Origin of the sequence: Sutcliffiella sp. FSL R7-0096 (genome assembly GCF_038595065.1) — a bacterium.
GTDB lineage: Bacteria > Bacillota > Bacilli > Bacillales > Bacillaceae_I > Sutcliffiella_A.
The window spans coordinates 1,900,740-2,016,082 of the sequence record NZ_CP152003.1; the positions used below are offsets into that span (position 1 = coordinate 1,900,740).

General features: G+C 40.4%; 122 protein-coding genes (1 of these 122 only partly in view). 91 read left to right on the top strand and 31 right to left on the bottom strand.

Annotation, left to right across the window (positions count from 1 at the left end; translation table 11 throughout):
• From MKY77_RS09635 to MKY77_RS09700, 14 genes are all read left to right on the top strand, one after another.
• Positions 1-286: the 3' end of an acyl-CoA dehydrogenase family protein gene (locus tag MKY77_RS09635; protein ID WP_339145619.1), read on the top strand. Its footprint begins 884 nt before the window's first position; the window shows 286 of its 1,170 coding nt (coding positions 885-1,170); its start codon lies off the left edge, out of view; the stop codon is at positions 284-286.
• The gene (locus tag MKY77_RS09640) at positions 283-606 is read left to right on the top strand and encodes a YhdT family protein (RefSeq protein ID WP_342515712.1); all 324 of its coding nucleotides are present in this window, start codon (positions 283-285) and stop codon (positions 604-606) included. The genes MKY77_RS09635 and MKY77_RS09640 overlap by 4 nt, the downstream gene beginning before the upstream one ends.
• Entirely contained in the window at positions 603-2,066 is a 1,464-nt protein-coding gene (gene panF / locus MKY77_RS09645; protein WP_339145621.1) for a sodium/pantothenate symporter, read from the top strand. Before MKY77_RS09640 ends, panF begins: the two co-directional genes overlap by 4 nt.
• 44 nt (positions 2,067-2,110) lie before the next feature.
• Complete coding sequence (locus MKY77_RS09650; protein ID WP_339145622.1) at positions 2,111-4,321, top strand: hypothetical protein; 2,211 nt, start codon at positions 2,111-2,113, stop codon at positions 4,319-4,321.
• Positions 4,322-4,386: 65 nt separating this feature from the next.
• The gene (locus tag MKY77_RS09655) at positions 4,387-5,652 is read left to right on the top strand and encodes an MBL fold metallo-hydrolase (RefSeq protein WP_339145623.1); all 1,266 of its coding nucleotides are present in this window, start codon (positions 4,387-4,389) and stop codon (positions 5,650-5,652) included.
• 87 nt (positions 5,653-5,739) lie between these two features.
• The gene (locus MKY77_RS09660) at positions 5,740-6,222 is read left to right on the top strand and encodes a hypothetical protein (RefSeq protein WP_339145624.1); all 483 of its coding nucleotides are present in this window, start codon (positions 5,740-5,742) and stop codon (positions 6,220-6,222) included.
• Between the two features lie 388 nt (positions 6,223-6,610).
• Positions 6,611-7,126 (top strand): CBO0543 family protein, encoded by a 516-nt coding sequence (locus MKY77_RS09665; protein WP_339145625.1) that lies wholly within the window; start codon positions 6,611-6,613, stop codon positions 7,124-7,126.
• Positions 7,127-7,286: 160 nt separating this feature from the next.
• Positions 7,287-7,796 (top strand): PTS glucose transporter subunit IIA, encoded by a 510-nt coding sequence (locus MKY77_RS09670; RefSeq protein ID WP_339145626.1) that lies wholly within the window; start codon positions 7,287-7,289, stop codon positions 7,794-7,796.
• Positions 7,797-7,918: 122 nt separating this feature from the next.
• Positions 7,919-9,334: a PTS system trehalose-specific EIIBC component gene (gene treP, locus MKY77_RS09675; protein ID WP_339145627.1), complete on the top strand. Its 1,416-nt coding sequence runs from the start codon at positions 7,919-7,921 to the stop codon at positions 9,332-9,334.
• A gap of 83 nt (positions 9,335-9,417) precedes the next feature.
• Positions 9,418-11,100, top strand: coding sequence for an alpha-glucosidase (locus tag MKY77_RS09680; protein WP_339145628.1), 1,683 nt, complete (start codon positions 9,418-9,420; stop codon positions 11,098-11,100).
• A gap of 42 nt (positions 11,101-11,142) precedes the next feature.
• Positions 11,143-12,834: an alpha,alpha-phosphotrehalase gene (treC, locus tag MKY77_RS09685; RefSeq protein WP_339149780.1), complete on the top strand. Its 1,692-nt coding sequence runs from the start codon at positions 11,143-11,145 to the stop codon at positions 12,832-12,834.
• 27 nt (positions 12,835-12,861) lie between these two features.
• Positions 12,862-13,569, top strand: a complete 708-nt coding sequence (gene treR / locus MKY77_RS09690) for a trehalose operon repressor (RefSeq protein ID WP_339145629.1) — start codon at positions 12,862-12,864, stop codon at positions 13,567-13,569.
• Positions 13,570-13,906: 337 nt separating this feature from the next.
• Positions 13,907-15,718, top strand: coding sequence for an oligoendopeptidase F (gene pepF / locus MKY77_RS09695; RefSeq protein ID WP_339145630.1), 1,812 nt, complete (start codon positions 13,907-13,909; stop codon positions 15,716-15,718).
• A gap of 120 nt (positions 15,719-15,838) precedes the next feature.
• Entirely contained in the window at positions 15,839-16,741 is a 903-nt protein-coding gene (locus MKY77_RS09700) for a chemotaxis protein (RefSeq protein WP_339145631.1), read from the top strand.
• 42 nt (positions 16,742-16,783) lie between these two features.
• On the opposite strand, the gene MKY77_RS09705 is transcribed toward MKY77_RS09700, so the two are convergent.
• From MKY77_RS09705 to MKY77_RS09720, 4 genes are all read right to left on the bottom strand, one after another.
• A complete protein-coding gene (locus tag MKY77_RS09705; protein WP_339145632.1) occupies positions 16,784-17,266 on the bottom strand; it encodes a YkyB family protein in 483 nt (160 codons plus the stop codon).
• A gap of 101 nt (positions 17,267-17,367) precedes the next feature.
• Positions 17,368-17,868, bottom strand: coding sequence for a L,D-transpeptidase family protein (locus MKY77_RS09710; RefSeq protein ID WP_339145633.1), 501 nt, complete (start codon positions 17,866-17,868; stop codon positions 17,368-17,370).
• A gap of 85 nt (positions 17,869-17,953) precedes the next feature.
• Positions 17,954-18,154 carry a hypothetical protein gene (locus tag MKY77_RS09715; protein WP_339145634.1) on the bottom strand — a complete coding sequence of 67 codons (201 nt, stop codon included), beginning with the start codon at positions 18,152-18,154 and terminating at the stop codon, positions 17,954-17,956.
• Positions 18,155-18,260: 106 nt separating this feature from the next.
• The gene (locus MKY77_RS09720) at positions 18,261-19,121 is read right to left on the bottom strand and encodes a metallophosphoesterase (protein WP_339145635.1); all 861 of its coding nucleotides are present in this window, start codon (positions 19,119-19,121) and stop codon (positions 18,261-18,263) included.
• Between the two features lie 204 nt (positions 19,122-19,325).
• Between MKY77_RS09720 and fadH the strand changes: the two genes are divergently transcribed.
• The 5 genes from fadH to MKY77_RS09745 all read left to right on the top strand — a co-directional run bounded on the left by fadH (position 19,326) and on the right by MKY77_RS09745 (position 23,769).
• Positions 19,326-20,090 (top strand): 2,4-dienoyl-CoA reductase, encoded by a 765-nt coding sequence (gene fadH, locus MKY77_RS09725; RefSeq protein ID WP_339145636.1) that lies wholly within the window; start codon positions 19,326-19,328, stop codon positions 20,088-20,090.
• Between the two features lie 424 nt (positions 20,091-20,514).
• Complete coding sequence (locus MKY77_RS09730; RefSeq protein WP_339145637.1) at positions 20,515-21,087, top strand: LysM peptidoglycan-binding domain-containing protein; 573 nt, start codon at positions 20,515-20,517, stop codon at positions 21,085-21,087.
• A gap of 104 nt (positions 21,088-21,191) precedes the next feature.
• Positions 21,192-22,409, top strand: a complete 1,218-nt coding sequence (locus MKY77_RS09735) for an EAL-associated domain-containing protein (protein WP_339145638.1) — start codon at positions 21,192-21,194, stop codon at positions 22,407-22,409.
• 65 nt (positions 22,410-22,474) lie between these two features.
• The gene (locus MKY77_RS09740; RefSeq protein WP_339145639.1) at positions 22,475-22,714 is read left to right on the top strand and encodes a hypothetical protein; all 240 of its coding nucleotides are present in this window, start codon (positions 22,475-22,477) and stop codon (positions 22,712-22,714) included.
• A gap of 371 nt (positions 22,715-23,085) precedes the next feature.
• Positions 23,086-23,769: a DUF3993 domain-containing protein gene (locus MKY77_RS09745; RefSeq protein ID WP_339145640.1), complete on the top strand. Its 684-nt coding sequence runs from the start codon at positions 23,086-23,088 to the stop codon at positions 23,767-23,769.
• Between the two features lie 350 nt (positions 23,770-24,119).
• Here the strand turns inward: MKY77_RS09745 and MKY77_RS09750 are convergent, their stop codons facing one another.
• Positions 24,120-24,356, bottom strand: a complete 237-nt coding sequence (locus MKY77_RS09750; protein ID WP_339145641.1) for a glutaredoxin domain-containing protein — start codon at positions 24,354-24,356, stop codon at positions 24,120-24,122.
• A gap of 214 nt (positions 24,357-24,570) precedes the next feature.
• On the opposite strand from MKY77_RS09750, the gene MKY77_RS09755 reads away from it, so the two are divergent.
• The 7 genes from MKY77_RS09755 (at position 24,571) to MKY77_RS09785 (ending at position 28,580) form a co-directional block, all read left to right on the top strand.
• Positions 24,571-24,810 (top strand): YkuJ family protein, encoded by a 240-nt coding sequence (locus tag MKY77_RS09755; RefSeq protein WP_339145642.1) that lies wholly within the window; start codon positions 24,571-24,573, stop codon positions 24,808-24,810.
• Positions 24,811-24,855: 45 nt separating this feature from the next.
• Positions 24,856-25,242, top strand: coding sequence for a YueI family protein (locus tag MKY77_RS09760; protein ID WP_339145643.1), 387 nt, complete (start codon positions 24,856-24,858; stop codon positions 25,240-25,242).
• 15 nt (positions 25,243-25,257) lie between these two features.
• On the top strand, positions 25,258-25,401 hold the full coding sequence (locus MKY77_RS09765) for a hypothetical protein (RefSeq protein WP_187442508.1): 144 nt from the start codon (positions 25,258-25,260) through the stop codon (positions 25,399-25,401).
• Between the two features lie 188 nt (positions 25,402-25,589).
• A complete protein-coding gene (locus MKY77_RS09770; RefSeq protein ID WP_339145644.1) occupies positions 25,590-26,108 on the top strand; it encodes a ribonuclease H-like YkuK family protein in 519 nt (172 codons plus the stop codon).
• Between the two features lie 32 nt (positions 26,109-26,140).
• The gene (gene abbA / locus MKY77_RS09775) at positions 26,141-26,311 is read left to right on the top strand and encodes an antirepressor AbbA (protein WP_237661875.1); all 171 of its coding nucleotides are present in this window, start codon (positions 26,141-26,143) and stop codon (positions 26,309-26,311) included.
• A 186-nt stretch (positions 26,312-26,497) separates the two neighbouring features.
• On the top strand, positions 26,498-26,959 hold the full coding sequence (cbpB, locus tag MKY77_RS09780) for a cyclic-di-AMP-binding protein CbpB (protein WP_339145645.1): 462 nt from the start codon (positions 26,498-26,500) through the stop codon (positions 26,957-26,959).
• A gap of 112 nt (positions 26,960-27,071) precedes the next feature.
• Positions 27,072-28,580 carry an MDR family MFS transporter gene (locus MKY77_RS09785; RefSeq protein WP_339145646.1) on the top strand — a complete coding sequence of 503 codons (1,509 nt, stop codon included), beginning with the start codon at positions 27,072-27,074 and terminating at the stop codon, positions 28,578-28,580.
• Between the two features lie 480 nt (positions 28,581-29,060).
• Here MKY77_RS09785 and MKY77_RS09790 read toward each other — a convergent pair whose 3' ends face one another.
• A complete protein-coding gene (locus tag MKY77_RS09790) occupies positions 29,061-29,804 on the bottom strand; it encodes a sulfite exporter TauE/SafE family protein (RefSeq protein WP_339145647.1) in 744 nt (247 codons plus the stop codon).
• Between the two features lie 108 nt (positions 29,805-29,912).
• Between MKY77_RS09790 and MKY77_RS09795 the strand changes: the two genes are divergently transcribed.
• From MKY77_RS09795 to MKY77_RS09815, 5 genes are all read left to right on the top strand, one after another.
• A complete protein-coding gene (locus MKY77_RS09795; protein WP_339145648.1) occupies positions 29,913-30,797 on the top strand; it encodes a LysR family transcriptional regulator in 885 nt (294 codons plus the stop codon).
• Between the two features lie 82 nt (positions 30,798-30,879).
• Positions 30,880-31,713: a DUF368 domain-containing protein gene (locus tag MKY77_RS09800; protein WP_339145649.1), complete on the top strand. Its 834-nt coding sequence runs from the start codon at positions 30,880-30,882 to the stop codon at positions 31,711-31,713.
• Positions 31,714-32,219: 506 nt separating this feature from the next.
• The gene (gene dapD, locus MKY77_RS09805) at positions 32,220-32,930 is read left to right on the top strand and encodes a 2,3,4,5-tetrahydropyridine-2,6-dicarboxylate N-acetyltransferase (RefSeq protein WP_339145650.1); all 711 of its coding nucleotides are present in this window, start codon (positions 32,220-32,222) and stop codon (positions 32,928-32,930) included.
• A 65-nt stretch (positions 32,931-32,995) separates the two neighbouring features.
• Positions 32,996-34,126 (top strand): N-acetyldiaminopimelate deacetylase, encoded by a 1,131-nt coding sequence (locus MKY77_RS09810; RefSeq protein WP_339145651.1) that lies wholly within the window; start codon positions 32,996-32,998, stop codon positions 34,124-34,126.
• A gap of 71 nt (positions 34,127-34,197) precedes the next feature.
• Entirely contained in the window at positions 34,198-34,443 is a 246-nt protein-coding gene (locus tag MKY77_RS09815; protein ID WP_063561288.1) for a YkuS family protein, read from the top strand.
• Between the two features lie 196 nt (positions 34,444-34,639).
• Here MKY77_RS09815 and MKY77_RS09820 read toward each other — a convergent pair whose 3' ends face one another.
• Complete coding sequence (locus MKY77_RS09820) at positions 34,640-35,479, bottom strand: mechanosensitive ion channel family protein (protein WP_339145652.1); 840 nt, start codon at positions 35,477-35,479, stop codon at positions 34,640-34,642.
• Positions 35,480-35,868: 389 nt separating this feature from the next.
• Between MKY77_RS09820 and MKY77_RS09825 the strand changes: the two genes are divergently transcribed.
• The 4 genes from MKY77_RS09825 (at position 35,869) to MKY77_RS09840 (ending at position 40,869) form a co-directional block, all read left to right on the top strand.
• Positions 35,869-36,411, top strand: a complete 543-nt coding sequence (locus MKY77_RS09825; RefSeq protein WP_010192747.1) for a peroxiredoxin — start codon at positions 35,869-35,871, stop codon at positions 36,409-36,411.
• An 84-nt stretch (positions 36,412-36,495) separates the two neighbouring features.
• Positions 36,496-36,945 (top strand): redoxin domain-containing protein, encoded by a 450-nt coding sequence (locus tag MKY77_RS09830; protein ID WP_339145653.1) that lies wholly within the window; start codon positions 36,496-36,498, stop codon positions 36,943-36,945.
• A gap of 304 nt (positions 36,946-37,249) precedes the next feature.
• Positions 37,250-39,004: an ABC transporter ATP-binding protein gene (locus MKY77_RS09835; RefSeq protein ID WP_339145654.1), complete on the top strand. Its 1,755-nt coding sequence runs from the start codon at positions 37,250-37,252 to the stop codon at positions 39,002-39,004.
• A 17-nt stretch (positions 39,005-39,021) separates the two neighbouring features.
• Positions 39,022-40,869 carry an ABC transporter ATP-binding protein gene (locus MKY77_RS09840; protein WP_339145655.1) on the top strand — a complete coding sequence of 616 codons (1,848 nt, stop codon included), beginning with the start codon at positions 39,022-39,024 and terminating at the stop codon, positions 40,867-40,869.
• A gap of 295 nt (positions 40,870-41,164) precedes the next feature.
• Here the strand turns inward: MKY77_RS09840 and MKY77_RS09845 are convergent, their stop codons facing one another.
• Together MKY77_RS09845 and MKY77_RS09850 are read right to left on the bottom strand one after the other, a co-directional pair.
• On the bottom strand, positions 41,165-41,530 hold the full coding sequence (locus MKY77_RS09845; RefSeq protein ID WP_339145656.1) for a hypothetical protein: 366 nt from the start codon (positions 41,528-41,530) through the stop codon (positions 41,165-41,167).
• 118 nt (positions 41,531-41,648) lie between these two features.
• Entirely contained in the window at positions 41,649-42,113 is a 465-nt protein-coding gene (locus MKY77_RS09850; protein WP_339149781.1) for a helix-turn-helix domain-containing protein, read from the bottom strand.
• 158 nt (positions 42,114-42,271) lie between these two features.
• Between MKY77_RS09850 and MKY77_RS09855 the strand changes: the two genes are divergently transcribed.
• The gene (locus MKY77_RS09855; RefSeq protein ID WP_339145657.1) at positions 42,272-42,952 is read left to right on the top strand and encodes a TrkA family potassium uptake protein; all 681 of its coding nucleotides are present in this window, start codon (positions 42,272-42,274) and stop codon (positions 42,950-42,952) included.
• Positions 42,953-43,326: 374 nt separating this feature from the next.
• On the opposite strand, the gene rnjA is transcribed toward MKY77_RS09855, so the two are convergent.
• Both rnjA and MKY77_RS09865 read right to left on the bottom strand, forming a co-directional pair.
• The gene (gene rnjA, locus MKY77_RS09860; RefSeq protein ID WP_339145658.1) at positions 43,327-44,994 is read right to left on the bottom strand and encodes a ribonuclease J1; all 1,668 of its coding nucleotides are present in this window, start codon (positions 44,992-44,994) and stop codon (positions 43,327-43,329) included.
• A gap of 6 nt (positions 44,995-45,000) precedes the next feature.
• A complete protein-coding gene (locus tag MKY77_RS09865) occupies positions 45,001-45,210 on the bottom strand; it encodes a DNA-directed RNA polymerase subunit epsilon (protein ID WP_237661889.1) in 210 nt (69 codons plus the stop codon).
• Positions 45,211-46,227: 1,017 nt separating this feature from the next.
• On the opposite strand from MKY77_RS09865, the gene MKY77_RS09870 reads away from it, so the two are divergent.
• A complete protein-coding gene (locus MKY77_RS09870; protein ID WP_339145659.1) occupies positions 46,228-47,133 on the top strand; it encodes a DMT family transporter in 906 nt (301 codons plus the stop codon).
• Positions 47,134-47,152: 19 nt separating this feature from the next.
• Positions 47,153-47,950, top strand: coding sequence for a Cof-type HAD-IIB family hydrolase (locus MKY77_RS09875; protein WP_339145660.1), 798 nt, complete (start codon positions 47,153-47,155; stop codon positions 47,948-47,950).
• Positions 47,951-48,092: 142 nt separating this feature from the next.
• Here MKY77_RS09875 and def read toward each other — a convergent pair whose 3' ends face one another.
• Positions 48,093-48,647: a peptide deformylase gene (gene def / locus MKY77_RS09880; protein ID WP_339145661.1), complete on the bottom strand. Its 555-nt coding sequence runs from the start codon at positions 48,645-48,647 to the stop codon at positions 48,093-48,095.
• Between the two features lie 210 nt (positions 48,648-48,857).
• On the opposite strand from def, the gene MKY77_RS09885 reads away from it, so the two are divergent.
• The 5 genes from MKY77_RS09885 to lpdA all read left to right on the top strand — a co-directional run bounded on the left by MKY77_RS09885 (position 48,858) and on the right by lpdA (position 55,125).
• The gene (locus MKY77_RS09885; RefSeq protein WP_237661893.1) at positions 48,858-49,523 is read left to right on the top strand and encodes a YkyA family protein; all 666 of its coding nucleotides are present in this window, start codon (positions 48,858-48,860) and stop codon (positions 49,521-49,523) included.
• A 581-nt stretch (positions 49,524-50,104) separates the two neighbouring features.
• Positions 50,105-51,220, top strand: coding sequence for a pyruvate dehydrogenase (acetyl-transferring) E1 component subunit alpha (pdhA, locus tag MKY77_RS09890; protein ID WP_237661894.1), 1,116 nt, complete (start codon positions 50,105-50,107; stop codon positions 51,218-51,220).
• A 3-nt stretch (positions 51,221-51,223) separates the two neighbouring features.
• Complete coding sequence (locus MKY77_RS09895) at positions 51,224-52,201, top strand: alpha-ketoacid dehydrogenase subunit beta (RefSeq protein WP_237661895.1); 978 nt, start codon at positions 51,224-51,226, stop codon at positions 52,199-52,201.
• A gap of 131 nt (positions 52,202-52,332) precedes the next feature.
• Positions 52,333-53,709 carry a dihydrolipoamide acetyltransferase family protein gene (locus tag MKY77_RS09900; RefSeq protein WP_339145662.1) on the top strand — a complete coding sequence of 459 codons (1,377 nt, stop codon included), beginning with the start codon at positions 52,333-52,335 and terminating at the stop codon, positions 53,707-53,709.
• Between the two features lie 3 nt (positions 53,710-53,712).
• Positions 53,713-55,125 (top strand): dihydrolipoyl dehydrogenase, encoded by a 1,413-nt coding sequence (gene lpdA, locus MKY77_RS09905; protein WP_339145663.1) that lies wholly within the window; start codon positions 53,713-53,715, stop codon positions 55,123-55,125.
• 348 nt (positions 55,126-55,473) lie between these two features.
• Here the strand turns inward: lpdA and MKY77_RS09910 are convergent, their stop codons facing one another.
• The gene (locus tag MKY77_RS09910) at positions 55,474-55,866 is read right to left on the bottom strand and encodes a hypothetical protein (RefSeq protein WP_339145664.1); all 393 of its coding nucleotides are present in this window, start codon (positions 55,864-55,866) and stop codon (positions 55,474-55,476) included.
• 604 nt (positions 55,867-56,470) lie between these two features.
• On the opposite strand from MKY77_RS09910, the gene MKY77_RS09915 reads away from it, so the two are divergent.
• Complete coding sequence (locus MKY77_RS09915) at positions 56,471-57,403, top strand: polysaccharide deacetylase family protein (RefSeq protein WP_339145665.1); 933 nt, start codon at positions 56,471-56,473, stop codon at positions 57,401-57,403.
• 43 nt (positions 57,404-57,446) lie between these two features.
• On the opposite strand, the gene MKY77_RS09920 is transcribed toward MKY77_RS09915, so the two are convergent.
• Entirely contained in the window at positions 57,447-57,872 is a 426-nt protein-coding gene (locus MKY77_RS09920) for a DUF1885 family protein (RefSeq protein WP_339145666.1), read from the bottom strand.
• Positions 57,873-58,026: 154 nt separating this feature from the next.
• Here MKY77_RS09920 and MKY77_RS09925 point away from each other — a divergent pair, with 154 nt between their 5' ends.
• Together MKY77_RS09925 and MKY77_RS09930 are read left to right on the top strand one after the other, a co-directional pair.
• Positions 58,027-58,326 (top strand): DUF3055 domain-containing protein, encoded by a 300-nt coding sequence (locus MKY77_RS09925; RefSeq protein ID WP_237661901.1) that lies wholly within the window; start codon positions 58,027-58,029, stop codon positions 58,324-58,326.
• 252 nt (positions 58,327-58,578) lie between these two features.
• The gene (locus MKY77_RS09930; RefSeq protein WP_082380950.1) at positions 58,579-58,704 is read left to right on the top strand and encodes a GapA-binding peptide SR1P; all 126 of its coding nucleotides are present in this window, start codon (positions 58,579-58,581) and stop codon (positions 58,702-58,704) included.
• Between the two features lie 68 nt (positions 58,705-58,772).
• Here the strand turns inward: MKY77_RS09930 and MKY77_RS09935 are convergent, their stop codons facing one another.
• Positions 58,773-60,254 carry an aminotransferase class I/II-fold pyridoxal phosphate-dependent enzyme gene (locus MKY77_RS09935; protein ID WP_339145667.1) on the bottom strand — a complete coding sequence of 494 codons (1,482 nt, stop codon included), beginning with the start codon at positions 60,252-60,254 and terminating at the stop codon, positions 58,773-58,775.
• A 399-nt stretch (positions 60,255-60,653) separates the two neighbouring features.
• Here MKY77_RS09935 and MKY77_RS09940 point away from each other — a divergent pair, with 399 nt between their 5' ends.
• Positions 60,654-61,613 (top strand): nitronate monooxygenase family protein, encoded by a 960-nt coding sequence (locus MKY77_RS09940; RefSeq protein ID WP_339145668.1) that lies wholly within the window; start codon positions 60,654-60,656, stop codon positions 61,611-61,613.
• A 204-nt stretch (positions 61,614-61,817) separates the two neighbouring features.
• Entirely contained in the window at positions 61,818-62,093 is a 276-nt protein-coding gene (locus MKY77_RS09945) for a UPF0223 family protein (RefSeq protein WP_339145669.1), read from the top strand.
• 66 nt (positions 62,094-62,159) lie between these two features.
• Here the strand turns inward: MKY77_RS09945 and MKY77_RS09950 are convergent, their stop codons facing one another.
• On the bottom strand, positions 62,160-62,801 hold the full coding sequence (locus MKY77_RS09950) for a DUF1054 domain-containing protein (RefSeq protein ID WP_339145670.1): 642 nt from the start codon (positions 62,799-62,801) through the stop codon (positions 62,160-62,162).
• Between the two features lie 217 nt (positions 62,802-63,018).
• On the opposite strand from MKY77_RS09950, the gene MKY77_RS09955 reads away from it, so the two are divergent.
• Positions 63,019-63,207 (top strand): hypothetical protein, encoded by a 189-nt coding sequence (locus tag MKY77_RS09955; RefSeq protein WP_237661905.1) that lies wholly within the window; start codon positions 63,019-63,021, stop codon positions 63,205-63,207.
• Positions 63,208-63,361: 154 nt separating this feature from the next.
• Entirely contained in the window at positions 63,362-64,159 is a 798-nt protein-coding gene (locus MKY77_RS09960) for an inositol monophosphatase family protein (protein WP_339145671.1), read from the top strand.
• Between the two features lie 150 nt (positions 64,160-64,309).
• Here MKY77_RS09960 and MKY77_RS09965 read toward each other — a convergent pair whose 3' ends face one another.
• The gene (locus MKY77_RS09965; RefSeq protein ID WP_237661907.1) at positions 64,310-64,495 is read right to left on the bottom strand and encodes a YlaF family protein; all 186 of its coding nucleotides are present in this window, start codon (positions 64,493-64,495) and stop codon (positions 64,310-64,312) included.
• Positions 64,496-64,623: 128 nt separating this feature from the next.
• Here MKY77_RS09965 and typA point away from each other — a divergent pair, with 128 nt between their 5' ends.
• The 3 genes from typA (at position 64,624) to MKY77_RS09980 (ending at position 67,337) form a co-directional block, all read left to right on the top strand.
• Positions 64,624-66,459, top strand: a complete 1,836-nt coding sequence (typA, locus tag MKY77_RS09970) for a translational GTPase TypA (protein ID WP_339145672.1) — start codon at positions 64,624-64,626, stop codon at positions 66,457-66,459.
• Between the two features lie 265 nt (positions 66,460-66,724).
• On the top strand, positions 66,725-67,039 hold the full coding sequence (locus tag MKY77_RS09975) for a YlaH-like family protein (protein WP_339145673.1): 315 nt from the start codon (positions 66,725-66,727) through the stop codon (positions 67,037-67,039).
• Positions 67,040-67,052: 13 nt separating this feature from the next.
• Complete coding sequence (locus MKY77_RS09980) at positions 67,053-67,337, top strand: hypothetical protein (protein ID WP_339145674.1); 285 nt, start codon at positions 67,053-67,055, stop codon at positions 67,335-67,337.
• 44 nt (positions 67,338-67,381) lie between these two features.
• Here the strand turns inward: MKY77_RS09980 and MKY77_RS09985 are convergent, their stop codons facing one another.
• Entirely contained in the window at positions 67,382-67,816 is a 435-nt protein-coding gene (locus tag MKY77_RS09985) for a hypothetical protein (protein WP_339145675.1), read from the bottom strand.
• A gap of 3 nt (positions 67,817-67,819) precedes the next feature.
• Complete coding sequence (locus tag MKY77_RS09990; protein ID WP_339145676.1) at positions 67,820-68,020, bottom strand: YlaI family protein; 201 nt, start codon at positions 68,018-68,020, stop codon at positions 67,820-67,822.
• 166 nt (positions 68,021-68,186) lie between these two features.
• On the opposite strand from MKY77_RS09990, the gene MKY77_RS09995 reads away from it, so the two are divergent.
• Entirely contained in the window at positions 68,187-68,645 is a 459-nt protein-coding gene (locus MKY77_RS09995; RefSeq protein ID WP_339145677.1) for a pyridoxamine 5'-phosphate oxidase family protein, read from the top strand.
• A 1,090-nt stretch (positions 68,646-69,735) separates the two neighbouring features.
• On the opposite strand, the gene MKY77_RS10000 is transcribed toward MKY77_RS09995, so the two are convergent.
• Positions 69,736-70,365, bottom strand: coding sequence for a YhcN/YlaJ family sporulation lipoprotein (locus MKY77_RS10000; RefSeq protein ID WP_339145678.1), 630 nt, complete (start codon positions 70,363-70,365; stop codon positions 69,736-69,738).
• Positions 70,366-70,592: 227 nt separating this feature from the next.
• Between MKY77_RS10000 and MKY77_RS10005 the strand changes: the two genes are divergently transcribed.
• Positions 70,593-71,921, top strand: a complete 1,329-nt coding sequence (locus MKY77_RS10005; RefSeq protein WP_339145679.1) for a PhoH family protein — start codon at positions 70,593-70,595, stop codon at positions 71,919-71,921.
• Positions 71,922-71,986: 65 nt separating this feature from the next.
• Here MKY77_RS10005 and MKY77_RS10010 read toward each other — a convergent pair whose 3' ends face one another.
• Positions 71,987-72,487: a peptidyl-prolyl cis-trans isomerase gene (locus MKY77_RS10010; protein ID WP_339145680.1), complete on the bottom strand. Its 501-nt coding sequence runs from the start codon at positions 72,485-72,487 to the stop codon at positions 71,987-71,989.
• Between the two features lie 133 nt (positions 72,488-72,620).
• Between MKY77_RS10010 and glsA the strand changes: the two genes are divergently transcribed.
• From glsA to MKY77_RS10030, 4 genes are all read left to right on the top strand, one after another.
• A complete protein-coding gene (gene glsA / locus MKY77_RS10015) occupies positions 72,621-73,550 on the top strand; it encodes a glutaminase A (RefSeq protein ID WP_339145681.1) in 930 nt (309 codons plus the stop codon).
• 92 nt (positions 73,551-73,642) lie between these two features.
• Positions 73,643-73,924 (top strand): YlaN family protein, encoded by a 282-nt coding sequence (locus tag MKY77_RS10020; RefSeq protein ID WP_237661918.1) that lies wholly within the window; start codon positions 73,643-73,645, stop codon positions 73,922-73,924.
• A gap of 416 nt (positions 73,925-74,340) precedes the next feature.
• Positions 74,341-77,784, top strand: a complete 3,444-nt coding sequence (gene pyc / locus MKY77_RS10025; RefSeq protein WP_339145682.1) for a pyruvate carboxylase — start codon at positions 74,341-74,343, stop codon at positions 77,782-77,784.
• Positions 77,785-78,066: 282 nt separating this feature from the next.
• A complete protein-coding gene (locus MKY77_RS10030) occupies positions 78,067-79,479 on the top strand; it encodes a deoxyribodipyrimidine photo-lyase (protein WP_342515728.1) in 1,413 nt (470 codons plus the stop codon).
• A gap of 215 nt (positions 79,480-79,694) precedes the next feature.
• On the opposite strand, the gene MKY77_RS10035 is transcribed toward MKY77_RS10030, so the two are convergent.
• Entirely contained in the window at positions 79,695-80,633 is a 939-nt protein-coding gene (locus MKY77_RS10035) for a heme A synthase (protein ID WP_339145684.1), read from the bottom strand.
• 554 nt (positions 80,634-81,187) lie between these two features.
• On the opposite strand from MKY77_RS10035, the gene cyoE reads away from it, so the two are divergent.
• The 7 genes from cyoE to MKY77_RS10070 all read left to right on the top strand — a co-directional run bounded on the left by cyoE (position 81,188) and on the right by MKY77_RS10070 (position 88,023).
• Positions 81,188-82,066, top strand: a complete 879-nt coding sequence (gene cyoE / locus MKY77_RS10040) for a heme o synthase (RefSeq protein WP_339149782.1) — start codon at positions 81,188-81,190, stop codon at positions 82,064-82,066.
• A 282-nt stretch (positions 82,067-82,348) separates the two neighbouring features.
• Positions 82,349-83,413 carry a cytochrome c oxidase subunit II gene (coxB, locus tag MKY77_RS10045; protein ID WP_339145685.1) on the top strand — a complete coding sequence of 355 codons (1,065 nt, stop codon included), beginning with the start codon at positions 82,349-82,351 and terminating at the stop codon, positions 83,411-83,413.
• Between the two features lie 25 nt (positions 83,414-83,438).
• Positions 83,439-85,310, top strand: coding sequence for a cytochrome c oxidase subunit I (gene ctaD, locus MKY77_RS10050; RefSeq protein WP_339145686.1), 1,872 nt, complete (start codon positions 83,439-83,441; stop codon positions 85,308-85,310).
• A complete protein-coding gene (locus MKY77_RS10055; RefSeq protein ID WP_339145687.1) occupies positions 85,310-85,933 on the top strand; it encodes a cytochrome (ubi)quinol oxidase subunit III in 624 nt (207 codons plus the stop codon). The genes ctaD and MKY77_RS10055 overlap by 1 nt, the downstream gene beginning before the upstream one ends.
• Positions 85,934-85,939: 6 nt before the next feature.
• On the top strand, positions 85,940-86,272 hold the full coding sequence (gene ctaF / locus MKY77_RS10060) for a cytochrome c oxidase subunit IVB (protein ID WP_339145688.1): 333 nt from the start codon (positions 85,940-85,942) through the stop codon (positions 86,270-86,272).
• A gap of 334 nt (positions 86,273-86,606) precedes the next feature.
• Positions 86,607-87,515: a cytochrome c oxidase assembly factor CtaG gene (ctaG, locus tag MKY77_RS10065; protein ID WP_339145689.1), complete on the top strand. Its 909-nt coding sequence runs from the start codon at positions 86,607-86,609 to the stop codon at positions 87,513-87,515.
• Between the two features lie 40 nt (positions 87,516-87,555).
• Positions 87,556-88,023 (top strand): DUF420 domain-containing protein, encoded by a 468-nt coding sequence (locus MKY77_RS10070; protein WP_339145690.1) that lies wholly within the window; start codon positions 87,556-87,558, stop codon positions 88,021-88,023.
• A 40-nt stretch (positions 88,024-88,063) separates the two neighbouring features.
• Here the strand turns inward: MKY77_RS10070 and ytvI are convergent, their stop codons facing one another.
• Entirely contained in the window at positions 88,064-89,122 is a 1,059-nt protein-coding gene (gene ytvI / locus MKY77_RS10075) for a sporulation integral membrane protein YtvI (protein WP_339145691.1), read from the bottom strand.
• A gap of 399 nt (positions 89,123-89,521) precedes the next feature.
• Here ytvI and MKY77_RS10080 point away from each other — a divergent pair, with 399 nt between their 5' ends.
• On the top strand, positions 89,522-89,863 hold the full coding sequence (locus MKY77_RS10080) for an Asp23/Gls24 family envelope stress response protein (RefSeq protein ID WP_339145692.1): 342 nt from the start codon (positions 89,522-89,524) through the stop codon (positions 89,861-89,863).
• A gap of 56 nt (positions 89,864-89,919) precedes the next feature.
• On the opposite strand, the gene MKY77_RS10085 is transcribed toward MKY77_RS10080, so the two are convergent.
• Positions 89,920-90,276, bottom strand: a complete 357-nt coding sequence (locus MKY77_RS10085; RefSeq protein ID WP_339145693.1) for a YugN family protein — start codon at positions 90,274-90,276, stop codon at positions 89,920-89,922.
• A 237-nt stretch (positions 90,277-90,513) separates the two neighbouring features.
• Here MKY77_RS10085 and MKY77_RS10090 point away from each other — a divergent pair, with 237 nt between their 5' ends.
• Both MKY77_RS10090 and MKY77_RS10095 read left to right on the top strand, forming a co-directional pair.
• Complete coding sequence (locus MKY77_RS10090) at positions 90,514-90,927, top strand: CBS domain-containing protein (protein ID WP_339145694.1); 414 nt, start codon at positions 90,514-90,516, stop codon at positions 90,925-90,927.
• Positions 90,928-91,298: 371 nt separating this feature from the next.
• Positions 91,299-92,360 (top strand): CAP domain-containing protein, encoded by a 1,062-nt coding sequence (locus MKY77_RS10095; RefSeq protein ID WP_339145695.1) that lies wholly within the window; start codon positions 91,299-91,301, stop codon positions 92,358-92,360.
• 23 nt (positions 92,361-92,383) lie between these two features.
• Here MKY77_RS10095 and MKY77_RS10100 read toward each other — a convergent pair whose 3' ends face one another.
• A complete protein-coding gene (locus MKY77_RS10100) occupies positions 92,384-92,761 on the bottom strand; it encodes a hypothetical protein (protein ID WP_339145696.1) in 378 nt (125 codons plus the stop codon).
• 15 nt (positions 92,762-92,776) lie between these two features.
• Complete coding sequence (locus tag MKY77_RS10105; RefSeq protein WP_339145697.1) at positions 92,777-93,262, bottom strand: PaaI family thioesterase; 486 nt, start codon at positions 93,260-93,262, stop codon at positions 92,777-92,779.
• Between the two features lie 138 nt (positions 93,263-93,400).
• Here MKY77_RS10105 and MKY77_RS10110 point away from each other — a divergent pair, with 138 nt between their 5' ends.
• The 4 genes from MKY77_RS10110 (at position 93,401) to MKY77_RS10125 (ending at position 95,122) form a co-directional block, all read left to right on the top strand.
• Entirely contained in the window at positions 93,401-93,802 is a 402-nt protein-coding gene (locus tag MKY77_RS10110; protein ID WP_339145698.1) for a YlbD family protein, read from the top strand.
• Between the two features lie 15 nt (positions 93,803-93,817).
• Positions 93,818-94,057 (top strand): YlbE-like family protein, encoded by a 240-nt coding sequence (locus tag MKY77_RS10115; protein ID WP_339145699.1) that lies wholly within the window; start codon positions 93,818-93,820, stop codon positions 94,055-94,057.
• Between the two features lie 118 nt (positions 94,058-94,175).
• On the top strand, positions 94,176-94,601 hold the full coding sequence (locus tag MKY77_RS10120; RefSeq protein ID WP_339145700.1) for a hypothetical protein: 426 nt from the start codon (positions 94,176-94,178) through the stop codon (positions 94,599-94,601).
• A gap of 71 nt (positions 94,602-94,672) precedes the next feature.
• Positions 94,673-95,122 carry a YlbF family regulator gene (locus MKY77_RS10125; RefSeq protein WP_339149783.1) on the top strand — a complete coding sequence of 150 codons (450 nt, stop codon included), beginning with the start codon at positions 94,673-94,675 and terminating at the stop codon, positions 95,120-95,122.
• Positions 95,123-95,161: 39 nt separating this feature from the next.
• Here MKY77_RS10125 and MKY77_RS10130 read toward each other — a convergent pair whose 3' ends face one another.
• Complete coding sequence (locus tag MKY77_RS10130; RefSeq protein ID WP_339145701.1) at positions 95,162-95,497, bottom strand: hypothetical protein; 336 nt, start codon at positions 95,495-95,497, stop codon at positions 95,162-95,164.
• Between the two features lie 146 nt (positions 95,498-95,643).
• Here MKY77_RS10130 and MKY77_RS10135 point away from each other — a divergent pair, with 146 nt between their 5' ends.
• Positions 95,644-95,919, top strand: a complete 276-nt coding sequence (locus MKY77_RS10135; RefSeq protein WP_339145702.1) for a DUF2129 domain-containing protein — start codon at positions 95,644-95,646, stop codon at positions 95,917-95,919.
• A 220-nt stretch (positions 95,920-96,139) separates the two neighbouring features.
• Here MKY77_RS10135 and MKY77_RS10140 read toward each other — a convergent pair whose 3' ends face one another.
• Positions 96,140-96,529 carry a methylthioribose kinase gene (locus MKY77_RS10140; RefSeq protein WP_339145703.1) on the bottom strand — a complete coding sequence of 130 codons (390 nt, stop codon included), beginning with the start codon at positions 96,527-96,529 and terminating at the stop codon, positions 96,140-96,142.
• Between the two features lie 108 nt (positions 96,530-96,637).
• Here MKY77_RS10140 and MKY77_RS10145 point away from each other — a divergent pair, with 108 nt between their 5' ends.
• From MKY77_RS10145 to coaD, 3 genes are all read left to right on the top strand, one after another.
• A complete protein-coding gene (locus tag MKY77_RS10145; RefSeq protein WP_339145704.1) occupies positions 96,638-96,958 on the top strand; it encodes a hypothetical protein in 321 nt (106 codons plus the stop codon).
• Between the two features lie 875 nt (positions 96,959-97,833).
• Positions 97,834-98,406: a 16S rRNA (guanine(966)-N(2))-methyltransferase RsmD gene (rsmD, locus tag MKY77_RS10150; protein ID WP_339149784.1), complete on the top strand. Its 573-nt coding sequence runs from the start codon at positions 97,834-97,836 to the stop codon at positions 98,404-98,406.
• Between the two features lies 1 nt (position 98,407).
• Positions 98,408-98,893: a pantetheine-phosphate adenylyltransferase gene (gene coaD / locus MKY77_RS10155; RefSeq protein ID WP_339145705.1), complete on the top strand. Its 486-nt coding sequence runs from the start codon at positions 98,408-98,410 to the stop codon at positions 98,891-98,893.
• A 30-nt stretch (positions 98,894-98,923) separates the two neighbouring features.
• On the opposite strand, the gene ylbJ is transcribed toward coaD, so the two are convergent.
• Positions 98,924-100,195 carry a sporulation integral membrane protein YlbJ gene (gene ylbJ / locus MKY77_RS10160; RefSeq protein ID WP_339145706.1) on the bottom strand — a complete coding sequence of 424 codons (1,272 nt, stop codon included), beginning with the start codon at positions 100,193-100,195 and terminating at the stop codon, positions 98,924-98,926.
• A gap of 309 nt (positions 100,196-100,504) precedes the next feature.
• On the opposite strand from ylbJ, the gene MKY77_RS10165 reads away from it, so the two are divergent.
• Entirely contained in the window at positions 100,505-101,302 is a 798-nt protein-coding gene (locus MKY77_RS10165) for a patatin-like phospholipase family protein (protein ID WP_339145707.1), read from the top strand.
• Positions 101,292-102,317, top strand: a complete 1,026-nt coding sequence (locus MKY77_RS10170; RefSeq protein WP_339145708.1) for a SepM family pheromone-processing serine protease — start codon at positions 101,292-101,294, stop codon at positions 102,315-102,317. The genes MKY77_RS10165 and MKY77_RS10170 overlap by 11 nt, the downstream gene beginning before the upstream one ends.
• Before the next feature lie 515 nt (positions 102,318-102,832).
• On the opposite strand, the gene MKY77_RS10175 is transcribed toward MKY77_RS10170, so the two are convergent.
• A complete protein-coding gene (locus MKY77_RS10175; protein WP_339145709.1) occupies positions 102,833-104,077 on the bottom strand; it encodes a nucleotidyltransferase in 1,245 nt (414 codons plus the stop codon).
• A gap of 160 nt (positions 104,078-104,237) precedes the next feature.
• On the opposite strand from MKY77_RS10175, the gene MKY77_RS10180 reads away from it, so the two are divergent.
• The 6 genes from MKY77_RS10180 (at position 104,238) to MKY77_RS10205 (ending at position 107,988) form a co-directional block, all read left to right on the top strand.
• On the top strand, positions 104,238-104,753 hold the full coding sequence (locus MKY77_RS10180) for a YceD family protein (protein ID WP_339145710.1): 516 nt from the start codon (positions 104,238-104,240) through the stop codon (positions 104,751-104,753).
• Between the two features lie 47 nt (positions 104,754-104,800).
• Positions 104,801-104,974 (top strand): 50S ribosomal protein L32, encoded by a 174-nt coding sequence (gene rpmF, locus MKY77_RS10185; RefSeq protein ID WP_047970756.1) that lies wholly within the window; start codon positions 104,801-104,803, stop codon positions 104,972-104,974.
• Between the two features lie 294 nt (positions 104,975-105,268).
• Positions 105,269-106,027: an enoyl-CoA hydratase/isomerase family protein gene (locus tag MKY77_RS10190; protein WP_342515713.1), complete on the top strand. Its 759-nt coding sequence runs from the start codon at positions 105,269-105,271 to the stop codon at positions 106,025-106,027.
• Between the two features lie 95 nt (positions 106,028-106,122).
• Complete coding sequence (locus MKY77_RS10195; RefSeq protein WP_339145712.1) at positions 106,123-106,740, top strand: RsfA family transcriptional regulator; 618 nt, start codon at positions 106,123-106,125, stop codon at positions 106,738-106,740.
• Positions 106,741-106,919: 179 nt separating this feature from the next.
• Positions 106,920-107,330, top strand: coding sequence for a thiol-disulfide oxidoreductase DCC family protein (locus MKY77_RS10200; protein ID WP_339145713.1), 411 nt, complete (start codon positions 106,920-106,922; stop codon positions 107,328-107,330).
• 16 nt (positions 107,331-107,346) lie between these two features.
• Positions 107,347-107,988: a methanogen output domain 1-containing protein gene (locus tag MKY77_RS10205; protein ID WP_339145714.1), complete on the top strand. Its 642-nt coding sequence runs from the start codon at positions 107,347-107,349 to the stop codon at positions 107,986-107,988.
• Between the two features lie 63 nt (positions 107,989-108,051).
• Here the strand turns inward: MKY77_RS10205 and MKY77_RS10210 are convergent, their stop codons facing one another.
• Positions 108,052-108,552: an N-acetyltransferase gene (locus MKY77_RS10210; protein WP_339145715.1), complete on the bottom strand. Its 501-nt coding sequence runs from the start codon at positions 108,550-108,552 to the stop codon at positions 108,052-108,054.
• Positions 108,553-108,769: 217 nt separating this feature from the next.
• On the opposite strand from MKY77_RS10210, the gene MKY77_RS10215 reads away from it, so the two are divergent.
• The 6 genes from MKY77_RS10215 to bshC all read left to right on the top strand — a co-directional run bounded on the left by MKY77_RS10215 (position 108,770) and on the right by bshC (position 115,314).
• On the top strand, positions 108,770-110,113 hold the full coding sequence (locus MKY77_RS10215) for an acetyl-CoA carboxylase biotin carboxylase subunit (protein ID WP_339145716.1): 1,344 nt from the start codon (positions 108,770-108,772) through the stop codon (positions 110,111-110,113).
• 34 nt (positions 110,114-110,147) lie between these two features.
• A complete protein-coding gene (locus MKY77_RS10220) occupies positions 110,148-110,360 on the top strand; it encodes an acetyl-CoA carboxylase biotin carboxyl carrier protein subunit (RefSeq protein WP_339145717.1) in 213 nt (70 codons plus the stop codon).
• A gap of 36 nt (positions 110,361-110,396) precedes the next feature.
• The gene (locus tag MKY77_RS10225; protein WP_339145718.1) at positions 110,397-111,941 is read left to right on the top strand and encodes an acyl-CoA carboxylase subunit beta; all 1,545 of its coding nucleotides are present in this window, start codon (positions 110,397-110,399) and stop codon (positions 111,939-111,941) included.
• Positions 111,942-112,281: 340 nt separating this feature from the next.
• Positions 112,282-113,184 (top strand): 2-dehydropantoate 2-reductase, encoded by a 903-nt coding sequence (locus MKY77_RS10230; protein WP_339145719.1) that lies wholly within the window; start codon positions 112,282-112,284, stop codon positions 113,182-113,184.
• A 27-nt stretch (positions 113,185-113,211) separates the two neighbouring features.
• Positions 113,212-113,601, top strand: coding sequence for a DUF3397 domain-containing protein (locus tag MKY77_RS10235; RefSeq protein ID WP_339145720.1), 390 nt, complete (start codon positions 113,212-113,214; stop codon positions 113,599-113,601).
• Positions 113,602-113,658: 57 nt separating this feature from the next.
• Entirely contained in the window at positions 113,659-115,314 is a 1,656-nt protein-coding gene (gene bshC, locus MKY77_RS10240; protein ID WP_342515714.1) for a bacillithiol biosynthesis cysteine-adding enzyme BshC, read from the top strand.
• Positions 115,315-115,343 lie beyond the last annotated feature (29 nt).

Here is a 115,343-nt window from a genome sequence, read left to right on the forward strand (position 1 = left end):
ATCTGCCAGACATCTTCTCTATAGCGTGGCTAGGCTTTGGGATGAACAGCCCCATAAGAGGGAGATGCTTGTTGGAGAATTAGCTGTGGCCAAACTGATTGGAACCAATAGCGCCATTAAAGTGGTAGATGAGGCAATGAGAATTGTTGGTGCACAAAGCCTACATGCTGAGCATCCCCTACAAAGGCATTACCGGGATGTTCGTGCAGGCCTTCATAATCCTCCTGCTGACGAACTTACCATTGAAATGCTCGCAAAGCAGGCATTTCATAAAGTTTCAGAATGATGGAAAAAGAGAGTGGTATTATGGATGGAAAATGGAATAAAAATACGAAAAGAGATTGGCGATACCCGATTGCACATAAGGAGGCATGGATTGGAATTGCACTTGTTATTTTCCATTTTGCTTGGTGGTATGGATTTGCCTATGGGCTCGGTTCAGAGCCTATAGAATCCTATACATATGCGTTTGGTTTTCCTGCATGGTTCTTTTATAGTTGTATCGTCGGTTTTATCGTCATCATCTTTCTTGTAATTTTGATAGTGAAATTCATATTTGTGGATATTCCCTTGGATTCAGACGAAAAGGGGGATCCTTATTCATGAATATACAAGTAATCATACCGTTGTTATTTTTTCTTTTGATCATGTTTTTTATCGGAGTGACAGCCTCTCGTAAGCTTTCCAATTCTTCCTCTTTCATGCAGGATTATTTCCTTGGAGGCAGAGAGCTTGGAGGGCTTTTGCTTGCAATGACAATGGTGGCCACCTATGGGAGTGCATCCAGTTTTATAGGGGGTCCAGGCATTGCCTATCATACCGGGCTTGGATGGGTTCTGTTGGCCATGATTCAGGTGGTAACCGGTTATTTCGTCCTAACCATACTTGGGAAGAAATTTGCGATTATGGCAAGGAAAATGAAAGCAATCACCTTGATTGACTTTTTAAAGGAGCGTTACGGTAGCAAGTGGGTCGTATTGTTGTCAGCCTGTAGCATAATCATCTTTCTTTTTTCTGCCATGGCAGCACAATGGGTCGGTGGAGCAAGGCTGATTGAATCCATTACAGGGCTCTCTTACACTTCGGCCCTGTTTGTTTTTGCAGCATCTGTATTGGTGTATGTCATCATAGGTGGATTTCGTGCTGTAGCCATCACAGATGGAATGCAGGGGATCATAATGGTTCTCGGTACCATTGTCATTTTGGCTGGGACGATCATTGCAGGTGGTGGGATTCCGGCTATTATGGATGAGCTTATTGCAGAAAATCCAAAACTAGTCACTCCTTTTGGCGCAGATGGATCATTGACTCCACTTTATGTGTCCTCTTTCTGGATATTGGTCGGTGTAGGAGTGGTGGGTCTACCACAGGTGGCGGTCAGGGCCATGTCTTATAAAAATGCAAAAGCAATGCATGCGGCCTTAATCATCGGCACCATTGTAGTGGGGTTCATTATGCTTGGTATGCACTTGGCAGGTGTCTTTGGGCGAGTGGTGCTGCCGGGATTGGAAACTCCGGATACTGTGATGCCACTTCTGGCCTTGCATGTATTACCACCCTGGCTTGCTGGTATTGTTTTGGCTGCCCCCATGGCTGCCATCATGTCAACGGTGGATTCCTTATTGTTGATTGTCAGTTCTTCCATCGTAAAAGATGTATACTTGAACTATATACGTCCGGATGCTTCTCAACAGAAGATAAAGAGGATAAGTATCGGGATCACGGCGGCAGTTGGAATATCTGTTTTCTTTTTGGCTATCAACCCTCCGGAATTTCTAATCACACTAAACCTATTTGCGTTCGGTGGATTGGAGGCAGCATTCATTTGGCCGGTTGTATTAGGGCTTTATTGGAAGCATGGGAATGCTGATGGTGCATTAGCTTCCATTCTTGTAGGGGTGTTTTCCTATATTGGGATTACGCTATTTTTTCCAGACGCATTTGGCATGCACAGTGTGGTTCTTCCGGTAGTGCTGTCCCTTTCTGCCTATATTCTATTCAGTCTTATTGGGCCAAGTCGAAGGAACTCAAAACAAGAAGATATCATCAATAATTATCTAATTTAGACACGAAAGAAATGATAGAAAATACAGATGACTAGGGGATTACAATGAATAAGCTCAAAAACCTGTATTTCAAAAGCATAGAATTAGTTGTTGGCTTTGTATCATCAAGCTGGAGATTTATTGTATTGGGCCTATTATTCTACATAACCGTCTTCATATTGTTTATGAGTCACTTCTTTTATTCAGGAGCGGGGAAATGGTTTGATATGGTTTTTGTTATAGCGACAGGGGCACTTGCTTTGGTGCTTGGGGTGTTACTGACCATTCTTCTGCTGAAAATGTTGGAGAGGTTACCGAGGTTTCTGGTAGCGGTCATCATTGGGGGGATTTGCGTTGTCTATAGCATAGGTACTTATATGGGCCCTTTCTTCCGGTTGATGGGGTTTACCGTTATCGTGCTAGGTGTCCTTATTGGTATAGCAGTATTTTTATATAAAAGAGGCGGGAGAGCCATTTTTCTTACTTTTTCTATTTTCACGTTAGTGGTGCACGGCATTCTTATGTATTATACACTCACAGATGGAAATGAAGGCCCATGGTCGCTTGGTCTGTCGCAAGAAGAATCATCGCTAGAGAACCCTGCTAACAAAGGCAACTACAACATTCAATATTTTACATATGGAAGTGGTGAAGATAAGCAAAGGGAAGAGTATACAGATGTTATGTTCAAAACCCATACAGTCAATATGTCCCCTTTTATTGTTCATCCTAAAGGATTGAATAAATGGTACAGGGAATGGTTCTGGGGGTTTAATCTCAAAAACGCTCCGTTGAATGGAAGAGTATGGATGCCAAAAAGCGAGGAAGAAGGAAAATTCCCTTTAGTACTTATTGTCCATGGAAACCATAACATGGCTGATTTTTCAGATGGGGGTTATTCCTATCTTGGAGAACTGCTTTCAAGCAAGGGTTATATAGTTGTTTCTGTAGATCAGAACTTCATTAATTCAGGAAAAACAGGTCATATCGGATGGGATAATGCTGGTAGGGCTTGGTTATTGTTGAAGCATTTGGAGCTGTGGCAAAACTGGAATACCGACAAGGCACATGCTCTTTTTAACAAAGTGGATATGGAAAATATTGCCCTGATTGGCCATTCACGGGGAGGGGAAGCCATTAGCATTGCCTCAATGTTCAATGAATTGGACCGCTTTCCTAACAATGCAAAGGTCAGTATGAATTTTGATTTCTCTATTAAATCCTTGATCGGTTTATCCCCAGGGGATGGACGCTTTAAGCCAGGTGACCAGCCGGTTGTTTTGGAAGATGTCAATTATCTCACCATTCATGGAGGAAATGATACGGACCACACCAGTTATTGGGGGATGAGGCAATTCCAGAGAGTGGAATTCTCAAATCAATTCGATGGTTTTAAAAGTAGCATTTACATAAATGGTGGAAACCATGGCCAATTCAATACAGATTGGGAAGTAGATCAGCCAAGCCCCTATTGGTGGTTTATGAATAGAAAAGAATTGATGGAACCAGAAATGCAAAGGGACATTACCAAGCTATATGTGTCGTCATTTCTTGATGCCACATTAAAAGAAAAAAGGGAATATCGAGCATTCTTTTCTGACAAACAGGCTATGGCGCCGTATCTCCCAGTGGATCCCCTAAGGATAAGATATGATGACAGTGACTTTCAGCCTATTGCTACATTTGAGGAAGATGTGGATGTGACAAGTACAACCCATGAGGATGGCAGGCTACAAGGATACAATCTTCATGTATGGAAAGAAGTAAACTTGCTTCAAAGAAATAAAGAACACCAAGATAATCAAGTTGTCAAACTAGGGTGGAAAAATGGTAACAGTCGATATAGTGTGATTTTGCCGGAGGATTTATCAGCAGGGCTGAAAAAAGGAACAGTGTTAAGATTTGATGCGGTACAAGCGCATTCAACAAGATATGAGTTTTATCACTTACCGATTCCCAAAGGGTATGCGGATGCTGCCATCCCTATTACATTATCTGTCAAGCCAAAAGGAACGAATAGGTTAGATAGTAGAATTAGGAAGACAGTATTTATTGAACCAACCTATACAACCAAGCTCTATCGTTTTGATTGGTGGAATGAGCGCATTGGCAATCAGTATGAACATATGCTGCAAACATACGAGGTGCCGCTGAATTTTCTTGAGGAAGCTTTTCCTGGATTGGATTATACGACCATTAATGAATTGACATTTGAATTTAACCAAACGGAAAGTGGTTTACTATTTTTAGATAACATCGGCTTTCAAAATGAATAAATTCCCCCACTCTCCCCCATAGTAATGGTAGTAACTAAAGACTATAGGGGGAGAGTGGGTAGAATATGAGAAAAATACAGCTCCTATTAATGATTGCAATTCTTTTATATCCTCTAAGTGCAGCAGAATCAAGTGTGCTGCCGACTCCTACTACAGTTCAGGTAAACAAACCATCCCGACATATTCTTTATGATATAGAAAAACCTAAAGCGAAGGAGGTAAAAGCACCTCTTCTTGTACACTTCATTGATGTTGGGCAAGGGGATGCCATCCTTTTACAAACGCCGAACGGGTCAAACATTTTGGTGGATACAGGTCCAAAAAAATCCGCTGCACAATTATTAGCCTATTTAAAAGAAATTAAGGTCAACTCTATCGATCTTTTGGTGATAACACACCCGGACTTCGATCATATTGGAGGAATACCATCCTTATTGGAGAAAATCCCAGTAAAAAAAATCTTGGATAGTGGAAAGGCTCATACGACGTTAACATTTATCCAATACAAACAATACGTCTGGAACAATATCGTTCCTGTACAATATGCTAAAGAAAAAATGAAGCTCCAGGTTGATCCGGACCTTAAGATAAAAGTCCTAAACAGTGGCTCGGAGGAAAAAGGGACCAACAATGCCTCTATTGTCCTCCATCTCACCTATGGAGATATTCAATATCTGTTGATGGGCGATACGGAGGAAGAGGAAGAGAAAAGACTTAGCAGGAAATACAACCTTGAATCCACTATCCTTAAAGTGGCACACCATGGATCAAACAGCTCTTCGACAGCTTCATTTTTAATGGATGTGCAACCGAAAATAGCCGTCATCTCTGCTGGGAAGAATAATGATTTTCACCATCCACATCTTCCTGTCATTAGCAGATTGATTGAGAGTGGGGCGGATATCTATAATACAGCGGAATCCGGATCTATTGTTTTTTCAACAGATGGAAAGCTGTTGTATGTGAACAACCGCCCTTGGCTTTATGCTAACCAAAACAAAAAGGACTCTTCGAAATCCGTTGTCATCACGGATTTGGATGTAAAAGGGGAAATGGTGACCATTGAAAATAAAAGCGATAAAACGGTTGATATGTCGTACTGGAAACTTGTAAGCAAAAAAGGCTACCAAACATATGATTTCCCGGTTGGTTACAAGCTTCAGTCAGGAGAAACAATTTATATTGCTTCTGGTGCACAGAAGCAACACTTTAAACGATATATACATTGGTTGAGTGATTACTTATGGAACAACGATGGCGACAAGGCACAACTTTACGATGATAAAGGCGAACTGGTAGATGAATTTGAAGTGGTGGTGGAAGAAGAATAGGTTTCATTTCTCTCGATTTGTGTTAAATAAGATGGTAAGATACTTTTTATGTTTATCACTGAGAGAAAAAAATGAGGAGCCATGACATTGAAAAAGCTAAAAAAACCTGTTCGTTTAGTGCTAGCCTTATTGATAAGTTTCGTTCTGTTTATTTCCTATATTCATTCAACCAAGGAAGAAGTAATTGCCTCTGCAGTTAAGGAGTCCAATCAAAATGGCGTTTCATTAAGTTTGCAAAATCCATACATAATGCCTATAAAAATTTATAAGGCCTCCATGGTTGATGCCAACAAGAACGAACTGCCTATCACCGTTTACAATATCCAGTTGAGTGGAGTTTATAGTGGCGGGAATTCTAGTGTTGACGAATCATTCATGTCAACCCAGACGGATGAATTCAAGGAATTGGATGAAGTGACAATCCCTAGTGACGCCTCAAAATCTGATAAAATCTATAGTATCTATCTAAAGGATGCAAAGGGTGATGGAACGGTAAAAAATGCAGAAAAAGTAACAGTATCATTCAAAGTGTTTTCATTCCTCCCCTTTACCACCACCATTTCCATCTGATGCGCTGCTATATGCAGCGCTCAGACTGTTGACAAACTATAAACTAATTAGGTTATCTGTTGGAAGAGTTGATCTTCGTTCCAGGAGCTTCGCTTTCCGCGGGCAGTCCGGAAGCCTCCTCGGGCTACGCCCTGCGGGGTCTTCCATGTCCTTTCCTCCCGCAGGAGTCTTCGCTCCTTCCACTGCGATCAACTAGAGTATTTCATTATTTTAAGCTTTGTCTACACACTGTGCGCTGCTATATGCAGCGCTTTTTTAGTTGGTAAAGATCTTAAAATCTTAGATTAAAATACCAAAGTCCGGGGAAATTAAGATAAGTTATGGCTAGGTATCGTAATCTTTATGAATTCATTAGTGTTTAAGGCGATAAAGAGAGGGAATGTACATAATGGAGATTGTCAATTACGACTACATTAACAGTTGGATGGTTTTAGGCTCCATGGCGGACCCGCGTTGGTGGCTGTTATTTGTGTCAATCTTTTTTCCTTGGGTAATTTGGTGGAAAGCAGTGGATAGATCAAGGCTGTTTGAGATACTATCATTTGGACTTTTTTGGGCTGCAATGGCAACTTGGTTGGATTTGCTGGGCACGACCTATAATATGTGGAGCTATCCATTCAAGTTAAATGATCATACTACAACGCTTCTTCCGGCAGACGTTTCGGTCATCCCGGTGATGTACATGCTACTTTATCAGTTCTCATCTACTTGGAAGGCTTATGTTTTAGGAAGTATCTTAATTGCCGTGATATTATCCTTTATCTTCGAACCCTTGTTTATACTATTTCAGATGTTCGAACTAAAAACCTGGTCACATACGAAGTCTCTTGTTTCATTTTCTCTACTAGCAATCATCACTAGGGCAATCTTTTATTTGTTAAGTTCCATCAAGAAACAGAATTGATTTTGGGAGAAACTTTTTAGTTGACGAACATGTATATACAAGTTAGACTTGTAATCGTTAGCATGTATATACAAGTTGGATGTGAAATGTAAGCGTTTATTAAATGGAGTGAAAAATATAAAAAAATTTGGTCAATACAACATTACTGGAGGGATTTTATATGTTCAAAAAGTTATTTGGCATGAAAGATACAACGGAAACTCCCACTGAAGAAGTAATTCTAGCCCCACTAAGCGGAAGGGTTACAGAATTGAGCGAGGTTCCTGATCCTACATTTTCTCAAAAGATGATGGGGGACGGATTAGCGATTGTTCCAACCGAAGGAGAGGTGGTTTCCCCTGTTGATGGGGAGATTATACAGTTCTTCCACACGAAACATGCTATCGGTATCCGTTCTCAAAGCGGTGCGGAAATTTTAATACATGTGGGACTTGAAACAGTATCAATGAATGGTGAGGGTTTTGAGGGGCATGTCAGGGAGGGGGATAAAGTGAAAGCCGGTGATAAGCTTATCACTTTTGACCTCCATTTAATCAATGAAAAAGCTGCAAGTACCATTACTCCAATCGTCATTACTAACGGAGAAAAGGTGGAAAACTTAGACAAAAAACTTTCAGATCAAGCAGTTAAAGGTCAAACAGAGATATTCCATCTAAAAACAAAAGCATAAGGAATGTCAGAGAAGGTTCCGCAGGTGCCCAGTGGAAAGCGAAGCCTTATGGGGAGATTACCAGCGGTGTTATGAGGAATTTATAAAGATATAGTAGAGTAGGCAAACAGGAGGATACAGATATGGACATAAGAAAACAGGCGGAAGAAATTGTCCAAGCTTTAGGGGGAAAAGAAAACGTAAGTGCAGCCACGCATTGTGTGACTCGTCTCCGTTTGGCTTTGCATGATGAAGGCAAAGTAGATCAAGATGCCTTGGATAATATAGATGTGGTGAAAGGCTCATTCTCAACAAATGGCCAGTTTCAGGTCGTAATTGGACAAGGAACAGTCAATAAAGTGTATAAGGAATTTGTGGATATAACTGGGGTTGGAGAGGCTTCCAAGGATGAAGTGAAAAAAGCTGCGGAATCCAACTTGAATCCGATTCAACGTGCGATCAAGACACTTGCGGATATTTTCATTCCAATATTACCAGCCATTGTTACTGCCGGTTTGCTCATGGGTATTAACAATCTTCTGACGGGAGAAGGCATTTTCTATAATGGGCAATCTGTCATTGATGTACATCCACAATGGGCTGATATTGCAAGTATCATCAATCTTATTGCAAATACTGCTTTCGTCTTTCTACCAGGATTGATTGGTTGGTCAGCAGCCAAACGGTTTGGTGGGAGCGAATTGCTGGGAATTGTGTTAGGACTCATGCTCGTCCATCCGGATTTGCTTAATGCCTGGGGATATGCTGAGGCGCAGGAGGATGGGGCCGTTGAAACTTGGAAGTTCTTCGGTTTGGAAATCGAGAAAGTAGGATATCAGGGACAAGTACTACCAGTTCTAGTAGCTGCTTATGTGTTAGCTAAAGTGGAGCAGTTCTTATCAAAGCGGGTAAGCGATGCATTTCACATGCTTATTGTCCCTCCGATTACATTATTGCTGACAGGCTTTGTAACCTTTGTTGCTATTGGACCAGTTACATTTGCGATTGGTAATTTCCTAACAAACGGATTTGTTAATATCTTTGATGCTGTCCCTGCACTTGGTGGTTTGATCTATGGAGGACTATATGCACCACTTGTCATCACGGGGATGCATCATACATTTCTTGCGGTAGATTTCCAACTGATTGCTACAATCGGTGGGACATTCTTATGGCCAATGGTTGCCTTGTCTAACATTGCTCAAGGTTCAGCTGCTTTTGCCATGATGTTGGCTACGAAGGATGAAAAGCTGAAAGGTTTAGCGTTAACATCGTCCATCTCCGCATGGTTGGGGATTACAGAACCGGCTATGTTCGGGGTAAACTTACGTTTCCGCTACCCATTCTTTGCTGCAATGATTGGTTCAGCCATTGCAGGTATTATCATTACATTGGCAGGAGTAAAAGCCCCATCCATTGGGGTTGGTGGGATTCCGGCATTCTTCTCAATTATGGCAGAATACTGGCCAATCTTCTTCCTTGGAATGGGGATCGTACTTGTCGTTCCATTCGCGATCACCTTCTTAATAGCAAAAGTGAAAATGAGAAAAGAAGCTTAAGAATTGTAAAAAGGGGGTTGCCCCCTTTTTGCAATTTTTTCAATTTTAATACCTTGCAAAAACTTGAAGGGAGAGGTTGATTGATGAATCATTCCTGGTGGAAGGAAAGTGTTGTATATCAAATTTATCCTCGCAGCTTTATGGATTCTAACGGAGATGGCATCGGTGATATTCAAGGCATCATTTTAAAATTGGACTATCTAAAGGAACTTGGTGTCGATACCATATGGCTTTCACCTGTTTACGAATCTCCTAACGATGATAATGGCTACGATATCAGCAATTACCATAAGATTATGGTTGAATTCGGCACTATGGAAGATTGGGAAGAACTGTTACAACAGGTACATATGCGAGAAATGAAATTGATCATGGACTTGGTGGTAAACCATACCTCTGATGAACATGAATGGTTTGTTCAGGCCAAATCCTCGAAAGATAATCCATACCGCGATTATTACATCTGGAGAGACCCTAAAGAAGATGGAAGCGAACCGAACAATTGGGCATCCAATTTTGGAGGATCGGCTTGGGAATATAATGAAAAGACCGAGGACTACTATTTGCATCTCTTTTCCAAAAAGCAGCCTGACTTAAATTGGGGAAATGAAAAACTCCGGGATGAAATATATAGCATGATGAAATGGTGGCTTGATAAGGGAATCGATGGCTTCCGGATGGATGTGATCAATTTTATATCAAAAGCCGAAGGCCTTCCAGATGGGGAAATAAAGCCTGGTCGTCCTTATGCTTCGGGGAGTAAATACTATAGAAATGGTCCAAATATACACGAATATTTACGTGAAATGAATCAGCAGGTATTATCTCATTACGATGTCATGACGGTAGGAGAAATGCCCGGTGTGACACCTGAACAGGCAAAAGATTATACGGGGGAAGATCGGAACGAATTGAACATGGTCTTTCAATTCGAGCATGTTGGCCTTGACAATGGCCCCAAGGGTAAATGGGATTTGAAGCCTCTTGATTTGATGGAACTTAAACAAAGCCTTTCGCGGTGGCAATATGCCCTAGGGGAAAATGGTTGGAATAGCCTTTATTTCAATAATCATGATCAACCGCGTTCCCTTTCAAGGTTTGGGGACGATGGAAAGTATCGTATGGAATCAGCAAAAATGCTGGCCACTCTTCTTCACATGATGAAAGGTACCCCATATGTGTATCAAGGGGAAGAATTGGGAATGACCAATGTTGCATTTGAAACGATTGACTCCTACAAGGATATTGAAACGCTTCAAGCATATACCGAATTGAAGGAACAGGGCTTTAGTGAAGAGGAAGTGATGCAGAGTATCCATGAAAAAAGCAGGGACAATGCCAGGACTCCCATGCAGTGGACTTCTGAGGAATATGCTGGTTTCTCCACCTCAGAGCCATGGTTAGCTGTTAATCCTAATTATACATCCATAAATGCCGAAGCAGAGGTGGCTAATGAAGCTTCTATCTTCCATTATTACAAGCAGCTTATCCAACTTCGTAGACAAAATGACTTGATCGTTTACGGTGACTATCAATTGATCCTTGAGGAAGATCCTGAAATTTTTGCTTATGTAAGAACGTATCAGGATAAGAAACTTCTTGTGATTTGCAACTTTTATGAGGAGGAGCCGATATTCAAGCTTCCGAGAGAAATAAACTTCATGACAAAGCAACTCCTTTTAAGTAACTACAAAGTCGATGAGCAGACAAGTATTTCAGAGTTTAGCATGCAACCTTATGAAGCTAGAGTCTACTTATTAAATTAATTTATTTTATCAAAATGAACAGAGGTGTTTTGAATGACGAAAATGGAAAAAGAACCTTGGTGGAAGAGATCGGTCGTCTATCAGATCTATCCCAAGAGCTTTAATGATACAACAGGAAATGGTGTAGGGGATATTCAAGGAATCATTGAGAAATTGGATTACTTGAAAGAGCTAGGTGTAGACGTCATCTGGTTGACTCCTATTTATAAGTCACCTCAAAAAGACAATGGCTACGATATCAGTGATTATTTCTCCATCCACGAAGAATACGGAACGATGGAGGACTTCGATCAGCTTTTAACAGAAGCGCATAGTAAGGGCATAAAAGTGATCATGGATATTGTGGTAAACCACACCTCAACAGAGCATGAATGGTTCCAAAAATCCAAAGTGGCGAAAGAAAATAACCCATATCGCGATTTTTACATCTGGAAGGATTCGAAGGAAGATGGAAGTGAACCGACGAACTGGGAGTCCAAATTTGGCGGGAATGCATGGCGGTATGATGAGAAAACAGGACAATGGTATCTTCATCTGTTTGATGTCACCCAAGCGGATCTGAACTGGGAAAATGAAAAGGTCCGCAATGAGGTTTATGACATGATGACCTTTTGGTTTGAAAAGGGAGTGGATGGTTTCAGGCTGGATGTCATTAATCTTATCTCCAAAAATCAGGATTTTCCTGATGATGATGGCTCCGTGCCTCCTGGAGATGGACGGAAATTTTACACAGACGGACCTCGCGTCCATGAGTACATGAATGAAATGTATGAAAAAGTGTTCTCGAAATATGACAGCATGACAGTAGGAGAGATGTCCTCCACTACGATCGACCATTGTATTAAATATACCCGTCCCGACCGTAATGAACTTAGCATGACTTTCAATTTCCATCACCTGAAAGTAGATTACCCAAATGGCGAAAAGTGGTCTGTTGCAGACTTTGACTTTCAACAATTGAAAGATATCCTATCGACTTGGCAGATCGAAATGGAAAAGGGCGGTGGCTGGAATGCCCTTTTCTGGTGCAACCATGATCAGCCCCGTATTGTTTCCCGTTATGGTGACGATAAAAATTATCACAACAAATCTGCCAAAATGCTGGGAACAAGCATGCACATGATGCGTGGAACTCCATATATCTATCAAGGGGAAGAATTCGGAATGACCAACCCTGGATTTGTGAAAATAAGTGACTATCGTGACGTGGAATCGTTAAACACCTTTGAGCTGAAAAAAGAAGCGGGTATGAGTGAGGAGGAGATCCTAGAAATCCTTCGTCATAAATCACGTGATAATTCTAGAACACCCGTACAATGGAATTCGGAAGAAAATGCTGGATTTACTAAAGGTACACCATGGATTGGTGTAGCAAGCAACTATCCTAAAATCAATGCGGAAGTTGCATTGAAAGACGAAGATTCGGTTTTCTACCACTATAAAAAATTGATTGATCTTCGCAAACAATATGATGTCGTTACACATGGTGATTTCCAACTGATTGAAGGTGACCATACGGAAATTTTTGCTTACATTCGAAACTGTGAAAATGAAAAGCTGCTTGTAGTCAGCAACTACTACGGTATAAACACGTCATTTGAATTACCGGAAGATATTGATGTTGAAGGCTACAGTGCGGAAATATTATTGAGCAATTATGGGGATTCTCCACAGGAATATAAAAAACTTTCCTTACGTCCATACGAATCCATCGTTTATCACCTGAAAAAGTAATGCTACAATAGTTGTAGGTGGTAGAAAATGAAAAATAATAAATATCAGGTAATTTATCAAAAGCTAGTCTCTAGAATAGAGCGGCACGAGCTTGTTGCCGGAGATAAACTTCCTTCTGAGCATGAACTGTTAGAGCTTTTTGATACATCCAGAGAGACAGTTAGAAAAGCATTAAATCAGCTTGCTCAAAACGGTTATATTCAAAAAATCCGAGGTAAGGGATCTGTAGTCCTCGATCGAGGTAAGTTTGACTTTCCCATTTCCGGTTTGGTCAGCTTTAAGGAACTGGCGGAGAAAATGGGTAGACCTTGGGAAACCATTGTACATGAACTGGAAACTGTGGTGGGATCATCTGATTTACAAAGTAAATTGGGGGAGATAGACCTTTGGAAAGTGATACGTTCACGGAAAGTGGATGGGGAAAGCATCATTTTGGACAAGGATTACTTTATAAAAAGCCAGGTTCCTTATCTTAATCAAGAAATTTGCAGTCACTCCATCTATGAATATTTGGAAAAGGAAGTAGGATTGCAAATAGCTTTTGCTGACAAAGAAGTAACGGTGGAAGAAGCGACAGAGGAAGATAGGGAAATCCTTGATTTGCAAGATTTGACACATGTCGTGGTCGTAAAGAGCATTGTACACCTGGATGATGCAAGCCCATTCCAATATACCGAGTCGCGCCATCGATTAGACAAGTTCCGATTTGTTGATTTTGCAAGAAGGATGAAGTGAATAAAGTATTAAGCAGACACTATCTTTTTTGGGAGTGTCTGCTTTTTTCGTTTCAAATGCTTAGCTTTACTAAGTTGCCTTTTAGAAGGGTTCGCAATGCCCGAAGCACCTTCAGGAAAGGACAAAAGGTCCATAGAAGGGGTCTCAGTGCCCGAATCACCATTGCGAAAGGTTAAAAAGTAACAGAATATCCATCACTCTCGTTTAGAACAATCGCGGTTACTTAAATGACGCAAACAACTTATTATAATTTTCTAAAAAATATACAAATAGAAACTCGGTTCGTTTATAATAGAAAGTAATAATTCGATTTTCGAAATAAATGGAGGTAATAGAAATGGTGCAAATGATGAAAGGTGCAGTGAAAAGAGAGGAAGTTCCATTGGATCAGACTTGGAACTTAAGTGATTTATATGACTCCACAGAAGCATGGGAGAGGGAGATGGAAGCTGTACAAACGGACCTGTCAAATGTAACGCGTTATCGAGGCAGAGTGGTAGCTGATGCGACAACACTTCTTGCATGTCTTAAAGATAAGGATGCTTTAACAGAAAGAGTGGCAAGAGTAATGACTTATGCTTCCTTGAAACAATCCGAGGATGGGACCAACCCTGAAAACCAGGCAAACTCAACGAGAGTTGGTGGAATGTTAGCTAAATTCAGTGCAAGCACATCATTCCTACAATCTGAAATTCTCCTAATGGATGAGGATAAGATAAAAACCTTCATTGGTGAAGAGCCAGAGCTGATTGATTTCCAAAAGACCTTGTTAGACATATTGGAAACAAAGCCACATAAACTTTCACCTGAAGCAGAGGAAGTACTTTCCGCCTTTAGTGAAGTCCATAATGCCCCATATATGATTTATCAAAGAAGCTTAATCTCTGATATGACATTTTCCTCCTTTACAACTGATGATGGGAAAACATATCCTTTATCATTCAACTCCTTTCCGAATTACGAGGGATCGGCGAATACGGAACTGCGAAGAAAAGCCTATGATTCTTATATTGAAACATTAAAAAAGTACAAGCATACATATGCTGCCACTTATGCGACAGAAGTGAAGAAGCAGGTGGTGGAAGCAAAATTACGAAACTATGATTCTGTAACAGATATGCTTCTTCATGATCAGCAAGTAACAAAAGAAATGTACAATAACCAATTAGATACCATTCAACGGGATTTGGCTCCGCATATGCGCAGATATGCAAAACTGAAACAGCGAGTATTAGGACTTGAAAAAATGCATTTTTGTGACTTGAAGGCTCCACTTGACCCAGACTTCAATCCGGAGATTACTTATGAGGAGGCTTCCAAACTCATTTTGGAATCACTTGAAGTAATGGGTCCTGAATATATGGAAATCATGGAGGAAGGCCTCAATAATCGATGGGTCGACCTGGCGGATAATGTCGGGAAAGGATCCGGGGCATTCTGTTCAAGCCCATATGGTGTGCATCCATATATCCTGATGACGTGGAGTGACTCCATGAGAAATGCCTATACCCTTGCACATGAATTAGGACATGCTGGTCATTTTCGTTTGGCAGGGCGTTATCAACGAATTTCTAACACCCGTCCATCCAGGTATTTTGTAGAAGCACCATCTACCATGAATGAAATGTTATTGAGCCAGCATATCCTTTCTAAGCCAAATGATGAGAGGATGCGCCGCTGGGTAATTCTGCAATCCCTTGGAACATACTATCATAATTTTGTGACACATATTTTGGAAGGGGAACTACAACGACGTATATATGAACTTGCAGACAAGGGAACTCCAATTACCGCTAATGTCCTTTGTGAGCAGAAGACAGATCTTTTAACTGATTTCTGGGGAGATTCGGTGGAATTGGACGAAGGTGCCGGGTTAACGTGGATGCGTCAGCCTCATTATTATATGGGTCTCTATCCATACACCTATTCAGCAGGGCTGACAGCTTCAACAGCGGCAGCCAAAAAGATAGAGAAGGAAGGAAAACCTGCAGTCGACGCTTGGCTGTCTGCATTGAAAGCCGGTGGTACATTAAAACCACAGGAGTTAATGCAGTTAGCAGGGGTAGACATGACAACCTCTGAACCAATCAAGGAAGCGGTAGCTTATGTCGGTTCGTTGGTGGATGAGTTGGAGAAAAGCTTCACTTAAAACCCAGAAACACCTTTGCCTCATTGGCGAGGTGTTTCTTTTTGACTATCAACACTTATTATTTTCTTCCGATAATACTAGTAGAATAAGAATAGATATGAATGGAAGGGCGTAATGTTTTTGGAAAATAAAAGTGAGATACTTCTAGATTCAGGTACTAATGAAGTTGAATTTTTAGAATTTTTGATAGGAGAGACTAGCTTCGGGATAAATGTCCTTAAGGTGAGGGAGATTATCAAGCCTCTAAATATAACAAAAATCCCACATTCCCACTCTAATGTCGAAGGAATTGTAGAGTTACGGGGTGAGGTTCTGGCTGTCATAAACTTAAGAAAGGCGTTAAATATAGATGGTCCCAGCCAATATTCTGAACAGAAATTCATCGTTTCAGAATTTAATGGAATGAAGGTGATCTTAAGGGTGGATCATGTCACTCAAATCCATCGGCTATCCTGGTCGGATATGGAAAAGCCAACCTCTTTCCAGAAAGGATTTGAAGATCATATAACGGGTGTAATCAAGCAGGAATCAAAAATGATTCTTCTTGTGGATGTGGAAAAAATACTGTTCGATATATATACGAACCTTGATAAGGAGACTATCCGAATCAGTAATAATATAAATCCTGCAAGACGGGAAAAAAGGATAATGATAGCAGAAGATTCTTCGATGCTAAGAAGGCTTCTCGAAGAGACGTTACATGCTGCAGGCTTTGAAAAGATTTTTTTCTTTGAAAATGGGAAAGAGGCATGGGAATATTTGGTGGAAGTAGTGAGGAACGGGCAGGAACGGATAGATCTTTTAATCACTGACATTGAAATGCCTCAGATGGATGGGCATCATCTTACTAAAAGGATAAAAGATGATAGCTCCTTATCCGGAATTCCAGTCATCATCTTCTCCTCACTTATTACAGAGCACTTAAAGCATAAAGGGGAACAAGTTGGGGCGGATGCACAAATCAGCAAACCGCAATTGACGAAGTTGATAGATTTAATTGATTCGCATTTATTTATAACCTAGAAAAGGAGCCCAATTGATTTATTGGGCTCCTTGTTATTCCTATCAGAGATAGCTTTCTCCGAGTTTCTTGAATACCGGCTTTTGATACTGTCTCTTTGGAGGTTGCTTCTTACCATCTGTGGGATGGAAGTTTGTATACCGTTGAAGTAAATTCTTAGCGACAGACAGAGACATATTCGCTTTGGGATTACGATAATGGTCGTTTAATTCACCAAGGTGTGGAAGGTCCGCAAAGTCTTCCTTAGTAGGTGGAAGGTGAAAGAAATAATCTCCTGCCGATACAAGTACGTCGGATTGCTGTCTGCTGTTTTTGGGGTTTCTTGAAAAGTGTAAACCTTTTTTGGTCGCCTTTCCTTCTGTTAAAAGCTTCTCCAGTGCTTTTCTTTTAAGAGAGTAGAGAAACTTTGGGTCCGGCGCGGTTTTGGCATGCCGATTTACTGTAAAGATGGCGCGTGAGAGGTTTTCAATAGAAGATTCGATGGAGGAATCGTTTTTTCTTTGATTTGTATAACTTTGTTTATGCATAATAGTCTCCTTTCCTTTTCCTTATTATACTGTTCCTTTAATGAAAATGGAAGAGGAGCTCCAATTCAGCATATAGATTCTACTTCAGCTTCAGATGCCTGCTATTGTGGGCGTATAAACACACGAGTCCCATTAGGTACGATGCTTGCCACCTCTAATACATCTTGATTATACATCCGTACACACCCCTTAGATACAGCATTGCCTATGGAACTTGGATCATTAGTTCCATGGATCCCATAGGATAACTTGGAAAGCGAAAGCCACATTGCGCCAAATGGACCGCCTGGATTAGCTTGGCGGTTTACGATGATGAAATCACCTACTGGTGTATCATATAACATTCTGCCAACAGCAATAGGGTATGTTTTTATGACAATCCCTTTATCTTTTAATACAAGCCTTCTATTAGCTATGGAAATTTCAATTGTGTATGGGATAGTATTTGCATCAGGTAAGCCTGGAATTATAATCTGCTGGCCGGGGACAATGATATTGGGATTAGGTAGACGATTGACGGCCAATACTTCCGCTAAAGTTCTTCTGTAATCCTTAGAAATTGAGCTCAATGTTTCTCCTGGCTTTACAATATGGATGGCCAACCATTTCACCACTTTCTTATGAGAAAATATAGCCTTTAGTTAAAAAGCCGATGCAGGCGATGCTGCGGCTTTATGTCCATTACCATTATCTATAATAATAAGGATATGGACGATAGGGTGGATAATATGGGTAAGGATATGGTGGTGGATAATAATATGGTCTCGGGGCCAACAAGGAGCCCACAGCTAATCCTCCCAAAAACGGAACGAAAGGAAAGCCGAAACCAAATCCTCCAATAAATCTGTTGTCTGGTACGTTTCTGTTAAGTGGAAAGTTTCGATTCATAAGACACTCGCCTCCTTTATAGGGTCACTATAATGTATGGAAAATAAGGAGGCTGTGCGCTTGTACCGAATAGCCCAAATGTAAGAGCTATCCATAGTGTCTGGGTCTATATTTTTGCTAGCGTGAAAAAGCTGATTTCAGGAGGAGCCAAAAAACGATAAGGCTGTCTGGTTGTCCCGAGGCCTTTGTTCACATAAAGCGTCAAATCATCCAACTGATAAAATCCTTCATAAAACTTTGAACCGAGGGGTGGAGTGATCAGCGGGCCCAAAAATGGAACCTGTACTTGTCCGCCGTGCGAATGACCCGATAGCTGAAGGTTCACATGGAATTGCTCTGCAATGGAATCAGCTGCATCCCCCTCATGTGCCAACAGGATGGTGTATGCATCATCAGGGATATTACGCAGTGTTTCACGAAAGTCGGGTCGGCCAAGCATCAAATCATCAACACCTGCGATATAAATTTTGCTTCCATCTATTAACTCGACATACGTATTTTCATTTTTCAAAACGGTAAATTCAGATTTTTCCATGATTTCTTCATAAGTTTCTGTGCCGTATCCCCCATGGTCATGATTGCCGAAAATGGCAAACTTCCCTAAAGGCGCCTTAACCTTCCGTAGAATTTCTATAAGATTATAAGAACGGTCATATTCCAACGGATTGTCCATCAAATCTCCTGTAAAAACGACTATGTCAGGTTCCTCTTCGTTTATTTTACGTATCACTTTTTCCAGATCGGCTTTATCAAAATGATGCCCGATATGGGTATCGGAGAATTGAGCGATTTTTATACCAGAAAAACTTTCAGGAATACTTGAGTGTGTAATAGTATGTTTTAATTTCTTCATCTGTTTGGGTTCAATGTACCTTGCGTAGTAATACCCAGCTCCACTCGTTAGAAGAGCGGTAAAGGCAAGTGTGAATATGCGTTTGAAAAAACCTCTTCTGGTTACTTTAGCCATATATATCAACCTATCTTTAATTTAATGATTGTTTGGTGTATCTCTTATAAATGCATACTCATTATAGCATCATTTACATATAAATTTCTCATTCTATCATTCTACATTTGTTGGAAACATTTTATTGTCACTATAAAACATTTTAATTATTTTGAAAATTAGGTTAAAATAGTATTGAGACATAGGAATGGGGGAGAATCCAATATGGAAAAAAAGGTTGTAATCATTACCGGTGGATCCAGCGGCATGGGGAAATATATGGCCATGAAGTTTGCTAAAGAGGACTATCATGTGGTCATAACGGGTCGGGACTTAGATCGGCTAGCACAAGCGAAGGAAGAAATTCAGTGTTTTGAGGATCAGGTAGTGACTATACAGATGGATGTCAGGGAACCGGAACATGTGGAACGAATGGTCAAACTAACGGACCAAGCTTTTGGAAGGATTGACGTCCTCGTAAATAATGCTGCCGGGAACTTTATATGTCCAGCCGAGAAATTATCGGTAAATGGATGGAAGTCAGTTATTGACATAGTCTTGAACGGGACATTCTATTGCAGCTCTGCAGTGGGTAACTACTGGATGGAGCGGAAAGTGAAAGGCAGTATGATCAATATGGTTGCGACCTATGCTTGGAATGCAGGGGCCGGGGTGGTTCATTCCGCTGCAGCAAAAGCGGGGGTACTTTCCCTTACAAGGACGCTTGCTGTTGAGTGGGGAACAAAATACGGAATTCGAGTGAATGCAATAGCTCCCGGTCCTATTGAAAGGACAGGTGGGGCAGATAAGTTGATGCAGTCCGAGGAGGAGGCCAAAAAGGTTGCCGAGAGTGTACCGTTGAAGCGATTTGGTACACCTGAGGAAATCGCGGAACTCGCATTTTTTCTAAGTTCGGATAAAGCTGCCTACATAAATGGGGAATGTGTCACCATGGATGGTGGCCAATGGCTTCAACCCTTTCCGTTTTAATTAAAGGCTGTTTTCGTATACTTTGCTGCTTTTTTGTATACTCAAATCACCCGTTATATTACTCACTATCGTGCTCTTTTCCCTGTTGGGATAAGAATACTACTTGAAAATTTAAGCGCTGTCAAAAGTGTAAAGCTCATGTATTGCATCGTTATTAGGATGCCTTACATGAGCTTTTTCTCATACTTACATATAAGTTTTGTTCATACTAAGCAAAAGGCTGTTTTCGCAAACTTTGTTGCTTTTTCGTATAAATACACAGGCCGTTATTTTCCTCACTATCGTGCTCTTTTCCTTGCTGTATTTATAAAGCTACTTGCAATTTTCAGAGTAAGTGAGCAGTAAAAAGTCCAATTACCGACTTTTTACGAGTTAATAGGAACAATCTTTGAGAAAAGAGCCAAGCAAAAAAGGAGGAAAACATGTGAGCATTTTCTATAAGTATGAATGGGATGAAGAAAACAAGGAACTAACCGTTTTTATCAATCCGGCGGAAGCTTTCTATGAATTTGCGGCTGAATATGCCGCCAATGACCACCAAGTACCAAAAAGAAAAAACCTCTTGGATTCAGCAAGGAAATTTGCACAAAGTGTACTTCCTAAAGGGACGGTTGTAGGGAGTTATCGAGTGAAATTCCAACAATTTCTTGTCGCGGTTTTAGAAGAGAAAAATGGGGCCACAAGAGAATTAATGGAAGGGCCTGCCCAGGCAAACTATTTAGTCAAAAGCGGTGAAACCCTCAAAGACATAGCTCAATTGCTTACTATCGATGAAGCCTCCCTGAAAAAGGCCAATCAAATGACAGGGGATACTTTATTTGTAGGGATGAACTTAAAAGTACCCTGCTATCTTCATACTGTCGTTACGTCTGATAGCATCTTGAAAATTGCGCAAAGGTATGACATATCAAGGGATTCCATAAGAAAGCTGAACAGCCTACGTACAGATTGCCTAAAAATTGGACAGGAGCTGAAAATTCCGAAAAGGTTATATTGATTCACGACTTACCTTTCAAATTTTTGATCTATTATACGTGTGGCGTCATATTTTCTCATTTGTCATGGTATAATCATTTCAAACAAAAGCAAAGGGGAGAGAAGATGGATCCACTAGATATCATGACCAACTTAGAGAGGGTCACCCCCTATTATCAAGCTATATTCAGTGCAGAAGCCCAGGAAGTGGTCGGGTATGAAGTACTGGGGAGATACCTGACTGAGACTGGTGAAGTTATAAGTCTTGGACAGTTCTTCCGGGACACGACGGTTCCTGGCGAATACCATTTGGAAGTGGATAAGGTGCTGATCAACAAGGCACTGACTTACTATTTAGCCAATGATTGCGACCTGAAATTGTTTATTAACCAAAGTTCTGAACTTCTTCTGAAAGATCAAGGGGAATCCTTATTGGAACTTTTTCTCTCCTATGTTCCGAAAGGTTTAAAACTAGAGAATATTGTAATTGAAATGGATGAACGGACTCCAAAAGAAGACAATGAATACCTGCAACATCTTTTTAACTACTATAAAACGTATGGCATTCAGATTTCTGTTACCAATATTGGAGATGCAGGTCTAAATATGGACAGAATCGGTCGCCTAAGTCCTAACATCCTGAAGGTGAACCTAGAAATTCTAAGACAGACTTATGAAGTGGCTGCCCATCAAGATATCCTGCACTCATTAGCAGTCCTTTCTAGAAAAATCGGTGCTGCACTTTTGTATGAAAATATGGAAACGTCCTTCCAGCTTCAGTATGCCTGGAGAAATGGAGGCAGATATTATCAGGGTTTCTATCTGCATAAACCTGGACCTACTTTTATTGAAATTGACCATGCAAAGGAAATACTTGTAGAAAAGTTCCAACAGTTTATTCGTTATGAGAAAAGGAAGTTGCATGCCATTCACCAATTTACATGGATGCTTCAAAATAGGCTTCAACCTCTCCTTTTGAAAGGGCATAACCTCAAAGAGTATGATGAATGGTTACACTCTATCGCCGACGAACTTACAAACATTAGCTTTCGTATGTATGTGTGTGATGAAAATGGATTCCAGCTTTCCTCAAATCTTTTGAGAGATAATGAGAAGTGGAGAGCGGATAGTAGTTATAATGGGAAAAACTGGAGTTGGAGACCTTACTTTCTTGAGCATGTCATGAAAATGAGCATGGAGAAAAAAGGAATCTTATCGGACTTATATAATGATATTGAATCAGGTGAGAATGTCCGGACTTTTTCCTGTCTAATTACACAAAACCGGTTCCTATATGTTGATATTTCTTATGAGTATTTATATGAAAACCAAGATCTTTTATAAGAAGTGAATAGAATTTATCCGTTTGTTTACCTTAATAGTATAGTTTGCTCGGTGAGGTGATTGAAATGGGTTCTTTTGATTTTATTTTGGCAATCTTAGCATTAATTATTGTTGCTGGTGCGATGGTTTATACGTATAAAATTGGGCGGCAAACAGATACACAGGCAACAACCCAAGACTCTTCCATTAGTGAAAAAGTTCAAGATCATCATGTGCTTAGGAATCCGGTTTTTTTAGCCTATTTAGTAGCAGCTGCATTAATATTGATGTATATCGTTTATGCTGCTCTTAATTCGAATTGGTAATACAACGTACGAGATTCAATCAACACTGTGATTTCTACACGGATAGATCCTCTGACAAATTATCAGGGGGTCTTTTTGTTTGGCTATAAACTTTATTCCATGCTGTCGTGCTGTATTCCCTGCGATACTAAATATGCTATGTGCTTACTTAGAGTAGGAACGTAGTAAAAAGTCCAATTGCCGACTTATTACTAGTAAGTAGCAACAATCTTTGAGAAAAGATTTTTTTTGTTTTGTGTTCCGGGAGAAGGGTAGTAGTAACTATAGTGAATAATTTGTCAGTTTTCCAATTAATTTTGCGAACGGTTTCAATCCCTGCCACCTGCGGTTCTTGATACAATTAGAACACATCATCTGAGGAGGAGAATTCCATGCTGAAAAATTGGACGGGTATCATAGCCATCATAACTATTTTATTTATAGGTTCGAGTCCAGCATCTGCCCAAGAGCCGGCGGAGGAAGAAGTTTTTCCATTTTTACAAGAGGCGTTCGAGTCTCAGCTTTCTTTAGGGGAGAGTCATCACACGATGGGAGAAATCCAAGAAATATTAGACCCTTATTTTACAAAGGAATATCAGGACAATTTTCTAGAGGAACATCTCTTTGAAGAAAAGGAAGGATATATTACATATGGGACAGACTTTCCGGCATATTATATTCCTTTCTTTTCCTACACAGATGAAACAAAGATTGTCGAAGGTAAAGATGGTGTCCTGATAGTTTATGAATTTTTTCCGTCAGACGAGGATATGCCAAGTCTTTATGATGATCACTATGAGTTTGTAAAGTTATTGCCAAATGAATCGGGATGGAAGGTTATGGAGTGGGGTTTTGACTATAATGAACCTGATTTTATTGAAGGGATGGTAAGCGTTAGTGAGGAGAAGGAAATGAACTTGGGAGTCATGAACCAGGAAGTGTTGATTTCTCGCATGCTTGCTTTCGGTGTAATTGTTGCGCCGTTCAATAATCATTCCTATAAATTTTATGCCCCTTTGAAGGCAGCTCGAATGCTTCAAGAAAAACATTACCAGTCTTTTTTGGTTGCTAGATAAAATCAAAAAAAAAGAGCGCATGTCGCTCTTTCAGCTTGTAGAAAAAGTAATATATTTTCAGTATATGCAATTCCCTTGTTGATTGTAGTGAAAGGCGCTCAGACTCCTGCGGGAGGAAGGGACAGGGGAGACCCCGCAGGGCGTAGCCCGAGGAGGCTCCCGGACCGCCCGCTGAAAGCGAAGCGCCTGTAACGGAGATCAACAAGTAAATGCAATCCTAAAGAATATTAGGGTTTGTCAGCAGACTGAGAGCGAATGTCGCTCTTTTTTTGTTGGAACGATAAAAAAGCTTTCATCCCCGGTTAAATTAATGGTATGATGTATTCTCTTGCGAAAAGAGAGTTGGACCGTTATTCCTCTATGCCAAGAAGCTGTTGGAGCTGTTGAAGGTCAAATCCTTTTACAACCTGCTCATTCACTGTTACAGTAGGAGTGGAAAAAGACTGTAATTCATGCACTAAATAATCCCTTGCCTGAAGATCTTCGGTAATATCAATTACTTTATAGGTGATATTATGGTGTGTTAAAAATTGTTTTACCACCTGGCATGGCGGACAGTCCGGCTGGGTATAGACGGTTATATTCATGGATACTGCTCCTCGTAAGAAAAATTTCACAACTTCTTATGTTTTATGAGTCATTTTAGACTACAATAAAAGAGAAGTTATGTTCGAACACCATTATAAATGTATTCCTATCTCTATTTTACCGGAAATTAAAAGGTTTTGTACAAAAATACGAATGGCCTTACATCTCAAGGTGAATGATATAGTTAGGAAGGAATAGAAGGAGAGTTGTTACATGTCACTATTAGTAGGGATTGTAAAAAGACTAAATGATTTAAAAGAAACATCTGAGGCTGGAAATGAGCCGGCACAACGCTTTTTCGAAGTAAATGGCGAAAAAGTATGCAGTGTGAAATTCTTTGATAAGACCCATACATATGAATTGGAAGTTTTCCTAAAAGGGGAGCAGCCTAAAACATATCAATTCGATAATATTGATATGATTGCTATTGAAATTTTTGACCTGATCCATTAAGAAAAGCAGGAGAACCTGTCATTTCCATTGGGGAGGAAGAGTTATATGGGCAATAATATTGATGATTATATAGATAGGGGTTTGAAGGGAACACCGGAAACCAAACCTAGTGAGAGAAGGGAATACCTTTCTCAGTTGCGTGAGCGGATTATCCTGGCATTAACCAATGGCCAAGTTATACAACAAAAGCCGTATAAACCAATCGGGGACCTGATGAAAAGATATCCGTCTTCACGATTGTACCTGGATGGGGATCTGGATTACATGCATCTATCTAAATATATCCGAATAGCAAATGATCATAAGATTCCTTTTACCATCGTGGATGACAAAGCATCCTCTACTAATATTGGGCTGGTGCTTGCAAATCCTACAGCGATAGATAAGGAAGATATATTTGTCAGCAAGGAAGAATTTCAAAGACATTTATAATTAGGAGTGGTTTATATGATGCCAACAGTTCATTGTCCGAAGTGTAATAAGGATGAAGTGATGGATAAAGTGCTTACTGCACATTCCAATCAAAATGTTATGTATCGTTGCCCACATTGCGCCTATTCCAAATCTCAAATCCAAACAAGTAAAGGATAACCAGGCTGAGCTTTAGCTTGGTTTTTTTGTGGGCAAAAATCCGTTTTGGAAGGTATAAATCATTAAGAATCGAGACCATAATGTAGATATATTTGTCATTCAACCTAACAACAATGGAAGAAAATATTAATTTTTTTGGAGGAAGGGACATATAAGTATATAGGAAGTACGGAAAAGGAAGTGGATAAATGGATAACCCCAGTAAGTTTATAAATATTACCCACGGCTACCTTACTTTTGAACAAGCTTATGAAAAGATCCTTTTATTTATCCAAAAAGATGTAAGAGCACCTTACTTACTGTCCATCGGTACCGATTCCCATGTTCATCAACGGGAGACAAAGTTTATGACGGCTGTTCACCTCCACAGAGTGGGCAAAGGCGCTTGGGGGTGCGTAAGACCCTATATCGTCAATAGGGCCATTAGAAGCCTTCATGAAAAGATATCGCTTGAGACTGCGTTAAGTCAGGAAATTGCGATGCAGTTCACAGTGGAGAAGCTCGAAAAGATACAGAACCTGTTACTGCCCCACTTGGAACACGGAGCTGATTTCCATTTTGAGATTCATTTAGACATAGGGCAAAAAGGTGCGACCAAAGATTTTATCCAAGAAATGACAGGCAGGATCACGGCCATGGGGCTCGATGCCAAAATAAAGCCGGATGCATACGCAGCCTTCTGTTATGCAAACCGTTATACAAAGTAAAGCTTATCATGGAAAGGAGTTGTACAGTAGGAATGGTGACTTTAACACAGGAGGAAAAAGAACTGCTAGTGACCTTATTGATATCAACAGATGTCGCCAAAGAATTGGTGATTAGTGAAATAAATGATATTGAGATAGGAGATAAGAAACTGGAAACAAAGACCTATCAGCAGCTTATCGAATTGTACGATAAAATATCATAATTATATAATTGAAACGAGCTGCCTCATAAGGCAGTTTTTTTATGCGTAGAAACATGTCGAAGAAAGACGACAACTTCTTCTTTGTTAAAATTCGAGTCCAAGTCAAATGTATGCTACAATGATATTGGTCAATTGCATGATTTAGCATATAGTATTAGAGAGTAAATAAAGAGAGGAAGAACATTTATGATCAGCCTCCAAAGTAGCAAGGTTTTAGGAGCAACGATAAAAGATTTAATCATTCCCGCAGAACGTGTGGCACATGTACAGGTAAAAAATAATCTGGAACATGCATTATTGGTTCTTACAAAAACGGGCTATACTGCTGTACCGGTCTTAGATCCCAAGTATAGATTGCATGGATTGGTCAGTACAACTCATATCATGGATTCCATATTGGGCTTGGAACGAATAGAGTTTGACAAATTGGAGCACATGCTAGTAGAGGATGTAATGAATAAAGAGCTTCCGTGTTTAAATGTGAACGATACGGTCGAAAAAGGTTTGGAATTACTTGTAGACCACCCCTTTGTCTGTGTACAGGACGAGGACAATTTGTTTGAAGGGATTTTGACTAGACGAACTATATTAGATCGTTTGCATACACACTTTCAGAAGAATAATAATGAAAAAGACCTTGAATTGTAAGGTCTTTTTTTTATGCCCACTAGCTGATGGTTGCAATATATTTGTTAATAGGTACAATTTACATAGAGGCACGAAATAGTTCGTTTGACTAATAAAGAGAGAAGGGGAAGACATGGGAACAGCAACATTAGAGAGACAAGTATTGGAACAAGCCTCTCCTAACAAAACAAAGAGGCCTTTTGTATTGGCAGCAATCATGCTCGCTATGTTCATGGCTGCCATTGAGGCTACCATCGTTTCTACAGCAATGCCTGCCATTGCAGCTGATTTAGGAGGTTTCTCATTATACAGCTGGGTATTCTCGTCCTATCTATTGATGAATGCTGTAACAGTTTTGATATATGGCAAGCTCTCCGATTTATTTGGAAGGAAGCCGATCCTTACTTTCGGTATCATCGTATTTTTAATTGGTTCACTATTATGCGGAATGGCGTCATCCATCGAGATGCTGATCGTCTTTCGGTTTATTCAAGGATTTGGTGCAGGGGCTGTCATGCCGATTGCCTCCACCATTGTCGGGGACATGTACACAAAGGAAGAAAGAGCAAAAATACAAGGGTATCTATCCAGCGTATGGGGGATCTCGGCGATACTTGGCCCTGCAATAGGGGGATTGCTGGTTCAATTTGTCAGCTGGAGATTTGTATTCTGGGTCAACATCCCACTTGGAATACTGGCAATCGTAGGATTATACTTATTTCTTCATGAGGGAGTGGAAAAGAAAAAGCACTCCATTGATTATGCAGGTGCGGGATTGTTGTTTCTGTCTGTGAGCTCATTTATGCTCGTGATGGTGGAAGGTGGGGTAAGATGGGCATGGACATCAGGCCCTGTCCTATCTCTTATCGCCCTATCTGCCGTGACCATCACCTTGTTTGTATTTCAGGAAAGAAGAGCGAAGGATCCGATGATGCCGTTTGATATTTGGCAGGAACGGTCCATCCTAATTGCCAATACAACCTCTATGACGACAGGAGTCATGCTGATAGGGATTTCAAGCTTTCTTCCAGCTTTTGTACAAGGTGTAATGGAAAGGCCGCCGATTGTTGCAGGCTTTACACTTACAACCATGTCCATCGGTTGGCCGATTGCCGCGATGATAGCGGGCAGGCTTTTATTGAAAATAGGCTTCAGGACCACGTCCATAATTGGAGGAATAGCTTTGATTATGGGAAGCATCATATTTATGACACTCAGCCCTGATGATGGGCCTGTGTGGGCGGCATTCGGTTCCTTTATGATTGGAATAGGAATGGGCTTTTCCACAACGGCATTTATCGTTTCCATCCAAAGTAATGTTCCATGGCAGAAGCGTGGGGTGGCAACCGCTTCGAATATGTTTATGAGAACACTAGGAAGTACGATTGGTGCTGCATTACTTGGGGGAATATTAAATTCGCGCATTCAGGAGCATTTGCGAGAGAATGGGGCGGTAGAACAATTTTCTCTTGATTCTACGACTCTGTTGTTAAACGAAGAACAACGAAATCAATTATCTGACTCCATGAAGGTCCTGCTGCAGGACGGGCTGACTTCAGCGCTGCATACGGTATATTTGGTTGTTGCAGGGTTTGCTGTCATAAGCTTTTTGTTGATTTTACTCCTGCCTAAAAAAGAATAATGGAGGTACCGGTATTCACTAGGAATATCGGTATTTTTTTGGTAGATGCAAAACTTGATGGGATGAAGCCCTCAGTGGAGCGGAAATGGAGGGAGAGAGGTCCTCATGGGGGGATTGAAGACCTCAGAGGAGCGGAAATAGAGGGAGTGGGGTCCTCATAGGATGGATGAAGACCTCAGTGTAGCGGAAGTAGAAGGAGAGAGGTTTTCATAGTGGTGATGAAGACCTCAGTGTAGCGGAAGTAGAGGGAGAGAGGTCCTTATAGGATGGATGAAGACTTCAGTGTAGTGAAAGTAGAAGGGGAGAGGTCTTCATAGTGGTGATGAAGACCTCAGTGTAGCGGAAATAAAAGAAGAGAGGTTCACACCCGAGACCAAAAACCTCCGCGACCTGGAAACTCAGCGAAAGAGGCCTTCATACAACTTATCAGACCTCTTTGAAGTGGAGCCATTTTTGGAGAGTAAAGCTGCGATAAACAAGTTAGATGATTAGTATTCTCACAATCAAGTATCCTAAAAGAAAAACGGAGAAACCACTAAGTATCTTTTTCCATGGAAGAAATGAGACCCTGTCCGCTAGTCGAACAGCTGTCTGAGCCCCCAGTAAAGACCCGGTGCCAAGAGCCAAACCAACCCTCCAATCAAAATGTCCCATTGAAAAGTAAACGATAAAGGAAACAAAACAGCTTGAAAAGGTTTGTAGTCTGGTAAGCCCAATGCTAGTAAGGAAAGAGTATCCAGCATTTAAGAAGGAATGCATGAGCAGTGTGGCTTGCCCAGGACCGAATAATCCGTCAAAAGCACCTATTCCAATATAGGTGGGGTAAAAGAGTTTTGGCGGGGAATCGTCATTTTTCTGAGGAGTAAGGCGTGACTTTAAGATATTCAGGGATGTGGCTAGAAACATTAGTACCAAAGCAACCCTTAGAAGGATTTCCTCCGTCAAAAAGGATGCAAGCAAAGCACCCATTATTCCACCAATAATAGTATAAGGTACAATTGATAAACCGAGCTTGACATTAACTTCTTTTCTTTTCCAAATTGTATAGAAGCTGGAGAATGAACTGAATGTGTTGGAAAATTTGTTTGCAGCAATAGCGGTATGGATTGGAACTCCAAGCAGCAACATGGATGGCAGGTTGATTAGGCCGCCACCTCCTCCGAATGTACCGATGAATGTTGCAATAAAACCAATTACAATAAAAATATAAAAAGGCGTTTCCATTATTTTCTCCTCCTTCCCTCCTGCTTTATTGTATGGTTATTAAAGTCATAATGAAATTACATAAATATTAAGATATACTATAAGAAAAACTTATATCGAGGTTATAGCATGAATACATCAGAATTTCAGATCTTGGCCGTTCTAGCCAAAGAAAAGAACATGAGAAAAGCAGCGGAGCGCCTATTTGTCTCTCAACCTGCACTCTCTCAGAGATTACAATCTATTGAGAAGACCTGGAATACCAAAATCTTTATCAGGACACAAAAAGGGTTGCTGATTACACCTGCAGGGGAGAAGATTGTAGAGTTTGCTGAAGAGGTGTTGGCAAAGAATGCAAAAGTAAGGGAAGAAATAACATCCCTTGATAAAGAAGTGTATGGAACACTGAAGATTGCAGTTGCGACCATCATTGGCCAGTACTGGCTGCCAAAGGTTCTGAAAAGATTTATACAAAAATATCCAAATGCGAAAGTTTCCCTTGTAACAGGATGGAGTAGTGATATTGTAAAAAGTCTGTATGAAGATGAGGTGCATGTGGGGATTATTCGGGGAAATCCGGAATGGAAGGGTGTAAAAAAACATCTTCTTAAAGACAATTTATACCTGGTGGATACAGAGATTGAAGAGCTTTCAGAACTTGAGCATACAGAAAGGCCATTTATTCAGTTCAAAAGTGATTCCACCTACTATCAAGAGATCCAGGTTTGGTGGCACAAAAAGTTTCAAGCGCCGCCTAAACGGACAATAGTGGTGGATCAAATTGAAACATGTAAGCAAATGGCTCTTAACGGGATTGGTTATGCGATATTACCTTCCATAACGTTGAAGGATGATTATGAGAACATCAAAAAAATTCCCCTTGAAGAAGATGATGTCTCCAACCTTCACCGAGATACCTGGCTGATCGGATATGAGTCTGCATTTAACCTGAAGCAGGTGCAAGCATTCATGGATATCGTAACGGAATACCAAATAGCAAACAATCAAGAATAGATTTTATTGGATAATCCCTCCCACTAGTAGTAATATATAAACTTGAGAAACTAGACTGAAGATTAAGGTGGAACGATTTTATATGGAATGGAAGAATATTTATCGTGGTATTTTAATGGGAATCTGTGATGTAGTCCCTGGAGTGAGTGGTGGTACCATTGCTTTTATCCTTGGAATTTATGATCGGTTGATTGAGGCGATCAGTGGTTTTTTCAGTAAGGATTGGGCCAAACACCTTAAGTTCCTTATACCTTTAGGAATTGGGATTGTATCAGCACTGTTGCTTTTCAGTCATATCCTTGACTATTTATTGAAAACATACCCAGAACCTACTCATTTTTTATTTTTGGGATTGATCATTGGTGTATTGCCATTATTGGCAAAAGAGTCCGACATGAGGAATACCTTTACCGCAAGGCACTATATTGCATTAATAATTCCCCTTGTTTTGGTGGCATCCATGGCGTTTTTACAGGAATCCACCAGGCCTGTCATTGAAACATTGTCCCTCAGTTCTGCCATTAGTTTGTTTTTTGCTGGGTGGCTGGCAAGTATGAGTATGTTGCTTCCAGGGATAAGCGGATCACTTGTTCTATTGATTTTAGGATATTATGCGACAGCAATAGCTGCTTTGAAGGGGTTGAACTTGCCGATTATTCTTGTAATCGGTGCAGGGGTTGCCATCGGGTTTATCGTATCAAGTAAAGTTATTAAGTATGTACTTCACCATTATCCTAAGATGACCTTTGCTGCGATTATCGGGCTTGTGATGGGTTCCACTGCAGTGGTGTACCAAGGCTTTTCATCAAGTATGCTTGTGAATGTTGTTTGCGTACTGACCTTCATTGCAGGTGTTATCATTGTCCAATTCATTGCCAGAACGAATGAAAGAATGGTACAAAAAAGAGAAGTTTAAAAACTTCTCTCAGTGTGTAGACAAAGTTATTTAATCTTCAAGATATGCAAATATCATGTTGATCGTAGTGGAAGAAGCGCAGACTCCTGCGGGAGGAAGGGACATGGGAGACCCCGCAGGGCGTAGCCCGAGGAGGCTCCCGGACCGCCCGCGGAAAGCGAAGCGTCTGAAACGTAGATCAACAATTATATGCAATTCCAAAAATAAATTGGGTTTGTCAACAGTCTGAGAGAAGTTTAAAAACTTCTCTTTTTTTTGAGAGAGAAAGTATAAAATCCTGTCCCGTTCCAGGAGCTTCGCTTGCCTGCGGGCTTGCCGAGGAGACTCAAGGTCGCCCTCTAGATAAGTGTTGCCATTTGCGGAAAGGAACAGGGGCGATTAACCAACCAGTTTATTACTCGGTTTTTTTACATGGAAATAAGTGAGTAATTTTTTTACTTGTCACACTTTTCTTTGTTTGATAGAGTAAAGGGATAAAGACTTTATTGTTTTAGGAGGATTACATAATGAAAATGATGGACGCAAACGAGATTATTTCTTTTATTCAAAACAGTACTAAATCTACACCTGTAAAGGTTTATGTGAAAGGGGAGGTAGAAGGTATCGACTTTGGTGCTTCTTCCAAAACTTTCTTAAATGGCAATAGTGGAGTGATATTCGGTGAGTGGGCTGATATTGAAGCGGCACTGAAAGCAAACGAAACGAAGATTGAAGACTTTGTCGTGGAAAACGACCGTCGCAACTCTGCTATTCCTCTTTTGGACATGAAAGGGGTAAAAGCTCGTATCGAGCCTGGCGCAATCATTCGTGACCAAGTAGAAATCGGCGACAATGCTGTCATCATGATGGGAGCTTCTATCAATATCGGTTCCGTGGTTGGAGAAGGAACCATGATTGATATGAACGTAGTACTAGGAGGACGAGCTACAGTCGGCAAAAACTGCCACATTGGTGCAGGGTCTGTACTTGCTGGAGTAATCGAGCCGCCTTCCGCAAAACCGGTTGTCATTGAAGACGACGTGGTAATCGGAGCAAACGCAGTAGTACTTGAGGGTGTAACGGTTGGAAAAGGCGCAGTTGTAGCAGCAGGTGCCATTGTTATTGACGATGTGGCACCATACACGGTGGTTGCCGGAACACCTGCAAAGAAAATCAAAGAAATTGATGAAAAGACGAAATCCAAAACAGAAATTAAACAAGAACTTCGTCAACTTTAAAATATCGATGAGGAAAGGCGTGGGTGATTACTCCACGTCTTTTTCTTAGAAAGAGAGGTAGAATCGTGTCAAATTTGATCAATCCCTTCATTCAGATAAGAAGAGACTTACATCAAATTCCGGAAAAGGGATTTCAGGAAACAAAAACGCAAGGATACTTGCTTCAATACATTCAGAATCTTCCCCAGGACCATATGGAAATAAAAATATGGGAGACTGGGATTTTTGTAAGAGTGAAGGGAACCAATTCTTCTAAAACCATCGGTTACAGAGCGGATATTGATGGCTTGCCAATCAACGAAGAGACAGAGTTATCTTTTCATTCGCTTCACGAGGGGATGATGCATGCATGCGGTCATGATATGCATATGAGTATAGCTCTAGGGATCCTGACGCATTATTCTCAACATCCCCCTAAAGATAACCTGCTTTTCATGTTTCAGCCAGCTGAAGAGGGCCCGGGTGGGGCTCTGCCCATGATTCAATCTGATATCTTCAAAGCATGGAAGCCTGATATGATTGTTGCTCTCCATATCGCTCCTGAATATCCGGTTGGGACGATCGCGACTAAACCAGGTTTACTATTTGCAAACACATCCGAATTATTCATTGATCTCAAAGGCCGGGGAGGTCATGCGGCTTACCCGCATCAAACAAATGATATGGTGGTTGCCGCGTGTTCATTAGTAACGCAATTACAGACTGTCATTGCACGAAATGTAGATCCGCTTGACAGCGCCGTAATAACTGTAGGGAAGATCACAGGCGGTACTGTACAAAATATCATAGCCGAACGTGCAAGACTGGAAGGTACCATACGTACACTTTCTGTTGAAAGCATGAAAAAGGTCAAGGAACGTATAGAAGCACTTGTCCATGGTGTAGAAGTCGGCTTTAACTGCGAAACATCCATCGACTATGGTAGCATGTACCATCAAGTGGATAATGATCATGCCCTGACAGAAGAGTTCATGCAGTATGTTGTGAAAAACACCAATACAAATGTGGTGGAATGTAAGGAGGCCATGACAGGCGAAGATTACGGGTACATGATTGAAAATATTCCCGGATTTATGTTCTGGCTTGGGGCAGAATCTCCATATGGATTGCATCATTCAAAACTTAATCCGAATGAAGATGCAATCGGTGTTGCCATCAGTACTATTATTTCCTACATTAATTTTAAAGCGAACTGACAAAATCCATCTTCTCTTTAGTATAAAAAGGCGAATTCAAGCCACATTAACAAAGAGGAGGTGGATTACATATGCCAAAAATCGGTGTAGAACAATCCTTGACAGATGTTCAAGAAGCTTTGCAGCAAAAAGGCTACGATGTTGTTCAATTGACGAACGAAAACGATGCTAAGGGCTGTGACTGCTGTGTGGTAACAGGTATAGACAATAATGTAATGGGTATCTCCAATAGTGTCACGGCTGGTTCTGTAATTGAAGCCAGTGGAATGACAGCTGACCAGATTTGCCAACAGGTGGAAAGCAGAATCAACCATTAAAAAAGAGCCGAGCTGGCTCTTTTTTTGTTGCTTCGACTTTGGTTTGGGACCTCTATTCATAGGGGGTCTATGATCAATGGAAGGATGAAGATATTTTTAATGAATAAAGTGGTTTCGGCATTTCTACTAATCAACGAGCTGCTGTAAGCAAAAAAAGTCCAGAGTGTGTGTGCGCTCTGGACTTCCAATAAAAAATTTAATCCTTTTTCTCAATATAGACCTGATGAGGAAACGGAATGTCGATTCCATTTGCGTCAAGCGCTTCTTTAAGGGTTTTGCGCAACTTGCGCTCTACTGCCCATTGTTGCATGTTGTCCGTTTTGGCGATAATGCGGATGACTACATCAGAGTCACCGAGGCCTTGAACGCCTACAACGTTTGGTCCCTCAATGATTGTTTCATCTTCTGCAGCAACCTGGTCACACACGCTTTGCATAACTTGGATGGCAGTATCGATATTGTCATCATAAGAAATGCCTATATCGACAAGAGCCCGCATATTTCCTCTGGAATGATTGGTTAAATTGGATATTTCACGATTGGGTACATAATGTAGGGAACCATCAAAATCCCTGATTTTAGTCGTACGCAAACCAACCTCTTCCACAATTCCTGAAAAGCCTGCGGTTGTAACATAGTCATCCACATCGACCTGCTTTTCTAATAGTAGAAAGAACCCAGTCACGACATCACTGACGATGCCTTGAGCGCCGAATCCAATGGCAAGGCCTACAACCCCAGCCCCAGCCAAAATAGCAGTGGTTTCTACTGCAAATACGTTTTCGAGTACCATTATCACAAGGAAAAATATTAAAGCATATGTAAAAATGTTTATCGTAAGTTTCTCAAGTGTCTTGGCTCTTCCTAGGGAAATTCCTTGTCTTTCTGTAGCTCTATTGAAGGTGCGGGAAATTATTTTAGTCCCAATAGACTTCACAATTGCATACACGATAAGGATTACTAGTAATTTGAGTAAGATAACCCCTGCGGCAATCAAGATAGCATAAATGTCAATGTTAGATAGATCAAATACCATTAAACTTAAACTCCCTTCTCTGTTGTGGAAAAAATGATAATTAGTTCTAATAAGGCATTATAAAGTATTCAGGACTGAAAACCAAATTATTTATAGGATGTGAACGGATAAGCTTTTTACTTTTTCCTAAAAGTAAAGAATGTTATTATAAGTATGGAGAAAAAATTCCCATTAAACTCTAAGGTTACATTTTTAATCTTAAGGGAATACCAACAAGGTGAAAATGGAGAAGGTTATATGATTTGCTTTTGGTCTAAATTAAATTAATTATCATTTAACATTGACTAAAAATAAAGAGTGGTTTATAATAGTTGATGTTGATTAAATAACTAAATGAGAATTATTGATTAATATTCTCATTTGAAATTACAACTTGGAGGGATTTACAAATGGCAGAACGCATGGTAGGTAAACAAGCTCCACGTTTTGAAATGGACGCTGTATTACCAAACAAAGAATTTGGAAAAGTAAGCTTAGAAGAAAACATGAAAAACGATAAGTGGACAGTACTTTTCTTCTACCCAATGGATTTCACGTTCGTTTGCCCGACTGAAATCACTGCAATGTCTGATCGCTACGAAGAGTTCGAAGACTTAGATGCAGAAATCATTGGAGTATCTACTGATACTATCCACACGCACTTAGCTTGGATCAATACAGATCGCAAAGACAACGGTCTTGGCGAATTAAGATATCCATTAGCTGCTGACACTAATCACGTTGTATCTCGCGACTACGGAGTTCTTATTGAAGATGAAGGTATCGCGCTTCGTGGATTATACATCATCAGCCCAGAAGGCGAATTACAATACCAAACAGTATTCCACAACAACATCGGCCGTGATGTAGAAGAAACACTACGTGTACTTCAAGCATTGCAAACTGGTGGACTTTGCCCAGCGAACTGGAAGCCTGGACAAGCTACATTATAATTTGATGCAACCAAGAATAAGGTCTAACGTTTTTCGTTAGGCCTTTTCTTTGCACTACATAGATATAATAGGAGGTTTTAAAGAATGAAATTACGCTCCCCGATGCCTGAATTGACTGGCGCGACAGAATGGTTGAACGGACAGGTAACCAAAGTGGACCTGATTGGCGAGAAGCCGACACTTATTCATTTCTGGTCCGTAAGCTGCCATCTATGTAAAGAAGCGATGCCACAAGTAAATGAGTTTCGAGATAACTACAAGGACAAGTTAAACGTGATTGCAGTTCACATGCCACGCTCTGAGGACGACTTGAATCTCGATTCCATCAAGAAGACTGCAAGTGAGCATGATATCACTCAGCCGATCTTCGTTGACAGTGAACATAAATTAACAGATGCATTTGAAAATCAATATGTACCTGCTTATTATGTATTTGATGCTGAAGGTAATCTCCGCCACTTCCAGGCTGGCGGAAGTGGGATGAAAATGCTTGAAAAACGTGTAAATCGTGTATTGGGTGAAATGGAGAAATAAGCTTTTATGAATGAAAAAAGGATTGCCTTAAAAAAGGTGATCCTTTTTTCTATTCAGCGCAACCAACAACTGATTCTATTTAACAGACCAATTCTCATATACTCTAAAGTTGTTCTTTTCTCCGTCTAAAGATGTAGGGTAATTCCGTCTTTGTGTCACTTACAATGTCCCATGCAAAGAAATAAAATAATAGTATAAATAATTTAAATTTTTCAAAAAAAGACTGGATAAATATTTCGAAACTCGATATATTAGATACTATCTTATATTTTCCAGCATGAGTTAACAAAGGGAGGGAATACATGTGGAGACTTTTAAGAAACTTAAAGAGTTTTATTGGCCTTATCGCAAAAATTTCTATATTTCCTTGATATTTTTGCTTTTAGTAACGGTCATCACCGTCATTTATCCTGTTATTTTACAGGTGACGATTGATGAAATTATTGAAAAACAACAATTCCAATACGTACCATATATTGCAATTGGATTCATTGGAATCATGGCATTAAAGGGATTATTTACCTATTACAATCAATTCTTAGGTGACCTTTTCGGGATCCGTTCGGTGTATCGCTTACGAAACGAATTGTATGAAAAGCTGCAATTCCTACCGTTTCGTTATTATGACAATGCGAAGACAGGGGATTTGATGTCAAGACTGACAGCAGATGTAGAAGGTTTCAGGTTTTTCCTATCATTTGGATTTGCCGAACTGATACGGTTTGTCTTGTTAGTAACCATTAGTTTAAGTTTAATGTTCTATTATTCAGTGGCTTTAACCTTTGTCACATTGTTGGCTATGCCTTTTCTAGCCTTTGTCACCTATCGTTTTGATAAAAGGGTTCACCCTGCATTCCGTGGTATACGTAAATCATTCGGGAAATTGAATACGAATGTACAGGAGAATATTAGTGGCATTAACACGGTTAAATCTTTATCTCGTGAAGATTATCAAATTAACAAATTCAATAATTCCAATGTAGATTACAAGGAAAAATATATTACTACATCTAATGTCTGGGCAAAATTCTTCCCGCTAATGGAATTCATCGGTAATGCATGTGTGGTGGGTTTGCTTGCATTTGGAGGTTATTTGGTAATCAATGGCCAATTGTCTGAAGGGGCACTAGTAGCATTCTTCAGTTTAGTCTGGTATATTGTTTGGCCGATTGCGAACTTAGGATTTGTCATCAATCAGTTCTCCCAAGCAAAAGCATCCGGGGAACGATTACTGGAGATATTAGAGGCAGAAGAGGATATTCAAGACACACCAGATGCGAAGGATGTCCCAAATTTAAAAGGGCATGTAACGTTTGAGGATGTTACATTCCGTTATCCAAATGAGGATAAAACGGCCCTTGAAAATGTATCTTTTGAGGCACCTCCTGGAAAGCAGATTGGATTGATAGGTGCGACAGGTTCTGGTAAAACAAGTATCACCCAACTTATTACAAGATTTTATGAGCCACAGTCCGGCCGTATTTTAATTGATGGGGAAGAAGTCAATAAATACTCGCTGTATTCCCTCCGAAACCAAATCGGTTTTGTACTACAGGAATCTTTCTTATTTTCTTCCACTATTAAATCAAACATTGCATATGGGCGACCAAATGCTTCAATGGAAGAAATTGTTCGTGCTGCGAAAATGGCACAGGCGCATGAATTTATAATGGAACTTCCTGACGGCTACGATACGATGCTTGGTGAACGCGGAATGGGCCTTTCCGGAGGTCAGAAACAACGTATCGCCATCGCTCGTGCGTTAATCCTTGATCCAAGTATCTTAGTTTTGGATGATGCAACAAGTGCAGTAGATATGCAGACGGAGTTTAATATACAAAGAGAATTAAAGGCTGCATTGGCTGGAAGAACAACCTTTATCATCGCTCACCGTATTTCCTCTCTTAAACATGCGGATGAAATCCTCGTATTAGAAGAAGGAAAAGTCGTAGAGCGCGGAACACATGACGAGCTTGTCCAAAAGAATGGGGCATATCGTAGAATCTATGATATCCAGTACAAGGACCAAAAAACGGTTTTGGAAGCTCAGACTAACTAAAAGGCAGGTGAAACAAAGTGCGCAAAAAACAGAAAATTGAATTGAATGACAATGTAAAAAAGAGATTCTACTATTCTACTGACCAGGCGATCGAAAAACCGTTCAACTGGCAACAGATGTGGAGACTGTTCTCTTATATGAAACCATACTCCAAGACCTTGCTGCCGCTAGCAATCATAACGATGCTAATTGCAACTGCTGTAAGGTTGGCAATACCAATCATAATCGGTAAATACCTATACGATGTTGCTATAAAACAAAAAGATATGGATATGCTTGTACAACTGGCGGTGATTGTTTCCGTTTTATATGTCATATCTTATGTGGCGAATGCATTGAGGATCCGATGGATGAACATGCTTGGACAAAATGTCATCTATGATTTAAGGAAGCACCTTTTCACACATGTACAAGGTCTGTCCCACCGCTTTTTCGATCAACGTTCGGCTGGTTCTATCCTTGTTCGTATCATGAATGATATCAACTCTTTGCAGGAATTGTTTACAAACGGTGTTATCAATCTGCTTATGGATTTTATTTTATTGATTGGTATCGTGGTCATTCTATTTACTTTAAGTCCGGAATTGGCAACAGCCATCTTGGTTATCCTTCCGATCATGTTTTTCATTTCTACAAGCTTGCGTAGAAAGATCAGAAGAGCATGGCAGGATGTTCGTATTAAGCAATCGATGCTGAACTCCCATTTAAATGAAAGTATCCAAGGTGTCCGGGTTACACAATCCTTTACGCAAGAAAGAGAGAACATGGGATTCTTTGACCGCATCAATACGGAAAACTTTGAATCCTGGAAAAATGCGACTAGACAGAATGCCATTTTCCGTCCATTTGTTGAAATGACCAATGCGGTTGGAACAGCCATTCTTATCTGGTTTGGAGCCTACCTTATCCAACTAAGTATGACGGGTGGTTCCAGTACTCTAACGGTCGGGATCTTCATTTCCTTTGCATTCTATTTAGGAATGTTCTGGGAGCCGATTTCACGATTGGGTCAACTTTACAATATGCTTCTTGTCGGGATGGCTTCTTCCGAACGTATTTTTGAATTTTTGGATGAAAAACCGATAGTTGATGAGAAGGATAATGCAGTCAATCTGGAAACAATCCGCGGAGAGATTGAATTTAAAAATGTGGAGTTTTCTTATGACAGTAAGCGCACGGCGTTGAACCAGATTTCATTGAAAATGGAAGCAGGGCAAACTGTCGCATTGGTGGGGCATACGGGTTCTGGTAAAACTACCATCGCTAACTTGATTTCACGATTCTATGATGCAACAGGCGGAGAAGTGAAAATTGATGGTTACAATATTCGCGACATTTCCCTTCAAAGCTTACGTTCACAAATCAGTGTGGTCTTACAGGATACCTTTATTTTCTCAGGGACTATCAATGATAATATCCGCTTCGGTCGCCCTACTGCCACCGACGAAGAGGTAAGGGCTGCTGCTGAAGCGGTCGGCGCAAACGAGTTTATCGAGCGCTTGAAAAATGGGTATGATACAGAAGTTGAGGAAAGGGGAAATGTCCTTTCTGTCGGAGAAAGACAATTGATTTCCTTTGCACGTGCGTTACTAGCCGATCCTAGCATCATTATTTTAGATGAAGCAACAGCTAGTATTGATACGGAAACGGAAGTGAAGATACAGACTGCACTTAAACAGCTTTTGAAAGGTCGGACGGCTATCATTATCGCTCACCGTCTATCTACTATTCGCGAGGCAGATAACATCATTGTCCTTGATCATGGGAATATCATGGAGCAGGGCAATCATGGTGAGTTGATGGAGCATGGCGGTATCTATTATCACTTAGTAAAAGCACAATTTACGATGCAGGATGTAAGCTGAGAATAAAAGGAGACATCGGTTTTTGGGCCGATGTCTCAGTGTTTAAACAAAGTAAATTTCATAAAGTTTTCAAGTTGATTGTAGTGGAATGCGCGCAGACTCCTGAGGGAGGAAGGGACAAGGGAGACCCCGCAGGGCGCAGCCTGAGGAGGCTCCCGGACCGCCCGCGGAAAGCGAAGCGGCTGTAACGGAGATCAACGAGTAAATGAAAATCTAAAGATTATTAGGGTTTGTCAACAGTCTGAGACATCGTTTTTTTGGCCGATGTCTTTTTTGTATGTAATAAAAGGCAATATCATCTTTTCTTGATATCCGGAGGAGCATCTTCAAGGTGATGGTACAATTCATCAGGAGTGCTTCCAGAAAGACCTTCTTGAGTAACTTCACCATTAGAATAACGATAATAATAAATTGCCTCAGGTTCATCTTCATAGATAACAGAAATAACCCATGGCTCATAGGAAAGAACCAAACATGAAAAGCAATAATTCACATCTATGTTTATGGTGTCATTTTGGTGATATCCCTGCTCTAACATCAAATGCTCCGATATTGCCGTATATCTTGTTTGTTCCCCAGCTATCACATATGCCTTAAAACTTCCAATAGACAGCAGAAAAATCAAAAGAAGGATTAGAAAGATTAGGATTTTTTTACTCACCGCTTTAACCTCCCACCTTTTGAATTAGTAATAATCAAGCTTTTCCGTTATATAGCAGGCAACCAGAAAAATGGGACATAGTATAGTGATCAGAAAGACAATATTGACATCCATTTACTCATTCTCCCCTCTTTTGTCTTGATAGCTCTTCCAACTTTTGTAACGCATCCGCTTTTTCAAAAGAGCTGTACCACCGGAAATCCATTTCATCCAAAATTCGATAGTGCTGACTGATGACATTTTGCTGAAGACGGAAAGAGCCCAGCATTTTTATCTCTTTCCACCAGACTTTTCCGCCCAATGTCTTATCCTTAGGTGCATCAATTTTCTCGTGCGCGATTGTTTCTATGACTTCTAATGGGTCAGCACCGAGTACAGAGGCTAGTACTTGACTCTCCCTAAACAGGGCACAGGTGGCTGCACAAACGGTCCAGCCGGCTTGGTTCCTTCCTTTTTCGATCTGTACCAATGTTTTCTTGGAAATCCCCAAGATTTCCGCCATTTTATCTTGAGTGTAATCAAATTCCGTACGAATGAGCTTAATTTTACTTGATATCAAGGAAATAGCTTCTGATTGATTCATCATATAGTTAAAGTGCTCCTTTTTATAATATATGTGTAATTTTACACTTTTAATTACAGTTGTACAATGGTTTTCATAAAATATGATTAGAAGAATAAATTTTCGATATAGGGAAAATAGGTTTATGATACAATAGTATTTATACATAACCTTGATAAATGGGGGAAGAATCGTTGAAGAAAAAAGAATTTGCCGTAATAGGCCTAGGGCGTTTTGGGGGAAGTATGGTAAAGGCATTAAGTGACGAGGGAGTAGAAGTCCTCGCGATTGATAATGATGAAGAAAAAGTGAACCAGTTCGCTAATATAGCCTCACATGCGGTGGTTGGCGATACTACGGATGAGGCTGTGCTCAAAAGTATCGGTATCCGTAATTTTGATCATGTAATCGTTGCCATTGGAGACAACATCCAAGCGAGTATTTTGACGACCCTGATTTTGAAGGAACTTGGCGTTAAACATATAACGGTCAAGGCGACCAATGACTATCATGAAAAAGTATTGAGTCGTATTGGCGCCGACCAAGTTGTCCATCCTGAAAGGGATATGGGAAGGCGTATAGCCCATAATATAGTGTCCAATAACGTTCTAGATTATCTGGAGCTATCTGATGAGCATAGTATTGTGGAGATTGTCGCTAGTCGACGTCTGGATGGTAATACGTTAATTGATCTAGACATACGCGCTAAATATGGAATCAACATTGTTGCCATTAAACGAGGGAAGGATATCATCGTTTCTCCTCAGGCGACAGATGCGATCAGGCAAGGGGATATCTTGATTGTCATCGGGGCAGATACGGATATTACCCGATTTGAGAAGAATGTTGTGGAAGAATGATGAGTGATTTTTAATTTTTTGTATGGACCAGCAAGGTGAGGCCTTTGCTGGTTTTTTCGTCTGTTTGTGAAATGGAATGAAGGTGCATGTTGATGGCGGTCTGGTGTACGCTAATCTAGCGGAATCCGAAATATCACAATAATGAGTGAAAAAGTCACAATAACTTTAAAAATAGTCACAATCAAGCTGGAAAAAGTCACAATAATCCTGCTGAATGTCACAATCAAAGTATATACAGTGATAAAGAATCCTTTAGAGTCCAACATATTCTACTTTTTGGGTACTGTTACCACCAGATTCACCGATAGATCATTCAATATCCACCGAAAAAACGCCCCCGACCAAAAAGTCGGGGGCGTTTCAGTTTGTCACCATCAAACTTCCATGATAATAGGAAGAATCATCGGACGGCGTTTTGTTTTTTCATATAAGAATGGAGCAAGAGTATCTGTAATTTCATTCTTGATTTCGGACCATTGTGTGGTGCGGCGCTCCATGATCTTATTAAGGTGTTTGGAGATCAGGGATTGTGCGTCATTGATCAGGTCACCGGATTCTCTCATATAAACGAAGCCACGTGAGATGATGTCCGGACCAGAAGCAATGCGGAAGTCCTTCATGTTAATACTTACAACCACAACTACAAGACCTTCTTCAGAAAGGATGCGGCGGTCACGTAACACAATGTTTCCGATGTCTCCGATACCATTTCCATCAATGTAAACATTGCCGGATGGGATTTTTCCTGCTACTGATGCTTCGTCTTCACCAAGTGCAAGTACTTCACCGTTGTCCATGATAAAACAGTTTTCTTCAGGTACGCCACAATCAATCGCAAGTTGCTTGTGTGTAATCTGCATGCGGTATTCACCGTGAATCGGCATGAAGTATTTAGGCTTTATTAAGCGAAGCATGAGCTTTTGCTCTTGTTGACCACCATGACCAGAAGTATGGATGTCGCTTAATGAACCGTGGATTACATCAGCGCCTGCGCGGAACAACATGTTGATCGTACGGTTTACGCTTAATGTGTTTCCTGGGATAGGGGAAGAAGAAAATACAACCGTGTCTCCAGGAATGATTTGAATTTGGCGGTGAGTACCGTTTGCGATTCTGGATAGTGCGGCCATAGGTTCCCCTTGGCTACCAGTACAAAGGATAGTGACTTTGTTAGCCGGCATACGATTAATCTGGTTTGTTTCAATAAATGTATCTTTAGGCGCTTGGATATAGCCGAGATCTTGACCGATATTGATGGCAGCTTCCATGCTTCGACCAAATACTGCAACCTTTCTGCCATGTGCTACAGCTGCTTCTACCACTTGTTGTAGACGGTGGATGTTGGATGCGAATGTAGCGAAGATCACACGGCCATCAACTTTGCGGAAGATGTCTTGGATGCTCTCACCAACACGGCGTTCTGACATTGTAAAGTCAGGAATTTCACTGTTTGTGCTGTCAGATAATAGGCAAAGGACACCTTCTTTTCCGATTTCAGCCATTTTTGTTAAGTTAGCTGGCTCACCCACTGGAGTGAAGTCAAACTTGAAGTCACCAGTGTGAACAATATTCCCTTGAGGTGTTTTGACAACAACTCCGTAAGAATCCGGGATACTGTGGGTGGTGCGGAAGAATGTTACCGATGTTTTACGGAACTTGATAATATCATCTTCCTGAATTTCAATTAATTTTGCTTTTCGTAACAAACCATGCTCTTCCAACTTGTTTTTGATCAGGCCTAATGCGAGCTTGCCGCCGTAAACGGGAATGTCCACTTCGCGAAGAAGGTATGGAATACCCCCAATATGGTCTTCATGTCCGTGAGTGACGAAAAGACCTTTGATTTTTTCTTGGTTTTTCACAAGATACGTATAGTCAGGTATAACATAGTCGATTCCAAGTAGTTCGTCTTCAGGAAACTTGATTCCAGCATCAATCAGGATAATCTCATCCTGGAACTGGACGGCATAGGTGTTTTTCCCGATCTCACCCAGCCCGCCTAAAGCGAATACCGCTGCTTGATTGTTTTTTACAAATTTCATTGTCTATCAGATCTCCAATACTTTAAAGTTTTCAGATTGCTTTTCATACTCATAGAAGTCTCCGGATACTGCCTGGATGAATTCTATGTTATACGGCTTGTCCTTCAGTTTTCTACGGACCTCAAAGACTGCAGAAGCTTCTACATAAAGAGACTCCGTTTTTTCTCTAACTGGTGCTTCTGCAACGTCTTCTTGGTAATACACTTTAAATAACATTCCTATCTCTCCTTATTAAAGTTTCTGCCCATCAATCCGCTACTCTTGTATAGCAGTGAATAATGGTATATATAGTTATTTAATGCAAGGGAAGGGCGCGGAAGTGTCCGTCGACCCACAATCTTGTGTCAAGCTACAATGCTCTTCTCCTTACAAAAAGACAACGCGTTACTAAATAATGCTTTCCTAGAAATATCTATATAGCCGGTCATTGGCTAAAAAGCCATTATTAACCTATATTATATACGATATTAAAGAAGATTTCATGTTTTTCTAAGGCTCTTTTCACAAAGATTGTTGCTATTTACTAGTAAAAAGTCGGCAATTGGACTTTTTACTGCGTACTAACTCTTGCTATGCACGTAGCAAATTTAGTATTACAGGGAAAAGAGTACGACAGTAAAGAATATAACGGTCGGAATAAAAATACGTAAAAGCAACAAAGTTTACGAGAATAGACTTTTCTAAAAAGAGGCTTTTTCTATCTTCTCCAATTGAAAATGAATTTAAAAGCAGTAGTATTTATGTAGAGAATTCACGAAAGCTTATTCCTATTATAGTTACCAATGTTTTCTTTGTAAAATTTAATCGTCGATAAAATATGTAAGAGCCCTTCAAAGTAGAAGGACTCATCAACGGAATGGACTAAGCAATCGTTTTTCGTTTGAGAATATTGTTCATTCTACGCAGTATTTTCTTTCTCAGTCTTCTTAACATAAGCATTCACTCCTTGTACTCAAGGTACGATCTGTTTGTTACTAGTTAATATGTGTCAAACAGATAAAATTGTTGCTGGTAAATATACGAAATTTCAGTACATAAGGAATGGCTTTTCACTTCTGAACAATGTACGCAGAATCAAGTATGGTTACTATCAGATTAACATATAAATGCTTTGTTGGGAATAAGTCGTTTGGTGCAATTGAAATTGAAATCGAAGCGTGAAATTTTCATTGACAGAAAACGCTTTCTTCATGTATTATTTCGATACCCTAAGAATGCAAGGTGGTAAACGAGATGAAGCGTCTGTATTTGGCATTATTGACACTAAGTTTGATATGGGGAATGTCTTTTTTATTTATTAAATTGCTTGTGGTGGACCTTGGGGTTTGGGGTGTCGTTTTCTGGAGATGTGCCTTTGGAGCGGGTACACTACTTGTAATACTCCTAGTTCAGCGAAAACTTAATACGTTAAGAAAGCTCCCGCTAATCCCTATACTTTTCATTGCGCTACTAAATAATGCACTTCCATGGGCGCTGATTGCTGTTAGCGAAACGACGATCAGTAGCAGCATGGCATCTGTTGTCAACGCAACTACACCGATATGGACCATTTTAATCGGATTTACAATCTTTGCAAGCCAAATGAAAAAAATGCAGTGGATAGGTGTAGGTGTTGGCTTTTTTGGAATAATGGTCCTCTTGGAATTAAATTTGTTCCAGCTATTTCACGATAACCTCTTAGGTGTAGGAACGATGCTAGGGGCGACCATATGTTATGGATTTGGAGCGCATCTCAGTAAAAGATACCTACAGAACATACCTATAGCAGTGATATCCTTTAGCACTCTAGCTATGGCAGGTGTGATTTCAGGGCTGATGATGGCAATTATCCAACCCTCTGGTTTTATGGCAGTGGGCAGCATGGATATCCTCCTTTCTTTAATAGGATTGGGTGTATTTGGATCAGGTTTTGCCTACCTTCTATATTATTACATGGTAAAAGAAGGGAGTGCGGAATTTGCTTCTTTGGTGACATATTTAGTCCCTATCACTGCCATGATATGGGGAAGTCTCTTATTGGGAGAGAGAATAACGCTTCATATGCTTTTCGGTTTGATTCTCATCTTCAGTGGTGTATATTTGTCTTCGTACAAAACAAAAGCAAGTAAACATAAAATGGCTAAAAAGATTGCAGTCTAAAAAGAGTAAGGTGGTTAAGATGGAAAGAAACGATAAGATAGTATTTTTTGATATAGACGGTACACTACTCGACCATCAAAAGGAATTGCCTGAATCAACAAAGAGGGCTGTTAAAGAGTTAAAGGAAAGTGGCGTATATGTGGCGATTGCAACAGGAAGGGCCCCTTTTATGTTCGAGGATTTACGCAAAGAGTTGGATATCAATACATTTGTAAGTTTTAACGGGCAATATGTTGTCTTTGAAGGGGAAGTCATTTACAAAAACCCACTTAATAACGAAAAAATGCATGAGCTCCGTATTAATGCGGACAAATTGGCTCATCCCCTTGTTTATTTAAATCATGAGAAGATGAAGGCGAATGTAGAGGATCATCCTTTCATTCAAAAAAGCATGGAAAGCTTGAAGTTTACACATCCGGAATTTGGACCTTCATTCCTTGATGAAACGGAAATTTATCAGGCATTATTATTTATTGAAGATACGGAGCAACAAAGCTACGTGGATTCCTATAATGATTTTCACTTTATCAGGTGGCACCAATATTCCACTGATATCTTGCCTAGGGGTGGCTCAAAGGCAATCGGTATCCAAAGGATGCTAGAGAGGCTTCCTTTTAAAAAGGAAAATGTGTTCGCCTTTGGGGATGGCTTGAATGATGTGGAAATGATTGACTACGTCGGAACGGGTGTTGCGATGGGGAATGCCCATCCAGAGTTACTGAAAGTGGCCAACCATGTTACGAAGGATGTAGCAGAAGATGGGATTATACATGGTCTTGAGCTTGTGGGACTTCTGAACAAGTCAGTTATATCATAGTAATGTCGTTACAGCCTATATGAGTGAGTGTTATTAGGACTTAAAGAAGAACGCCTTGATCTTGATCGGAAATCCGCTGCGATTTGCAATATGCAAAATAAAAGCCTGATCGGTAAAATCGATCAGGCTTTTATTTTTGCTTTTACCGTTCAATAGGCAAAGCGCCCTCAGGTGGCTGGAATGGATTCTCCTTGTTTATATGATCATAGAACATGACCCCCTGCAAATGATCAATTTCGTGCTGAAAAACGATGGCTACCAAGCCTTTAAGTCGGAGCTTCAATTCTTCGCCTTGCAAATTGGTTGCTTTCACCGTGACTCTTGCATATCTAGGTACAAGCCCTGGAACGTCCCTTTCCACTGAAAGGCACCCTTCTCCAGAAGTCAGGTAGCTTTTTTCTACTGAATGGCTGATGATCCTCGGGTTGAAGAGTGCATAGCTATGTAATTTCCCTGTTTCATCTGTAATATGAACAGCAATCATTTTTTTTGCAATATTGATTTGCGGGGCTGCCAATCCTACTCCTGGACGTAAGTTGTGCTGCAAGGAAACTTCCGGGTTTTGGCTATTTTGGAGATATTCCATCATTTTTGCAAGTATAGCGACATCTTCCTGTGATGGGGGAAGTGCGACATCACTCGCTACAGTCCGTAATGTAGGGTGTCCTTCTTTTATAATATCATTGGTTGTAAGCATGACTTCACTCCTATCCTTAATACATATAATATACTCTATACATCAGTATATATGGTAACTAATATGAATCATGATATATTTTATCAAAAGCATAGATGGAGATAAAACATTTCAGATGATCAAGGTTATTTTATTCTATATCAATTTAATATTGTAAAAATTAGCAATAAAATTTATAGTTAAAGAGAAGAAATGTAAGGGGGATTTAAATTGCGTTTGTGGAAAAGTAGTATATGTTCTGGTGCTCTTGCTTTTTCACTACTATTATCAGGATGTTCGAATGGGGAATCTCCAGAGCAGGAGATCTTTGAGACATTGGAAAAGGTAGTGGAGCTAGAGGCAAGCTTTGAAGAACAACAAGAACCTTTATTGGAATTGGAAAAAAAGGAATCTGCCATTTATGAAGAGATCTTAAGCCTTGGCATGAAAGAATTTGATCAGATTGTCAAACTTTCACAAGAAGGACTTGGATTGGTAGAGGAAAAAGAAGCCGCAATGGAAGAAGAGAAAAAGAGCATTGAGGCAGCACGTGAACAATTTGAAGAAGTGAAGGCTTCCATGGAGTCGTTGGAGGACGAAGAGCTTAAAAAAGAAGCTCAGTCCTTATATCAACTTATGGAGCAACGTTATGAAGCTTATATGACGTTATGGAATCACTATAAGGAATCGATGGTAATTGAGAAGGATATGTATGAGCTTTTTCAGACAGAAGACCTTACATTGGAAGAACTGCAAATGCAAATCAATAATCTAAATGAAAAATACGATAAGATCAATGAAGCAAATGATTCTTTCAATGATTATACTGTGCAATATAATGAAGCCAAACTAGAATTTTACAAAAAAGCAGGTTTGGATGTTACCTATAACAATTAGGATCTCTACCAGAGTAACCCATGGGGGCGTCAATGCTTCTGTGGGTTTTTCTATTGTACGTAATGCATATTGCCTAAAATTGTTTTATAACAACAAGGGCAAAATGTACTGATATTTATATGGCAGAATAGTCATTTCCCTATCAATGGTTAAGCTTAAACGATAGTGGGAAAGGAATATATAGTATCAATTTATTATTAAAAGATAATATGGTGTTTCTAGAGGGGGTTGGAATATAATACAGTTGTTCTGATTGTATTAGTACAGATGCGCTATCTATAATCGAATATTACATTTATTGGGGAATGAAAACTGGATGTAAGCAAAGAGATTGACGGGATTGTTGAGATTGTTGTAAACTTGACCTTGGTTAAAAGTTGTATTAATATTTTTCTTGGAAACATTAATACAGGATATTTTTTGCTTGCTAGTAAAATTACTGGCAAGTTGCTGAAGAGGAAAGATACGTTTTTGCATCACAAACAGAAAAATGTCTTTTAAAACATGTTTTTGGGTAACCTATTTTTGTATGTAATGATGTATTAAATAGTTCTCTTAATAGAAAGGAAGAGGTGACGTAGATGGCTGCAAAAACTAAAAATGCTAAATTTGATCCAAAGCAGCAGAAAGCGAAAGTGGAAGAACAATTCCAAACGTTCCAAATCTTGAATGAAGAAGGCGAAGTAGTAAATGAAGCTGCAATGCCTGAGCTAAGTGATGACCAATTAAAAGAATTAATGCGTCGTATGGTATATACTCGCGTACTTGATCAACGTTCTATCAGCTTGAACAGACAAGGACGCTTAGGATTCTACGCTCCAACTGCGGGTCAGGAAGCATCTCAATTGGCTTCTCAATTTGCATTGGAAAGCGATGATTTCATTTTACCGGGATACCGTGATGTGCCACAAATGATTTGGCATGGTCTTCCTTTATATCAAGCATTCTTATTCTCACGTGGACACTTCCACGGAAACCAGATGCCAGAGGGTGTTAACCTGTTACCTCCTCAAATCATCATCGGTGCACAAATCATCCAAACTGCAGGTGTTGCGCTTGGACTGAAGAAAAAAGGGAAAAAGACTGTTGCGATTACATACACAGGAGACGGTGGAGCATCCCAGGGTGACTTCTATGAAGGTTTGAACTTCGCAGGAGCTTATCAAGCACCAGCAATCTTTGTTGTGCAAAACAACCGTTTTGCTATTTCCACACCTGTTGAAAAGCAATCTGCAGCGGGTACTATTGCACAGAAAGCTGTAGCGGCAGGTATTCCTGGTATTCAAGTGGACGGAATGGATGCACTTGCTGTCTACGCGGCAACTCGTGATGCACGTGAGCGCGCAGTTAATGGAGAAGGTCCGACATTAATCGAAACTTTAACGTACCGTTACGGTCCACATACAATGGCTGGGGATGACCCAACTCGTTACCGTACTTCTGAACTAGATGATGAGTGGGAAAAGAAGGATCCATTGGTACGCTTCCGTAAATTCCTTGAAAACAAAGGGATCTGGAGCGAGGACGAAGAGAACAAAGTAATCGAAGAAGCGAAAGAAGATATCAAGGTTGCTATTAAGAAAGCGGATGACCAACCAAAACAGAAAGTCACAGACTTAATCTCTTTCATGTACGAAGAGCTTCCTCATAACCTAAAAGAGCAAAATGAAATCTACAAAGAGAAGGAGTCGAAGTAAGCCATGGCGCAAATGACTATGATTCAAGCAATCACTGATGCGTTACGCACAGAATTGAAAAATGACGAAAACGTCTTGCTTTTCGGTGAAGACGTTGGTCAAAACGGTGGGGTTTTCCGTGCAACTGAAGGCCTTCAAGCTGAATTCGGAGAAGACCGCGTGTTTGACACGCCACTTGCAGAATCAGGAATCGGTGGACTTGCTGTCGGCTTTGGCGTAACTGGCTTCCGTCCGGTAATGGAAATTCAATTTTTCGGTTTCGTATACGAAGTAATGGATTCTGTTAGTGGACAGCTGGCTCGTATGCGTTACCGTACAGGTGGACGCTGGACTGCACCAGTTACTATCCGCTCCCCATTCGGTGGAGGGGTTCACACACCTGAACTTCATGCAGACAGCTTAGAAGGACTTATGGCACAACAACCAGGTCTTAAAGTAGTTATTCCTGCAACTCCATATGATGCGAAAGGTCTTTTAATTTCTGCAATCCGTGATAACGACCCAGTTGTCTTCTTGGAGCACATGAAATTATATCGTTCTTTCCGTCAAGAGGTACCGGAAGAAGAGTACACAATCGAAATCGGTAAAGCAGACGTTAAACGTGAAGGTTCCGACATCACAATGATCACTTATGGAGCAATGGTTCATGAGTGCTTAAAAGCTGCTGACCAGCTTGAAAAGGACGGCGTTTCTGCTGAAGTGATCGACATACGTACAATCAGCCCATTGGACATCGACACAATTATTGCATCTGTTGAAAAGACAGGCCGTGCGATTGTGGTTCAAGAAGCACAAAAACAAGCTGGTATCGGTGCAAGCATCGTAGCGGAAATTAACGACCGTGCGATCCTTAGCCTAGAAGCTCCAGTATTGCGTGTAGCTGCTCCTGATACGGTATTCCCATTCTCTCAAGCAGAGAGCGTATGGTTGCCAAATCACAAAGATGTATTGGAAACAGCTAAAAAAGTTCTTAACTTCTAATTAAATATATACAAAATCGGCAAGGTCCGATTTAAATCACGAGAAGTCCATTCTTAGCCTTGCAAAGAGTGGGCTCTCCAATTTATCGGTAAATAGGAAAACAAGCTATCTATCATAGGAGGTTGAAAACTGTGTCATTCGAATTTAAACTGCCAGATATCGGTGAAGGTATCCATGAAGGTGAAATCGTAAAGTGGTTCGTAAAACCAGGTGACGAAATCGAAGAAGATGATGTACTTTGTGAAGTACAAAACGATAAAGCAGTCGTAGAGATTCCATCTCCTGTAAAAGGGAAAGTTACGGAATTGAAAGTGGATGAAGGTACAGTTGCTACTGTAGGACAAACTATCATCACGCTTGACGCTCCAGGTTATGAAGACCTTAAGTTCAAAGGTGACGACCACGGCAGCGATGATGAAAAATCGGAAACGAAAGCTGATGAAAAAACAGAAGGACAAGTTCAAGCAACTGCTGAAGCTGGTCAAGATGTGAAAAAAGAAGAAGTTCCAAAAGAAGAGCCAAAAGCCGAAACAGGCGCAGGCGCTCAAGAGCAAGTAGAAGTAGATCCTAACAAACGTGTAATTGCAATGCCATCTGTACGTAAATATGCTCGTGAAAAAGGCGTTGAAATCCGTCAAGTAGCTGGTTCCGGCGACAACGGACGTGTTTTAAAGAGCGATATTGACGCATTCTTAAGCGGAGGCGGCGCTAAAGCAGAAGAAACTACTACTGAAGCGGCTCCTGCAGCTAAAGAAGAAACAAAAGCGGAAGCAAAACAAGAGAAACAAGCAATTCCTGCTGGTCAATACCCAGAGACTCGTGAGAAAATGAGTGGTATGCGTCGTGCGATCGCAAAAGCGATGGTTAACTCCAAGCACACTGCACCTCACGTAACATTGATGGATGAGATCGATGTGACAGAACTTGTTGCTCACCGTAAGAAATTCAAATCAGTTGCAGCAGACAAAGGTATTAAGTTAACATTCTTACCATACGTAGTTAAAGCACTTACATCTGCTTTACGTGAGTACCCTGTACTTAATACATCTCTTGATGATGCAACAGATGAGATTGTTCACAAGCACTATTACAACATCGGAATCGCTGCTGACACAGAGAAGGGCTTATTGGTTCCTGTTGTGAAAGATGCAGACAGAAAGTCTATCTTCTCCATTTCCAACGAGATCAACGAGCTTGCTGGAAAAGCACGTGACGGTAAATTGGCGTCTGATGAAATGAAAGGTGCATCTTGCACAATCACAAACATCGGTTCTGCTGGTGGACAATGGTTCACACCGGTTATTAACCATCCAGAGGTTGCGATTCTAGGTATTGGCCGTATCGCAGAAAAACCTGTAGTGAAAGACGGAGAAATTGTAGTGGCTCCAGTTCTTGCATTATCACTAAGCTTTGACCATCGTATGATTGATGGCGCTACTGCTCAAAATGCGCTTAACCATATCAAGCGCCTATTGAACGATCCACAATTATTGTTAATGGAGGGTTAATAAATGGTAGTAGGAGATTTCGCAATTGATGTAGATACGCTTGTCATCGGTTCGGGCCCTGGCGGATATGTTGCTGCAATCCGCGCGGCTCAACTGGGACAAAAAGTAACAATCGTAGAAAAAAACACTCTTGGAGGAGTATGTCTTAATGTTGGATGTATCCCTTCCAAAGCGTTAATTTCTGCAGGTCACCGCTTTGAAACAGCTAAACATTCTGATGATATGGGGATCACTGCTGAGAACGTAACTGTTGATTTCTCTAAAGTTCAAGAATGGAAAGCTGGAGTAGTAAAAAAATTGACTGGCGGAGTAGAAGGTCTACTTAAGGGGAACAAAGTTGACATCGTTTCAGGGGAAGCATACTTCGTAGACGGTAACACTGTTCGTATCATGGACGATAATTCTGCACAAACATACAAGTTCAATAACTGTATCATTGCAACAGGCTCTCGTCCAATCGAAATCCCGACTTTCAAGTATTCCAAGCGTGTACTTGATTCTACAGGTGCGTTGGCGCTTAAAGATATTCCTAAAAAATTGGTTGTAATCGGTGGAGGTTACATCGGTACTGAGCTTGGTACAGCTTATGCCAACTTTGGTACGGAAGTTGTCATTGTGGAAGCTGCAGATGAGATCTTGGCTGGATTCGAAAAGCAAATGAGCTCACTTGTAAAGCGTAACCTGAAGAAAAAAGGAAACGTGGAAATTTTCACAAAAGCAATGGCTAAAGGTGTAGAAGAGACAGAAGATGGCGTAAAAGTAACAATCGAAGTAAAAGGCGAAGAGCAAACAATCGACGCTGATTACGTATTGGTTACTGTAGGTCGTCGTCCGAACACAGATGAGCTAGGCCTTGAGCAAGTTGGTGTAGAAATGACAGACCGTGGCGTTGTCAAAATCGACAAGCAGTGCCGCACCAGCGTTTCTAATATCTATGCTATTGGTGACATCGTTGATGGACCTCCTCTTGCACATAAAGCATCTTACGAAGGTAAGATTGCTGCAGAAGCGATTGCTGGTGAGCCTGCTGAGATCGACTATTTAGGAATTCCTGCAGTAGTATTCTCCGAGCCAGAACTTGCATCTGTAGGGTACACAGAGACTCAAGCAAAAGAAGAAGGAATCGAAGTAACAGCTGCCAAGTTCCCATTTGCTGCGAACGGCCGTGCATTGGCTTTGAACGCAACAGACGGATTCTTGAAGCTTGTAACTCGTAAAGAAGATGGATTAATCATCGGTGCTCAAATTGCAGGTTCAAGCGCATCTGACATGATCGCTGAACTTGGTCTTGCAATTGAAGCTGGCATGACAGCGGAAGATATCGCAATGACTATCCACGCGCATCCAACATTGGGAGAAATCACAATGGAAGCTGCAGAAGTGGCAATGGGAAGCCCAATTCACATTGTAAAATAAAGGATCGACTAAAAAGCCTCCGAACATTTCGGAGGCTTTTTTTATTGAAAAGTATAAAATTCTCTGGATTTCCATTCCACAAGCGCTTCGCTTGCCTGCGGGCGTCTGCGCGCCTTCCACTCCAATCAACAAGGAATTTCCCATTCACCAAAAGAAGAATGAAAAACCTTTAAACGTAAAGGGATTGAAATAACAGTTAACCTAGATTACCTAAGATTCTAGCTGTGGAAAGGAGCAGCGGGGATATAGTAGTTATCATCTTTAATAAGTAATTATTCATCTTTATAAGGACCGGGTGGTTTGCACGGATTCATTGGTGGAATAACAAAAATGCAGGCAACCCACACCTTAATAAGTGGAATCACCTGCATCGTTAAGAGCTTGTTCAATGGATACGACAATGTCTTCTTTTTGTTTGGACCCTTCCACCTGTGTAACTACTTCATTATGATGGACAACAATTAAAGACGGGGTCGATTTGACATTAAACTGCTTATATAAAATTTTCTCATTCTCAGAGTGAACCACTTTCAAGTTAGCCACTTCATTTGGAAATGAATTTCTCAAATCAATGATAGCGTCATAATATGTATGTTCATCTTGTAAGTTAGATTCGTCTGAAAAGAATACAAGTGTGTGGGCATCTTCCGGAAATTGAACGTGAGTAATCGATTGATTTTCTTGGCAAGAAGACAAAATGAAAAAAGACAAAGTGAAAAAAATGACAGAGCCTCTAATCATGGCAATCCTCACTTTCTGTTAAACATATATACTTGGGAAGTTATTTATTAAAATCTGTTTTACTATTTGGTGCTATTCTACCACTAAAAATAATGTTAACTGTGCTTGTCATCGAAATGTTACAAAATTGAAAAATAGAATGCTCCTTCCCGGCATATTTATTACAAAGGTTTTCTTTTGCGATAAAACGGATACATAAATAGAAATATGCAGTAAGGAGCTGCTTTTATGAAAAATTATGTGGTGTTTTTAATACAGAATATCTTTTGGGGGACATATAGTCTGATTGAATGGTTTTCTGCCAGGGACAAGATGCAGGCCAAAGTAATCCTCTTGGGTATTTTTATCTATCTTTGTTATACACTAGCCATGTCAATTATTCATAAAAAAAAGCAAGCTGCATTGACTACAGCGATTAGTTTTATTTTCTACTTTAGTTTCCAGAGTCTATTTTACTATCTGGTCTTTAGTTAGTTGCAGGGCAGAATATCCTATTACGAAAGCATCGCCACTGATGCTTAACTTAAATATAATGAAAAACATTGCCTTCATATACTGATTGCTAGTATGATTAAAGGTGAACCTTACATATGGAGGAAAGAATATGAAAAAATGGGTACTATCTGCATTGTTATTGCTCCTCCTTGTAGCTTGCGGGCAAACTGGACAAGTAAATGAAGAGCAAGGATCTGATGCAGTAGATAGTCAAACAGAAGAAAATGAATCTACTGAAGATAAAGTAGATGATGAAGAAGAGGTACCTGCTACAGTACAGGAAGATTCAGCTGAAGAACAGGAACCTGGTGCAGATAAATCTGAGGATAGTGGGGAAGCGGAAGAACACCAAGATACCACTAACGAAGATCAAACCAAAGAGCCTCAAGAACCCCAATACATAGTGAATGAGAGTAATTGGACATTAGAACCGATCAATGATGCAAACCCTGATGTTGTATTATTGACAATAGATGATGCTCCCGATAGATATGCATTGGAAATGGCTACTATTCTTAAGGAACTAAACGTAAAAGCCATATTCTTTGTGAACGGTCATTTCTTGGAAACGGAACAAGAACGGAACACCCTAAAGCAAATCTATGACATGGGATTTCCGATTGGAAACCACACAATGACGCATAAGTCTTTAAGACAGTTAACGGAGGAAGAACAGTATGAAGAAATTGTTCCTTTAAATGACAGGGTGGAGGAAATCACAGGGGAACGTCCTCGTTTCTTCCGTGCCCCATTTGGTACGAATACTGATTATGCCAAAGAGCTCGTCAAACAAGAAGGAATGATCCTTATGAATTGGACTTATGGGTATGATTGGGAGACCGAATACATGGATGCTGAGGCACTTGCAGATATTATGGTTAATACAGAATTTCTAAGTAGTGGCAGCAACCTTCTTATGCATGATAGAGAATGGACGAAAGATGCATTGGCCGATATTGTAAAGGGTTTACAGGCAAAGAACTTTGACATCATGGACCCGGCTCTTATCGGTACAGAAGAGCAAGAAATTGAGTCAGAGTAACAGAAAAGCCCGCTATCTCCTGATAGTGGGCTTTCGTTTGTAGTTAGCGCTTATAATAATACATGATGCTCCCGGTAAAAAGCTTTAACTCTGCTTCAAGTTTCTTGGCAAGGAATTTACAGATCTCGTTTGCTTTTGCTTTGTCCCCATGGGTACTCTGGTCGTGCAGGGTGACTTGTATGTATGGAAGTGGGTCTGTTCCTTCTGTGTTTTCAGGTTGGGTTCCAACTCCGATCAGTATCATTTTATAGCGGTCTTCCGTCCCTTTTAGGTAAAACCATTGTCCTTTTCCTTCTGGTTTTTCTTTGATTTCATATGGGAAGGCTGCCTCACTGTATTCCCATCCTAACTGTTTACCTGTTTTGGCAGTTATTTCTTTATAGTAGTGTAATAAATTCATTACATCTTCAGTGGTAAGCGTTTTCTCTTTTGATTTGGAGACAAGGTTGATGTAAGCGCTACTGGCCATTAGATTCACTCCTAAATATGACAATTTCATCTAATACTATTCTAGCATTAGGGTAAAACAACTTACAATCACTAAGTGAAAATTCTTGCAAATCAGCTTTGCTATAAGTTATAATAATATTCTGAATAACCAAAAAATAAAAAGGAGGTACCTTATGAACTTATTTGACAAGCTTTATGATAACAATGAGAATGTCCCTGTTCGATTTGTTGGTTTTACGACTAAAGATGTTAGATATGATTTTGGTATTGTTTACACGAATATGTTTTTTGGTAAGCCTCTCGTCATCTGTATGCAAACCGGCCGTTCCACACTCCTCGACCCTAAAGACATTACTGACTTAAACCACCTTCAACATGTATTCCGAATTGATTCTCAAGAACAGGCAGAAGATCTTGCGGAATTCTTTACAGAAGCCATCCCTTCCAGTCCATTTCAAGAACAATATGAATAGAAACTAATTGTATGTTAGAGGTCATCGTCTAGTTATTGGACGGTGACCTTTTACCTGTCATTAATTAGGTAAGCGTAAGGAACTTTTTTGGATGTGCTTATCATTTATATCACTATAAAAATAAATGTGTTATACAATTTAGTTATTGACATAACACATTTAAAGGTTTATGATGTATTTAACAACATAAAGCGCTTTCATTTTATGGCGACTTTGCATTAAAAATTTCTTTATGGAAAGAGGTTGAAGGGTATGGGTACAATCATTTGTCAAACTTGTAACAGCGCGGTAGATCACTTTGAGGATGAAAAAGTTACGACTTACTATGCAAAATGTGCAGATTGCCAGTGCTCTGAAAAAAGTGAAGATTTAGCCTAGAATCATAGATTGATAGAAGATAAAAGGAAAAGAGCAGGTTCCCGGCCAGAGGGACCTGCTCTTTTCTTTTATTGAATGGCTTTATGTTCTTTAATTACTCTCAAGGTTTTCAATTCATAATCTTCCGGTCCTTGAACGGGAAGCCCAACTTCCAAAGTTTTGGTGATATAAGCCAGGTTGTCTTCCGTAATGATCTCACCAGGAGTGAAAATTGGGATGCCTGGAGGATAGACCATAATAAATTCAGCGATGATACGACCTGCAGATTCTTCGAAGGGAACGATTTCCGTTTCAGAATAAAATGCTTCACGTGGTGCGATGGCAAGGACAGGAATATCAGGAAGTAGTACTTTAACTTCATTCTCCGAATCCCCCGCCTTGTGTTTGAACTCCTCTGAAAGCTCTTTTAATGCTTGTAATAGGGTTCCGGTTTCCACCTCTGAGTCACCAGGTGTGATGATGCAGAGAATATTGTAAAGGTCAGATAATTCCACTTCAATGTTATACTTTTGTCGAAGCCATTTCTCCACATCATATCCGGTCAGGTTGAGCTTTTTAACTGAAATGATCAACTTGGTCGGATCATAATCGAAGGTCGCTTTTCTTCCAAGGATTTCAGGACCTATGCAATGAAGATACTCGATTTCATTTATTGCATTTCTCGTTTTGTTGGCCAATTGAATCGTTTTTTCGATGAGCATATGTCCTTCCGTAGCTAGACGCTTACGTGCCACATCCAATGAGGCAAGAAGAAGGTAGGATGTGGATGTGGTTGTCAACATACTCAGAATTCCTTGAATTCGGTTCACATTCACAAGACCTTCGCGGACGTTCAAGATGGAACTCTGGGTCATGGAGCCGCCAAGTTTATGCACACTTGTTGCAGCCATATCTGCACCAGCTTGCATGGCAGACAAAGGAAGTTCCTCGTGGAAATGGATATGCACTCCATGTGCTTCATCGACAAGTACCGGTACATTAAAGGAATGAGCTATTTCTACAATCTGACTCAAATCGGCTGAAATTCCGAAATAAGTGGGATTAATCACAAGTACACCCTTTGCGTCAGGGTGCTGTTTCAAAGCTTTCTCTACAGAATCTGTGGTAATGCCATGTGAGATCCCAAGTTCTTTATCCACCTCGGGGTGAATGAAAATAGGCACGGCACCGGAAAAAACGATGGCCGACATGACGGATTTGTGCACATTCCTAGGCACGATGATTTTTTCCCCAGGCCCGCAAACAGCCATCACCATGGTCATGATTGCTCCACTGGTACCCTGAACGGAAAAGAAAGTGTGATCCGCACCGAAGGCTTTGGCAGCGAGGTCCTGTGCTTCTTTAATCATCCCTTTAGGTTGATGGAGGTCATCTAGTGGCCCAATATTAATTAAATCGATGGAAAGGGCATTCTCGCCGATGAATTCTCGAAATTCTGGATCGATTCCAGCCCCTTTTTTATGACCAGGAATATGGAATTGTATTGGATTTTTTTTAGCATGATTCAGTAGTCCGGTAAACAATGGTGTATCAATTTGAGAATATGTCAACTTACTTATGCACCTCTTTAATTAAACTTGGTTTCGTTTATCTTAACGCATGTAGAAACGCAGTACAAACATTCACATAGGCTCTTTCTCAAAAATTGTAGCTATTCACTAACAAAAAGTCGGCAATTGGACTTTTTGTCGTATACATACTCTAAAGTGTGCATGTAGTATTTAATATTGCAGTGAAAAGAGCGCGACAGTTAAGAATATATCGGTCTGTTTTATATACGCAAAGGCAACAAAGTTTACGGAAATAGCCTTCCCATAAAACAAATGAAATTATAGCATTTATCTTCATGATTGCATAGATTTTTCTTTTAGATATTTTGTTGAAAAAAACAGGAGTTTGTCAACGAAGAAAGAAACATTTAAAGAGAAGAAGAAAGGGGAAGGATATAGATGAATTGGAATACAAAAGTAACAGAACTTCTAAATATTAAATACCCGATTATTCAAGGAGGGTTAGCATATCTTGCTTTTGCAGATCTTGCGGCGGCAGTCTCCAATGCAGGAGGCCTCGGGCAGATTACGGCAATGAGCCTGGATACTCCTGAACGGTTAAGAGAGGAGATCAGGAAAGTCAGGACGATGACAGAAAACCCCTTTGGTGTGAACTATGCCATCGGTCAACATGGAAGACCATTTGAGCATATGCTCGATGTCGCTTTGGAGGAGAATGTTCCAGTCATCTCCATGACAGGAGGTAACCCGGCTCCCATTTTCAAAAAGCTTGAAGGGACAAGTTGCAAGAAGTTGGTGTTAGTAGCAGCTCGAAGGCAAGCGGAAAAGGCGGAACAACTCGGTGCTGATGCAGTAATGGTCGTTGGGCAAGAAGGAGGGGGGCATCTAGGCAAAAATGACTTGGGAACCATGGTCCTCGTGCCAAAAGTTGTGGATGCCTTAAGCATACCCGTAATCGCTTCAGGTGGGATAGGGGATGGCCGTGGATTGATGGCAGCTTTAGCCCTGGGAGCGGAAGGGATAGAAATGGGAACGAGGTTTATTGCAACAAAGGAATGTTTCCAAGCTCATCCTATTTATAAAGAATTGCTTGTTAATGGAACGGAGAATGATACAGTTGTTATTAAAAGAAGTTTAGGGTCTCCTGCAAGGGCCATTCATAATTCCTGGACCGAAAAGATATTGAAGTTGGAACAGGAAGCTAGGGGATACGAAGAACTAAAGGACTTTATTGCTGGCACCGCCAATAAGCGGTTTATTTACGACGGAAAAACAGATGCAGGATATGCATGGGCAGGGCAGGTGATGGGATTAATAAATGATGTTCCCACGGTTGATGAGCTCTTTTCAAGAATGATAAGTGATGGGGAAAAAATAAGAAGCAAGTGGACAAACTAGACGGAGAAAGTGATATACTTTACTTTGGCTGTTATCGTAATTTTTAAATCAACCCTTATATCACTTACTGTGGCTCTTTTCTATGCTGTACTGAAAATACTACTTGTTTTGGAGTCTGTAATCAGAAAAAAGTCCAATTGCCGACTTTTACTAGTTAAAACAACAACCTTACTTTTCCAATCTACATATTAAAGAGGTGAACAAATGGACTTCTCTTACCCTATATCTTATGAATGGTCCACAGATGAAATAGTCGATGTGATCGCGTTGTATGAGGCAGTGGAGCTCACCTACAACAAAGGCGTGGAACGTGAAAGGCTATTAGCAGCTTATCGGCGCTTCAAAGAAATAGTCCCAGGCAAAGCGGAAGAACGAAATTTGGCAAACGAATACGAAGAATTAAGTGGATTCTCTGTATATCGAACGATCAAAAAAGCAAAAGACATGCAACCTGGCGAACGGGTGATGATGTCGAAGTAAGCTTAATGCGCATCAAAAAACCCAGAGTCAACATGACAATGGGTTTTTTGATGCGCATTCGTCTTCTTATACGGCTTGTTTAGAAAGATCATATAGTCTTCTCAGCGTTTGAAACGCTTCTTCGATCCTAGCGATAGTTTCATCTCCCGAGAGCTTGATTGCTTCCTCTTTCGGAATTTGAATGCCACATAGTATTTCTGCCTTTTTCACATTGATCAAGCGTTCAAAGAGCTCCCGGTGGACTTCCTCTGTCAGGTCGCTTTGGCGAATCACCCCAGGTTTGGTATGGTCTTTGGACCAAACATAATCGGTTGGAATCTCTTTCCGGATTGCTTTAACATCCTTTAACAATGTTTCCCCGAAAGCTTCCTTCATTGGTGCTTCATAAATTACCGCAAACCATACAAATACATGCGTTTCCCATAAACCGATTTGGAAATGTGGGATCATCTTATATCCTCTAGGGTTGCTCCCGAATGCCACCCAGGAATCCTTTGGTGGGTTCTTGGTTCTTCTTGCGTGCTTGGCAACATGGTAATGTATCTCTTCCCCTGTCATTGCTGTCAAAGAGGGAGCAAAATGCTGACCGAGCTGTTCGAACTTTGGCTGGATTTGATTTTTCAATCCTTCCATTCTTTCTTCTAGTCCATCTATCGTGAAAACTTGAAAGTCTTTTTTCTTAAAGCCGGTGAATTTCTCATTAGCCATGAAATCGCTCCGTTTCTCGTATGTGTGGTTTTAATGATTCTTCTAATTTTATCATAGCCATTTTTCCATGCCAAAACATTAGATTAATAGCACTAGTTTTCTTTTTGGGTAACTGCACATTTTAGTTACCAACTTTCATTACCTTCATATGATATAGCAACCATTTAATATTGAACCTTTTGGAAACGAGAAACTTAGATTGAGGGAGGGAAATAGGATGAAACAAGTGGCGACACCGTGGAAAAAGAAAAAAGAAGAAAATCAACGTGCGGTTTTGCGAATGGAAATCGACTATGAACTGGCGGTCTTGTATGAAGCGATACAAGAAAGCGACCAGGATAAAATTAAAAAATCAAAGTCCAAGTTAGAGCAATTTCGTAAAGAAATGTTAAGTCTAGAGGTTTAGTGGCACATGCTACCCGACGAACCTGTATGAGGTTCGTTTTTCTATGCTTCGGATTACTTGCTTTTACCGGACCGTTTCAGTAATCTAAGACATACATAACTCGAATTTCAGTTGAAATGGGAAATTTAATTGGTGCAGAAGGGCAGGAGACGACATGAAGTGGCGGGAAATAGATGAAAACGCAAAAAAATGGACAAGAGAAGCTGGTGAAAGGATCCGTGCTTCGTTCAGCAACGAGCTGATGATAGATACGAAAAGCTCTGCTGACGATCTTGTAACCAATATTGATCGAGAAACAGAGCAATTTTTTATAGAGCGCATCAGGGAGACATATCCAGAACATCAGATTCTTGGAGAAGAAGGATTCGGCGATGAATTGGATAAACTAGATGGCACAGTATGGATTATCGATCCAATTGATGGGACCATGAACTTTGTTCATCAACAGCGCAACTTTGCTATTTCCGTTGCCGTTTACGAAGACGGTGTCGGGAAGGTTGGCTTGATTTATGATGTGGTACATGACGAACTTTATCATGCTAAGTTGGGAGAAGGCGCCTATCTTAATGATACAAAACTGCCTGACTTGGAAGAGGTCACGGTGGAGCGTGCTGTCATCGCATTGAATGCTACCTGGATTACGGAGAATAAACGCATAGATCCTACCATTTTGGCTCCCCTCGTGAAAAAAGTAAGAGGAACTCGCTCTTATGGATCTGCGGCACTTGAGATGGCTTATGTGGCAACGGGGCGTATAGATGCATATATTACTCTGAGACTTTCCCCATGGGATTTTGCAGCGGGACTAATACTTGTAAACGAGCTTGGAGGAAAAGTAACGACACTTCATGGCGAACCTTTGGATTTGCTGGGACAGAACAGTGTGTTTGTCAGTAAACCGGGTTTGCATGAAGTTATCATGAATGACTATTTATATAAGTTGAAAAAATGAGTAAAAACCCACGGATTTCATGTAGCCGTGGGTTTTTGCAATTTAGGTGTGATATTGTTTTGATTTTCCTGTAGATTTCCCTTCCAGGGTATCGCTTGTCCTAAGGATGTAGTAATAAAAGGTAAATTATAGCAATATCATGTCTTTTGTTTATAATTGGCCATTTTCACGCATTTTTCTTTTTGTTTTGAATCCAAGTCCCATTACGACCCCGAATAAAACAAACGCCAATACCATACCCATGGTGTTTCGCTCTCCAATGGCAATTCCGACCAAGCCCAAAGAAACCGCTGCCAAAATGGCATATACCATAAAAATCCACTTGATATTTTTCATAAAATCAACTCCTCCTGATGAAGCTAAGAACGTATAACTTATATTTTACATAAGTCCCTTTCTCTTTTCTACCATGTTTGTGGTATAATACTAAAGTTATTAAGTTGTATAATTAGGGAGATGAAATAGTGAACATCCGCAATGATATTAGAAACATCGCAATTATCGCTCACGTTGACCATGGTAAAACGACGTTAGTTGACAAGTTGCTACACCAAGCTGGGACGTTTAGAACGAACGAGCAGGTAGCAGAACGTGCCATGGACTCCAATGATTTAGAAAGAGAACGTGGGATTACCATATTAGCTAAAAATACGGCAATTAACTATAAAGATACGCGCATCAACATCATGGACACACCTGGACATGCCGACTTTGGTGGAGAAGTGGAACGTATTATGAAAATGGTTGATGGTGTACTTTTAGTAGTAGATGCTTATGAAGGCTGTATGCCTCAAACACGCTTTGTATTGAAAAAAGCGTTAGAGCAAAACCTGACACCGATTGTCGTTGTTAACAAAATTGACCGTGACTTTGCTCGTCCGACAGAAGTAGTCGACGAAGTAATCGATCTATTCATTGAATTGGGTGCAAATGAAGAACAATTGGAATTCCCGGTTGTATATGCATCTGCAATCAACGGGACAGCAAGTACTGATCCTGAAAAGCAAGATGAGAACATGGAAGCAATTTATGAGTCCATTGTAGAACATATCCCAGCACCAGTTGATAATAGTGACGAGCCGCTTCAATTCCAAGTAGCCCTTCTTGATTACAATGACTATGTTGGACGTATCGGAGTAGGACGTATCTTCCGTGGAACAATGAAAGTAGGTCAACAGGTTGCACTAATGAAGCTTGATGGATCTGTTAAGCAATTCCGTGTGACGAAATTATTCGGTTTCATCGGACTTAAGCGAGTGGAAATCGAAGAAGCGAAAGCTGGAGACCTTGTTGCCGTTTCAGGAATGGAAGACATAAACGTAGGGGAAACAGTATGTCCGGTTGACCAACAGGATGCACTACCGGTTCTTCGTATTGATGAGCCAACTCTACAAATGACGTTCTTGGTAAACAACAGTCCGTTTGCTGGGAAAGAAGGAAAATTCGTTACTTCCCGTAAAATTGAAGAACGTTTAGAAGCACAATTGGAGACAGATGTAAGTCTACGTGTTGACCCAACTGATTCTCCTGATGCATGGGTTGTATCTGGTCGTGGAGAGCTTCATCTTTCCATTCTTATCGAGAACATGCGCCGTGAAGGTTTCGAGCTTCAAGTATCTAAGCCGGAAGTTATCATCAGGAATATCGATGGTGTTAAATCTGAGCCGGTTGAGCGTGTACAAATTGACGTACCAGAAGACTATACTGGTGCGATCATGGAATCCATCGGAGCCCGTAAAGGTGAAATGGTAGACATGATCAATAATGGTAATGGTCAGGTTCGTCTGATTTTCATGGTACCATCTCGTGGTTTGATTGGTTATACAACGGAATTCCTTTCCCTTACTCGCGGATACGGAATCATCAACCATACATTTGACAGCTACCAGCCTATGGCAGCAGGTCAAGTAGGTGGACGTCGCCAAGGTGTTCTTGTTTCCATGGAAACAGGTAAAGCATCTACTTACGGTATCATGGGTATTGAAGACCGTGGAGTTATTTTCGTTGAGCCAGGAACAGAAGTTTACGAAGGAATGATCGTTGGGGAGCATAACCGTGAGAATGATCTTGTGGTTAACGTTTGTAAAATGAAGCAGGCAACTAACGTTCGTTCTGCAACAAAGGATCAAACGGTAAGCATGAAGAAACCTCGTTTAATGACATTAGAGGAGTCTTTAGAATACTTGAACGACGATGAGTATTGTGAAATCACGCCACAATCCATCCGTTTACGTAAAAAACTTCTTGATAAGAACGAACGTGAAAGAGCAGCGAAAAAGAAAAAATACGCTGAGGCTTAAGTATTAATTTAAGAAGGAGGCAGGGTTGCTTTTATGTCTATAGCGACCCTCGCTATCCTTTTTTTCTAAGGGTCTGTTAGGAAGCTTTTGAAATTGATTGGAGCACAGGGCGTAGACTCCAGAGGGAGGTAGCGAATAGGGGAGACCCCGTAAGGCAAAGCCGAGGAGCCTCCACAGGTGCCCTTTGGATAAGCGAAGTCTGTGTGGAAATCAATAGTAGCGCTTAACAGACTCTATAAAAAAAGTTAGAAATGGGGAGTAGGCAATGGATGTTACACAAAGACTATCCTTTTTTGCTAGTCTATACCGTGTCGATGAAAACCCTGACTTAGGCATGTGGATGCTATACTTAACTATTTTGGGTCTATCCATATTAGTGTACAAGCTTGGCTTCGCCTTGAAGCTGCCTCTATTAAAATCGGTGGTTATTTATCTCTTCCTCGCATTTGGAAGTACAGTCCTGACTTTTCTGGGAATCTTCCTTCCAGTTGCAGAAGGATTGGTGGTTGCCGCTTTAATATTGATAATCTATAAGATTCGACTTCATCGTTCCAAGCAAGCGGAAAGTACAGAATCTTAAAGGGGCGTGCGATATGAGGTCCTTACAAGATACATTATACAATTGGCTGACTATAAAAGTTGTGGCCGAAGCAAGACCTGACGATAAGTCCGCCCAAGATACAAAAGAACTTTTTGAAGGGATTCTCCTTGAGGACCACAAGCTGACAAACATTGTCGTTTCCAAAGAGGATCCGATGTATTATGTGGAATACGATAAAGATGGGGTGCGCCATAAGGCTAGATTTCCAATCGAACTCATCGACGTGATGCTTGAACAAATTCAAAACGAACCTGATAAGTATCATAATTATGAATAGAAAAAGGATAGCTCCTTCCCGAGTGCTTGACACTTGCGAGGGAGCTATCCTTTTTGCTTTGTTGTTTTATAAAATATAGGAAGGAATAAAGCAAATGCTATGTGCCCTATAGACCATAAGAAGACTGCTATCTCATCGGAAGGAGCGGGTGTTTCTTTAATAGCCAGAATAGTTAATGGAAAATACAGTAAAATGGTAGGGAGGGTGATGCCTATTGCCACCAGATACTGCCTTCTTTTATCATCCAAATGGAAACGTTCTACTAAGAAAGCAAAAATGATACCGATAAGAATGGCAACTATTAGATGGAAGGTGAATTCAGTCAGTTCCGAAAAACTCGCATTTTTGAAACCTGGAATAAAATCGACATTTAACAGAAGTACGTATATCTTCTTTCCTGAAACTATTTCCAGTACCTTGATAAACAAGCCCATCAGGATCCCACTTATTAAGCCTGGAAATGCCCCTCTAAGTATCAAGTTCTACCACTCATCCTGATTTTGTTTTTGTTCAAACAGTTTGAAATTACCTGAAGCTTTTCTCTCGTTGGTTCTTTTTTCAATTCTCTCAGCACATTCATCGCACATATATGTATGTATTGGTCTGTTGCGAAGTCTTTTCGCTACTAGTGTTTCATCATTTATACTTTCAATTTTATCGCAAATTACACACTTGACTCTCATGGTCCACCTCATTTATTCAATCTTTATCAATAGTATAGCATAAAGGGGAATAATTAAGAATTAATTGGTAAACAGGCTAATATAGGGTATTAATTAACCATTTCTTTCTATGGAAATGGGGATGTGGTAAGATAAGATAAATAAAAATACAGTGGGGGGATGAACAATGCCAAACTTGGTAGAATATGTTCTTGTGGAACCGCTTAAAGCCGCACTGCAAAAAGAAACACTTGTGACAATAAGCACTGTAGATCATGAAACAGGCGGACCGAATGTCAGTGCTATCTCCTGGCTATATGCCACTGGTGAGAAATCCGTTCTACTTGCTGTCAATTCGGAATCTCGCATAGTGAAAAATGTGATACATAACAGCGAACTAGTGGTAAACCTTATGGCCAATGATTCCGTTTATGCCATTCATACTAATGCAACTGTAAAAGTGGAGAAAATGGAAGAGGTTCCATTGAAATTGGCCTTATTGCATCTTGAGGTAAAAGAAGTGCGGGATGTCATGTTTTATGGAGCTAAAATAAGCGTTGAGCCAAAGTTTGAAAAAACCTACGATATAGAAGCGGCAAAAAAGCTGGATGATCAGGTGATGACGGCAATTCGTAAACATGCATAAGTGTTGCTTAAATTGTAGCAGGTGGCAACCTGCTATTTTTTTGGTGATGTACTGAGCGATCTGAGGGTGGGGGAGGCCAAAAATTCCGGATATAACTCGAGATTTCAAGATATATTTCGGAAATTCCGGATATAACTCGGGATTTCAAGATATAATCCGCAAATTCCGGATATAACTCGAGATTTCAAGATATAATCCGCAAATTCCGGATATAACTCGAGATTGCAAGATATAATCCGCAAATTCCGGATATAACTCGAGATTTCAAGATATAATCCGCAAATTCCGGATATAACTCGAGATTGCAAGATATAATCCGCAAATTCCGGATATAACTCGAGATTTCAAGATATAATCCGCAAATTCCGGATATAACTCGAGATTTCAAGATATATGCCGCAAATTCCGGATATAACTCGAGATTTCAAGATATAATCCGCAAATTCCGGATATAACTCGAGATTTCAAGATATATTCCCAAAATTCCGGATATAACTCGAGATTTCAAGATATATTCCGCAAATTCCGGATATAACTCGAGATTTCAAGATAAATTCCCAAAATTCCGGATATAACCCGAGATTTCAAGATATAATCCCACAATTCCGGATATAACGCGAGATTTCAAGATATATTCCCAAAATTCCGGATATAACGCGAGATTTCAAGATATTTTCCAAAAATTCCGGATATAACTCGAGATTTCAAGATATATTCCGCAAATTCCGGATATAACCCGAGATTTCAAGATATATTCCGCAAATTCCGGATATAACTCGAGATTTCAAGATATAATCCCAAAATTCCGGATATAACTCGAGATTTCAAGATATATTCCGCAAATTCCGTATATAACTCGAGATTTCAAGATATATTCCCAAAATTCCGGATATAACTCGAGATTTCAAGATATAATCCGCAAATTCCGGATATAACTCGAGATTTCAAGATAAATCCCAAAAATTCCGGATATACCCCGAGAATTTTCATGATATTCCCCAAAATCTCATGAAGTCCGGCCCACTCCCATACTATTCCCCCAATTAAAAAGCTGTCCAGATGGAATTTCCCTTCTGGACAGCTATCAGCGTTAATCCTGCTTCACTTTCTTATTTCGTTCTTCATCCTTATAATGATTGGACTGATTTTGTTGTTTCTGTTCGAGTTGCTTTTGTTGATCCTCCGGAAGTTGAGGGTTGTTTTGTTCGGTCGGATTTGGTGCTGTAGGCTCTTTTAAGTCAATTGGAATCTCCGGCATAACCCGTCCAACGATTTCTGCAAGTTCTTCCATGATCCCCGTCACTGGCCTGCCATTCTGGATATCCCTTCCCATCTCCTGTAACCTTACAAAGGAATCTGCATCTGCAAGGATGACAGCAGTTGCCCCATATGGATCACTCTTTAAGCTTTCTGCAACAGAGTATTTTATGGTACTTACCCTTTCCCGATTTAAATCGGAGTTCACATCGATTCCAACTACCGCATATGGACCTAATACTACAGCAGTCGCATCATTTACATTTGGTACCCTCGTAGCCAATTCCACAAGATGGGCAGAAACTTCTTGTCCAGTTTTTCTATCTACCTGTACATCTGCAGAGTCCCTTACGTGGATGACCTGTGTGTTTTCTTTGTCGTTGGAAATATTCCGCGGTTGATTGTTCATACAGCCGGTAAGTGCCAATGACACAATGGCAGTTACTACTAAATATCTTTTCAATGTATTTCACTCCTTCTCTAGGATGATCCCATTTTCATCTGTCTTGATTTTATTGTTTATTTGTTCTTCTATCTTTATTCATTCCGACATATATTTTAACAACGGTCCGTCCCTCTTTATGGTCAAGTAGTAACACACTAATTGTATTGGGGCCATATACTGAAAGGGAGGATGCCTTGATTCACTCCAGAAAGACAAAAGAAGGGCTGAGAGTAGGAGGCGGCAGGTTGGGTAAAATTTATGTATTAGATACGAATGTACTGTTACAGGATCCATATGCAATTTATTCCTTTGCAGATAATGAGGTAGTTATTCCTGCGGTGGTATTGGAAGAAGTGGATTCGAAAAAAAGATATATGGATGAAATAGGAAGGAATGCAAGGCAGGTTTCGAAGATTATTGATTCCCTAAGAGCAACAGGGAAGCTACATGAAAAGATTCCCTTGCACAATGGAGGGGCACTTCGCATTGAATTGAATCATCGTAGCTTTCATCAGCTGCAAGAAATATTTGTGGAAAAGACAAATGATAATAGGATTCTTGCAGTGGCGAAGAATCTTTCTTTGGAGGAACAAACCAAAGAGGATGGCCGTTTAGTCATTTTGGTGAGCAAGGATGCGCTTGTCCGTGTGAAGGCAGATGCAATCGGATTGATTTCCGAAGACTTCCTTAACGACCGGGTTGTGGAAGTGGACCACATTTACAAAGGGTTTCTAGAGGTTTATGTACAGGCTGATACACTTAACGCTTTTTATCTTAAAGGGGAAATTGCTGTATCGGAGCTTGCCAACCAACCTTTTTATCCGAATCAGTTTATTATAATGAAGGATGCACTCGGAGGTTCTGCTTCAGCCTTGGGCATAATTGATGCAACAGCGAATAAAGTAAAAAAGCTGATTTTTGATCAGGACCATATATGGGGGATCAGGCCCCGGAATGTACAACAAACAATGGCATTTGAAATGCTCCTTCGAACCGATATTCCACTGGTTACCTTGACAGGTAAGGCAGGAACGGGAAAAACGCTTTTGGCATTGGCTGCAGGGCTTATGCAAACGGAAGACTTGAACCGTTATAAAAAACTGCTAGTTGCTCGGCCGATCGTGCCGGTTGGAAAAGATATTGGATTTCTCCCAGGTGAAAAAGAGGAAAAATTACGACCTTGGATGCAACCAATATATGATAACTTGGAATATCTTTTCAATACAAAAAAGCCAGGAGAACTTGATGCGATTTTGGCAGGGATGGGTTCCATCGAAGTGGAAGCACTGACCTATATACGGGGAAGAAGCATACCGGAACAATTCATCATCATAGATGAAGCACAAAACCTGACAAAGCATGAGGTCAAGACGATCCTGACAAGAGTGGGGGAACGGAGTAAGATTGTCCTTATGGGAGATCCGGAACAGATCGATCATCCTTACCTTGATGAATATAACAATGGGTTAACTTATGTTGTGGAACGCTTCAAAGACCAGAAGCTCGCTGGGCATGTAAAGTTTGTTAAAGGCGAACGCTCCATGCTCGCGAAACTTGCTGCAGATCTATTATAATAAACCTCAATCAAAAAATAGTGCCGCAGTTATTTGCGGCACTATTGCGGAGACTTTAGAAGCAATTACTTTACAATAATTCTATGAACATGTGTCAAAGGGGCATCCTGGTTGGATCCATCCTCAAAGTAAGCATGAACTGGCCCATTTTCCTTTAGCGGTTTTCCGTTTTTGGAAAAGGCCAATATCATTTCTTGAGCTGTGGGGATATCCACTTCCAATTCCCTTTCTTGACCGACAAACACTACCTTGGAAGAATCTGATTGAGGTTCGGCATTATGAAGGAATGGACCAAACTTAATCCCGAAGGTCCCGTTTAAAAGTTTTTCCTTTTCGAACTTTCGCTCCGACTTCAATGTTGGTGGGTAGATGGCTCCTTCTCTGATCTCTCGTTCCCAATGCTTGGATACTGCTTTTGTATATTCCTCAAGTTCGTCCTTTTTTTCGTGCGTTTCTTCTGCGAAATATGTATCTAAATCAATCCTTCTATCATCAAAGATCCATACACCTGGATCAAGCGTTATTGAAAAATTGACCTTGCCTTCTATTCCGATGATATTTTCCATGTTGTCCCCCTCTTGTGTAATCCTTTTCATTATTATATAACTTGTATGTTTTTTTGTCATGTTCTCGGGGAATCTATTGGTAGATTATATCATCAAAGGATGAATGACCCTTGATAAAGAAGGATGTGGGAGAATGGCATGCAGAAGTGAGGAAATATTGGATGCATTGGTCAAGGAAGCGAGAAAGGTCTCATTTGAAGGGAAAGTGGCAAATTACATACCTGCACTACAGAAAGAAAGTCCCGATCATTTGTCTTGTGCATTAGTTTACCCGGATGGGGACTGCTTTTCTGCTGGGGATATACAACGGAAATTCACACTCCAAAGCATATCCAAAATAATTACACTTGCAATAGTGCTCATGGATTATGGTCCAGAGCATGTTTTTCATAGAGTTGGGATGGAACCAACAGGAGACCCCTTTAATTCCATCATTAAGCTTGAAACTTCTTCAAAGGCCAAACCATTAAATCCGATGATAAATGCTGGAGCACTTGCTGTTACATCGATGATCAAAGGAACTAATGCAGAGGATAAAGTGGAATACATAATGGATTTTGTGAGAAAGCTCACCAATGAACCAGAAATAGACTATTGTGAAGAGGTGGCAATATCCGAATTCACGACATCCTTTTTAAATAGATCTCTATGTTTTTACATGAAAGGGGATGGAGTGATACATGGTAATGTGGAAGAAATCATGGAGGTCTACACGAAACAGTGTGCCATCCGGATGAATTGCCTTCAATTAGCAAGAATGGGGGTGGTCTTTGCGATGGACGGGCTGAATCCTTTAACGAACGAGCAGGTCATGCCGAAAGAAGTAGCAAGGATCTGTAAGACGTTTATGGTAACATGCGGGATGTATAATGCCTCTGGGGAATTTGCAATAAGGATTGGAATTCCAGCCAAAAGTGGAGTTTCAGGGGGGATTATGGGATCTGTTCCGGGTAGAATGGGTATTGGCATATTCGGACCGGCTCTCAATGAAGTAGGAAACAGCCATACAGGGCTTAAACTCCTAAAATTGCTACAGGATAAATATGATTTGAGCATGTTTTAATATACGAAACGGATCCTCCTTGCAATTTTTTTAAAATAACGATAAAATTTATAGATAAGATAGGCATTTGTACGTAAACGGAGGGATCGATATTGGCATCAGATATCGTGGTCGATCATCGTGATAAAGCTATTTCGCTTTTAAAAGCTGATTCAGATAAAATACTGAAACTTATTCAAGTCCAAATGGACAATCTTACCATGCCGCAATGTCCATTGTACGAGGAAGTGCTGGACACGCAAATGTTCGGATTGTCCCGCGAAATGGATTTTGCCGTTCGCTTAGGCTTGATTAGCGAAAAAGAGGGAAAAGATATCCTTTCCAAGCTGGAAAAGGAACTTTCTGCACTTTATGAGGCCTGGGAAAAAAATTAATGATAAAAACGCTCAATCAACTTTTAAAAAGTTGATTGAGCGTTTTTATTAAAAGCTCTTTTCGTATAGTTGCTTTTGCGTTTGTTTAAATGACCTTTATATTCCTAACTCGCGTGCTCTTTTCCTGCAATACTGAATATGCTACGTGCATATCTAGAGTAAGTTAGCAGTATAAAGTCCAATTACCGACTTTTTACTAGTGAATAGCCCCGATCTTTAGAAAAGAGCCTTTTTAAATCTTTTCAATTAATCATGCAGTAAATTCTTACGTAAGAAAATCGCATAATTCTACATAATTTACCTGAGTAATAAGAAAAAGAGGAAAGTTATCGAAAAATAATGTATAATGGCATATATAATTGATAAAATATTCTAAACTTTTCCAATGTGAGAAGTAGCTACTAGGGGGAGACAATATGACAAGAAAAATTAATAAGGTCCTTGTTGCGAATCGCGGCGAGATCGCAATTCGTGTTTTTCGAGCATGTACAGAATTAAACATTCGCACAGTTGCTATTTACTCAAATGAAGATATCGGATCTTTTCATCGATACAAAGCAGATGAAGCGTATCTGGTAGGAGAAGGAAAAAAACCGATAGATGCCTATCTGGATATTGATGGCATCATTGAAATTGCAAAAGCAAACGAAGTAGATGCCATACATCCTGGGTATGGATTCCTTTCTGAAAACATTCATTTTGCCAAGAAGTGTGAAGAAGAAGGTATCATCTTTATCGGCCCAACTTCCAAGCACCTCGATATGTTTGGTGACAAGGTGAAGGCAAGAACACAGGCCCAACTTGCCAACATTCCGGTAATACCGGGTACGGATGGACCTGTCCATTCATTAGATGAAGTGATGGATTTCGCGGCTACATATGGCTATCCATTGATGATCAAAGCTGCCTTAGGTGGTGGAGGGCGTGGTATGCGGATTGTCCGCAGCAAGTCCGAGTTACGAGATTCATTTGATAGAGCAAAATCGGAAGCGAAGGCCGCTTTTGGAAACGATGATGTTTATGTCGAGAAGTTAATTGAAAACCCAAAACATATCGAAGTCCAAATTCTTGGCGATCAGCACGGTGAAATCATTCATTTATTTGAGCGTGATTGCTCCATTCAAAGACGTCATCAAAAAGTCGTGGAAATCGCTCCAAGCGTATCCCTATCGGATGACTTGCGTGATCGGATTTGTCAGGCTGCAGTAGAATTAATGAAGAATGTGGATTATATTAATGCGGGAACAGTTGAATTCCTAGTGGCTGGGGAAGAATTTTATTTCATTGAAGTAAATCCACGTGTCCAGGTGGAACACACTATCACCGAAATGGTCACTGGAGTGGATATCGTTCAATCCCAAATCATGATTGCAGAAGGACATGCCCTACATAGCAGCAAACTTGGGATTCCTAAGCAAGAAGACATACGCGTACATGGTTTTGCCATCCAGTCCCGTGTAACCACGGAAGATCCTTTGAATGGATTCATGCCTGATACCGGAAAAATTATGGCTTACCGGTCCGGTGGTGGATTCGGAGTCCGCTTGGATGCAGGGAATGGTTATCAAGGAGCAGTCATCACGCCTTATTACGACTCATTACTTGTGAAGCTTTCAACCTGGGCCCTAACTTTTGAACAGGCAGCATCCAAAATGGAGCGTAACCTGAAAGAGTTCCGTATTCGTGGAATCAAGACGAATATCCCGTTCTTGGAAAACGTAGTGAAGCATCCGCAGTTTATGAATGGGGAATATGATACGTCCTTTATAGATACCACACCTGAACTTTTCGTGTTCCCGAAAAGAAAAGACCGTGGAACGAAGATGCTCTCTTATATCGGAACCGTGACCGTTAACGGGTTCCCTGGGGTTGAAAAGAGGAAAAAACCTATTTTCACAAATCCAAGAATGCCTGATGTGGCAGGAATCGATGAGGTACCAAGAGGTACTAAACAAATCCTGGACGAGCGTGGAGCGGACGGATTGGTTAAATGGGTGAACGATCAGAAAGAAGTGTTATTGACAGATACAACGTTCAGGGACGCACACCAATCATTACTAGCTACTCGTCTCCGTACGAACGATATGAAACAGATTGCGGAACCTACTGCAAAGTTATTACCTAATCTTTTTTCCATGGAGATGTGGGGAGGGGCTACATTTGATGTTGCATACCGCTTCTTGAGTGAAAATCCGTGGGACCGACTTCTAACTCTGCGTGAAAAGGCGCCGAATGTCCTATTCCAGATGCTGCTTCGTGCTTCCAATGCAGTTGGTTATAAAAACTACCCTGATAACCTGATTAAGGAGTTCGTGGAAAAATCAGCCTATGCAGGAATCGATGTCTTCCGTATCTTTGACAGCCTAAACTGGGTGAAAGGCATGACATTAGCCATTGATGCAGTACGCGATTCGGGGAAATTGGCGGAAGCAGCAATTTGTTATACTGGAGACATCAATGATCCGAGCAGAACAAAGTATGATCTGCAATATTATTGTGATATGGCGAAAGAGTTAGAGCGAAGCGGAGCACATATCCTTGCAATCAAAGATATGGCAGGTCTTTTGAAGCCGCAATCGGCATATCGTTTGATTTCTACATTAAAAGAGACGGTTGATATTCCAATCCATCTTCATACCCATGATACAAGTGGCAATGGGATTTACATGTATGCGAAAGCAATCGAGGCTGGTGTAGATATTGTCGATGTTGCCGTCAGCTCCATGGCCGGACTGACATCACAGCCAAGTGCCAACTCCCTTTACTATGCACTAGAAGAAACGGACCGTAAGCCGGATGTTTCTGTCAAAGCTCTGGAACAGCTCTCTCACTATTGGGAGGATGTCAGAAAATACTACAGCGACTTCGAAAGCGGCATGAATAGTCCTCACTCTGAAGTATATATGCATGAAATGCCTGGAGGTCAATACAGTAATCTGCAACAGCAGGCAAAAGCGGTAGGGTTAGGAGCTCGTTGGGAAGATGTGAAAGAGATGTATCGCCGAGTTAATGATATGTTCGGTGATATTGTCAAAGTGACTCCATCTTCCAAAGTGGTAGGGGATATGGCATTGTTCATGGTTCAAAACAACCTTTCCGAACAGGATGTGCTTGAAAAGGGTGAATCTATCGATTTCCCGGACTCTGTCATCGAACTGTTTGAAGGGTATCTTGGCCAACCGCACGGTGGTTTCCCTGAAGACCTTCAAAGAGTCATCCTGAAAGGAAAGTCACCTATCACAGTTAGACCAGGTGAGCTGTTGGACGATGTAAACTTTGAAGAAATCCGTAAGAAGCTTTTCGAAACACTTAATCGACAAGTGACAAGCCATGAGATGATTGCTTATGCGCTTTATCCGAAAGTATTCCTTGATTATCAGAAGAAATATGAACAGTACGGAAATGTATCTGTTCTGGACACGCCGACCTTCTTCTTCGGTATGAGATTAGGAGAAGAAATTCAAGTAGAAATTGAACAAGGAAAAACCTTGATGGTAAAGCTCGTATCAATTGGCCAACCACAAAAGGATGGTACCCGCGTTGTTTACTTTGAGTTAAATGGCCAACCTCGTGAAGTGAACATCAAAGACGAGAGTGTTAAATCGGATGTAGTGTCGAAGCCTAAGATGGATGCAACCAACCCTACACATATTGGAGCAACCATGCCTGGAACCGTCATAAAAGTTCTGGTGGAAAAAGGCGAAAAAGTGTCTAAAGGAGATCACTTGATGATCACCGAAGCCATGAAAATGGAAACTACGGTACAAGCGCCATTCAGTGGTACTGTAAAAGAGATCTACGCAGCGGCCGGTGAAGGCATAGCAACGGGAGATCTATTGATTGAAGTAGATAAAGTTTAAGAGTTGAATACTACTGCTTGCAAACCCGAGAGCGATCCTGACTCTCGGGTTTGCTTGTTTTGTGATTCTAAGGAAGGGGAGTGGATGATTCAATACCTGAATTCGTTTTAAAAATAAAAACAGATAGTGCATCTCAATGCCCGAAGACCTTCCTAAAATACATAAAAGGTAACAGAGGAAGACCTTTATTTTTCTTGTTCCTTCAGCCCATCTAAACTTTTCTTTATAACAAAGCGACACTATAATAATGGACGAGGTGACGTATTTATGACCTTATCTGTGATGTGGTTTCGAAGGGATTTCCGGCTACAGGACAACACAGCCTTATACCACGCGGTAAAGGAAGCGCAAAAAAGAAAAGAACCTATATTGTTTATGTATCATCTAGACCCGAAATTCACCAGCAAGGATACACCGAATCATCGGTTCTTCTTTACTGCCTTACAAGAATTTATTAAGCATTGTGAAGCAAAGGGGATCTTTGTCCACGTAATAGTGGGGACCTGGAAAGATGCGTTCTCAAAATTATTAGATCACTTTCCGGATATGACTTCTTTATATTTTAATAAGGACGAAGTAGGAGAAGGGCATAAAAGGGATAATGAACTAGAGAGATTCTTAAATCAAAAGAATATTAGGGTTCGTTCATTTGATGACTACAACATTCATCATGCGAATGAAGTGAAAAAGGCAGACAACAGCATATATAAAGTGTTTACGCCTTATTTTAAAAAATGGAACTCTCTACCTAAAAAGGCTCCTGTAACTGTTAATGATCAAAAGATCAAAAATAACTCAGTCAAAGATGATGGGTTGTACAACAAGGGTGTGGAAACTTTATCCAAGACAATAAAAAAGTTGCCTGCACAAGTGGAAATTTCACAGGAAGAACAAGCATTCAAGCTGCTTCAAAGCTTTCTGAAGGACAAGGTTGATCATTACGACCGGTTCAGGGACCTGCCTGCAGCAAATGGAACTTCTAAACTGTCTGTATTTTTAAGGACAGGTGCCATATCTGCCAGGACCATCCTCTATCTTATCCAGGAAAAACAACTGACATCTTACAGCACTGGGATGGATACTTTTGTGAAAGAGCTCGCCTGGCGTGACTTTTACAATATGATTTATCATCATTATCCTAATAGTAAATCAGAAGAAATCGAAGTGAAATATCATCAGCTTGACTGGAGTAAGGATGAAAACCTTCTCCAAAAATGGAAAGAGGGAAACACGGGCTTTCCGATAGTTGATGCTGGAATGAGACAATTGAAGCAGGAAGGCTGGATGCACAACCGCCTCAGAATGATTACCGCCTCCTTTCTAACGAAAGATTTGCTGATGGATTGGAGAATTGGAGAATTATATTTTGAGGAGATGTTGCATGATTATGATGAGTCGTCCAATATCGGAGGCTGGCAATGGGCAGCATCAGTAGGTACGGATGCAGTGCCATATTTTCGAATTTTTAATCCTATCACCCAGTCAATACGATTTGATCATAGAGGGGAGTATATCAAAAAATACGTCCCTGAATTGAGCCGAGTCCCGGAAGCATTCATACATGAACCATCGAATATGAATAAGACAGATCAAAAGAAAGCAAACTGCATCATTGGCAAAGACTACCCTGAACCTATCGTGGACCATAGCCTGCAAAGAAAAAGTGCGATTCAAATGTTTAAAGATTTAACATAACCAAAGGATTGTGTTAATCATTAAAAAGGATAAGCAAATACCAAGTTGATCGCAGTGGAAGGGACGGAGATTCCTACAAGGAGGCTCACGGATCGCCGTGGTAAGCGAAATAAATGAATATGAAGATCAACAGAGCTAAAGGCAATACAATCAATCTGGGGTAGTTGCTTTACAAAGTTGCAAAAAAAAGAGTGGGCACATGCGCCCACTCTTTTTTACATTGATTTAGTTGTGTCATTTCCCAATTTAATACGGTTGCTTTTATTTCGTGTCACAAGCATAAAGAAGTAACTTAGAACTCCAAATAAACACGAGATGATAAGTGCATGAAGCAATGCTACAAAGATATTAAGATTGGTTACGACAATTAGAGCGCCTGTTGTTGCCTGTAATAGGACAAGGATGGAACAGATCACCCAACCGATATGAATGACAGGCTGATGCTTGTATTTTTTTATGGCTAGAATGGTGACATAGACGATCCACACCACAATCAGTCCAGCAGCAGCTCGGTGTCCCATTTGAATCCATTCATGCATTTGGGTTGGAATTCCCAGTCCGTTCCGTGTACAGCTTGGCCAGCTTGGGCAAGCTAAACTTGCACCTACATGTCTTACTAAAGCACCACTATAAACAACCATATAACAATAAACGATAATTCCGATGATATGGAAGGACATTCGGCGGTCTACTATCAATGTTTCTGCATCGAACTTCTTATCTACTTCAAAAATCAGGAGGGTAAGAAGGAATACAGAAGCAAAGGACACCAAAGAAATACCGAAGTGAAGTGCCAGCACTGCGGAGGATTGTCCCCACATAACAGCTGCAGCACCAATAAGTGCCTGTAAGATTAATACCAGAAATGATAATAGAGCCAAGAATTTTGATTCTCTTTTATGTCCGATGGCTCTCCAAGCCCAAATTGCCAGAGTTAATACCATAAGACCGGCAACCCCAGAGACTATACGATGACTTAACTCAACAATAAGAGCAAAGTCGATATTGCTTGGAATAAGTTCACCATGACATAAAGGCCAAGATTTCCCGCACCCCATACCGGAACCAGTTTTTGTAACAAGTGCTCCCCCGATAAGAACAAATAGCATGACAATAGACGTGCAAACGGCGAACCATTTTAATAATTTGTACACTTGATTCACCTTCTTAGAAAGATTTTCTATCTCCCTTATATTAAAAAAAGAGCAAAAATGTTAAAATAGTAAACGTCCTCCCAATACTACACAATCTGACGGTAATTGACAACATCCCCATGCAGTTCAGAACGAGGAAATTATTATCGTGAAAAAGGTTGAATAATGGTGTGGAGTTTGCTAGAAATATATAAGGGAAGTGTGTGAAAAGCTTCTTCACTAATGTGAACAGCTTCAACAAATCTTATTATATACCGTTTTATAAAGTGCGGGTGCTATTCTTTCTAGGTGACACAAATTAGTCATATTTTCTTCAAATATAATTCACAAAGTATTTAGCAAATATGATTTAATATACAGAGAGAATGTAACGTAAGCACCTGTTGCTTCATACATGCAAAGAACTACTTTAAACTGCGATGGTGAAAACGCATTCACTTCATCCTTTTTAGAGTTGAAAGTTTGCATCAAGGTTCAAAGGAGGAATATAAATGGCAGATTTGAGGACTTTGGACCAAGCGCCTGCTTCATTATCAGATGAACGTCCTCAAGGTATGGAAGTTGCTCCTTCTAAATGGAAAGACTTCTTAGCGCTAATAAAAATTGGGATCGTGAATTCCAATTTCATCACTACGTTTACCGGCCTCTGGTTAGCTATATATTTTACCCAGACAGATGGTTTTATCGCTAATTTGGATATTGTATTCCTTACAATGATTGGCTCATCTCTTGTTGTAGCAGGTTCCTGTAGTTTAAATAACTATATAGACCGGGACATCGATCATCTAATGTCGAGAACGAAAAACCGGCCGACTGTAACCGGTAGGATGGATCCGAAAGGTGCTCTTTACTTAGGCCTGATCCTTACAGCTGTCGGGACGGTAGTATTGGCTTTTACTACGATTATGGCTGCAGTAATCGGACTTATTGGGGCTTTCACCTATGTGGTTTTATATACAATGTGGTCTAAAAGGAAAAACACCCTTAATACGGTCATCGGAAGTATATCAGGAGCGGTTCCGCCTTTGATAGGGTGGGCAGCTGTCGATCCGAGCCTTTCTCTGATTGCATGGATATTATTTTTCATCATGTTTGTATGGCAGATTCCACATTTCCTTGCAATTGCCATTAGAAGGTGTGAAGAATATCGGAATGCTGGCATACCGATGCTACCTGTTGTGCATGGCTTTGATATTACTAGAAGGCAAATGCTTGTATGGGTTGCCTGTCTCTTGCCACTTCCTTTCTGGCTTTTCGAACTTGGAGGGGCATTGATTGTATTGGCAACTTTATTGAATCTGGGCTGGCTTGCTTTAAGCATTGCCGGATTCAAGATGAAAGATGGGATGAAATGGGCAACGCTAATGTTTGTCTACTCATTGAATTATTTGACCATTCTATTTGTCTCTATGATTATTGTGACAATCTTTTAATCAGGTACAACCAAGAACTGAGCATGACAGCTATTGCTTACAAAGAGTGGCTGTCTGTTTTCACGCTATTCCCTCAAAATTAAAGGGTGAAATAACGCAAGCTGTGGTATAGTAAACAATGAGTGCGAATTTTGTCCTATTGAGGTGATAGCATGTGAGGGTCCGGTGACGAATCGGATCTACATCTAACTTCGTGATTAGATTCTTTCTAAAAGCTTTGAAGGAATTTATCAATACATTCTACTTCACTCACTAAATATGAAAGAGGGGTTTGATTAGGCTATGAAGAAATGGCTACCTAATTGGCGTATAGTATCACTTTTCAGTGTAATGGCGCTATTCTTATCAGGCTGTGGTAAACCATTCTTATCTGCACTTCAGCCGGTAGGTGAAGTGGCAGATATGCAAAAATCACTGATTTTGTTAAGCACAGCAATTATGACTCTTGTAGTAGTTGTGGTTTCTATTATCTTCATTTACGTTGTAGTAAAATTCCGTCAGCGTAAAGGCGATAAAGAAATTATTCCAAAGCAAGTGGAGGGAAGCCACAAGCTTGAAATCACCTGGACTGTTATTCCGATTTTATTACTATTAATCTTAGCAGTTCCAACTGTATCTTACACTTTCCACCTTGCTGATGTAAGCAAAATGGATGAGGAAGAAACTGATGCACTGATAGTAAATGTTACAGCACATCTATACTGGTGGGAGTTTGAATACCCAGAGTATGGAGTAGTGACAAGTCAAGATTTATATGTTCCAACAGATGAGAATATTTACTTCAACTTGGAAGCAAGTCAAGTAAAACACTCCTTCTGGATTCCTTCTGCTGGAGGGAAAATGGATACAAACACGGACAATGTTAACCGTTTCTGGTTAAACTTTGATTCAGAGCGTGTAGGACAGGCAGAAAACCTATTCCACGGAAAATGTGCCGAGTTATGCGGACCTTCCCATGCATTGATGGACTTCAAAGTTAAGACAATGTCTCGTGAAGAGTTTGATCAGTGGATCGAAGACATGCAAGGAACAGAGCATGCAGCTGATGATACGGAACTTGCACAAGCTGGGGAAGAAATTTTCGCTCAAAGCTGTATTGCGTGTCACGCAATCGGAGCAGATCCACAGGCCGATGCAAACGTAGGTCCAAACTTAACAAACTTCGGAGATAGAACTAAAATCGCTGGTATTTTGGATCATACCCCTGAAGAATTGGAAAGATGGATTAAAGATCCTGAAGAAATCAAGCCTGGTAACCTGATGACAGGAAAATACGGGGACTTGAAACAGGAAGAAGTAGACGCTCTTGTTGAATACTTAATGTCATTAAAAGTGGACGAAGAATAGATTTTTAAGAAAGGGAGGTTACATTGTGAGTACGTTAGCACAGAAAAAAGGCTTTGGCGCGACGGTTTGGGACTACCTGACAACGGTTGACCATAAGAAAATCGCCATCCTTTACCTTATTGCCGGCGGATTCTTCTTTATCGTTGGCGGCCTGGAAGCGATGTTCATTCGTATCCAGTTGGCTGTACCTAATAACGATTTTTTAGCTGCAGGCCTTTATAATGAAATACTTACTATGCACGGAACAACAATGATTTTCCTGGCAGCGATGCCATTATTGTTTGCGTTCATGAACGCAGCTGTTCCTTTACAAATCGGAGCACGTGACGTTGCATTCCCATTTATCAACGCTTTGGGATTTTGGTTATTCTTCTTTGGAGGAGTTTTCCTTAACCTTAGTTGGTTTCTAGGTGGGGCACCTGATGCTGGTTGGACTTCTTATGCCTCTCTGTCTTTGGCATCTGAAAGTCACGGTATTGATTTTTACGCTTTAGGACTCCAGATTTCGGGTATTGGTACCCTTATCGGGGGAATTAACTTCCTTGTTACAATCATTAATATGCGTGCACCTGGTATGACATATATGCGTATGCCATTGTTCACTTGGTCCACGTTTGTGGCATCTGCACTAATTCTTTTCGCTTTCCCTCCATTAACTGTAGGGTTGGCATTGTTAATGTTCGACCGTTTATTCGGTACAGCATTCTTTGATCCGAATCTGGGTGGTAACACAGTAATTTGGGAACATCTATTCTGGATCTTTGGACATCCTGAGGTATACATATTGATCTTACCTGCATTCGGTATTTTCTCTGATGTATTCTCAACTTTCTCTAAGAAACGCTTATTCGGATACTCTTCCATGGTATTCGCAACAGTATTAATCGGTTTCTTAGGATTCATGGTATGGGCTCACCACATGTTCACAACAGGTCTTGGACCAATTGCGAACGCAATCTTCGCTGTTGCAACAATGGCGATTGCCGTACCAACAGGGATTAAAATTTTCAACTGGATGTTCACAATGTGGGGCGGACAGTTACAAATCAATACTGCGATGCTTTGGTCCATTGCTTTCATTCCAAGTTTCGTACTTGGTGGAGTGACAGGGGTAATGTTAGCATCGGCAGCAGCTGACTATCAGTACCATGACTCTTATTTTGTAGTAGCTCACTTCCATTACGTAATCGTTGGTGGGGTAGTATTCGGTTTATTTGCCGGTCTACATTACTGGTGGCCGAAAATTTTCGGTAAGATTTTAGATGAGACCTTAGGAAAGATTACTTTCTGGCTGTTCTTCATTGGTTTCCATTTAACTTTCTTCATCCAGCATTTCCTTGGCCTAATGGGTATGCCACGTCGTGTATTTACATTTGGTAAGGATTTAGGATGGGATTTTGCCAATCTGATCAGTTCCGTTGGTGCTATTTTCATGGCACTTGCAACAATAGTATTATTCGTTAATATCGTAAAAACTTCTTTAAGCAAGCAGACAGTTGCTGGGGATGCTTGGGGTTATGGCCGTACGTTAGAATGGTCCATTCCTTCACCACCACCAGAGCACAACTTTACACAAACTCCACTCGTTCGTGGACTTGATCCATTATGGGTTGAGAAAATGGAAGGCAAAAAAGGCATGACGCCTGCAGAGCCAATTGGTGATATCCACATGCCAAACGGTTCCATTCTTCCGTTTATCATTTCATTTGGATTGTTCATAGCAGCATTTGGTGTACTATTCAAAAATGATTACGCTTGGGGTATCCCAGTAATGATCATTGGATTATTAGTAACTTTTGGTGCCATGTTCTTCCGTTCTATAATTGACGATCATGGATATCATATTCATAAAGAAGATCTTCTTGGTGAAGATGATGACAAGGGGGCGAAGCTATAATGCATACAGAAGAAAAACTAACAGCAGAAACTTTCCCAGCTTCGCCTGAAAAGGCGACCCTTGAAGGCAAAAACAAGTTCTTAGGTTTCTGGTTATTTCTAGGCGGAGAGACTGTTTTATTTGCTTCATTGTTTGCAACTTATTTAGCTCTTAGTGGACCAGATTCCATTGTTTCCGGTCCAAACCAAAAAGAATTATTCGACCTTGGCCTTGTATTTGCCGCAACGATGATTCTTTTGACAAGTTCATTAACAAGTGTGTACGCTATGTACCACATGAAAAACTTTAACTTCAAAAAGATGCAATTATGGATGGGTATCACATGGCTTCTAGGATTAGCGTTCTTAATCCTAGAGATTTATGAGTTCAATCATTATATCCATTTAGGCCATACGATTACTAGTAGTGCATTTGGATCTGCATTCTATGTATTAGTTGGTACTCACGGTGCCCACGTATTCTTCGGATTATTATGGATCGGTACACTATTGATCCGTAACATGAGACGTGGATTGGATCTGTACAATGCTCCTAAGTTCTATGTAGCATCACTATACTGGCACTTTATCGACGTTGTATGGTTATTCATCTTTACTGTAGTATATTTAATGGGATTGGTGTGATGACTGATGGCAAATACTCAATCAAATACAGGTAACCCAAAAGTAGATTTAGAATACCGTCGTAAAAAGAATAAGGAAGAAATGAAATACCAGGTTGTTTCCTTCGTATTAATGATTTTCCTTACTCTGCTTGCTTTCTTGGCGGTTGGTGCAGAGATGTCCAAGTACTTTATCGTACCATTCATCATCTTGCTTGCAATCGTACAATGTATTTTCCAGCTCTACTATTTCATGCACATGAACCACAAAGGGCATGAAACGCCGGCGATGTTCTTATACTCCGGTTTGGCAGTTGGATTGATTACAATCTTAGCATTCACGACTATCATTTGGTGGTAATATCAAATGGAAAAGGCAGCCTTAATTGGCTGTCTTTTTGCTTTTTAAAATATGTGAAACTGTAAAATCCGGTTGATTTCCGTTCCAGGCGCTTCGCTTTCCGCGGGGCGACCTTGAGCCACCTCAGGCTAAGTAATTATCCAGCTTTATAAGGACCAGCCGTTATTGCTTATTATTTTTAGTAAACAAAATGGAACCTTGTCTAAATAATGACACTTACTGTTTATGGAACCATCCTTTTTCACACTTCATTGAATGGGCTTATCCTTGTATAGTATAATGTGTATGTAAAGTGAAAGTGGTGAAGCTTTCAAAAAATTGAGGTGACAGCATAATGATTGGTAACTTGGATATGTTTGGATTTCAAGCGTTATGGAGTCCATATTTATTGGCTACAACCATACTTATAACTATTCTGTATTTTTATATTACTGGAAAAGGTCGACACCGCTTCAAGGATTCTGAAGAAATATCCAATAAGCAACGTGCGTTTTTTCTAAGCAGTATGATCTTGTTCTATCTGATAAAAGGATCACCGGTGGATCTATTAAGTCACTTGATGCTTAGTGCACATATGACACAAATGGCCATACTCTATCTGGTCATACCACCTATCTTATTGATGGGAATGCCGGCGTGGGTATTAAGAAAAGTCATCAATCTTCCGGTTGTTAAGCCGGTATTCAGATTTATCTCCAAGCCACTGATAGCATTATTGGTGTTTAATGTGCTTTTCTCTCTGTACCATATACCTGTTGTATTTGATACGATAAAAGTGGACATGGTCTATCATACAACATATACAACCGTTATGTTCGTGGGAGCATTTATCATGTGGTGGCCACTTGTCAATCCACTGCCTGAGGAGCAACGTTTATCCGGAATTAAAAAAATCGGGTATATCATGGCTGATGGAATGCTTCTTACGCCTGCGTGTGCGCTGATCATTTTCGCGGATCAGCCTTTATATGCAACCTATTCAGAGATGACGGCTTGGCTTGCGGCTCTTGAATTATGTGTACCTGCGGGTACTTTGGCCGGCCTTGACCTTGGAGGCCCTGAGTTATTTAATGCGTTGCCACTAGTGGAAGATCAACAGCTCGGCGGTGTCATCATGAAGATCATTCAGGAAATCATGTATGGAAGCATACTTGCCTATGTTTTCTTTGGATGGGCCAGACGTGAGCGTGAAAAGGACGAAATGGACCTGAACAAGGCAATGCATCCAAAAGTAGCAGAATGATTGGATAGATAGCAACAAGTTAGAACGAGGGGAGAAAGAAATGGATTATTCAATTCCGATAATGCCAACAATCAGTACGTTTTTTATCGTATTGAGCGCAATTTTTGTTGCGATAGGCTGGTATCTGATTAGTAAAAGAAAGATTGAAGCGCATAAAAAAGTGATGTTTCTTGCAGCAATCTTTGCTATCATCTTTTTTATTATTTATGCTTCAAGGACCATTTTTGTCGGCAACACAAGCTTTGGCGGACCTGATGACATTAAAGTGTACTATACAATTTTTCTTCTGTTCCATATTACACTTGCGACTATAGGTGCTGTGATGGGAATCATTACATTATGGACAGGATATAAAAATCGACTTGATAGGCACAGAAAGCTTGGGCCTATTACAAGTATTGTATGGTTTACAACAGCTATCACAGGAGTGGCCGTATACTTATTGTTATACGTTATCTATCAAGGTGGAGAAACCACCTCTGTTTTCAAAGCCATACTGGGACTATAAAAAAAGGTGTTTGGACAATTGTCCAAACACCTTTTTTGAGCTATATCTTAAAGTTCAATTTGATGATTCCTGCCTCACGAGCCGAGTTGAACGCAATCAACAAGAGTGGACCGACAATGAATCCTAAGATACCAATCAGCTTTAATCCTAAATACATGGCGATCAGTGTAGCTAATGGAGAAAGACCGATATGGCTTCCCATCACTTTCGGTTCAACTGTCCTTCTGATGATTAGCAATACAACTGCTAATATAGCCAACTGCGTTCCGAGACTGATATCACCAGTTATAAGGTGGAACAATGCCCATGGCCCCAGTATGACGATCGAGCCGATGATTGGAATGAAATCGATGACCCAGATTATGAAGGCCATGATTAAAGCAACCTCTGGGGCGATGAATAGTAAACCAATAAGTGTAATGAAAAATATGATGATGCTCACTAAAAACTGGGCTTTAAAAAATCCGAAAATTACATAAGATAATCTTGAACTCATAAAATGGACCTTATCTGCCGTTTCTTCTTTCAAGTGTGAATAGAGGCCGGCTTTCAAGCGAGGCATATCCAGTAGAAACAGGAACAAGGCTATCAAGTAGACAATGAAACTGACGAGATAATTCGGTATGTTGGTAAAAATATTTTTTACATTTTGGATATTGAAAAGGTCTGTTAAATAAATCCTCAAATCATAAAGCAATTTATCTACCTGCAGACTAATTTCACTGACAAATTCAGGTGGAAGATCTTCGGAAGCATTAGTTAGGTCGGCCTGGAAATCCCGCCATACCCGATTCACTTCATTTATGTAGGAAGGTGCATTTTCTACCAGGTTGATTGCTTCTGTAATCACTTTAGTTGTCAGGAAGTAGCCCATGATCCCAATGCTTGTGACAAACATCAAAAATACGATAAAAACGGAAAGGTTCCTTTTCAGTTTGGCACGTTCTTGAATCAGCCTTACAAGAGGTTCAAGAAAAAGCGCAGTAATTAAAGCGATGATAATGGGAATGGAAACAGGCAATATGAAAAAAGCAATTACGGCTATTACCGCAATAATGATCAGAATAAAAAGTGTTCGAATACTAAACAGCGTTGACAATGGATGTCTCCTTTCTAATACCATACTCCTATATTAATTATAGTACGGATTTTATTGAAATAACAGTATGTAAGAAAATAAATATGTGTACAGATAGTAATTATGATTTTTTTTGATAAGGCGGTTTTCGTAAACTTTGTTGTTTTTGGGATTTTGGAATCATCCTTTATCTTCCTTACTGACCTACTCTTTTCCCTGTTGTACTTAACTTATTACAAGCATATTTTCAGATATATAAGCAGTAAAAACTCCTATATTGACTTTTTACTGGCGAATTGCAACACTCTTTGAGAAAAGAGCCTTTGATAAAGAAAGGGAATTGGGAAAGATAAGTTATACAGGCACCATGTTTAGTGTGTACACATAAAATAATAAAACCACAAAAAGGAGGTTTATCCTATGTTGGAGCTTAAGAAAAGTCAAACAGACATGAGTAATATGTTGCTCCAAACAGTCATATCCATATGTGTCACTGATATCGGTGGAATAAAAACTCTTCCTCCAAGGTTGCTGGGAAAATTTTATTCCATACTTAGCAAGGACCAATTGAATAACGCGGTCATCCAATATGACATGGAAAATAATATTAACATTGATATCTTTATTGAAGTTGAATATAGCCAATGTATACCGATGAAGGTTCAGGAACTCCAGAAGTTAATTAAACAAGAAATTGAAGTAATTACAGGGTACACTGTAAAAGCAGTGAACGTGTACGTAGATGGTATTTGGGTGAAATAATAAAAAAGGTGACAGCAGGTTTTACACCAGCAAATCACCTTCATTCGTATCTTGTATTATTTTAATGCATCCATGCGTTCTTTGGCTTGTTTTAACAATGATTTAGATGTGGAAACTACATTGGATGGGAATGTTTCACCTTCACCGTATTCCACACCATGTGGGTAGTAATGTTTGCCTAAAAGTGGTGTAAGCAAATTGATCATAGCATGAGAACCACCAACATCACCTTCAACTGCAAACCCTTGGACACGAAGGTAGAATACACCTTCTTTTGTTTCAAATTTTCGATCGAATGTAACTCGCTCGTAATCCCACTGACCAGCAAGGTCAAAGCCTAAATCCTCAAAAATGTCCGTTAGACGGGATAATTCTACTTTTTCATTTTCAAACCCTGTATTTTCAATTTTCATGTATGTACACTCCTTTTTCTATCTCTACATCTCGAAATAAGTATGCTCCTTGTTAATAATAGTACGAAAGAGGATAACTTTCAATAAGGAATAGAATAACTATCCATGTCATAGAAAGTTTTTTAAAAAAAGTCATGATTTTGTAGAAAATGGTGAACCTAAGGATGTGAGAAGGGATACTCTTATCCTCCTCTATTTAATGCACGGCTATGTATGAAAATTAATGGAGGTCAGAATATGCAAACTGTACGTGAAGTCATGACAACGAATGTTGATTTTTGCACACCGCTTGATAATGTCTTTGAGGTCGCAACAAAAATGAAAGACCTGGATGTTGGAGCAATTCCGATTGTTGAAAACAATGAGCTACTTGGTATGATCACGGATAGAGACCTTGTTGTAAGAGGGATTGCTGAAAAGCATCCCGGTTCAAATCCTGTAACCAATATCATGAGTGATCACTTAATTACCATCGGACCTGATGCTTCTATCGAAGAAGCCGCTCATAAGATGGCTGAGCATCAGATAAGAAGATTGCCCGTAGTCGAGAATGGCGCACTTATCGGAATTGTTTCACTGGGTGATTTAGCAATCCGTGACTATTCTGATGATCAGGCAGGAGAAGCGCTTAGTGAAATATCAGAACAATAGCATCTAATGAAAGACTGGATTTCAAAAGAATCCAGTTTTTTTTTATGTTCTGTGAGGCATTTGAATGGTTAAAGAGGAATCTAGCTGTTGATTGTTGCAATGGGCGTAAGACTCCATCGGGAGGTAGCATTTAGAGGAGAACCCGCAGGCATGCCGAGGAGGGTCCGCAAGCGCCACGTGGAAAGCGAAGCCCGTTGCGGAAATCAACAGTGGTGGATTAACTAACCTTTAATTTATTTAAGCTTGTGAAGTATTCATTTTTTTCAATAAGGGTATACATAGGATAACTCTACTAGTGTCTAGTAAAACGTAAAAGTGGAATGAAAAGGTCACTATTAAATATAATGATAGAAAAGGGAGGGAAACAGTGGATGAGAGGTTTATTCTTCTTGCTATTTATTGCTTTTTGTTTGTATTTATTCGTAAATGTTGAACCTCATGAAATAGAGAGTTTCATAAAGGAACAACCTCTTAGCGGACAGATTACTCCGGAAAAAAGAGAATCCGAGGAAAAAGCATTTGTTCAATCGGAAATTCAGATGAATGATAACATAGAAGGTTTGGCTTCTTTTGTAGGTAAAGATGTGAACGAACTGCTGGATACTTTTGGTGACCCTGACCGCAAAGATTTATCTTCTTATGATTATGAATGGTGGATATATAACAAGAATCTAGCGAATTACATGCAATTTGGTGTGAGTGATGGGAAAATAGTGACCGTTTTTGGGACAGGAAATGAGAGCAAACATGAATTGTTTGAAGTAGGACAATCCTATGAATCCCTAAACGAAAAATATAATTTTCCTGATAGTGTAACAGTGGATCATAAGGAGGGATCCTATCAATTTCAGCTGAAGCCTGATGAAATGAAGACCCGCCCCTTAATTAAGGTGGAGGATATTTATGTACAACTATATTTTGACGATTTTGAACAACAGTTGTCGAGTGTACGGTATATGAATGATGAAACATTAATCAAACAACGGCCTTACGAGCTTGTGTATAGAGGTCCTTTACTTGATGCCAAAGAGCTGACAGACGAGGAGTGGACAAGGGTTGAGGAAGGCAATGCACAGCAAATCATTGATTTTACCAACATCATCAGAGCCCGTTTTGACCTTGATGCAGTGGAGTGGGATGGAAATACAGCTGAAGTCGCCTACTTACATAGCAAGGACATGAGGGAGGGCAATTACTTTTCTCATACCTCTCCAACAAGAGGAACGTTGACGGATAGGTTAATGGAAGGGGAGATAACATTCCGCCTTGCCGGGGAGAACATTGCTGCAAAGTATGTGGATGGGGTTGCTGCTGTTGAAGGTTGGCTGAATAGTGAAGGTCACAGAAACACGTTGCTTAATTCAAGGTTTACGCATTTGGGTGTCGGTGTGAATGAGAAATATTATACCCAAAATTTTATTGAAACCTGGTAAATAGATGGATAAAAAAGACAGCCTTATTCCCCATGGCTGTCTTTGCTCTTGATTGTAAGGATTTCTCCTGCCCGAAACAAGTCATCCTCCCACATGCCATGTATCATTAGCTCATCTCCAGGCATTAGGGAAGGGGGGCTATTGGACTCTGTATAGGGTTGCTTGTAGACAATGGTGATGGTCTTATTAATATTCTGTATCCGGATAGTGGTGTCCAGGGTAAAAAGTTGATGGTAAAAATGCTTCTTTTCCGTATGCAAATCTACCACTTTCCCTTCCACCCTCGATTCAAGGGGAATGTCGCAAAGGTTCTCCCAACGTGCCTTCTGTTTGGCTGCCTCTTTTCTTGTTATCCAGTAAAAATATAAAATCAGAACAGGAATAACAATAGCAGTAACCATTATTCTCCTTCCTTTCTAACTTCTTTTGGGAATGACAAAGAAGCTTCCAGTAGCATGTGCGATTAGAGTACCGTCACTACGATAGACTTTCCCTTCCATTACGAGCAGCTTGGAGCCCTTGTGTATCACTGTGGCCACACAGGTAAAATGCTCGCCTACTCCTTTTGCTACATAATTCACCTTCATTTCGGTGGTAACAGCTGCCTTATCCTCCGGAATCAACTTGAATGCGAGTGTTCCCATTGCGGAATCAAGCAAAGTCGCCGTCAAGCCCCCATGCAATATGTCCAGAGAGTTTTGCAATAGTGCTGTATTCGGGATTTCCATTGTTAAAGTGTCGGGTTCTTGAAACTCACTTTTAATTTCCATAAGTGCCCCGATATGAGTACCGTTGACTCCATCTCTTTTCCTTTTTAGACTATGAAGGAATAAAGAAGCCACATCGCGCTCCTCTTCGGTTGCATCTGTTAAAAAATCTTCCCATTGCTGACTGATATCCATTCTCTTGTCCTTCTTTCTACTCAAAAGTCTATCTACATCTTAACAATGGAGAGCACGGAAGAAAAGAAAAATAGGCGAACGCTTTTTCTTTTTTACAATAAAATAAACTAGGCATATATGCAGAAAAGAGGTGAGAGAATGGCAACAAAACAAAAACATCCAAGTATCGAAAAGTTCAAGGAGTTTGTAAAAAGGCACCCTAAGCTGTCAGAGGAAGTAAGAAACAAGAAAAAGACATGGCAGGATTTGTTCGAGGAATGGTATCTGCTAGGGGAAGAGGATGAGAGTTGGAAGAGCTTCCGACAGGACGGCGCGGCCCAAGATGATAATGCTGACAAAGGAGCAAAATCTGATGTTATTCCTCAATTGCTGCAATCATTGAAGAAGATGGATATGAACCAAATGCAATATCATTTAACAAATGTCAATTCAGCTATCGGAAATATTCAACAACTGATCCAACAGTTCATCCCCAATGCAACAAAAGGAAGTTCTCCTACTCAAGGAGCAAAGAATCCGTTTTCGTTTCGAAAAGATTAGGAATGGATGAGATACATGCGAAAAGATATCTATGAATACATTCAAAAGAAGAAGTCGTTAAAAAGCTACTTAAGGGAACAGCCTCTGTGGTATCGGACATTGACAAGGAACCCTGAGAAACTGAATGACTTTGAATTATCTTCTATGCATTATTACAAGCAGACAATCCCTCATAAAGTGGAGAAATTTCAAAACTCCGTTCAAATGGCTTCCATGATGGTTCATATGTTTCAAACAATGAAAAACATGGATTAATTGCATTACTACGCTCCCATATTTAGTGGGGGCGTTTAATTTTGAAATCCATTCGAATAGAATGATACCTCCTTTCTCAAACTAAAGCTAAATCAAGTAAAAGGAAGGAGATTACGCTGTGAAAAAAACGGCAATTTTTTTTATCTGTCTATTTATGTCGGTCCTAGGTGGGTGCAAGGAAGAGCAGCAAAAACCAGAGAGTGAAGTAGGTGCCAAAAGAGAAGTGATGGAGGTACTATCCCATTCAACCTTACCCAAACAAAATTCTTTGTCCATGATTGTTCATCATCAGATTAGAGGTTCTAACATCTATATGGAATGCATCGTTACACCTGATTTCCACTTCCAGTCTACAGCTAGCGGAAAGAAACATGGAGAGGGACAGGTGGCAGTTTATCTTAATAATAAACAATGGGACACTTTTTCAAGTGGGGCTTTCATACTAAAGGAAGTTCCGAAAGGCAGGCATGAGATCAAGGTGAAGCTGCTCCATAATGATAGTTCTGAGTATGGCATAGAAGAAACCTTCCAAGTAGAAATCTGATACTCCAATAAATAGAGCATTACACTTCCGTAGTAAAACATGGTATGATGGTCTTGGAGGTGTATTCCATGATGATTGCTACTTTTGAGCATGTTCAAATGGTCGAAAAAGCGGAAGAATTAGCGAAGATGATTTGGCAGTCCGAACTTGCTGAAGACTATCATCGCTGTCTATATAATTTACAACATGACCCAGAAGCACAAGAGCTTATACGTGCTTTTGATTCTATAAAAGAAAGATATGAGGAAGTACAGAGATTCGGGAAGTATCATCCTGATTATCGTAAAGTAACCCTCGAAACCCGTGAGTTGAAGCGGAAAGTGGATCTCCACGAGACCATTCACGCATTCAAGCAAGCAGAGGATGCCATCCAAAAAACCTTGGATGAAATAAGTGTCATGATTGGAAAAGCTGTTTCCGAGAACGTAAAGGTGCCTACAGGTAATCCGTTTTTCGATAGCATGACCAGCTGCGGCGGTGGCTGCGGTTCCGGTGGCGGATGTGGCTGCAAAGCAAGCTAGATTTATTCCGAAGAAGCTGCACATTCGCAGCTTCTTTTTTCAAACTTTTTTCTTCAAGCGGATACAATCTTCACATAGGTTACCACAGCAGAACATCTTTTCCTGAGGTACATAGAACCGATGCCGGTACACAAAAAGATTATCCTGACGTCGAAAGAAATGAGTCTCAACCGTCACCTTTTTCTTAAACATTGCTTTTTTAGAGCAAACCTGAATAAAAGATTGCCCCTTCTCTTCCCAGCCGAAAATATGGTCAGAATCGATTTGCACATATAAAAAAGGAATGCCGGTTACTTTTTTACGAAAGCAATGAATTACTAGATCATTTTTATTTAGTTCTTCCAGAAATGTATCCCAGATCTGCTCGAGTTCCACAAAAAACACCCTTTCCTAAACATTAGTGAGGGAATATTCTCATATTTCGGTTGCTTTAACTATGTCATAATATTTCCATTCATGCTAAACTATAAAATAATACGTTTGTATAAAAGTGAAAGATTCATTATAAAGGGGTAAATTCTATGCTATCACAAAGACAAGGCATTGTCGTATGGCTTCATTCTCTAAAACAAGCCAAATTATTAAGACGCTATGGAAATGTCATATATATATCCAAGAAATTAAAGTATGTCCTGTTCTATTGTAACAGCGAAGATACAGAATCACTTGTGGAAAAGTTGAACAGGCAATCCTATGTAAAAAAAGTGGAGGTATCCCATAAACCTTCCATTAAAACGCATTATGAAAATTCAAGACCGGATAAAGCGAAGGAATACGATTATAAAATGGGTCTATAGAAAAAATTTGTTAAACGACGCTGTTGCTTTCCTCAAAAGACTTCGCTTTCCATGGGGCGACCTTGTGCCGCCACGCAACAATTGAGGTGTGTCAAGTTGACGATTCTCTCCCGCTGGAATCCACATCTTTAGCTTCAATCAACAGCTAGAACAGGTAAAATAATAAAAAAGCAGTACAACCTTAAGAAATAGGTTTTGTACTGCTTTTTATGTTTCATGATTATCTTAATGCGGGAATATAATGGTTTAACCGTAGTATCCCAATTAAATAATGAAAATATAGCTCCTTTTCTGCAAAGGTTTCTGTCGGTTTTACATCGAACTGTATGATTTCCTTGCCTAGTTCTTTTGCGACCTCTTGAAATAGTTCGGCCCGCTTATTCGGTTTAAACTTGTGATTGGGAATCCCCTCCAAACAGATATAAAGGGCTTGGAAATCCCCAGGGTGTGTTGGTTTCATTACTGCCACAAAGGAAGACATATCCCTTCCGTTTTTTACAGTATGTAGCATGATAAGGTGTTGCAGACGTTCCTTATTGCTTCTTGTCAACTCCATGAGTTCATATATATCAGAATAACCTTCACCAAGTTCTATAAAGCGTTGTATCATTTTTCTTCTCCTCTCAAAGCAGCTCTTACTCTTACTATTACTCACACATACTTTACCATGTAACCTTGGAAAATTGAAGAGAATCCAAATGAAGAAGGAGGTTTGCCAATGATGTGGTTTACCCTGATACTCATTGCAAGCATGATTATAATGTATGTCTATGATCATTTCTATGGTGAAAAGTCTACAGATAAGAATCATAGGTTGCCGATCAAAGGGATGCTTGTAACCGGCATTCTATATTATCTGGTATCAAAAGGGTTACTCTCAAAAGAAGAGGAGAAGCTATTGGAAGATAAGAGCATAGAAGAAATTGAAACCTATGTATCGGCAAAGGGCGTAATGAATGAACTGGAATGGAGCGAGCTATGCTTGAACCTTTGTGAGGCACAACAGGATGGTGGCTTCGATATTGACAGCCTGGCATAATATATATTTGGAACAAAAAGGCTCTTTTCGTAAAATTTGTTGCTTCTACGTACTTATGAACCAACCGTTATATACCTTATTGTCGTGCTCTTTTCCCTGCAATACAAAATTCACTGCTGCTTTTTTTATGTATCTAAGCAGTAAAAAGTCCAACTGCCGACTTTTTACTATTGAATAGCAAAAATCTTTGAGAAAGGCTCTTTTCGTAAACTTTGTTGCTTTTACGAATTTTTAAACCGTCCGTTATCTTCCCTACTGTCGTGCTCTTTTCCCGGCTGTACTGAAGAAACTACTTGCACTTTATAGAGTCTGATAGCAGTAAAAAGTCCAATTGCCGACTTTTTACAAGTAAATAGCAACAATCTTTGAGAAAAGAGCCTTGAGAAAAGAGCCCAAAAAAACCCTGCTCGGATGTCCGGGCAGGGTCCTTCCATCCCTTGACATAATCAAGGTTAAGAAGGCAAAGGGAGAGGAGAAACCGGAGGAAGAACTTATGGGGAAACGTAAGTCTTCTCCGCGGTTGGCAACAACATCACACGAAAGGATGTTGTTATAACTTAGTATGAACAGAATTAGAGAATGCTATACACATTAGTTTAATCTTATAGAATTTGATTTAACCCTTACTTAGTGATTGGGAGTCTCCCTGTGGATTGTAATGCAAGGTGTAAGACTCCGGCGGGAGATAGCGGTAGGTTGCCGACCGTTGTGAGGAGGCTCAAGCAGCGCCCTCTGGATAAGCGAACACCTGGAACAAAAATTTACAGGAGTAAGTTAAGCTCCTTTCATGTAGCTTGAGAAATACTTTTGAATTTCTTGTCGAATATGATAGGATATTGATGATTGACAATCTAGAAATAAAGTATGGTGATACAATGAGAGTTGTTTCGGGGAAATGGAAAGGTAGACAGTTGAAAGCGGTTCCAGGGATGAATACTAGACCGACTACTGATAAAGTGAAAGAGGCGGTTTTTAATATTATCGGTCCGTATTTTGACGGCGGTCTTGCATTAGACCTCTTTGGTGGAAGCGGGTCACTCGGTATTGAAGCGATCAGTAGGGGAATGGATAAAGCGATTTTTGTGGACAAGGATGGAAAAGCCATACAGACGATTAAGCAGAATGTAGAGGCTTTCGACTTGAAAGAACAGGTTGAAGTCTACCGTAATGACGCTATAAGAGCACTGAATGCATTAAAAAAACGGGAAATTCAATTTGATCTTATTCTTTTAGATCCACCCTATAAAAAACACCATTTGGAAGATTTGATACATAAAATAAGTGAATATGGACTTTTGTCCCCGACAGGACTTATCATGGCAGAGCATAGCAATGACGTAAAACTGCCAAAACAAATGGGGGGATTTATTAGAACAAGGCAGGAGGATTATGGGTTGACGGTCATTTCCGTTTATCGACCTAGCCGGGGAGTAGAAGGGGGAAATTAATGTGGCAAGTGTAGCGGTCTGTCCGGGCAGTTTTGACCCGGTCACATTTGGTCATTTGGATATTATCAAGAGAGCATCGAAAGTCTTCGACAAAGTATATGTTTGTGTTTTGAACAATTCTTCTAAAAAACCTCTTTTCACAGTCGAAGAGAGGGTAGAAATGATAAAAGAAGTGACAAGAGAGTTCGGTAATGTGGAAGTGGAAGAGTTCCATGGTCTCTTGATTGATTATGCCCATAGTAAGAATGCGAGTTCCATTGTTAGAGGACTGCGTGCGGTCTCTGATTTTGAATACGAAATGCAGATTACCTCGATGAACAGGGTGCTGGATGAAAGTATTGAAACCCTGTTCATGATGACCAACAATCAATACTCTTTCCTTAGTTCGAGTATTGTGAAAGAAGTAGCGAAATATGACGGATCTGTCTCGGAGCTTGTTCCACCCACTGTAGAAGAGGCGTTACGTAAAAAGTTCCGTAAAGAATAAGAAAGAACGTTACCAGCACTGTTTAATATATCAGTGCTGGTTTTTTACATTTCTCCTCTTTTTAAATAACAGAAAAAGGTAAATCCATAACATCGATAAGGTGAAAAGAGGGCCATACAATTGAAAAAGGTTCAGCATGTTTTCCCAAAAACCATCAGGTACCAACGGGGAAAAAACGGGTATATCCCCGCTCGCAGTCTCAAATCCCTCCAGCTTCCGGTCCAGGGGATGCCATAGGATAAAAGTAATGAAAGCTGCAAATGTCCCGTGCAGGATACGGGCAAAGAAAAAGGGTTTAAATCGGATATCGGACTCTGCCAATATACTTGCAACCTGTGCTTGAACAGAGAATCCGCTGAAGGCAAGGAAGAAGCTTGTCACAATAATCTGTTCCATCAAGGTTACACCTTTCACCTCACTTGTCAGTTTTCCTCCAAGCGTAATTTCGAAAAGGCCTGAAATGAGCGGATAGCTGAGATCTTTTGAAATATCAAACAATGTCAGCAATAAACTGATGATGCCCGCAAGTATGGCGGTAACAGATATGAGAGACAGCATACTGTTCAGAACGGAAAACAGGATAAGGAAGCCTCCGACCATGAGCAAAGTTTGTACAGACGACAAAACTGCATCCCCCAGTAGTTTACCTAAGGGTTTATTGTTCTTTAAACGTGTACTATGAAGCTCGGAGAATGCCTTCCTTATAGATACTTTCTGAATGGTTCTTGATAATTCATCCTGCCGTTTGGACTTGTAATAGGGTCCATAAAACCTCATGACTAATCCAACACATATATTCCCGATATAATGAGCAGCTGCCAGAATGATTCCCACCTTGGGATTATGAAAAAAGCCCACTGCAATTGCACCGAATATAAAAAGGGGATTTGATGAGTTGGTAAAAGACACAAGTCTTTCCCCCTCCACCTGAGTGATCTGATTTTCCTGCCGTAGTCTTACAGTGAGTTTTGCCCCGGAAGGATAGCCAGATGCCATTCCCATCGCCCAAACAAAGCCTCCTACTCCCGGTACCCGGAAAAGGGGACGCATAAATGGCTCGAGAAGGACCCCGATAAATGCCACTACCCCGAAACCAATCAGTAGTTCACTGATGATCAAGAAAGGGAGAAGGGAAGGGAATACAATATCCCACCACATATTAAGTCCTCTAACACTCGCTTGAAAAGAAGCTTGAGGGTTAAGAATAAGAGATAGTGTAAGTAGGGAAATAATAATAGCAAAAAACAGCGTTTTCCATTTTGAAGAATCCAAGCTGTTAACCCCCTTCGTAGAATGTTGCATGAAAAATAAAAGGTTCGTGCTCCTGTAGAAGACGTTCGGATTTCTTTTTTGTACAAGAATGATTAGGTTTTTGTTAGAATAATATTAATTACCCATACAGTGGCAACTAGGTTGTCCAGCTACCTTACCTTTCAATATACGTGGATGGGACAGGGAATTAGAACCTAAAATGACCCAAGTCTTCACAGTTTGTTCACCAAGAAAAAGGAAAAGCGTATGATAAATAGAAAGAGGTTATCAAACGATAACCATATAAGACTTTGGTTGCTGTCCAGCACTAGGTGGCTGTAAACAGCTTGAGGTGATGACTTGAAGGAACCTAGAATAGGAATTGCATTGGGATCTGGTGGTGCGCGTGGATTCGCTCATCTTGGTGCACTTAAAGTATTGGAAGAAGAGAATATCCCCATTGACCTTATTGCGGGTAGCAGCATGGGGGCGCTTGTCGGAAGCTTTTATGCCATGGGTCATGATATGGACCGCCTCTATAAAATAGCGACTGCATTCAAACGGAAATATTATTTGGATTTTACAGTTCCAAAAATGGGATTCGTGAGTGGAAACCGCGTCAAGGAACTTATCCGCATGTTTACTCAAAATAAAAATATTGAAGAATTGGACATTCCGCTTTCCATTGTCACAACCGATTTGGAAAGAGCGGAAAAAGTGGTATTTAATAGTGGTCCCATTTCCGATGCTGTCAGGGCAAGCATATCTATTCCAGGAATCTTTGTGCCGGAAAAGGTAAATGGCCGCCTGTTGGTAGACGGAGGGGTCGTAGATCGAGTTCCTGTCAGTGTGGCAAAGGAAATGGGGGCGGATATTGTCATTGCCATTGATGTGTCACAAGTAAAAACAAATGAACCCGTGGATTCGATATTTGATGTGATTATGCAGACTATTGATATAATGCAGAATGAATTGGTGAAACGAAGTGAATTGGAAGCGGATATTATGATAAGGCCTTCTGTGGCTCATTACAGTTCTAGGGCATTCACCAATATTGAAGAAATAATCCGAATCGGGGAAGAAGCAACAAGATTACAAATACCTTATATCAGAAAGTTGCTAGAGGAGTGGAAGGAGAAACATCAACATGAAAAGTAGATATGTAATGAGATCCCTACTAATTGGGATATTGCTCGCGGTAGTCCTCAATTTTATAACATTGCCCTATTATGTGACTCGACCTGGAGATGCACAAGAATTGAGGCCGCTTGTTTCTGTTGAAGGTGGGTATGAAGACGAAGGAAGCTTCATGCTGACTACCGTTAAGATGGGGAAGGCAAATATATTCACCTATGCTCTTGCAAAAGTCAGTGAATATCAAAATATCTTTCCTATCAATCAAATCCGTGCTGAAGACGAATCAGATGAAGAATATTCCTATCGTCAGTTACATATGATGGAAAGCTCTAAAGAGACTGCCATTAAGATAGCCTATGAGAAAGCCGGGAAAGAAGTGGAACTTATTTCTAAAGGCGTTTATGTGTTTAGCGTGAAAGAAGGCTTGGCAGCGGAAGGGAAGCTCAAAATAGGGGATCGCATCACACATATTGATGGAGAGCCTACAGCCACTGCAGAGAATTTGATGGAGCGGGTGGGAGACAAGTCAATCGGTGATGAAATAGTTCTTACATTCGACAGGAATCAAAAAGAAGAAACTACTTCGATTACGCTTGGTCAACATCCGGAAGACCCTAATCGTGCAGGACTTGGGATCAGCTTGCTGACCGATTATGAAATAACGATGGATCCACCTATCACAATAAACACTGCACAAATTGGTGGACCTTCTGCAGGGTTGATGTTTTCGTTAGAAATATACAATCAGCTATTAGAAGAAGATATTGCAAAAGGATATCAAATAGCTGGTACTGGTGCCATCAATGAAAATGGAGAAGTACAAAGAATTGGTGGAATTGCACAGAAGATTGTGGCGGCTGATAAATCTGGCGTGGATATATTTTTCGCACCGAACGAAAAAGGGGCTGAGGGTTCTAATTATCAGGAGGCCCTTATTGCAGCAGAAGATATAAAGACATCGATGAAAATCGTGCCTGTTGATACATTTGAAGATGCAATTGAGTATTTGGAGCAATTGGATTCTAAATCTGAATAAATGAAAAACGCCTCACGATGGTTGTGAGGCGTTTCAGTTTGTAGACAAAGCTTAAAATAATGAAATTTTCAAGTTGATCGCAGTGGAAGGAGCGAAGACTCCTGCGGGAGGAAAGGACATGGAAGACCCCGCAGGGCGAAGCCGTAGCCACTGAAAAAGTAATGAACTTTAATAATCTGGTTACCACCGCTGTTGATTTCCGCAAACGGCTTCGCTTTCCGCGGGGCGACCTTGAGCCTCCTCAGGCTACGCCCTGCGGGGTCTCAAGATTGTCGCTATCCCCCCGCAGGAGTCTTCGCCTATTGCTCCAAGCAACAGCTAGAAACCATAAAAAAGATAAGTTATTAGGTTTTTCAGTGGCCTTGGCGTAGCCCGAGGAGGCTTCCGGAGTGCCCGCGGAAAGCGAAGCTCCTGCAACGAAGATCAACTCTTCCAACAGGTACCTAACTAGTTTATAGTTTGCCAACAGTCTGAAACGCCTCAATTGGTTGTGAGGCGTTTTTATGTATCAAGTTTTAAAGGAAATTTTCCTCTTCTTCATCGTATCTGATCGGAGGTTTGGAAAATTCTTGTTGCATCCATTCGCTGCGTGCAGGTTCATTGAACTTCATTGCATATGTACTGGTAGCGCGGATATCCATGTCAAGCATAGGGCTTTCCACTCCAGAAACCTTAGATAGGATAGGAATATCTACATCTTTTTTTATTTGTTTAAGATAATGCTGGCCTCGTCTACTCATACCAAGCAACCGGATATATTCGCTTCTCTTGGATGAAGAAACATCCAACATGACATCTTTTTTGGTGTTGGTAAGGAGGTGTGTACACATACGCTGCAGCCTAGTCCACGTATATCTCTTTGTTTTCAGCTTTGTCATGAATTCATGGAAGGTCATACTATCTTTCATTGTATGGATCAAGCGATGCTCAAGCCCTTCCTCCACTTCGTAGATTTCAGAAAGCTCTTTCGGGGTGCTGCAAAGAATTCGATATTTCAAAAGGGTAAAATAGTCCTCCCACTGGTGAAAACTGCCGACCTTGTGGAGATAGTGACCTAAAAGGTCATATGTTTTTTCAGGTACAAAGCGCTGGACCTTTTCAATATTGCCATTGTTATCGAAAAGATGTTTTCTTATACTGGTGGCACTTGCGATTGGTGTATCATTGAACTCGGGATCATGATAACCTGCGGCTGTCCGCTCGATAGTAAAAGCCTGCATAGAGCTTTGCTGCTCTTGGATTGCCTTTACATAATGATATCCAAGAATATTGTTTGGCTTGGTTAAATCCAAAATGTCATCTTTATTTTCCGTCAACTTTAAAAAAGCAAGGGAGGATGCTTTTGGAAAACTGTATCCTTGTCCAAGGAATGTTTGTACAAGAAGGTCATGTTGTTCTTTTTCATTATCCATAAGTGATATTGTTCTCTTAAAATCCTCCATGTTACCTTGTTCACTTCCGAAGCAAACAGAATTACACATTAAGCCTGAAAGAATAGAAATAGAACCACTGGCGAATACTTCCGCTTTCTGTGTGGCAAAAGCATAAGGCAACTCCACCACGATATCTATTCCATTGGCTAGGGCCATTTTCGTACGGGTCCATTTTGAAACAAGTGCAGGTTCGCCGCGCTGAAGGAATTGTCCGCTCATTACGGCTATGACAACTTCAGCACCTGTTGTTCTTTTTGATTCTGCCAAATGAAACAAATGCCCATTATGAAAAGGGTTGTATTCCACAATCACACCTAATGATTTCATCGTTCACCCACCCGATCATTTTTCAGATTAGCGTCATTTTTATTTGGATACTTGTTCAAATTACGTTATTATGTCTATAATTATAGTGTAAAGAAAAAATATTGACAAATAAACATGCGAAAGCTATAATTACTTTTGTTGCCTTGAGGTGAATATCTTGTTGAAATGGACATTATTCCAGTTAAATCAGTTACAACATAAAGGTTTAGAAATCGATGAAACAGTTGATGTAAGTGAAATTACGGCACATAGTGAAATTCGATCTGTCAAACCAGTTCATGTAACTGGAAGAGCTGATTTAAGTTCAAAAAAAGCTACGTTTCATCTAACTGTGGAAGGTAGTATGGTTTTACCATGTTCACGTACGTTGGTTGATGTGGACTATCCTTTTACGATAAAAACAACTGAAACTTATCTTTTTCAGCCTGACGAGTATGAAACCGATGAAGAAGAATTGCATACGGTTGAAGGGGATGTGGTCGATTTACTTCCGGTTATTCGAGAAGCGATCATCCTTGAAGTGCCGATGCAGGTATTCAGCGAATCTCCTGACAAGGAAGAGGCTGCTCCCCAATCAGGAAAAGACTGGGGCGTCATTTCAGAAAAGGAAACACAGGAAAAAGTGGATCCTAGACTTGCAGGACTGGCTAAGTTTTTTGAGAAAGACAAAGAGTAGAAATTACATGATGTAGTAGATGCTCATTTTTTAAGGAGGTGGGAAGAATGGCTGTACCTTTCAGAAGAACGTCTAAAACTGTAAAAAGAAAGCGTCGTACACACTTTAAACTACAAGTTCCTGGTATGGTAGAATGCCCAAGCTGCGGTGAACAGAAATTATCACACCGTGTATGCCCGGCATGCGGTACTTACAAAGGGAAAGAAGTAGTAAGCAAATAAATGATAAGAAAAGCATGAGGCCAATTGCCTTATGCTTTTTTTATGTTAGCTTCGGACAAAGTATTAGGGTGTTCGGGCAATTTTTAAAATGTGTTCGGACAAGAATTTAAAAACTTCGGACATTTGAACTGAGTAATCCCGGTCCCAACATCAATACCAACTTCTCTGGTATATTAATAAATCCTAATGGTAATCCCCCCATCCTCCCATGTAAACCCGCTAAAAAATCACATTTACCACCAAAAATAAGTTAAAATAAACACAATGATTAAAGAAAAGGTGGTCCATTAAAAAATGAACGAATCAAAAGTCCATACATACATAGATGATAATCACTTCTACTGGTTTACCATCAACCGCCCTGAGAAGCGTAATGCAATCGATTATGATGTGATGAACGAGCTGGAAAAAGGGCTCAATGAAATTCGTGAGAATATTGCCATCCGAGGGGTTATCATAACTGGTAGCGGCCAGCATTCCTTCTGTTCAGGAGGTGACCTCTCCGTGTTTCATGCTTTACATACGAAAGAGGATGCATACGCCATGCTCTCTAAAATGGGTAAGGTGCTTCACAACCTAATGACATTGCCGGTTCCAACTTTTGCATGGATAAATGGCACTGCCATAGGCGGTGGATGTGAGATTGCCTCTGCATGCGACCAACGATGGGCAGTACCACATGCAAAACTGGGATTTGTGCAGGGGAATTTGGGTATCACGACAGGATGGGGCGGAGCTAGCATGCTGATGGAAAAGGTACCACATGCAAGCGCCATAAAAATGCTGTCCTCAGCCAAAACATTTACAGCCAGTGAAGCAATGGAGCTAGGGTTTATACAAAAAGTAGTTCCATCCTTCGATCCACAGTACGTTGAAGAAGAAATCGCAGTTTCTTCCACAGTGTTAAGAAGCTATAAAAAGACATTCATCTCCAAGTGGGAACAAACAGCTTTAAAAGAAAGAATGATAGCAGAAATAGAGCAATGTTCCATTCTTTGGGAACAGGATGAGCATCATGAAGCGGTAAATGCGTTTCTAAAACACAAGAAATAATAAGAGAATGCAGAGCATTTTACTCAATACTTAGTCTATCTTTTCTATTACACGCATATGTATAGGTTAAAAAAGTGTGTGGGGGGGATAGCGATATGTCTACCGTTCGTCAAGATGCTTGGACTCAAGATGAAGACCTATTGTTGGCGGAAGTGGTTTTACGATATATAAGAGATGGAGGAACGCAATTGACTGCGTTTGAGGAAGTGGGGAAAAAACTTTCTCGGACATCAGCAGCATGTGGATTCAGATGGAACTCCTATGTAAGGAAACAATATGCTACTGGAATTGAACTGGCAAAAAAACAGAGGAAAGAATTAAAGAAAGAGCAGGCTGCACCTCAGCCGGTGGAAGCCCAGAACAGTTATAATGCACTCAATAATAAATTGTATGCGGGAGATAACCTGACCATATCGGCTGTGATCAGTTATTTGAACCATCTGGAGCAATTGGAGAATGAATATACAAAAATCAAGGAAGAGAATCATAGTTTAAAAAAGAAAGTAGAGCAGTTGGAAAATGACCTGAAACATTTAGCAGAGGCTAAATTGGAACTGGAATCCTCCATGAATCTGGTAGAAGAGGATTATAGGGCTTTGATTGAAATAATGGAGCGTGCGCGTAAAATGGTTGTTTTACAGGATGATGAAAAGAATAAAAAGGTAAAGTTCCAGATGGACCGAAACGGAAATTTAGAGAGAGTGGAGAAATAGCATACTTATCACCAGGCCATCCTTTTGAAGGGTGGTTTTTCCATGCCCAGGAACGACCTCTCCGGCCTGCAATATGAGGAAAAAGAAAGAAACAGTTAAAAACGATACATTAAGAAGAATAAGCTGTATAATGAAGAAGAGATGGAATGATCTGTATGGTTCTCGAAAGGAGAGATATCATGCCTGAAACTGCTAAAAAGCATCCTATTCTTCTTTTTGATGGAGTATGTAATTTATGCAATTCAATGGTGACGTTTGTAATTAAACGTGATAAAAAAGCAACATTTAAATTTGCTTCTCTACAATCTGATGTTGGACAAAACATACTCAAGGAGCATTCTCTCCCTATGACAGAGTTTGATAGCTTCTATTATGTAGAGGGCAAAAGGATTTTTACTAAGTCGAGTGCGGCATTAAAAGTGGCCAAAGAACTGGATGGTGCGTGGAAGCTTTTTTATCCACTCATCCTTATCCCTAAACCATTAAGAGATATAGTTTATTCCTATGTTGCTAAAAACAGATATAGATGGTTTGGAAAGAAAGATCAATGCATGTTGCCAAATCCTGAGATGCAAAAAAGATTTCTTTAGGAGAGAAGGGGAATAAATGACCACTAAAACAAGCTTGACTGGCTCGGTATTTCTTTCAAAATTAATCACTCAATATGCATTCATCCATGAAAAGACAGTGGGGAAAACAGCTGGTGAGTATATCCGTCAAATTGGATTAAGAACTGGAGAATGGATTGAGGATTTTTATGGCAATAGAGAAGATGAATGGTCCGTAGATAAGTATGCAGAAGTGATTGTGGATTTGAAGAATGCCATTGGTGGAGAATTTTATATCTCATCCATTAATCCAGATTATGTGGTTGTGAAATCAAATCATTGTCCATTTGGTGAAATGGTGAAAGACGCTCCGCATCTCTGTAAAATGACTTCAAGTGTTTTTGGGGGAATAGCTTCTAGGAAGTTTGGCTATAGCAAGGTTGACTTGAGGAAGAGAATCGCTGTGGGAGACCTAGGTTGTGAAGTGGTAATTTATTTCCAGTCTGATTCTGATGTCAATGGAGATGTTTATGATAATCTTCCTCGAACGCCGGAGAGCATGGATCCGTTTCAATGGGAAAGTGAAACAATCTTGCTTCTAAATGAAGAACTACGCAAAAGTGATGAGCTTGTGGTTAAGCTTTTAGACGAGCTAGATTCTCTGAAAAGGCAGGTCCAACAGGGGCAAGTGGGAAGTTAGGAAAAAAAGGTGATTATTCGCATTGCGAGCAATCACCTTTTCCTGTTTTAAAAATCATGCAGTTTAAACTGATTCGTCAGTGTTTATGGATTGTGAGGCCCTCTCTTGCGCGGTTACACCTTCTGGATACCAAACCAGTGGGTTTTCCCCAAGATCCCGCTCTACATCATAATGAACGGAAGTGAAGCCCATTCTATTCCAGAATTCAGCAGATTTGATTCTTGGGTTTGTCTTGATTGGAAGGCCGAATCCTTTGGCGAAATCTACTAGCTCTTTCCCAAATCCTTTGCGTTGGTAATTGGACAAAACCTCTAACTTCCAAAGTTCTAAATAATCTTGACGTGGTTCGAAATATTTATCGAGGTCTTTTGATACGCGGTAAAGGCTCATTCTTGCAACTAATTTTTCACCATAATAAATACCGTAGAAAGGTGACTCGCTATCATTTTCAATGATATTGTCCTGAAGGTCTTCGAGCATGGAAAGTTCCTGCATGCCATACTCCCTGAACTGCTTGAACTCTTCCAATGTTTTATAGTTAATGGATAGTTTTTTGACTGTCATCTTAAATTTCCCCCTTGTATATCTCTTTTAAAGCGCTTACCACTATACATATTAAGTAAAATGGTTTATTTTAATATTAATTATATAACAAAAAAACAAAAAATTCTGCAATAAATTTAGAAAGCGTTTGCAAAAAAAGAAGGAATACAAGGAATTATGTAGAAATAGTAGTTTGTTAGAGATTTATTATGCAAGTTGTTTAGAAAGGGGAAACTCCATGCAGAAAATACTGATTGCTAATCGAGGGGAAATTGCAGAACGGATCATACGAACATGTCAACGATTAGGCGTAGAAACGGTTGCTATATATTCAGACGCTGATAAAGATATGCCATATGTTCAACAAGCTACTGTAGCAAGACATGTAGGGGAGGCCCCGCCTCAAAAATCCTACTTGAATGTAGAGCGAATTTTAGAAATTGCCAAAGAGGAGAAAGTAAATGGCATCCACCCGGGATATGGTTTTCTTTCTGAGAATGGGGAATTCTCGGAAGCACTTCAAGAGGCCGGTTTAACCTTTATCGGACCATCTGTAGATGTTATCAAATTGATGGGGGATAAATTATCTTCCCGAAGAGCGATGATAAAAGCTGGTGTACCTGTAGTTCCTGGTTCAGAACATCCTGTTGAAACATTGGAGGAAGCATGTGCCCTTGCAGAAGAGATAGGGTTTCCTGTTATGTTGAAGGCCAGTGGTGGTGGCGGTGGAATTGGCATGCATCTCTGTGAGAGCAGGAAGGATATTGAAAATACATTTGAACAAACCAAAAAGCGCGCAAAAGCATATTTCAAAAATGAAGATATGTTCGTTGAAAAATATGTGGGTAACGCCAAGCATATAGAAGTGCAGATCTTCGGGGATGCCCATGGGAATGTTGTACATATGTTTGAAAGAAACTGCTCTGTCCAGAGACGTAATCAAAAAGTGATCGAGGAAGCGCAAAGCCCTGCAATGAGTGAAGAAACGAGAAGGAAAATCTGTGAAGCTGCCGTTTTGGCTGCGAAAGAAGTGAAGTACAAGAATGCAGGAACAGTGGAATTCATCATGGATGAAGAAGAAAATTTCTACTTCCTTGAAATGAATACAAGACTGCAGGTTGAACATCCGATAACAGAAAGCATCACTGGGCTTGATCTTGTCGAATGGCAGTTATTGGTTGCGAGTGGTAAAGATCTTCCGTTAAAACAGGATGAAATAACAAGCTCCGGTCATGCCATAGAATTTCGTCTATATGCGGAAGACCCAGTGAAATTCTTTCCTTCACCGGGACTGATTACAAAATGGCATCTACCTGTTGAAGAAGGGGTGCGGGTGGACAGCGGCTACGGCCCAGATTTAAAAGTCACACCATTCTATGACCCGATGATCGCAAAGATAGTAGTCTCAGGTGATACGAGGGAAGAAGCGATAGAGAGAGCCTTAAATTATTTGAGGAATGCTTCTGTGGCAGGAATCAAAACGAACCTACCGTTTTTAATTCATGCTCTTGAAACCGAAGAATTTATTTCGGGGAATTATCATACAGGCTTCATACAAAACATGAAACCTATTACAATCTAACAATATTACAACAAGAAAACAGGAGGAAAAAATCATGAAAAAAATTGAAGCGTCCATGGCAGGAACAGTTTGGAAGGTATTAGTGGAAGTGGGAGAAGAGGTAAAAGCTGGTCAGACAGTCATCATATTGGAATCCATGAAAATGGAAATCCCAGTAGAAGTGATGGTGGGTGGCAAAGTCTCAGCTCTTCATACGGCAGAAGGCGAGTTTGTAAATGATGGAGATGTGCTGCTGGAACTGGAATAGTCTTTTACAACGTTGAGAAGAAAGCGGGGGAATAAGATGATTAAAACAACAAATGATCTTGATCAAGAATTTCAAGAAACGGTTGATACGATAAAACGTGGTGGCAGCGAGAAATATCATGAAAAATTAAAGGAACAGAACAAGCTGTTTGTACGTGATAGACTGGCATTATTATTTGATAATGGTCAGTACGAGGAGGATGGTCTTTTTGCCAATAACAAGGCAAAGGGACTTCCGGCTGATGGTGTGGTTACTGCAATCGGAAAAATTAATGGCCAGAAAGTTTGCGTAATGGCTAATGACTCTACTGTCAAGGCCGGTTCATGGGGAGCGAGAACCGTAGAAAAAATCATCCGCATCCAAGAAACAGCGGAAAAGCTAATGGTGCCAATCCTATACTTGGTTGATTCTGCTGGAGCAAGGATCACTGATCAGCTTGATATGTTCCCGAACCGACGTGGAGCTGGGAAAATATTTTACAATCAAGTAAAACTATCCGGGATGGTTCCACAGGTATGTCTATTATTCGGTCCTTCTGCTGCAGGTGGTGCTTATATTCCTGCCTTCTGTGACATCGTCGTGATGGTGGATGGAAATGCATCCATGTACTTAGGGTCCCCACGTATGGCGGAGAAGGTAATCGGTGAAAAGGTTACCCTTGAGGAAATGGGTGGAGCAAGAATGCACTGTTCAGTAAGTGGCTGTGGCGATGTTCTTGCTGCTACCGAAGAAGAGGCAATTCAGCATGCCCGCAAATATCTTGAGTACTTTCCGGGGAGCTATCAGGAGAAAACCAAAGTGGTGGACGCTATCAGCCCGAAAGAGGGAAGAACGCTTACTGATATCATCCCTGTAAACCAGAATGCGCCTTTTGATATGTATGAAGCAATCGATCAACTGATTGATGCCAACAGTTTTTTTGAAATCAAAAAGCTTTTCGCACCTGAACTTATTACTGGCTTTGCACGAATGGACGGCAAGGTGGTAGGCATCATTGCTAACCAGCCGAAAGTAAAAGGCGGAGTCCTGTTCGTCGATTCGGCCGATAAGGGAGCCAAATTCATTCAGCTGTGTGACGCTTATCATATACCATTACTTTTCCTTGCGGATGTTCCAGGGTTTATGATTGGCACAAAAGTGGAACGTGCCGGAATCATCCGTCATGGCGCCAAGCTCATTGCGGCGATGAGCTCTGCAACAGTGCCAAAGATCTCAGTATTGGTGAGGAAAGCATACGGTGCAGGTCTTTATGCCATGGCAGGCCCTGCGTTCGAACCAGATTGCTGTATTGCACTACCTACTGCGCAAATAGCAGTTATGGGACCGGAAGCGGCAGTGAATGCGGTCTATTCGAATAAAATTAATGAGATTGAAGACCCAAAAGAACGCATTGCCTTTGTTCAAGAGAAACATCAGGAATACAAAGAACACATTGATATTTATAAGCTTGCTTCGGAAATGATTGTAGATGATATCGTTCCTGCTAAAGATTTGCGTGAAGTGCTAATCAGCCGTTTCCATTATTATTCAGGTAAGCAGATGACATTCAGTCACCGTAAGCATCCTGTGTATCCTGTATAAAAAATCAAAACTGCTCAGGTCTCGCCAAGGGATTCTGAGTAGTTTTTTATTATAGGCTGTTTTCGTAAACTTTGATGCTATTTCGTAAATTCAATCATCCGTTATATTACTTACTGTCGTGCTCTTTGCCCGGTTTACTTAGAATACTACTTGCAATTTCTGGAGTATTAAAGCAGTAAAAAGTCAAAATGCCGACTTTTTACAAGTAAAAAGCAACAATCTGTGAGAAAAGAGCTTTATTATTTGACACCATGCAGACTGTAAATTGCATAAACAGTAGTACAATCAAAACGAATTAATTGGTACAATAAGAAAAAATAGGTATAAAGAAGGGGTCCGTATGAAAGTTGGGATTATCGGTGGAGGCGCAATCGGCCTCCTATATGCTTTCCAATTATCCAAAGCCTTTCCAGTCACTCTATACATTAATAGGAAAGAGCAGTTGCAGCTGCTAGAAACTTACGGTATTTCCATATCTGAAGAAGTGGCGGAAAGGGAGATTAACTTCCGACTATGGAACACAAAAGTTCGACCAACTGAAGACGTTATTATGGTTGCAGTAAAACAATATGCCCTCCAAGTCATTCTTCCCACACTCGAAGAATGCACGAAGGAGCAAACGGTCTTGTTTCTACAAAATGGGATGTCTCATTTAGAATTCCTAGGCAAAATAAACAATCCCTCTATTTTATTGGGAGTCGTGGAGCATGGTGTGAAAAAAAATAATGACCATCGTATCAATTGGACTGGCAAAGGTCGAACGAAAATAGCATGCTACGATAAACCGCTTCATTCATATCCGACAGAATTCATAGATCATTGGGTAGAGCGCCTTGGCGACTGTTTTCCAGTAGAAATTTGCGATGACTATCACTCCATGATGACAGAGAAATTATTGGTAAATGCCGTCATCAATCCACTCACCGCCATTTACCATGTCAGAAACGGGGCACTCTTGTCAAACCCTTACTATAAAAAAACCATGAAAATCTTGTATGAAGAGATTAGCTTTCTAATTGAGGAAGATTCAAGAGAAGAAATGTGGAAACATATATGCACCATATGTGAAAGAACGGCAGAAAACTGGTCTTCCATGGAGCGGGATATAACCGAAGGCAGACAGACAGAAATAGAATCCATACTGGGATATATAAGAAAAATGGCAAATCGTAAAGGAAAATCGGTCCCTGTAACAGAATTTATTTATCAAGCTGTTAAAGGACTACAGATTCATCCAAAATAATCAGGTATGCGAAAGAGGTAGATGAAAATGACTGGATTTTTCGTTGGGACGCTCGCCACAATCGTGACCGTACCAATTTTAGCACTGATCATGTTCTACATCATTGCGCGGTTCGTAACTAAAAATAATAAAAGATCTTTCCACGTTGCCATCGACACCTCCACCTTTTTCTTTATATTAGCGGTGCACTTTCTCATCATCATCATTTGGGAGCAATCCCTCTTATGGGTGATATTAACAGTGCTACTGGCAATTGCCACCCTTATGGTTCTGTTGCATTATAAAATGAAAGAAGAGATACATTTTTTTAAGGTGCTGAAAGGGTTTTGGCGATGTAATTTTCTGCTCTTTTCTTTCGCCTATTTTTGCCTGGCGGTCTTTGGTGTCCTTAAAAGAGTTTTTGAAACATTTGTGTAAGCAAGTTTTTTTGAATCAATGGAAATCAATGCTATACTCATGAAGATATATACATATATGAACGATTCAGAAAGGAAGTACTTTATGAATGTAGTAGAATTAATGCTCCCTACTATCAATAAATTTTCATCCGCTTATTTACACCAAAAGGAAAGCATACTCCCCTTTTTTACATATAATCCGTTTTCCCAGTCTTCGTTCACCGAAAGAAAGAAGAGATTGGAAGCTAGGAACTTCAGAAGGAAAGAGCTTGCGGATCATCTGTTGGAATTTAATAAAAAATATGATGCGGACAGCCAAACTCTACATAATATTGAAAAATTGAAAGATAAGGAATCTCTCGTCGTAATCGGTGGGCAACAGGCTGGTTTGTTGACCGGACCAGTCTACACTATTTCTAAAATAGTAAGTATTATCAAGCTTGCGCAAGAACAGGAATCGATATTGGGTGTCCCGGTTATCCCGGTATTTTGGATTGCCGGAGAAGATCATGACTTTCAAGAAATAAACCATGTGAATTTCCCAAAAGGAAATAATATTGAAAAGCATGTTTTCCGTCTGAAGGAAGCCGGCAAAAAAATGGTGTCAGAACTTAAATATGACAAAGAAAATATGAAATTTTGGATGCTTGAAGTTATCAACTCATTAGGTGAGACGTCATTTACAACAGATCTCAAAAATGCTCTGGAGCGGGATATTCAGTCATCATCCACCTTTGTGGATGCATTTGCTAACATGATTACCCATCTCTTCAAGGGAACAGGGCTTGTGTTGGTGAATGCTTCTGATTCTTCCTTAAGACAATTGGAGACACCTTATCTTCAGAAGATCTTAATCAATCATGAACTGATCAGCAAGGGAATTCTTCAAACGCAAAAAGAACTGGAAGAGATGGAATTTTCAACGATGTTGGAAGTGGACAAAGAATCCATGAACCTTTTTTATCATCATGATGGGGAGCGCCAACTCCTATACTGGGATGAAAAGAAGCAGATGGCTTATTCAAAGGATACTCACCGCGAGTTCACGATGGAACAGTTAGAAAAACACTTGGAAGAAGAGCCTTGGAATTTCTCCAATAATGTAGTAACTAGACCATTGATGCAAGAGTTCCTTTTTCCTACCCTCGCCTTTATTGGTGGACCGGGGGAAATTAGTTATTGGGCAGAGTTGGGCCGATGTTTCCATTCAGTCGAATTGGAAATGCCACCTGTTATTCCGAGGATTTCCTTGACTTTGTTAGAGCGGCATATCGAAAGCACGATGGAAGAGCTTGGGGAACCAGTTCAGGAAGTATTGGAAAGTGGACTGGAAGAAAAGCGTAAAGCGTGGCTCTATAAGCAGGAACTGCAGTCACTTGAGGAGACCATGTCATCTTTTATGGAGCAGTATAAAGATGTACACGGGAAGTTCCGTGAAGTAGGGAACGAGACTATGCCTCATATGAAACCGGCATTTGAAAAGAATTGGAACCTTATTGATAAGCAGTTTACCTACATCCATCGATTAATAGAAAGATCTGCCTATGAGAAGCATGAAACGATAATGAAAAAATATGAACGGGTCGAGCTTGCTTTGCTGCCAAAAGGCATGCCACAGGAAAGGATATGGAATATATGTTACTTCCTAAACAAATACGGGTTGGATTTCGTTCAACGCCTATGCGAGCTCCCATTAAAGCACAATGGAAAACATAAAGTAATAAAACTTTAAAAATGAAGGACAAAAAGTAGTCTTAACTT

Bases quoted from the DNA above. Each gene is read 5' to 3' on its own strand.
- MKY77_RS09640 (WP_342515712.1), top strand. From the start codon at position 283: ATGATGGAAAAAGAGAGTGGTATTATGGATGGAAAATGGAATAAAAAT.
- panF (WP_339145621.1), top strand. From the start codon at position 603: ATGAATATACAAGTAATCATACCGTTGTTATTTTTTCTTTTGATCATG.
- MKY77_RS09650 (WP_339145622.1), top strand. From the start codon at position 2,111: ATGAATAAGCTCAAAAACCTGTATTTCAAAAGCATAGAATTAGTTGTT.
- MKY77_RS09655 (WP_339145623.1), top strand. From the start codon at position 4,387: ATGAGAAAAATACAGCTCCTATTAATGATTGCAATTCTTTTATATCCT.
- MKY77_RS09665 (WP_339145625.1), top strand. From the start codon at position 6,611: ATGGAGATTGTCAATTACGACTACATTAACAGTTGGATGGTTTTAGGC.
- MKY77_RS09670 (WP_339145626.1), top strand. From the start codon at position 7,287: ATGTTCAAAAAGTTATTTGGCATGAAAGATACAACGGAAACTCCCACT.
- treP (WP_339145627.1), top strand. From the start codon at position 7,919: ATGGACATAAGAAAACAGGCGGAAGAAATTGTCCAAGCTTTAGGGGGA.
- MKY77_RS09680 (WP_339145628.1), top strand. From the start codon at position 9,418: ATGAATCATTCCTGGTGGAAGGAAAGTGTTGTATATCAAATTTATCCT.
- treC (WP_339149780.1), top strand. From the start codon at position 11,143: ATGGAAAAAGAACCTTGGTGGAAGAGATCGGTCGTCTATCAGATCTAT.
- treR (WP_339145629.1), top strand. From the start codon at position 12,862: ATGAAAAATAATAAATATCAGGTAATTTATCAAAAGCTAGTCTCTAGA.
- pepF (WP_339145630.1), top strand. From the start codon at position 13,907: ATGGTGCAAATGATGAAAGGTGCAGTGAAAAGAGAGGAAGTTCCATTG.
- MKY77_RS09705 (WP_339145632.1), bottom strand. From the start codon at position 17,266: ATGCATAAACAAAGTTATACAAATCAAAGAAAAAACGATTCCTCCATC.
- MKY77_RS09715 (WP_339145634.1), bottom strand. From the start codon at position 18,154: ATGAATCGAAACTTTCCACTTAACAGAAACGTACCAGACAACAGATTT.
- MKY77_RS09720 (WP_339145635.1), bottom strand. From the start codon at position 19,121: ATGGCTAAAGTAACCAGAAGAGGTTTTTTCAAACGCATATTCACACTT.
- fadH (WP_339145636.1), top strand. From the start codon at position 19,326: ATGGAAAAAAAGGTTGTAATCATTACCGGTGGATCCAGCGGCATGGGG.
- MKY77_RS09735 (WP_339145638.1), top strand. From the start codon at position 21,192: ATGGATCCACTAGATATCATGACCAACTTAGAGAGGGTCACCCCCTAT.
- MKY77_RS09740 (WP_339145639.1), top strand. From the start codon at position 22,475: ATGGGTTCTTTTGATTTTATTTTGGCAATCTTAGCATTAATTATTGTT.
- MKY77_RS09745 (WP_339145640.1), top strand. From the start codon at position 23,086: ATGCTGAAAAATTGGACGGGTATCATAGCCATCATAACTATTTTATTT.
- MKY77_RS09750 (WP_339145641.1), bottom strand. From the start codon at position 24,356: ATGAATATAACCGTCTATACCCAGCCGGACTGTCCGCCATGCCAGGTG.
- MKY77_RS09755 (WP_339145642.1), top strand. From the start codon at position 24,571: ATGTCACTATTAGTAGGGATTGTAAAAAGACTAAATGATTTAAAAGAA.
- MKY77_RS09760 (WP_339145643.1), top strand. From the start codon at position 24,856: ATGGGCAATAATATTGATGATTATATAGATAGGGGTTTGAAGGGAACA.
- MKY77_RS09765 (WP_187442508.1), top strand. From the start codon at position 25,258: ATGATGCCAACAGTTCATTGTCCGAAGTGTAATAAGGATGAAGTGATG.
- MKY77_RS09770 (WP_339145644.1), top strand. From the start codon at position 25,590: ATGGATAACCCCAGTAAGTTTATAAATATTACCCACGGCTACCTTACT.
- abbA (WP_237661875.1), top strand. From the start codon at position 26,141: ATGGTGACTTTAACACAGGAGGAAAAAGAACTGCTAGTGACCTTATTG.
- cbpB (WP_339145645.1), top strand. From the start codon at position 26,498: ATGATCAGCCTCCAAAGTAGCAAGGTTTTAGGAGCAACGATAAAAGAT.
- MKY77_RS09785 (WP_339145646.1), top strand. From the start codon at position 27,072: ATGGGAACAGCAACATTAGAGAGACAAGTATTGGAACAAGCCTCTCCT.
- MKY77_RS09790 (WP_339145647.1), bottom strand. From the start codon at position 29,804: ATGGAAACGCCTTTTTATATTTTTATTGTAATTGGTTTTATTGCAACA.
- MKY77_RS09795 (WP_339145648.1), top strand. From the start codon at position 29,913: ATGAATACATCAGAATTTCAGATCTTGGCCGTTCTAGCCAAAGAAAAG.
- MKY77_RS09800 (WP_339145649.1), top strand. From the start codon at position 30,880: ATGGAATGGAAGAATATTTATCGTGGTATTTTAATGGGAATCTGTGAT.
- dapD (WP_339145650.1), top strand. From the start codon at position 32,220: ATGAAAATGATGGACGCAAACGAGATTATTTCTTTTATTCAAAACAGT.
- MKY77_RS09815 (WP_063561288.1), top strand. From the start codon at position 34,198: ATGCCAAAAATCGGTGTAGAACAATCCTTGACAGATGTTCAAGAAGCT.
- MKY77_RS09820 (WP_339145652.1), bottom strand. From the start codon at position 35,479: ATGGTATTTGATCTATCTAACATTGACATTTATGCTATCTTGATTGCC.
- MKY77_RS09825 (WP_010192747.1), top strand. From the start codon at position 35,869: ATGGCAGAACGCATGGTAGGTAAACAAGCTCCACGTTTTGAAATGGAC.
- MKY77_RS09830 (WP_339145653.1), top strand. From the start codon at position 36,496: ATGAAATTACGCTCCCCGATGCCTGAATTGACTGGCGCGACAGAATGG.
- MKY77_RS09850 (WP_339149781.1), bottom strand. From the start codon at position 42,113: ATGAATCAATCAGAAGCTATTTCCTTGATATCAAGTAAAATTAAGCTC.
- MKY77_RS09855 (WP_339145657.1), top strand. From the start codon at position 42,272: ATGGGGGAAGAATCGTTGAAGAAAAAAGAATTTGCCGTAATAGGCCTA.
- rnjA (WP_339145658.1), bottom strand. From the start codon at position 44,994: ATGAAATTTGTAAAAAACAATCAAGCAGCGGTATTCGCTTTAGGCGGG.
- MKY77_RS09865 (WP_237661889.1), bottom strand. From the start codon at position 45,210: ATGTTATTTAAAGTGTATTACCAAGAAGACGTTGCAGAAGCACCAGTT.
- MKY77_RS09870 (WP_339145659.1), top strand. From the start codon at position 46,228: ATGAAGCGTCTGTATTTGGCATTATTGACACTAAGTTTGATATGGGGA.
- MKY77_RS09875 (WP_339145660.1), top strand. From the start codon at position 47,153: ATGGAAAGAAACGATAAGATAGTATTTTTTGATATAGACGGTACACTA.
- def (WP_339145661.1), bottom strand. From the start codon at position 48,647: ATGCTTACAACCAATGATATTATAAAAGAAGGACACCCTACATTACGG.
- pdhA (WP_237661894.1), top strand. From the start codon at position 50,105: ATGGCTGCAAAAACTAAAAATGCTAAATTTGATCCAAAGCAGCAGAAA.
- MKY77_RS09895 (WP_237661895.1), top strand. From the start codon at position 51,224: ATGGCGCAAATGACTATGATTCAAGCAATCACTGATGCGTTACGCACA.
- lpdA (WP_339145663.1), top strand. From the start codon at position 53,713: ATGGTAGTAGGAGATTTCGCAATTGATGTAGATACGCTTGTCATCGGT.
- MKY77_RS09910 (WP_339145664.1), bottom strand. From the start codon at position 55,866: ATGATTAGAGGCTCTGTCATTTTTTTCACTTTGTCTTTTTTCATTTTG.
- MKY77_RS09915 (WP_339145665.1), top strand. From the start codon at position 56,471: ATGAAAAAATGGGTACTATCTGCATTGTTATTGCTCCTCCTTGTAGCT.
- MKY77_RS09920 (WP_339145666.1), bottom strand. From the start codon at position 57,872: ATGGCCAGTAGCGCTTACATCAACCTTGTCTCCAAATCAAAAGAGAAA.
- MKY77_RS09925 (WP_237661901.1), top strand. From the start codon at position 58,027: ATGAACTTATTTGACAAGCTTTATGATAACAATGAGAATGTCCCTGTT.
- MKY77_RS09930 (WP_082380950.1), top strand. From the start codon at position 58,579: ATGGGTACAATCATTTGTCAAACTTGTAACAGCGCGGTAGATCACTTT.
- MKY77_RS09940 (WP_339145668.1), top strand. From the start codon at position 60,654: ATGAATTGGAATACAAAAGTAACAGAACTTCTAAATATTAAATACCCG.
- MKY77_RS09945 (WP_339145669.1), top strand. From the start codon at position 61,818: ATGGACTTCTCTTACCCTATATCTTATGAATGGTCCACAGATGAAATA.
- MKY77_RS09950 (WP_339145670.1), bottom strand. From the start codon at position 62,801: ATGGCTAATGAGAAATTCACCGGCTTTAAGAAAAAAGACTTTCAAGTT.
- MKY77_RS09955 (WP_237661905.1), top strand. From the start codon at position 63,019: ATGAAACAAGTGGCGACACCGTGGAAAAAGAAAAAAGAAGAAAATCAA.
- MKY77_RS09960 (WP_339145671.1), top strand. From the start codon at position 63,362: ATGAAGTGGCGGGAAATAGATGAAAACGCAAAAAAATGGACAAGAGAA.
- MKY77_RS09965 (WP_237661907.1), bottom strand. From the start codon at position 64,495: ATGAAAAATATCAAGTGGATTTTTATGGTATATGCCATTTTGGCAGCG.
- MKY77_RS09975 (WP_339145673.1), top strand. From the start codon at position 66,725: ATGGATGTTACACAAAGACTATCCTTTTTTGCTAGTCTATACCGTGTC.
- MKY77_RS09980 (WP_339145674.1), top strand. From the start codon at position 67,053: ATGAGGTCCTTACAAGATACATTATACAATTGGCTGACTATAAAAGTT.
- MKY77_RS09990 (WP_339145676.1), bottom strand. From the start codon at position 68,020: ATGAGAGTCAAGTGTGTAATTTGCGATAAAATTGAAAGTATAAATGAT.
- MKY77_RS09995 (WP_339145677.1), top strand. From the start codon at position 68,187: ATGCCAAACTTGGTAGAATATGTTCTTGTGGAACCGCTTAAAGCCGCA.
- MKY77_RS10010 (WP_339145680.1), bottom strand. From the start codon at position 72,487: ATGGAAAATATCATCGGAATAGAAGGCAAGGTCAATTTTTCAATAACG.
- glsA (WP_339145681.1), top strand. From the start codon at position 72,621: ATGGCATGCAGAAGTGAGGAAATATTGGATGCATTGGTCAAGGAAGCG.
- pyc (WP_339145682.1), top strand. From the start codon at position 74,341: ATGACAAGAAAAATTAATAAGGTCCTTGTTGCGAATCGCGGCGAGATC.
- MKY77_RS10030 (WP_342515728.1), top strand. From the start codon at position 78,067: ATGTGGTTTCGAAGGGATTTCCGGCTACAGGACAACACAGCCTTATAC.
- cyoE (WP_339149782.1), top strand. From the start codon at position 81,188: ATGGAAGTTGCTCCTTCTAAATGGAAAGACTTCTTAGCGCTAATAAAA.
- coxB (WP_339145685.1), top strand. From the start codon at position 82,349: ATGAAGAAATGGCTACCTAATTGGCGTATAGTATCACTTTTCAGTGTA.
- MKY77_RS10055 (WP_339145687.1), top strand. From the start codon at position 85,310: ATGCATACAGAAGAAAAACTAACAGCAGAAACTTTCCCAGCTTCGCCT.
- ctaF (WP_339145688.1), top strand. From the start codon at position 85,940: ATGGCAAATACTCAATCAAATACAGGTAACCCAAAAGTAGATTTAGAA.
- ctaG (WP_339145689.1), top strand. From the start codon at position 86,607: ATGATTGGTAACTTGGATATGTTTGGATTTCAAGCGTTATGGAGTCCA.
- MKY77_RS10070 (WP_339145690.1), top strand. From the start codon at position 87,556: ATGGATTATTCAATTCCGATAATGCCAACAATCAGTACGTTTTTTATC.
- MKY77_RS10080 (WP_339145692.1), top strand. From the start codon at position 89,522: ATGTTGGAGCTTAAGAAAAGTCAAACAGACATGAGTAATATGTTGCTC.
- MKY77_RS10085 (WP_339145693.1), bottom strand. From the start codon at position 90,276: ATGAAAATTGAAAATACAGGGTTTGAAAATGAAAAAGTAGAATTATCC.
- MKY77_RS10090 (WP_339145694.1), top strand. From the start codon at position 90,514: ATGCAAACTGTACGTGAAGTCATGACAACGAATGTTGATTTTTGCACA.
- MKY77_RS10095 (WP_339145695.1), top strand. From the start codon at position 91,299: ATGAGAGGTTTATTCTTCTTGCTATTTATTGCTTTTTGTTTGTATTTA.
- MKY77_RS10100 (WP_339145696.1), bottom strand. From the start codon at position 92,761: ATGGTTACTGCTATTGTTATTCCTGTTCTGATTTTATATTTTTACTGG.
- MKY77_RS10105 (WP_339145697.1), bottom strand. From the start codon at position 93,262: ATGGATATCAGTCAGCAATGGGAAGATTTTTTAACAGATGCAACCGAA.
- MKY77_RS10110 (WP_339145698.1), top strand. From the start codon at position 93,401: ATGGCAACAAAACAAAAACATCCAAGTATCGAAAAGTTCAAGGAGTTT.
- MKY77_RS10115 (WP_339145699.1), top strand. From the start codon at position 93,818: ATGCGAAAAGATATCTATGAATACATTCAAAAGAAGAAGTCGTTAAAA.
- MKY77_RS10125 (WP_339149783.1), top strand. From the start codon at position 94,673: ATGATTGCTACTTTTGAGCATGTTCAAATGGTCGAAAAAGCGGAAGAA.
- MKY77_RS10135 (WP_339145702.1), top strand. From the start codon at position 95,644: ATGCTATCACAAAGACAAGGCATTGTCGTATGGCTTCATTCTCTAAAA.
- MKY77_RS10140 (WP_339145703.1), bottom strand. From the start codon at position 96,529: ATGATACAACGCTTTATAGAACTTGGTGAAGGTTATTCTGATATATAT.
- MKY77_RS10145 (WP_339145704.1), top strand. From the start codon at position 96,638: ATGATGTGGTTTACCCTGATACTCATTGCAAGCATGATTATAATGTAT.
- rsmD (WP_339149784.1), top strand. From the start codon at position 97,834: ATGAGAGTTGTTTCGGGGAAATGGAAAGGTAGACAGTTGAAAGCGGTT.
- ylbJ (WP_339145706.1), bottom strand. From the start codon at position 100,195: ATGCAACATTCTACGAAGGGGGTTAACAGCTTGGATTCTTCAAAATGG.
- MKY77_RS10170 (WP_339145708.1), top strand. From the start codon at position 101,292: ATGAAAAGTAGATATGTAATGAGATCCCTACTAATTGGGATATTGCTC.
- MKY77_RS10175 (WP_339145709.1), bottom strand. From the start codon at position 104,077: ATGAAATCATTAGGTGTGATTGTGGAATACAACCCTTTTCATAATGGG.
- rpmF (WP_047970756.1), top strand. From the start codon at position 104,801: ATGGCTGTACCTTTCAGAAGAACGTCTAAAACTGTAAAAAGAAAGCGT.
- MKY77_RS10190 (WP_342515713.1), top strand. From the start codon at position 105,269: ATGAACGAATCAAAAGTCCATACATACATAGATGATAATCACTTCTAC.
- MKY77_RS10195 (WP_339145712.1), top strand. From the start codon at position 106,123: ATGTCTACCGTTCGTCAAGATGCTTGGACTCAAGATGAAGACCTATTG.
- MKY77_RS10200 (WP_339145713.1), top strand. From the start codon at position 106,920: ATGCCTGAAACTGCTAAAAAGCATCCTATTCTTCTTTTTGATGGAGTA.
- MKY77_RS10205 (WP_339145714.1), top strand. From the start codon at position 107,347: ATGACCACTAAAACAAGCTTGACTGGCTCGGTATTTCTTTCAAAATTA.
- MKY77_RS10210 (WP_339145715.1), bottom strand. From the start codon at position 108,552: ATGACAGTCAAAAAACTATCCATTAACTATAAAACATTGGAAGAGTTC.
- MKY77_RS10215 (WP_339145716.1), top strand. From the start codon at position 108,770: ATGCAGAAAATACTGATTGCTAATCGAGGGGAAATTGCAGAACGGATC.
- MKY77_RS10220 (WP_339145717.1), top strand. From the start codon at position 110,148: ATGAAAAAAATTGAAGCGTCCATGGCAGGAACAGTTTGGAAGGTATTA.
- MKY77_RS10225 (WP_339145718.1), top strand. From the start codon at position 110,397: ATGATTAAAACAACAAATGATCTTGATCAAGAATTTCAAGAAACGGTT.
- MKY77_RS10230 (WP_339145719.1), top strand. From the start codon at position 112,282: ATGAAAGTTGGGATTATCGGTGGAGGCGCAATCGGCCTCCTATATGCT.
- MKY77_RS10235 (WP_339145720.1), top strand. From the start codon at position 113,212: ATGACTGGATTTTTCGTTGGGACGCTCGCCACAATCGTGACCGTACCA.
- bshC (WP_342515714.1), top strand. From the start codon at position 113,659: ATGAACGATTCAGAAAGGAAGTACTTTATGAATGTAGTAGAATTAATG.